Here is a 110,700-nt window from a genome sequence, read left to right as displayed (position 1 = left end):
GCAGCTCAAGACCGGTCGTTTCGGCAAGTTCTTTGGTTGCACCAACCCGACTTGCAAGAACACCCGCAAACTGCTGAAGAGCGGTGATGCGGCGCCGCCGAAGATGGATCCGGTGAAGATGCCTGAGCTGAAATGCGAAAAGGTCAACGACACCTACATCCTGCGCGACGGTGCTTCCGGTCTGTTCCTGGCAGCCAGTCAGTTCCCGAAAAACCGCGAGACCCGTGCTCCACTGGTGATCGAGATTCTGCCGCACAAGGACGAAATCGATCCGAAGTACCACTTCCTGTGTGAAGCGCCGCAGAAGGATCCTGATGGTCTGCCAGCGGTCATCCGCTACAGCCGCAAGACCAAGGAGCAATACGTGCAGACCGAAGTAGACGGCAAGCCTACCGGCTGGAAGGCGTACTACGATGGTGGTAAATGGACTGTTGAAGACAAGCGCACGAAAGCCAAGGCTGAGTAAGCGTTAGACTGATACAAAAAAGGCCGCATGATAACCCTCGGGTTTTCATGCGGCCTTTTTGTTTTGTGCTTGCGGTCGGATCCGTTGATCCATGACACTGTCGGGTCTGTGTGACGCAATTATTTCGCTGTGGAGACTGCCGGCATGGCGCACGAACTCTATACCCGCACCAATCAGAAAATCTATTTCGCCGGCCTGTCGCTGGAGGCTCTGGCTCGTGCCGAAGAGGGACGAGCGATGAATTCGCTGGCGCTGATCCAGGCTGGGCGTGAATCAGCGTTATTTCACCTCTACGGCGCGCTTTTGGGGCTCTGCCATGAGATCGCCGGTTTCTATCGTCTGCCTCAGGCCAATGCGTCGCGAGCAGAAGTGTTGTTGACTCGTGACGTCCTGGAATCGATTGCAATCCCTGAGCTGGCCGAGATGGTGGAACTGGCCGGTAACCCTGAAACCTGGCTGGCGAAACTGCTGGCGGCGCATTCGGCGTTGTTCCAGCCGCCACGGGTGCCACAGAAGCCCAAGGGCGATGTGACGCAGCCATTGATTCAGGCCATTAATCTCGATGAGGAAGAGGCGCCGCAGGAGTTGAGTCGCGAAGAGCTGGAGAGCTGGCGGCAGAATCTCAAAGGTCTGGCGATCCGCTTTCGCGAAGGTCTGAACGAATGCTGATGGGGGTTGGTACGGTGGCAATCTGAAACATGCTGCTGGTCAAGATCCCGAGCGAAGCCCGAATGATGTCTATATAATCCCTGCCTTTCGTGGAGAACAGACCTATATGCCAACGTCCTTTCTAGAAATTGTCGAGTTACCAGACGGCCGAATCGAACTGCGCAGGGCTGAGGACGAGGGTTCTCTGGTGACGCTGGATTTCTCCGAGGATGCCAAGGCGTTCCTGCAAGGCCAGCATGTGGAAATCGCCAAGGCGATGTTAAGCGTCGGCGTACAGATGGCCGGTCGTATGGTCGAAGGCGAGTTTGATAAGGAAGAAGGGCCGCGGGTTCTTCACTGAGCCCCGCCTGTCGGCGATTGCCGCTATCGCATCGGATCGGCTTCTCTGTCCCTGGAGAAGCCATGCGCTTCACACAGCGCGCGTTACCAGTGAATCAACCCAGTCGAATGTTCAGGCTCTGAGCGTCGCCCGTGCGGGCAGCGCCGATCAGCTGTTGCCGGGAACTTGTGTTCAGTGGGTTGAGCCATGTCACCACTGTGTGGCTGCGGCCCAGACGCAGCGCTTCACACGCCAGTTGCTGAGCGCTTTGCGCGCCACGTGGTTGCAGCAGCAGAATGCGTTCACGGTTCAGGCCAGCCTCTCGCAGCCAGGTTTGCGTCAGGCTGGCGGGTGGGGCGATCAGCGTCAGCCAGCGCGCGTCCTGATCCTCGCTCAGTTCGCGAAGGATCGGGGCTAGCAGGTTCAGGCAGTTCCCGGCCGCACCGCGCAGTGACAGCTCACTGAACACTTCCGGTTCGGCAATCCATGGGCGCTCGACGACATCTTTCAGGATCGGCGCCATCGGTTGTGCCAGAAACGCTTCGAATAAAGGCAGTTGTGTTTGCTGAGGTGTGTGTGGGAACTGCATAAAGCCTCCTTTAGCGGCGGATGACGCCGACACTCAAGCCTTCGATCACCAGTTCCTGATCTTTCAGGTCGACTTCGATAGGGGCGAACTCAGGGTTTTCGGCAATCAGCCAGACTTTGCTGCCTTCGCGTTTGAAGCGCTTGACGGTCACTTCATCGCCGATCCGTGCAACCACGACCTGGCCATTGCGTGCTTCGCGAGTAGTGTGAACCGCCAGCAGGTCACCGTCGAAAATGCCGATGTCCTTCATGCTCATGCCGTGTACGCGCAACAGGTAGTCGGCTCGGGGATGGAAGAAGGCCGGGTTGATGTTGCAGGACTCTTCGATGTGCTGCTGGGCGAGGATCGGAGCACCGGCGGCGACCCGGCCAATGATTGGCAGGGTGGAGTCATCGGCCTTGGCTTCGAAGCCCGGGATGCGGATGCCCCGAGAAGCACCAGGCGTCATCTCGATGGCGCCTTTGCGGGCCAGGGCCTTGAGGTGCTCTTCAGCCGCGTTTGGCGACTTGAAACCCAGCTCCTGAGCGATTTCCGCGCGGGTTGGCGGGTAGCCGTTGTCTTCGAGGCAACGTTTGATAAAGGCCAGAATCTCGGCTTGGCGTGGCGTCAGCTTTAGCATATTGATCGCTCTGTCTTTTTATACAGTGACTGGGATTATATACAGTGAAGCGGTCTTGGCAATGCCCGTTTTTTTGCAGCCCGCCGGACGGTCGGCGGCCGTGCTTATTAAAGGAGCGGATGAGTGTGGTTAAATAGCTGACCGACCATTCCCAAAACGAACTGGCAGGCTTGACAAGGCACAGGCTGAAACGTATGTTTCAAACAAGTGTTTGTCAGGCGGAGTAGCCATGGCCCAGTCGGAAACCGTTGAACGCATTCTTGATGCTGCCGAGCAGTTGTTCGCGGAGAAAGGTTTCGCTGAAACCTCATTGCGTTTGATCACCAGCAAGGCCGGGGTAAACCTGGCGGCGGTGAATTATCATTTCGGCTCCAAGAAAGCCCTGATCCAGGCGGTTTTCTCACGCTTCCTCGGCCCCTTCTGCATCAGCCTCGATAAAGAGTTGGAACGGCGTCAGGCCAAGCCGGAAAACAAGCCGACGCTTGAAGAGCTGCTGGAGATCCTCGTCGAACAAGCGCTCGTGGTGCAGCCACGCAGCGGTAACGACCTGTCGATTTTCATGCGTTTGCTCGGTTTGGCGTTCAGCCAGAGCCAGGGTCACCTGCGTCGTTATCTGGAAGACATGTACGGCAAGGTGTTCCGCCGCTACATGCTGCTGGTCAACGAAGCGGCTCCGCGCATCCCGCCAATCGAGCTGTTCTGGCGCGTGCACTTCATGCTCGGCGCTGCGGCGTTCAGCATGTCCGGGATCAAGGCCTTGCGCGCGATTGCCGAGACCGATTTCGGCGTCAACACGTCGATCGAACAGGTGATGCGCCTGATGGTGCCGTTCCTTGCCGCCGGCATGCGTGCCGAAACCGGTGTCACCGACCCGGCGATGGCGACTGCGCAGCTTCGCCCGCGCAGCAAATCGACTCCGGTGGCCGCCAAGGTTTAACCGCACACGGGTGGGCGCGGCTGCTTGTATCCGCTAAGCTAGCCGCCCATGCCGACTTTCGTTCTGAACCCGATCTCCATAGAAATTACTGACCTACCGAGCCCTGCTCACGGTAGCGATTTCCTGCGGATCGGTTTTTTCGTTTTCAAGGAATTTCTATGACTGCTGGCCTGCAAGGCTCGTTGATGGTGGACGTCGCCGGTACCTGGCTGACGGCCGAAGATCGCCAATTGTTGCGCCAGCCCGAAGTGGGCGGCCTGATCATTTTCGCGCGCAACATCGAGCACCCGCGCCAAGTGCGCGAGCTGAGTGCTGCGATCCGCGCCATTCGCCCGGATCTGCTGCTGGCGGTCGACCAGGAGGGCGGCCGGGTGCAGCGTCTGCGTCAGGGCTTCGTGCGCCTGCCCGCGATGCGTGCCATCGCCGACAACCCGAACGCCGAATACCTCGCCGAACAATGCGGCTGGGTCATGGCCACCGAAGTGTTGGCGGTCGGCCTCGACCTGAGTTTCGCCCCGGTGCTGGATCTGGATTACCAGCGCAGCGCCGTGGTCGGCACTCGTTCGTTCGAAGGGGATCCCGAGCGCGCAGCGTTGCTCGCCGGCGCCTTCATCCGCGGCATGAACAGCGCGGGCATGGCCGCTACCGGCAAGCATTTCCCCGGTCACGGTTGGGCCGAAGCCGACTCCCACGTCGCGATCCCGAATGACGAGCGCAGTCTCGACGAGATCCGCGCCAACGACCTCGTACCGTTCGCCAGACTCAGCAAGCAACTCGCTGCGGTCATGCCGGCGCACGTCATTTATCCGCAAGTCGATTCGCAGCCGGCCGGGTTCTCCCGTCGCTGGTTGCAGGACATCCTTCGCGGCGAGTTGCAGTTTGACGGGGTGATCTTCAGCGACGACCTTTCGATGGCCGGCGCCCACGTGGTCGGCGACGCTGCCAGCCGGATCGAAGCCGCGTTGACTGCCGGTTGCGACATGGGCCTGGTGTGCAATGACCGCGCTGCGGCCGAACTGGCCCTGAGTGCTGCGCAACGGATGAAGGTCAAGCCGTCCGCACGCATTGCGCGGATGCGCGGGCAGGCGTTCGCCAGCACCGACTACCGTCAGGATCCGCGCTGGCTCACCGCCATCGGCGCGCTCAAAGACGCTCAACTGATCGATTAAGGATTTTTGCTATGACGGTTTACGCAATCATCGGTGGCACCGGCCTGACCCAGCTCGAAGGCCTGAGCATTCGTCAGTCGTTGGCGGTGGATACGCCTTACGGTTCGCCGTCGGCTGAAGTGCAGATCGGGGAATATGCCGGCAAGGAAGTGCTGTTCCTCGCCCGTCACGGCCATCCGCACCGTTTCCCGCCGCACAAGGTCAACTACCGCGCCAACCTGTGGGCACTGAAGCAGGCCGGCGCCGAGGCGATCATCGCGGTCAACGCGGTGGGCGGGATTCACCCGGCCATGGGCACCGGACATTTCTGCGTGCCACACCAGATCGTCGATTACACCAGTGGCCGCGAACACACGTTTTTCGCCGATGATCTGGAGCACGTCACCCATATCGATTTCAGCTTCCCTTACAGTGAGCCGCTGCGTCAGCAATTGATCGCCGCGCTGGCTGCCGAAGGCTGCGAATACAGCGATCAGGGCGTGTATGCCTGCACCCAGGGCCCGCGTCTGGAAACCGTGGCCGAGATCGTGCGTCTGGAGCGCGATGGCTGCGACATCGTCGGCATGACCGGCATGCCGGAAGCGGCACTGGCCCGTGAGCTGGATCTGGATTACGCCTGCCTGTCGCTGGTGGTGAATCCGGCGGCGGGCAAGACCACGGCGGTGATCACCATGGCCGAGATCGAGCAGGCGCTGCATGACGGGATGGGCAAGGTGAAATCGACGCTGGCGCGAGTGCTCAAGGGCTGAGTCTGACCGAGACCGATTTGGCCCCATCGCTGGCAAGCCAGCTCCCACAGGTAGCGAGTTGAATCACAGTGTTGTGTTCGACTTATAACCTTGTGGGAGCTGGCTTGGCAGCAATAGCTCTCTAACTGGCAAGGAGGGGCTCAACGCTTGTCGAACTTATCCGGCAACGGCGCAAACAGCGCCTCGATATCATCGCTCTGCAGTTTCCAGTCCCCGGCCTTGCGCCCATCCAGCACGCCTGCTGCCAAGTCGGACTTTTCCTTCTGCAGGTGCTGAATTTTCTCTTCAACCGTGCCTCGGGCAATCATCTTGTAGACGAACACCGGTTTCTCCTGGCCGATTCGATACGCGCGGTCAGTCGCCTGATTCTCAGTGGCCGGGTTCCACCACGGGTCGTAATGAATCACTGTATCTGCTTCGGTCAGGTTCAAGCCGACACCGCCGGCCTTCAGACTAATCAGAAAAATCTGACGCTTGCCGCTCTGGAATTCCTTCACCGGCGTGCGCCGATCGCGGGTCTGGCCAGTTAACAGGGCGTAGGCCACGTTGCGTTTTTTCAGTTCGTCTTCAATCAGTGACAACATCGACGTGAACTGCGAGAACAGCAGAATTCGCCGACCTTCCTCGAACAACTCCTCGAGCATTTCCATCAGACTGTCGAGCTTGCCGGAACTGCTGCCGCGAGCGGGCAGGGTGGCGTCGTTGACCAGGCGCAGGTCGCAGCAGACCTGACGCAGCTTGAGCAGGGCTTCAAGAATGATGATCTGGCTGCGCGCCACGCCCTTGCGAGTGATCTCGTCGCGGACTTTCTTGTCCATCGCCAGGCGCATGGTTTCGTACACGTCGCGCTGCGCTTCATTGAGCTCGACCCAGTGGATGATCTCGGTCTTCGGCGGCAGTTCGGTGGCCACTTGTTCTTTGGTCCGGCGCAGCAGAAACGGTTTTATCCGCCCATTGAGGTGCTGCAATCTGACTTCGCTGGCGCGTTTTTCGATCGGTACGCGGTAGTCGGCATTGAAACTTTTGACGTCGCCCAGCCAGCCCGGCAGCAGGAAATGAAACAGCGACCACAACTCGCCGAGGTGATTTTCCAGTGGTGTACCGCTCAGGCACAGCCGTTGGCGAGCGTTGAGTTCGCGAGCGGCCTGCGCGGCTTTGCTGTTGGGGTTTTTGATGTACTGGGCTTCGTCCAGCACCAACACATGCAGGGGTTGTTGGGCGAGGCGTTCGACGTCCTTGGGCAGTAGCGCGTAGGTCGTCAGGATCAGGTCGAAGTCGGCCAGATGTTCGAAATGCTTTTTGCGACTGGCACCATACAGCGCCACCACTTTCAGTTGCGGCGTGAAGTGCGCGGCTTCGTCGAGCCAGTTCGGGATCAGGCTGGTGGGCATCACCACCATGCATGGCCGATCCAGGCGTCCGGCGTTTTTCTCACTGAGAATATGTGCCAGGGTCTGTAGGGTTTTACCCAGGCCCATGTCGTCCGCCAGAATCCCGCCGACCTCAAGCTGACGCAGGGACTGCATCCAGCTCAGGCCTTCGAGCTGATAAGGGCGCAACGTCGCGTTCAAACCCTTCGGTGCCTTGGCCGTGTAATCACGGATGTCGCGCAGGCGTTGGGCAAAGCTGCGGATCTGTTCGCCGCCTTCCCACAGCAGGGGAAGGCCTTCCAGTGAGTTGAGCCGCGTGGCGTCGGCCTTGCTCAGGCGCAGGGTGGTTTCGCCCGGCTCCTGCAAGTAAAACTCGCCCAGTGTCGCCAGCACCGGTTTCAGTCGGCCAAGGGGCAGGGCCACCTGCAGTGGCCCGTGCTCACTGTTGCGTTGCGGAATATTGACCAGAATCAGTTCGTCATCGCGTCGCCGCGCCAGGCGTTCCGGGTTGAGGATTTCGGTGTGCGAGCGCATCAGGTTGAGCAGGATCGGCAGCAGGCTCAGGCGTTCACCATTGACGATGATCCCCAGCTCCAGATCGAACCAGTCGCGCTCCGGCGCCTGTTCGACGGTGGCGTACCAGTCGTCGACGGCGGTCAGGTCGAAGCCGAATTCCTCGTCGATCTGCAATTCCCAACCTTGGGTGCGCAGCTTCGGCAATTCATTGAGGGTGAAGGTCAGCCAGGCGCTGTCGTTGACCATCTCGTACAGCTCGCCGGCGCTTTCCGGCAGGGCCTTGCTCTGGCGGGTGGCGATGCGAAATCCGAGGATTCTTAACTGCTCGCGGTAGGACTGTTCCACTTCCGGATGGCGTTTTATCCGCAGGGTCTGCGTTTCCTGACGAATCAGAATGTCGCTGTTTTTCTGCCCGCTGACGTATTCGTCCAGATAGCTGAACGACAGCGCCGCGCGATGCTGGATGTAGCGCTGCATCTTGCCGTTGCGTGGCTCGAATGCGCTGAACTCGACGCTCGCCAGCCACAGGCGCGGCAGCGGTTGCACGTTATCCACCAGCACTTGCGGCGGCGCCTTGGGGCTGCGGTTCTCCAATACGGCCTGGAGTTTTTCCAGCAGTTCGGCGTCTTTCGCGGCGGCCGGGTATTCGAGGGTTTCCTGCACTTGCAGCAGCACTGCTGCGCAATGCTTGCAGTTGCTGCGCACCGGGCAGGTGCAAGTGGCGTCAACCAGCAACAGGGTGCCTTTGGCTGACTCACGCAGGTGAAGGGTCTGACGGTAGACGTTACCGCCAGAGCCTTCGCAACTGGCGGTGATGGTCGCATCGCCAACCTGCGCGATGCGTACCCGATTCTCCAGGGCGTAGCGGCGGCCACGCTCCAGGCTCTGTTCCTTGAATCGGCTGACCCAGGAGGGTGCCAACGGTTTGCTCAGGGGCGGGGACATAAGGACTTCGATCAGTCCGGAATCGCTTCAGGAGCTTGCCGAGGGGCGGGCGCCGTCAGGGAAGTGATCTTGATCAGCAGCGCCAGGTGGCCGTTGTCGAGATAGTTGAGCTGGCCGTTTTTAGTGTGGCTGTCCTGCTTCAGACGTTCGCTGGCAGTGACCATGCCGTTGGCGTCGATCTGGTTGACCCAGAAGTCGGCGTTCACGTCGGTGAAGCGCCCGAGTTTCATTTCCAGGGTGCCTTCGATCGGGAACTGGCCGAACTGTTCCTTACCGTCGCTGACGGCCACCTTGGTCGGCGCTTCGCCGAGGGTTTGCTGCCAGGCCTTGTGCAGCAGCACGCTGTACTCGCCGCTGGCGCTGAGTTTGTTGGCCACCTCATTCAACGCAGGTGTGCGCTGGCTGGCATCGTCGAGGCGTTGAGCGCCGGCCGCCCAGTCTTCCGGGGCCGCGCGGCTGACAATCGCCGGTACGGCGTTCTGCCGCACAAGAATCATTTCGACCATGTAGGTGTCATCGGCAAACGCCATCGGTGCTACGAAGCTGAGTAGCAAAGTCAGTGAGCGAAACAGGCGCATGCGGCGTCCTTCAAACAGTTTTCGGGAGGAGGCGCTCGAACAGCGCCTCTACAGTATTAAAGCGCTCTTCCGGGCGTTCCATCGGCACCTGGAACTTGAACATTGTGGCGCCTTCGAATTTGTAGCGTTTTGGCTGAGTCTGGATCAGTTTGATCAAGGTCATCGGGTCGACCGGCGTCTGCGCGGCGAACTCGATGCGGCCACCCTGCGGGCCACCGTCGACTTTCTTGATGCCCAGTTGTTCGGCCTGCAACTTCAGCGCGGTGATGCGCACCAGATTCTTGGTCGGCTCCGGCAGCAGACCGAAGCGGTCGATCATCTCCACTTGCAGATCCTTCAAGCCTTCCTCGTCGGTGGCCGAAGCGATGCGCTTGTACAGAATCAGGCGGGCATGCACATCCGGCAGATAGTCTTCCGGAATCAGCGCCGGCACCCGCAGGTTGACCTCCGGGCCACCGCCGAGCGGTTGATCAAGGTTCGGTTGCTCGCCCTTGCGGATCGACTTCACTGCGCGCTCGAGCATTTCCATGTAGAGCGTAAAGCCCACGGCCTGAATCTGCCCGCTCTGGCCGTCGCCGAGCAATTCGCCGGCGCCACGGATTTCCAGGTCGTTGGTCGCCAGCACGAAGCCGGCGCCCAGATCCTGAGTGTTGGCAATCGCTTCCAGACGCTTTTCCGCGTCCGAAGTGATTTGCTGGCGCGGCGGCGTCAGCAGGTAGGCGTAAGCCTGGTGGTGACTGCGACCCACACGTCCGCGCAACTGGTGCAATTGCGCCAGGCCGAACTTGTCGGCGCGCTCGATGATGATGGTGTTGGCGCTCGGCACGTCGATGCCGGTCTCGATGATGGTCGAGGCGATCAGCACGTTGAAGCGCTTGTGATAGAAGTCGCTCATCACCTGTTCGAGTTCGCGTTCGCGCATCTGCCCATGGCCGATGCCGATCCGCGCTTCCGGCACCAGTTCGGCGAGATCGGCAGCGCACTTCTCGATGGTCTTCACGTCGTTGTGCAAGTAGTAAACCTGCCCACCGCGCAGCAGTTCACGCAGCAGGGCCTCTTTGACCGTGCTCTTGTTCTGCTCCATGACGAAGGTGCGCACCGACAGGCGGCGCGCTGGCGGCGTGGCGATGATCGACAGGTCGCGCATACCCGACACCGCCATGTTCAGCGTGCGCGGGATCGGCGTTGCGGTCAGGGTGAGAATGTCGACTTCGCTGCGCAGGGCCTTGAGCTGTTCTTTCTGCCGGACACCGAAACGGTGTTCTTCGTCGATGATCACCAGTCCGAGGTTTTTGATCTTCACATCGTCGGACAACAGCTTGTGCGTACCGATGACGATGTCGATCTTGCCTTCCGCCAGATCGGCAATCGCCGCGTTGACTTCCTTGGCCGATTTGAAGCGACTCATCACTTCCACGGTCACCGGCCAGTCGGCGAAGCGGTCGCGGAAGCTGTTGTAGTGTTGCTGGGCGAGCAGGGTGGTCGGCACCAGAATCGCGACCTGACGCCCACCGTGCACGGCGATGAACGCTGCGCGCATCGCCACTTCGGTCTTGCCGAAACCGACGTCGCCGCAGACCAGGCGATCCATCGGCTTCGGCGCGAGCATGTCTTCGCGCACGGCTTCGATGGTCGCTTGCTGATCCGGGGTTTCTTCGAACGGGAAGCCGGCGCTGAACGTCGCGTAATCGGCTTTCGGATCGGCAAATGCATAGCCTTCGCGCGCGGCGCGACGGGCATAGATGTCGAGCAATTCAGCAGCGACATCGCGCACCTGTTCGGCTGCTTTGCGCTTGGCTTTCTGCCAGGTTTCGGAGCCGAGGCGGTGCAGCGGCGCCAGTGAGTCATCGCTGCCGGTGTAACGCGCAATCAGATGCAGGTTGGCCACCGGCACATAGAGCTTGGCGTTCTCGGCGTATTCCAGGGTAAGGAATTCCGCCGCCTGATTGTCGATTTCCAGAATCGTCAGGCCCAGATAACGCCCGACCCCGTGATCGATGTGCACCACCGGCGCGCCTTCGCGCAGCTCGGTGAGGTTCTTGATCACGGCATCGTTGTTGGCGTCGGCACGTTTTTCCCGGCGACGACGCTGCATCACCCGCTGACCGAACAGCGGACTCTCGGCCACCAGCGCCAGCGCCGGGTCATCGAGCATCAAGCCCTCGTCGAGCGGGGCAATGGTGATCGCCAGACGATCCTTGCTCGCAACGAAGTCCGGCCAGCTGTCGACGGTTTTCGGCCTCAGCTTCAGACGTTCCAGCAACTCCAGCAGGACTTCACGCCGGCCCGCGGATTCGGCGGTGAACAGCACGCGTCCGGGGAATTCGTCGAGAAATGCCGAGAGCGCCGCCAGCGGTTGCGTCGCCTTGGCTTCGATCGCCAGGTTTGGCAGTGCCTGCGCCGGGAAGCGCTCGCGACCGGCACCGGATTCGACGTCCTGCTGGCTGGCGACTACCCGTGGCCAGCTCTTGAGGCGGGCGAAGCAGTCTTCCACCGGCAGGAACAATTCCGCAGGAGGCAATAAAGGACGCGATGGATCGACGCGGCGCTCTTCGTAGCGATTGCGCACGTCGTTCCAGAAGTTTTCCGCTGCTTGTTCGATACCCGGCAGCGAGAACACTTGCGTGTCCTGCGGCAGGTAATCGAACAGTGTCGAGGTTTCGTCGAAGAACAGCGGCAGGTAGTACTCGATACCGGCGGGCGTGATGCCGCTGCTCAGGTCCTGGAAGATCGGGCAGCGTCGGAAGTCGACATCGAAACGCTCGCGGAACCGCGCCTTGAAGCGGGTGACCGCATCTTTCTGTAGCGGAAATTCTCGCGCCGGCAGCAGCTTGACCGATTCGACCTTGTCGATGGAACGCTGGTTTTCCGGGTCGAAGGTGCGCAGGGTTTCGATTTCGTCGTCGAACAGGTCGATGCGATAGGGCAGTTTGCTGCCCATCGGGAACAGGTCGATCAGCGCACCGCGTACGGTGAACTCGCCGTGCTCGTAAACCGTATCGACGTAGCGATAGCCGCTGGCTTCGAGCCGCGCGCGCATCTGTTCGACATCGAGCTTCTGCCCTACATCCAGCACCAGGCTGCTGCCGAGCAGAAACTTGGTCGGCGCCAGGCGGTGCAGGGCGGTGGTGATTGGCACCACCAGCACGCCGTGCGCCAGTTCCGGCAGTCTATAAAGGCTGGCGATACGCTGGGAAATGATGTCCTGGTGCGGCGAGAACAGATCGTACGGCAGGGTTTCCCAGTCGGGGAAATGCAGCACGGGCAAATCCGGGGCGAAGAAACTCAGCTCCTGTTCCAGCCGTTCGGCACTCTGGCTGTCGGCGGTCAGTAGCAGGGTGAAGCGCTTGGCAGCGCTGGCAGCCTCGGCAATCGCGAGGCTGAGGGCAGCACCGGGCAGGTTGCCCCAATGCTGTTTACCTGCCGCGGCAGGGAGAAGCGGTAGACGCAGAACGGGCACGGAAGGTTGAGCTCCAGGCTTTGCGACAAAGTCGGTAATTGTAGCGGCGTCCGGTGCCGGCTGTCAGTTGCAGACTGCGTCTATCTTCGTGGTTTGCACGAAATGTAGTGGTAACCATAAAAACGAGCACTTTTTTTACGGTTATGTAGTGCCGAAATCGACTGGTGTTACGGAGGGTTACAGACATCGTCTAACAGTCGTCGAAAAATTGACTGTGCTGAAAGCCCCGGTTTTACTGGGCTGGCGCGAGGCGTAATTTTTTTGAACGGAATTTTGTTACCGATTGCGCGACAAGCGCGCATTGCTACAAGAGGTTCTCGGCGGCATAATGTAGCCCCTTTTTTCTGCCCCTACATGTGGAAGGTTCCCGTGACTCAGAAGCCCGACCAGTGTCTTGGTGAATGGATCGACCGTGAAGCACTCGCAGAAGCGATGATTCCGCTTATCGGTCAGCTCTACCGCAATAACAACGTGGTGAGCTCGATCTATGGCCGCAGCCTGATCAACCAGTCTGTCATCGCGATTCTCAAAGCTCACCGCTTTGCTCGCCACCGTTCCTCCGACGATAGCGAACTCTCCGTCCACGAAACATTCCCTCTGCTGAAAGCCATGAGCGAGCTCAAGCTCGGCGCAGCTTCGGTAGATCTGGGCAAGTTGGCGTTCAAATTCCGCAGCGAAGGCAATGGCCGCAGCGCCGAGCAGTTCGTGCGTGAAGAACTGGCTGACGTGGTTGGCCAGCAAAACGCTTCGGCCCGCAAAGGCACTGACGTTGTGCTGTACGGCTTCGGTCGTATCGGCCGTCTGCTGGCGCGCATCCTGATCGAGAAAACCGGTGGTGGCGACGGTCTGCGTCTGCGTGCCATCGTCGTGCGCAAGGGCGCCGAAAACGACCTGACCAAACGCGCCAGCCTGCTGCGTCGCGATTCGGTACACGGCCCGTTCAACGGCACCATCGTCATCGACGAAGAAAACAACACCATCACCGCCAACGGTAACCTGATCCAGGTGATCTACGCGAAGAACCCGACCGAGGTGGATTACACCCAGTACGGCATCAAAGACGCGCTGCTGGTGGACAACACCGGTGTGTGGCGTGACGCCGATGGCCTGGGTCAGCACCTGCAATGCCCGGGTGTGGCTCGCGTTGTTCTGACCGCGCCTGGCAAAGGCAAGCTGAAGAACATCGTTCACGGTATCAACCACAACGAAATCACCGCTGACGACAAGATCGTGTCCGCCGCTTCCTGCACCACCAACGCCATCGTGCCGGTGCTGAAGGCTGTGAATGACAAGTTCGGCATCATCAACGGTCACGTCGAAACCGTTCACTCGTACACCAACGACCAGAACCTGATCGACAACTTCCACAAGGGCGATCGCCGTGGCCGTTCCGCCGCACTGAACATGGTGATCACCGAGACCGGTGCTGCCACCGCTGCTGCCAAGGCTCTGCCTGAGCTGGCCGGCAAGCTGACCGGTAACGCGATCCGCGTTCCGACGCCAAACGTGTCGATGGCCATTCTCAACCTGAACCTTGAGAAAGCTGCCAGCCGTGAGGAGATGAACGAGTACCTGCGCTACATGGCGCTGCACTCCGATCTGCACAAGCAAATCGACTTCGTCAACTCGCAGGAAGTGGTGTCCACTGACTTCGTGGGTTCGCGTCATGCCGGTGTGGTCGACGCTGAAGCGACCATCGTTCAGGACAACCGCGTTGTGCTGTACGTCTGGTACGACAACGAGTTCGGTTACAGCTGCCAAGTGGTTCGCGTGATGGAAGACATGGCCGGTGTAAACCCGCCAGCGTTCCCGCGCTAAGCTATAGCTGCAAATGAAAACGCCCCGGCTTAGGTCGGGGCGTTTTTTTATGCCTGGCAGATCTCTATTGCCTGATCCGGCCTCATCGCTGGCAAGCCAGCTCCCACAGGTTTCCTGGCAGGCTGCGCAATGGCATGTACGCCTCAAGACCTTGTGGGAGCTGGCTTGCCAGCGATGGCGTCCTATCGGGCCCCACCTGTCACAGCGGCTTGCGCAGTGCGCAATTCATGTTTGTTCCCGCGGAACAGCACCAGCGTCGCAATCAACCCCAGCACCGCCGCACCGCTGAGCCAGATTCCCGGCGCAGCCTTGTTGTCCAGCACGTGAATCAGGTAAGTACAGGCCGCAGGCGTAAAGCCGCCAAAGGTCGCTGTCGCCAGGCTATAGGCCAGCGAGAACCCGGTCGTACGCACTTCCACCGGCATGATTTCGGTCAGCGCCACGACCATCGCGCCGTTGTACGAGCCGTACAGGAACGACAGCCACAGCTCGACGATCAGCAGATGACTGAAGCTCGGGTTCGCCACCAGCCACGACAGCGCCGGGTAAGCGGTCAGGATCGCCAGAAGGGTCGCCGCCAGCAGTAGGGGTTTGCGCCCGATCTTGTCGGACACCGCGCCCATCACTGGCAGCCAGAAGAAGTTCGACAGACCGATGCACACCGTTACCAGCAGCGCGTCGAAATCCGACAGATGCAGTTCAGCCTTGCCGAAGGTTGGGGTGTAGGCGGTGATCAGGTAGAACGAAACCGTGGTCATCACCACCAGCGCCATGCCGGCGATGACGATGCCAAAGTTCTGACCGATCGAGCGGACGATTTCCCGCAGGGTAGGGCGATGTTTACGCGCCTGGAATTCCGGGGTTTCCTCCAGCGAACGACGAATGACGAAGATCACCGGAACGATCATGCAGCCGATCAGGAACGGCACGCGCCAGCCCCAGTCACCCATTTGATCCGGGCTTAGCCAGTGGTTGAGGCCAACGCCGAGCAGACCGGCGAACACCACCGCCGCTTGTTGGCTGGCAGACTGCCAACTGACAAAAAAGCCCTTGCGGCCCGGCGTGGCGATTTCCGCCAGATATACCGAAACACCGCCCAGTTCGACGCCAGCCGAGAAGCCTTGCAGCAAGCGACCGAACAGCACGATCAACGGCGCTGCGACACCCAGAGTGGCGTAACCCGGCACGCAGGCGATCAGGATCGTACCGGCGGCCATCAGCGCAAGGGTAATGATCAGGCCCTGGCGACGACCGTGACGGTCAATGTAAGCGCCAAGGAAGATCGCCCCCAGCGGACGCATCAGGAAGCCTGCACCGAAAGTCGCCAGGGAAAGCATCAGGGAAGCGAAGGCGCTGTCGGCCGGGAAGAAGGTTTTGGCAATGGCCGTGGCGTAGAAGCCATAGACCATAAAGTCGAACATCTCGAGAAAGTTGCCGCTGACAACGCGAAAAATCGCTTTGCCTTTGCCCGTGGTCGAGGACATTTTCAGTTACTCATTATTGGTTTCTTGTAACGCGTTGCATCCGATGGGGAGCGTGCGGGCCTTTGATCCATAATGGCCGGCGCGCTTTTATGGGGAGATGAAGAATTGTTCACTGGACGATGGGTTGGGCTTGTGAGTGTGGTGGTTGTCCTCGTGGCCTGTGGCAACGGTGATTCCCTGGAAAGTTTTGGTGGCCCGACCATGGGCAGCACGTATTCGATCAAGTACGTGCGACACGCGGGTATTGCCGAGCCGGCGCAAGTTCGCCGGGAAGTGGAAGGTATCCTCGCTGACGTGGATCGACAGATGTCGACCTACCGCAGTGATTCCGACATCGAGCGCTTCAATGCTTTGCCGGCGAACAGCTGTCAGACCCTGCCTGCCGCTGTGCTTGAATTGGTCCGCGTTGGCGAACAACTGTCAGAGCAAAGCGAAGGTGCCTACGACTTGACCGTCGAGCCGCTGATGAATCTGTGGGGGTTCGGCCCGCAAGGGCGTGAAGAGAAAGTCCCCGACCCCGCCGTGCTGGCCGAAACCCTGCAGCGAGTCGGCTACCGCCATTTGCGTATCGACGGCGACCGCTTGTGCAAGGACGCCGCTGTCGAAGTCGACTTCAACAGCATCGCCGCCGGATACGCCGTCGACACCATCGCCGCCAGGCTCGAGTCGATGGGCATCCATGACTATCTCGCCGAAGCCACCGGTGAGCTAAAGGCCAAGGGCAAGAAGCTTGATGGCTCATCCTGGCGTATTGCGCTGGAGGCGCCGCGTGATGATCAACAGGTGGCCGAACGGATCATTCAGGTCGACGGCTACGGGGTTTCCACCTCCGGGGATTACCGTAACTATTTCCTGCAAGGTGGCCGGCGCTATTCCCACACCTTCGATGCGCGGAGCGGGGCGCCGGTCCTACACAGCCTGGCGTCAGTTACGGTGATTCATCCTTCAGCGTTGATGGCCGATGGACTATCGACGCTGTTGCTGATTCTCGGGCCTGATCGGGCTTGGGACTATGCCGAAAAACACGACATTGGTGCATTCTTCGTGATTCGTGCCGATACAGGCTTTGTTATTCGCACCAGTGCGGCTTTCGAGCGCCTGAGTCGCGCAAAAGTTGACTGAAAACAGTACGAAAGCTGGCGTTGTAGTGCAGGCAAAAGTAGCCTACGACGCGACCAAGGGTTAATGTGCGCGGCGTTGACGCTTCTATAGACTGTGTCCGGGTTCTTTACTGACCCCCAATTGTTCCTTCGCGCCACGATTCGGCGTGATTTAGCCGCCGGTGCTGCTGGCACCGCGGCCTGTTCTGAGGAGTACGCATGGCTGTCTACAACTACGACGTGGTGGTGTTGGGTTCCGGCCCGGCGGGAGAAGGCGCGGCAATGAACGCCGCCAAAGCAGGGCGCAAGGTGGCGATGGTCGACAGTCGTCGCCAGGTCGGCGGCAACTGCACCCACCTGGGAACCATCCCGTCCAAGGCCCTGCGTCACTCGGTGCGGCAGATCATGCAGTTCAACACCAACCCGATGTTCCGGGCGATCGGCGAGCCACGCTGGTTCTCCTTCCCGGACGTGTTGAAAAGCGCTGAAAAGGTTATCTCCAAACAAGTCGCTTCGCGCACCGGCTACTACGCCCGTAACCGCGTCGACGTGTTCATCGGTACCGGCAGCTTTGCCGACGAGCAAACCATCGAAGTGGTCTGCGCCAACGGCGTGGTCGAGAAACTGGTGGCCAAGCACATCATCATCGCTACCGGTTCGCGTCCGTATCGCCCGGCGGACATCGATTTCAATCACCCGCGTATCTACGATAGCGACACCATCCTCAGCCTCGGCCACACCCCGCGCAAACTGATCGTGTACGGCGCCGGCGTGATCGGTTGCGAATACGCTTCGATCTTCAGCGGTCTGGGCGTATTGGTTGAACTGGTGGACAACCGTGGTCAGTTGCTGAGCTTCCTCGACTCGGAAATCTCCCAGGCGTTGAGCTACCACTTCAGCAACAACAACATCACCGTGCGCCACAACGAAGATTACGATCGCGTTGAGGGCGTCGATAACGGGGTTATCCTGCACCTGAAGTCCGGCAAGAAGATCAAGGCCGATGCCTTGCTCTGGTGCAACGGCCGTACCGGTAACACCGACCAGCTCGGTCTGGAAAACATCGGGGTCAAGGTCAACAGCCGCGGCCAGATCGAAGTCGACGAGGCTTACCGCACCTGCGTGCCGAACATCTACGGCGCCGGCGACGTGATCGGCTGGCCAAGCCTGGCCAGTGCCGCCCACGACCAGGGTCGCTCGGCGGCCGGCAGCATCGTCGATAACGGTAGCTGGCGCTTTGTGAATGACGTGCCGACCGGTATCTATACCATTCCGGAGATCAGCTCGATCGGCAAGAACGAGCAGGAACTGACCCAGGCCAAAGTGCCGTACGAAGTCGGCAAGGCGTTCTTCAAGAGCATGGCGCGTGCGCAGATCGCCGGCGAGCCGCAAGGCATGCTGAAAATCCTGTTCCACCGTGAAACCCTGGAAGTGCTGGGTGTTCACTGCTTCGGTTATCAGGCGTCGGAGATCGTGCACATCGGTCAGGCGATCATGAACCAGCCGGGTGAGTTGAATACGCTGAAGTACTTCGTCAACACCACGTTCAACTACCCGACCATGGCCGAAGCCTATCGGGTAGCGGCGTACGACGGCCTCAACCGGCTTTTTTGACGGGCTCCGGCCGGTGGCCTGAGCCGGCCGGGGAGACCGATTTCAGCAATTCTCGAGGGTGGCAGTGGCCAAACCGGGAAAGTCTGTAATCAGGCTGTCAACGCCGAAGTCGGCGAGTCTGCGCATCAGCGCAGGCTCGTTGACGGTCCACACCGAGACATGCAGCCCCTGACGCTGCGCCTTCTGCAGGCGTTCCGGCGTACACAGTGTCCAGTTCAGCGCCAAGATCTCACAGCCATAGCTGGCGGCGACCTTCAACGGGTCGAGCCAGGCGTATTCGGCGACCAGTCCACGCGATACGTCCGGCACCAGCTCCAGCGCCGCCTTCAGCACTTCCCGCGAACTCGAAGTAATGGTGACCTTGTCCAGCAAGCCATGACGCTGGGCCATTTCGCGAATCGCCAACACGGTGGTGGCGGCGCGGGTGCGTGAAGCGCTTTTGACTTCCAGTTGCCAGTGCTCGAAATCGCACTGTTCGAACAGTTCTTCCAGAGTCGGAATCGGGCACGGCTTGATCCAGCCCGGGCCGCCCTTGCGCGCGTCGTAGGTCACCAGTTCGGCGGCGGTGTGCTCGACCACCTTGCCGCGCCGGTCGGTGGTGCGCTTGAGGGTCGGGTCGTGGATCACCATCAGCTCGCCGTCCTTGGACAGGTGCAGATCCAGTTCGCAACGGCGTACGCCGTGCTTGAGACATTCCTGAAAGCTGGTCAGGGTGTTTTCCGGTGCTTCGCCCTTGGCGCCGCGGTGGCCGTAGATGAGGGTCACGGTGCTTCCTTAATTAAATGCCTAATTCGTTCTGTTCACGGGCCAGGCGTCGTTCCTGGGCCTGTTTCTGCAAGATATAACGGGCGAGCAACTGGCGCTGGGCGTCGGTCAAGTGTTCGAACTCGGTGCCGACGTCGTAGCCATCGCCCTTGCGGTCGCAATGGGTCACGCGGGCACGCAGCAGCAGGCCCAGCGCCTGCGGCATCAGCACCAGTTTCACCGACAGGTGCGCGCCCGTGGCGATTGGCGTCGGGTGCTGAAAGTCGATTCCGCCTTCGGAGAGGATCACCGGTTGCGGCTCGCCAATGTGGCCGAGCACGGTCAGGGCGACCACCTGGCTGAGCAGGTCGATGCGTTTGTTCTGGGATTTGAGGAACGCGGCAATCGCCCGGTCGCGCTCGCTGATCTGGCGCAACAGGTGCTGCGACTCGAATTCGCTCAGGTGCAGTTCGCTGAGCAGGTTGAACAGCGGGGAAGCATCCTGCAACACTTCCTGGCCTGCGGCTTCGGGAGCGGACAGGGGCCGAATTTCCAGTGCGATCATGTCCTCGATACGGTAGTATTCGCGGCGATCTTCTTCATCTAATGTCGACATGGCGAACCCATGGTAGCGGCGGTGGTCTGAGTGTAAAGCTGGTTATCGACCCCCGCCACAAGGACGTTCCTTTTCCCTCCGAACAAGCCCCGACATGTTCAGACCTCTCTTCGTATTTATCGGCACGCGTTATACCCGTGCAAAGCGTCGCAATCATTTTGTGTCATTCATTTCCCTGACTTCGATGATCGGGCTCGCCCTCGGCGTGATCGTGATGATCGTGGTGCTATCGGTGATGAACGGCTTCGATCATGAGATGCGCACCCGCGTGCTGGGCATGGTGCCCCACGCGACTCTTGAAACCGGCGAGCCGATCAACGATTGGCAGAGCCTGGCCGCCAAGGTCAAACGCAACCCTGAGGTGACGGCGGTTGCGCCGTTCACCCAGATGCAGGGTTTGCTGACCAACAACGGCCAGGTGTCCAAGGTGTTGCTCAACGCCATCGACCCCGCGCTCGAGCGCAATGTGTCGATCATCGACAACTTCATGAAGCAGGGCAAACTCGACGATTTGACGCCGGGCAGCTTCGGCATCGTCATCGGCGACAAGGCCGCGACCAAGCTCGGCGTAGGCCTGGGTGACAAGGTCACCTTCGTCGCGCCGGAGGTCAGCGTGACCCCGGCCGGGATGTTCCCGCGCATGAAGCGCTTTACCGTGGTCGGCATCTTTCATGTTGGCGCCGGTGAGCTGGACGGCTATCTGGGCGTCACCAACCTGCAGGATCTGGCGAAGATGCACCGCTGGAAGCCTGATCAGGTGCAGGGCATCCGGTTGAAGTTCGATGATCTGTTCCAGGCGCCGCGCGTGGCCTGGACCATCGCCCAGCAGTTGGGCGAAGACCATTACTACGCCCGCGACTGGACCCGTACCCACGGCAACCTGTATCAGGCGATCCGCATGGAAAAAGCCATGATCGGTCTGCTGTTGCTGCTGATCGTCGCGGTGGCTGCGTTCAATATCATTTCCACGCTGGTGATGGTGGTGAATGACAAGAAGAGCGACATCGCCATTCTGCGTACCCTCGGCGCTACGCCGGGGACGATCATGCGTACGTTCATGGTGCAGGGCACCGTGATCGGCGTGGTCGGTACGGCGATTGGCGCGGTGCTCGGTATTCTCGCCGCGCTCAACGTCAGCGCTGCAATTTCCGCCCTCGAAGGGCTGATCGGCCACAAGTTTCTCAACGCCGACGTGTATTTCATCGATTACCTGCCCTCGCAGGTGCAGAGCCAGGACGTGGTCATGGTCTGCGCCGCTGCGTTGGTCCTGAGTTTCCTCGCCACCCTGTATCCCGCCTGGCGTGCCGCGCGCACCCAGCCGGCGGAGGCGCTACGTTATGAGTGAGTCGGGCATGAGTGATAAAGCAATCTTGAGTTGCCGCAACCTGGGCAAATCCTACGAGGAAGGCCCGGAGTCGGTGCAAGTGCTGGCCGGTCTGCAACTGGAGTTGCACCCGGGCGAGCGTGTGGCGATCGTCGGCAAATCCGGTTCGGGCAAAAGTACCTTGCTCAACCTGCTGGGCGGTCTCGACACCCCAACCGAGGGCAGCGTCTGGCTTGACGGCGAAGAACTGTCAGCGCTGAGCGAAAAGAAGCGTGGCCTGCTGCGTAACCGTGCCCTCGGGTTCGTGTACCAGTTCCACCACTTGCTGCCGGAATTCACCGCGCTGGAAAACGTCTGCATGCCGCTGCTGATCGGCAAGACCGCGATCCCGCAAGCACGTCAACGCGCTACGGCGTTGTTGGAGCGCGTGGGACTGGGCCATCGTCTGGAGCACAAACCGGCCGAGCTGTCCGGTGGCGAGCGCCAGCGTGTGGCCATCGCCCGTGCGCTGGTGAACAATCCAGGCCTGGTGATGCTCGACGAGCCAACCGGCAACCTTGATTCGCACACCGCCGAAGGCATCCAGGATCTGATGCTGGAACTCAGCACTTCGATGCGCACGGCGTTCCTGGTGGTGACTCACGACATGAACCTGGCCCGCCAGATGGACCGCGTCCTACAACTGCAGGAAGGCTGCCTGAATCCAATCGCTTGAGAGCTACTGCGCTCGGAAATACTGCGTTAAAAACAGGCTCGGAATGCTCATTTACAGCCAGTAGACTCCGCTTCCTCGCCTGTTTTTGCCTTGTCTTTCCTTCGCTCGCTACGCTCTCAAACGATTGGCCGCTTTTTTAAGCTTGATTTTTTATACGGTGCCCCAGCGAATGTTCAGACCGTTATCGATCTTTATCGGCACGCGCTATACCCGCGCCAAGCGCCGCAATCGCTTTGTTTCGTTCATCTCGATGACTTCGATGATCGGGCTCGCCCTCGGCGTGCTGGCGATGATCGTGGTGCTGTCGGTAATGAACGGCTTCCAGCGCGAGATGAGCTCGCGCATCCTCGGCATGGTGCCGCACGCGACCATCGTTGGCGTCAAGCCGATCGATGACTGGCAGCCGGTGGCCGCCGCCGCGCTGAAAAATCCCGAAGTGACCGCCGCCGTGCCGTTCACCGAGATGGAAGGCATGCTGTCCTACAAGGGTTTGATGCAGCCGATCCAGATCAGCGGCGTCGATCCGGCCCAGGAAGGCAAGGTGTCGATCGTTGCCCAGCACATTGTGCAGGGACGTCTCGATGACCTGAAACCGGGTGAGTTCGGCGTGGTGATCGGTGAAATCACCGCGCGCCGCTTCCGCCTCAACGTCGGCGACAAGATCACTCTGATCGTGCCGGAAGTCAGCACCGCACCGGGTGGCATTACCCCGCGCATGCAGCGCCTGAACGTGGTCGGTGTGTTCAAGGTCGGCGCTGAACTGGACGGCTCGATGGGCCTGATCCACGTGGCCGATGCCGCGACCATGCAGCACTGGCAGCCGAATCAGGTGCAGAGCGTGCGCCTGGCGGTGAAGGATCTGTACGCTGCGCCGAAAGTCTCATCGGACATCGCCGCCGGGCTCGGTGCCGAGTTCAAGGCTGACGACTGGACCCACACCCAGGGCAGTCTGTTCAGCGCGATGAAAATGGAAAAAACCATGATCGGCCTGCTGTTGCTGATGATCGTTGCGGTGGCGGCGTTCAACATCATCGCCACGCTGATCATGGTGGTGAACGACAAGGGCGCGGACATCGCGATTCTGCGCACCATCGGCGCCACGCCACGGCAGATCATGGCGATTTTTATGGTGCAGGGCACGGTGATTGGCATTGTCGGTACCCTCATCGGCGGCGTGCTTGGCGTAATTGCCGCGCTGAACGTCAGCGAGATGGTCGGCTGGGTCGAGCGCGTTACCGGGCAGCACATCTTCAGTTCCGACGTGTACTTCGTCAGCAACCTGCCTTCGGAATTGCAGGGCGGGGATGTGCTGTTGATCTGCTCGGCGGGCTTTATTCTGAGCTTCCTGGCGACGGTGTACCCGGCGTTGCGGGCAGCGAAGATTGAGCCGGCTCACGCGCTGAGATATTCGTAAGCGCTGAAATCGCCATCGCGGGCAAGCCCGCTCCCACAGGTATTGAGTTGCGTCACCATTATGTGAACGACACAAAACACTGTGGGAGCGGGCTTGCCCGCGATGGGGCCGTACCTGCTGGCCTCAAGCCCCCTTGGGCAACTCGATCACAAACCGCGTCCACCCCGTAGCCGATTCGCAATGAATCTGCCCACCATGGGCGCGGACGATCGATTGGGTAATCGCCAGCCCCAACCCCGCATGCTCACTGCTGCCTTCCTGCCGCGCCGGATCGGCGCGATAGAACCGGTCAAACAGCCGTGGTAACAGCTCTGCCGAAATCTCTTCGCCACTGTTCTCCACCGACACCTGCACCGCGTGTGGCTGATCGACGATGGACAGGCGCACGCTGCCTGACGCCGGGGTGAAGCGCAGCGCGTTATCCAGCAGATTCGACAAGGCCCGGCGCAGCATGCTGCGATCGCCTTCTATACGCGCATGACCTTGGCGGCTCAGCGTCACCCCGGCGTCTTCGGCCGGTGGCGCGAAGAATTCGAGCAACACATCGCTTTCATCCGCCAGTTCCAGCGCCTCGCGCTTGGGCATCAGCAAACCGTGGTCAGCCTTGGCCAGATAAAGCATGTCGTTGACCAGCTGTGCCATCCATTGCAGTTCTTCGAGGTTGCTGTGCAGGGCTTCGCGGTAATCCTCAAGCGGCCGCGGGCGAGTGAGGGTGACCTGGGTGTGGGTCAGCAGGTTCGACAGCGGTGTGCGCAGTTCATGGGCGATGTCGGCAGAAAACGCCGACAGCCGTTGAAACGAGTCATCGAGGCGTCCGAGCATGGCGTTGAAGCTGTGGGCCATTTCCGCAAGCTCTGGCGGCATTTGCGCTTCCGGCAGTCGGGCATTCAGCGATTGTGCGGAAATCCCACGCGCTACTGCACTCATACGGCGCAACGGACGCAAACCGCTGCGCGCCGCCCACGCGCCGAGCAGCGCGGTGGCCAGCGCCGACAGCCCGACGGTCAGCCAGATCAGATGCTGCATCCGTTGCAGGAAGTGCTGGTGGTGGGTGATGTCCAGCAGCAGCGTCAGTTGTGGTGTATCGGACTTATCCGGGTAGAGCGGGGCGTTGAGCACGCGGTAGTCGGCGCCGTCATGGCTGATGGTCGACAGGCCGGATTGTTTCGGCAACGCCGTAGGGATCTGCGTCGAACTGTCGTACCAGCGCTGACCGTCACTGCCGGTAATACGCAGCGCCAGATCGGCCTGGCGGCTCAGCTCATCCGCCAGCCGCGCCTCACGCTGAGCGGGTTGCACATCCTGCAAGGCCCGGCGCAGGCCGATCAGTTTGCCATCCAGCAATTGCTGATCGAGCTCAATGAAGTGCGCCTCGCTGGCGCGGCTGAACAGCACCCCGGCGAACAGCGAGACCACGGCGGTGCACGCGGCAAACAGCAGAGCCAGACGAGAACTCAGCGACAGGCGACGCATCAGGCTGGACGCTCTTCAAGCACGTAACCCATGCCACGCACGGTGTGGATCAGTTTGTTGGGGAATTCATCGTCGATTTTCAGACGCAGGCGACGGATCGCCACTTCGATCACGTTGGTGTCGCTGTCAAAGTTCATGTCCCAGACTTGCGAGGCAATCAACGATTTCGGCAACACTTCACCCTGACGGCGCAGGAGCATTTCCAGCAGGGCGAATTCCTTGGCGGTGAGGTCGATGCGCTGGCCACTGCGTTCGACCCGGCGGCGAATCAGGTCCAGGCGCAGGTCGGCCAGTTGCAGACTGGTTTCCTGGGGTGTCGCACTGCCCCGGCGTAGCAGGCTGCGCACCCGCGCCAGCAACTCGGAGAAGGCGAACGGTTTGACCAGATAGTCGTCGGCGCCGAGTTCGAGGCCATGAACCCGATCCTCGACTGCATCTTTGGCGGTGAGAAACAGTACCGGCGTGTCGAGGCCGGCACTGCGCACCGCGTGCAGAATCTGCCAGCCACTGCGCCCGGGCAGCATCACGTCGAGGATCAGCAGCGCATAATCACCGCTCAACGCCAGTTGCTGGCCGCTGTTGCCGTCGGCCACCAGTTCCGTGTTGAACCCGGCCTCGGTCAAGCCCTGGCGCAGGTAGTGGCCGGTTTTCGGTTGGTCTTCGACGATCAGCAGTTTCATGGGCGACTCGGATATAGAGAAACGAAAACGTTATACCGTGGGAACAGACGGCGCGCGCCAACCTGACAAAGTTGTAATCTGCCTGTCAGGTAGCTGCCAGCGCAGGCGGGCTAGAGTTTCCCACAGGCTGAACCTTTTCTTGTTGGAGTATGACTATGTTGTTGCGCAATCCTCTGGCCGTCGCCGCCTGTTTACTGGCGTTGAGTTCACCTGTCTGGGCCGCGCCCGCACACACTTATGATTTTGGCCAACCGGCACCAGCAGCCAAGGCTACTCGCAGCATTGAAGTTGTACTGAACGACATGTCGTTCGACCCCAAGGCGATTCAGGTCAAGGCCGGTGAGACGGTTCGCTTTGTCCTGGTGAATAAAGGTCAGTTGCTGCACGAATTCAACCTCGGTGACGCGGCGATGCATGCCAGACACCAGCAGGAAATGCTGCAGATGCAGCAAAGCGGCATGCTGACGCCTACCGGCATGAAAGAAATGTCCCACGACATGGCGGGCATGGATCACGCCAGCATGGGCCACGGCATGAAGCACGACGACCCCAACAGCGTGCTGGTCGAGCCGGGCAAGACCGCCGAGCTGACCTGGACCTTCAGCAAGGCCACCAACCTGGAATTTGCCTGCAACATTCCCGGTCACTACCAGGCGGGCATGGTCGGCAAACTGACTGTCAGTCAGTAAGCACTCAAAGGCGGGCGCAAAGGCTGATAGAATCCGCTGATTCTTCAGTCAGGTTTCCGCCATGCATCCCGCAGCCGAACATTCGCCGCTGGGCAAATCCAGCGAATACATCGCCACGTACACGCCGTCACTGCTGTTCCCGATTCCGCGCACCGCGAAATGGGCCGAACTGGGCCTGACCGCCGAAACCCTGCCGTATAAAGGTGTGGATTTCTGGAACTGCTTCGAACTGTCGTGGCTGCTGCCGTCGGGCAAACCGGTGGTGGCGATCGGTGAATTCAGCATTCCGGCGGATTCGCCGAACATCATCGAATCGAAGTCGTTCAAGTTGTACCTGAACTCGCTGAACCAGACGCCGTTTGCCGACATCGCCAGCCTGGAAGCGACGCTGGTCAAGGACCTGTCGGCCGCTGCCGGCAAACCGGTCGGCGTACGCGTACGCAGCCTGAAAGAGGTCGAAGCCGAAGGCGTCGTGGCGTTGCCGGGCGTGTGCATCGACGATCTGGACATCAGCGTCAGCAACTATGAGCATCCGCGTCCGGAACTGCTGCGTTGCGATGATTCGCGGATTGTCGAAGAGAGCGTGCACAGCCATCTGCTCAAATCCAACTGCCCGGTGACCAGCCAGCCAGACTGGGGCAGCGTGGTCTTGGAATATCGTGGCGCGGCGCTGGATCACGCGAGCCTGCTGGAATACATCGTCAGCTTCCGCCAGCACTCGGACTTCCACGAGCAGTGTGTGGAGCGGATCTTCCTCGACCTGCAGCGTTTGCTGAAGCCGGAGAAGCTCACGGTGTTTGCACGGTATGTGCGCCGCGGCGGGCTGGATATCAACCCGTATCGCAGCACTGAAGCGGTACAACTGCCGAACCACCGACTGGTCCGTCAGTAAGATCAAAAGGTCGCAGCCTGCGGCAGCTCCTACATGAGATTCCCTGTAGGAGCTGCCGCAGGCTGCGATCTTTTGCTTTTTTGGGATACCCGGGAATCAGATCCCCATGCTGCCCAGCGCATTGACGATATTGCGCAGGGTGCCGGCAATGGCCGGGTGTTCGAGTTCAAAGCGGTCAACCGCCAGGTTCACGCCATCGGCGATACTGGCGTCCTGGGTGGCGCTTTCCAGTTTGATTTCGGTTTCAATCTGCGCCATCAGCGCATGCAGATCTTCACGCTCGGCTTCGGACAGCGGCGGATTCTGCTCCAGTTGCTCGCGCAGGGTGTCGAGTTGTTTTTGCAGTTCTTGGGCGGGCATGGTGGTTTCCTTTTATCAAGAGGCACTGGCATTGACCGCAGCCGCGCGCCAAAGGTCTATGGCTGACCTTTAGATTAATCCACTCTGTTGCAACCTGCATGATCCCGGTCAGGGCTTTTCGCCCTTGAGGCGGCGCAGGTTGATGTCGGCCAGGCAGGTGTCGAGTTCGCCCAGGTGGTCGATCACCGAATGCACGCCCAGATTGAACAACTGCAGGGTCGCCTTGCCGCGGCGCTGTTCGCGTTCCTGTTGGCTCAAGGCTTGCCACTCGCTCGGCGACAGGCCGCACAACGAGCCGCAGGAGGCCAGGCCAATGGTCCACAGTCCGGCGTTGAGGCCCGCTTGCAGCAGGCGCGGCTCGCCACTGACCAGCACGCAGCCATCCAGGCGGCTGACGTTCAAGCCCATCAGTGCCTGCCAGCAGGCATTCGGCGCGGGCCATGGATTGATTGTTGCTGAATATTGCGTTGGTTTGATCCACGCCGGCAGCGAGGCCGCCAAAGGGTGCGCGAGGGCAGGGGGCAACTCATCGATCCACGCACAGGGAATCTCCTGGCGCTGCAGGCTGAGCAGGCTGTCGAGGGCGCCGGGTGTGGCGTCGGCGTGCTCGGGCAGCATGCTGGCGTGTTGCCGGGCACGGGCACCGAAATCCACCAGACAGCCACTGAGTCCGAACAGCACGGCGGTCAGGCCGGGCGCGGCGACAGGCAAGGCTTCAGCGTGGGTCATGGCAACGTCCCTGAAATAGTCACGAGGTTAGGCGACATCGGTGACAGCTGGATGACAGGTGTGTGAAGGCGCTCTCTGGAAACGTCCTGCATTACTCTTGACAGGTAGACTGCCCAAAACGGCTTTTGCGCTTATACTAGCGGTCTTAACGCTTGGGCCGACGGTGCCCGCGCCAGTACGAATCCAAGGAGCTTTTCTATGCGCTGGAGCAATCCTCTCGCTCAGCTATGTGTATGTGCCAGCGTCTTGCTGGTTCCGTTCGCCGCCAATGCTGCAACGGAAGAAGACCCTTGGGAAAGCGTCAACCGCCCGATCTTCCAGTTCAACGACTTCGTTGACACCTACGCGCTCAAGCCGCTGGCGCAGGGCTACGAGTACGTGACGCCGCAGTTCCTTGAAGACGGCATCCACAACATGTTCCGCAACGTCGGTGACGTCACCAACCTGGCGAACAATATTCTGCAGGCCAAGCCCGCAGCCGCTGGTGTCGATACCGCGCGCATCATCTTCAACACCACGTTCGGCCTGCTGGGCTTCTTCGATGTCGGCACCAAAATGGGCCTGAATCGCAGCGATGAGGACTTCGGTCAGACCCTCGGTTACTGGGGCGTCAGCAGCGGCCCTTACGTGATGCTGCCGTTGCTCGGCCCGAGCACCCTGCGTGATGCGCCGTCGAAGTACGTCGACAGCTACACCGGTCCGTACCGCTACATCAACGACGTGCCTGTGCGTAACTCGGTGTTCGGCCTGAACATCGTCGACACCCGCGCCAGCCTGCTGTCGAGCGAGAAGCTGATCAGCGGCGACAAGTACACCTTCATCCGCAACGCCTACCTGCAGAATCGCGAGTTCAAGGTCAAGGATGGTCACGTCGAAGATGATTTTTAATCTCGACCGATGACAGAAGGCGGCCTGTGAGGCCGCCTTTTTTGTGTGCGCTTATTTCATCTTCAGAATGCTCAGGCCGAGCTTCTGGCTGTCGCCATCCTGGGCCTTGACCCAGACCACTTCGGTCTCCGCTTCCAGCCCGCTCAAGGCGGCATGATCGGAGTCGATGCGCACACTCAAGCGGTCGCCAACCGTGAACTGGCGCGGTGCCTCAACCTGCATGCCGCTGCTCGAGAGGTCGATGCACACGGCTGATACCTCATCACCTTCATGGATCAACACCACATCGGCATCGACCCGCATGCGGATGAAATCACGCTTTTCGCTGTAGTCCCGACCGGTTTGACTCATGGTTTTGACCTTCCATTGGGTTACGGTTTGAGCGGTTCTTATAACTCTCGGTGATTTGACAAGTAAAGTCGTCAAGCGACCATCGGCGCATGCTTGAAACGCCCCGCGGATGGGAGTACCGTCTGCGCCTTAGAAGGGCACCTCTGGTGCAATCGCGTTCCGGGCCACTGCCCGAAAGCGGTGCAGCAGAGAGGCTAGAAAGCGAATCCAGTAGTCTGAGCCGGGCCGATGCCCCGCCTGCTACGCCAACCTAATTCTGGCGCCGTTTGCCCACATGCCAAAAACCAGTGCCACGCTGCTGATAATCGATGATGACGAAGTAGTGCGCGCGAGCCTCGCGGCCTATTTGGAAGACAGTGGTTTCAGCGTCCTGCAGGCCAGCAACGGCCAACAGGGTCTTCAGGTATTCGAGCAAGACAAGCCCGACTTGGTCATCTGCGATCTGCGCATGCCGCAGATGGGTGGTCTCGAACTCATCCGTCAGGTCACCGAGCGGTCACCGCAAACGCCGATGATCGTCGTTTCGGGTGCCGGCGTGATGAACGACGCGGTCGAGGCGCTGCGCCTGGGTGCGGCGGACTACCTGATCAAGCCTCTTGAAGACCTGGCCGTGCTCGAGCACTCGGTGCGTCGCGCGCTGGATCGTGCGCGCCTGCTGCTGGAGAACCAGCGCTACCGCGAGAAGCTGGAGAAGGCCAACCGCGAGCTTGAAGCCAGCCTGAACCTGCTGCAGGAAGACCAGAACGCCGGTCGCCAGGTGCAGATGAACATGCTGCCGGAAAGCCCGTGGCGCATCGACGAGTTCCAGTTTGCCCACCAGATCATCCCGTCGCTGTACCTGTCGGGTGATTTTGTCGACTACTTCCGCGTCGACGAGCGTCGGGTGGCGTTCTACCTGGCCGACGTGTCGGGGCATGGTGCCTCTTCAGCGTTCGTCACCGTGCTGCTGAAGTTCATGACCACGCGCTTGCTGTTCGAATCCAAGCGCAACGGCACATTGCCGGAATTCAAGCCTTCGGAAGTCCTTGGTCATATCAACCGGGGGCTGATCAGTTGTAAGCTGGGCAAACACGTCACAATGGTCGGTGGAGTCATCGACGAGGAGACCGGTTTGTTGACCTATAGCATCGGCGGCCATCTGCCGTTGCCTGTGTTGTACACGCCTGACAGTGTTCGTTACCTCGAAGGCCGCGGTTTGCCAGTGGGCCTTTTCAACGAGGCCACCTACGAAGATCACGTGCTTGAGCTGCCACCGACGTTCAGCCTGACGCTGATGTCTGACGGTATTCTGGATCTGTTGCCAGAACCTACGCTCAAGGAAAAAGAAGCCGCTTTGCCACAACGGGTGAAGTCGGCGGGCGGCAGCCTGGATGGTCTGCGGCAAGTGTTTGGATTGGCCACGCTAGGGGAGATGCCGGATGATATCGCCCTGTTGGTGTTGAGCAGGAACCTTCAATGAGTACCGGTAGAATCCAGTTCGCCGAGCAGGACGGCACCTTCGTCCTGAAGTTCGTCGGTGAAGTTCGCCTGACCCTGTGTTCGGCGTTGGATGCGACTATTGAGAAAATCTTCACCGCGTTGAATTTCAACGCGATCGTGATCGATTTGACCGAAACCCGCAGCATCGACAGTACCACCCTGGGCCTGTTGGCCAAGCTGTCGATCCTGTCGCGGCAAAAGGTCGGCCTGCTGCCGACCGTCGTCACCACCCACGAAGACATCACCCGGCTGCTGCAGTCGATGGGCTTCGAGCAGGTGTTCAACATCGTCAACCACCCGGTGCCGTGCCCCGAGTGTCTGGACGACCTGCCGGATCAGGATCAGTCGGAAGAAGTGGTGCGGATCAAGGTGCTTGAAGCGCACAAGATCCTCATGGGGCTGAACGACTCCAATCGTGAAGCCTTCCATGATCTGGTGAATGCCCTCGAAAGACACTGATTCTTTGGGGTTGAGGTTGTCTGTTCCGGCCTCTTCGCGGGCAAGCCCGCTCCCACAGTGATTGAGTGAACCCGAGATCTTCATTCCACACCTGACCCTGTGGGAGTGGGCTTGCCCGCGAATGCGTCAGTCCAGACGATGCATCTTCCGGCACTGCATAAATAAAAAGGGCGAACCCAACCGGGTTCGCCCTTTTTGCATTTCAACCGCTCAGATCACAGCTTGGCCTGCAACAGCGCCTCGAGCTTCTCCTGGTCACGGGCAAACTGACGGATGCCCTCAGCCAGTTTCTCGGTAGCCATCGCGTCTTCGTTGGACAGCCAGCGGAATTGCGCTTCGTTGAGGCTCAGACGCGCTTCGCCGGCGTGGCCCGGGGCGAGTTTGCGCTCCAGTTTGCCGGTGTCGGCTGCCAGCTTGTCGATCAGGTCCGGGCTGATGGTCAGGCGATCGCAGCCGGCCAGTTGTTCGATCTGGCTCAGGTTACGGAAGCTGGCGCCCATGACCACGGTCTTGTAGTCATTGGCCTTGTAGTAGTTGTAGATGCGGGTGACCGACTGTACGCCCGGATCATCGGCACCGGTGTAGTCGTTGCCGTTGGCCTTCTTGTACCAGTCGTAGATGCGGCCCACGAACGGCGAGATCAGGAACACCCCGGCGTCAGCGCAAGCGGCAGCCTGAGCGAAAGAGAACAGCAGGGTCAGGTTGGTCTGGATGCCTTCCTTCTCAAGAATCTCGGCTGCGCGGATGCCTTCCCAGGTCGACGCGATCTTGATCAGTACGCGGTCACGGCCGATGCCGGCCTTGTCGTACAGCTCGATCAGGCGATGTGCACGCTTGAGCACGGCGTCCTGGTCGAACGACAGGCGCGCATCCACTTCGGTGGAAATGCGGCCCGGGATCACGTTGAGGATTTCCTGGCCGACGGCGACGCCGAAACGGTCGCTGGCCAGGCCCACGTCGCCCTTGCAGTCGCTGACGCAAGCGTTCAGCAGCTCGGCGTAAGCCGGGATGGCGGCGGCTTTGAGCAGCAGGGAAGGGTTGGTGGTGGCGTCGACCGGCTTGACCCGGGCGATCGCTTCGAAGTCGCCGGTGTCGGCAACCACGGTGGTCATCTGTTTGAGTTGTTCCAGCTTGGAAGTCATGGGTGTGCTCTGTCCTGTGGGTTTGACGACATTACCCGAGCGTTGACAGCCACTCAAGGGCATCAAGGCGTAACGGGTTCCCCGGGGGCAACAACCTGAGAACGGCTGTTTGAAGGGTGGGGCGCGGTATCGATGAATACGATGCCAAAATCGGCCGCAGGTTCAAAGCAACTGACGGCCAGCGCCCCTTGAGCACATTGATGGAGGTTATTGCTGGCTCAGCTGGGTTTTGACCGCAGTTTCTGCCGGTTTCGGCTGGCCATCGGACGTCAACAGACCGAAATTCTTTTCGCGGTCATTGCTGCCGGTGTCGCTGTTTTTCCATTCGTAAATCGAGGTCAGGGCAATGTTGCGGGTTTTGATATCGGCCACGAATGCGCTGATTTTGCTGGCCTGCCCCTCAATCCCGCCGTTGGAGGCGAGCGCCGAGATGCCCCATTCGCTGATCACCCCCGGCAGATGGAAGTTCTGCTGGATAAACGCCTGGGCGTTGCTGATCTGTGTACCGGTCATGCCGTACGGATGGTAGGAAACCGCGTTGAGGCACTTGGGGTACTCGCTGACGATTCGGTTAAGCGCCACCGTCGACGCCGAGCCGGCCGTTGGCGGCCGGGCAAAACCAAAACCGATCACCGGGGCGGCGGGTGGCTTGTCCTGCAGGGTCTTGCACGCCGCGCTCATGAACGGCACGAACGTCGTGTCGAAGTTACCGGTCGGCCAGTAGGTGCCCAGGTCCGGCTCGTTCCACAGTTCAATCGCCACCAGTTGCGAACCGTAGGTTGCCGCCAGACTGGTCAGCGCGTTGGCATACGCAACCCCAGCGTTCGCCAGATCACTGGTATTCAACGGCTTGGTCGCGCGCAGGGTCATCAATACCGGCAGACCCGCCGCGCGGGCCACGGCGAAGGCCTCGCTGACCTGTTTCTGATAGGCCGCGCTGCTCAGGCTGTCGGTCCATACGCCGAAGCGTACGAAACTGAAGCCGGTGGCTTTGACGTGCTCGGCGTCGGCGGCGGAGAAGGTCTGGACTTTGACCTGAACCCCGATGGTCTTGTTGGTGGGTAATGCCGGGAACAGATCACTGGCGTGGACATGGCTGGCGCTGCCGAGCAACAACAGGGTCAGGGCGCCCAATCGGTTGAGATGTGCTGACTTCATGTCGGTTCTCCTGATGAGAAATGACAACGGCGAAAAAAGTATCTCGTGATAACTGCTTCGAAACTAACAAAGGCACTAAGTGCGCCAATGTTATTTTTTGTCAGGAAAGCAAGACCTGAAAATCACAGTTATTTTTAGTCCGGTAATTCTGTTTTGGCGGCTTTTGAGGCTGTGGTACTTAATACGCTGGTACTAACAGGGCGAATCTATTTCTGAGTGCAGGATGATCTAGTGGGTTCATTAAGATTCGCACTAGATGTTGGCAGAATGATATTACACAGGAAAGTAAACCTTGTTCAGAAATATCCTGGTTGTGTGCGTTGGCAATATTTGCCGAAGTCCGACAGCAGAACTTCTGCTGCGCAACGCGCTGATCCCCTCAACCATCTCCGTGACTTCCGCAGGCCTCGCAGCGCGAGTCGGCGAAGGCATGGAAGCCTCGGCACGCCAGGTGCTGGAAGACCACGGGCACAGCGCCGAGGGTTTCCGGGCCCGGCAATTGACCGCCGATATCGTCAATGAATCAGACCTGATTCTGGTGATGGAAAAACAACATGTGAATCAGGTGCTGAAGATTGCTTCGCACGCCCGAGGCAAAGTATTTCTTCTTGGCAAGTGGCAGAGCGAACGAGAAATACAGGATCCGTATCGTCAAGGTAAGGCCGCTTTTATTCATGCCCATGCATTGATTGAAGATGCTGTTAGCTCGTGGGCGCAGCGCCTCGGACATTGATGAATATTCTTCAGATCAGTGAATGGTAAGAAAGACTTATGCAGTTACCGTCAGTAATCGCCAACCGTGATAACGATCAAGACAGTATTGATCTTCTCGGCATATTCGGCAGTTTGATCGACCAGAAATGGCTGATCGGTGCATTCACCGGTGCCTTCATGGCCGCCGGCGTTGCCTACGCGGTATTGGCGACGCCGGTGTACCTGGCGAACGCGCTGGTGCAGGTCGAACCGAAAAAGAACGACATGCTCGGCTTTTCCGACCTCAGCAGCATGCTCGGTGGGCAATCGCCGTCGGTGACCGAAATCGGCATCATCAAATCCCGCGCGGTGATCGGCAAAACCGTCGACGACCTGCGTCTGGATATCGACGTCACCCCCAACACCTTCCCGGTGGTCGGCGGTTTTCTCGCCCGGCGTTATCGCGGCGAAACCGAGGTCAGCGTGGCGCCGCCGCGTTTTGGCTTCAACAGCTACGCCTGGGGCGGCGAGCGTCTGGAATTCGCCCGGCTCGATCTGCCCAAAGAACTGTTGGGCAAAAAGCTCACCCTGATTGCAGGTGAGCAACAGCACTTTCAGTTGCTCGATGACAACGACAACCTGCTGGTCGAGGGCGTCGCCGGCGAAGCCTTCGCCCAGGACGGTGTCGAAGGTTTGATCGAGCGCCTGCAAGCCAACCCGGGTGCCCGTTTTGAAGTGGTGCGCAATCCACGGATAGTGACCATTCAGGGTTACCAGGATGCGCTGGATATCTCCGAGCAAGGTAAAGAGTCGGGGATTATCCGCCTGGCGCTGGCCAGCGCCGACGCCGCCGAGGCGGTGAAAATCCTTAACAAGATCGCCGCGCTCTACGTCGATCAGAACGTACGTCGGACCTCGGCGGAGGCGGCGCAAAGCCTGGCGTTCCTGCAAAGTCAGTTGCCGCAGGTCAAGCGTGATCTGGCCAAGGCCAGCGATGCGCTCAACGCTTACCAGACCCACGGCAAGACCGTGAACATTTCCCTGGAAACCCAATCGGTGCTCGGTCAGTCCGTGGCGCTGGAAACGCGGATTTCCGAGCTGAAAATGCAGCAGGCGGAAATGGATCGCAAATTCACCAAGCAGCATCCGGCGTATCGCGCCTTGATGTCGCAGATCGGTGAATTGACCCAGCAGCAGAAATCGCTGGAAGGCAAGGTCGGCGATCTACCGGCGACGCAACAGGAGCTGCTCAACCTGACCCGCGATGTGGAAGTGGCTTCGCAGATCTATACGCAGTTGCTGAACAAATCCCAGGAGCTGGACATTGTTCGCGCCGGTGCGGTGGGCAACGTGCGCCTGATCGATCCGGCGGATGTTGACCTGAGCAGCCCGGTCAAACCGAAAAAAGCCCTGATTGTGCTGATCGCAACGTTCCTCGGCGCCTTTGTCGGCGTGGCGCTGGTGCTGTTGCGCAAATCCCTGAGCAAGGGTCTGGAAGGCCCGGAAGCCATCGAACAGCTCGGGCTGCCGGTGTACGCCTCGATTCCCTACAGCGCCTTGCAGCGCGACGAGGACACGAAAAAGGGCCGGGCCAAAGTCACCGCCGAAACACCCGCTTATCTGCTGGCGCTGCGCAACCCGACCGACCTGTCCATTGAGTCGATCCGCAGCCTGCGCACCTGCCTGCATTTCGCCGCGCTGGATTCGACCAACAACCGCATCATGATCTCCGGCCCCAGCCCGCAGGTCGGCAAGACCTTCGTCTCGTCCAACCTCGCCGCGGTCATGGCGCAGAGCGGTCAGCGCGTGTTGCTGATCGACGCCGACATGCGCAAGGGCCACCTGCACAAGACGCTGAATGTGCCGATCGCCAATGGCCTGTCGGATCTGCTGGTCAAGCGCTGCAGCATCGAGCAGGCGATCAACACGGTGGAAATCGACAACCTGCACTTCATCAGCCGTGGTCAGGTTCCGCCGAACCCTTCCGAGCTGCTGATGCACGCCAACTTCCGCGACCTGCTCGCCGAGCTGAGTCAGCGCTACGACGTGGTGATCATCGATACGCCGCCATTGCTGGCGGTGACGGACGCGGCGATTGTCGGGCGTGAAGCCGGGATCAGCCTGATCGTCACGCGTTTCGCGGTGAACCCGGCCAAGGAAATCGAAGCGACCATTCGCCGCTTCGCGCAGAACGGCATCGAGCTCAAGGGCGCGGTGTTCAACGGCGTCGAGAAGCGCGCTGCCAGCTACTACGGCAATGGCAGCTATGGCTATTACAACTACGAATACGCGTCGGACAAATCCTGAAATCAGGGACGTTCCAACAGGCATGAAAGTGGGTGGGTTGTGAAGAAAATACTGCACGTGGCTGAAACGATAAAAGGTGGGGTTGCCACCGTTATCCGCACGATATCGGCGTCGCCCGAAGGCCAGGACGCGAACTACGAATGGGTCTATCTGGTGCCGCTCGATCAGAAACAGGAGCTGCACGGCATCGATCAGAGCCAGATTCGCACGTTCGTCAGATCCGGGCGTAACGTGCCTTCGCTGCTGCGCTTTGCGTGGGAACTGGCACGGACGCTGCTCAAGGAAAAACCCGATGTGGTGCATCTGCACAGCACGTTTTCCGGGGTGATCGGCCGCTGTGTTTGTGTGCTGCTCAAGCCGTGGCGTCGGCCGAAAATCGTCTACTGCCCGCACGCGTTTTCGTTCCTGATGGAAAGCTCGCCCATCAAGCAGAAGGTCTACGCCTCGATCGAGCGCGTCTTGCAGAAAGTCACCGACGTGATCATTTGCGTCAGCCGCTACGAGATGGACAAAGCCGCGCGGTTCGGTATCGAGCGCAAGCGCATGCGCCTGATCTACAACGGCATCCCGCACAAGGATGACGCACCGAGGGCCGACAACCCCGCGCCGATTCATCTGCTGTTCGTCGGTCGCCTCGATTACCAGAAAGGCTTCGACGTATTGCTCAAAGCCTTCGCCAAGGTACAGCGCAACGATCTGAAGCTGACCGTGGTTGGCAGTGCGGTCAACGAGGACAAGGTCGAGTGCCCGCAGATGGACGCGGTCGAGTACCTGCCGTGGGTCACGCCGGGCGAAGTGCAGGCGCTGTATCAACAGGCCGACGCGCTGATCGTGCCGAGCCGCTGGGAGGGTTTCGCCATGGTGCCGCTGGAAGGCATGGCCATGGGTTTGCCGGTGATCGCCAGCAACTGCACGTCGCTGCCCGAACTGGTTACCCATGAGGTGTCCGGCTACGTCTTTCCCACCGGTGACCACCAGGCGCTGGCCGATGTGCTGGCACGAATCCAGAAGCCGCGGTTGCTCGACCTCGGCAGCGAAGGCCGGAACATCGTGCGTGAACGCTTCAGCGCCGCCCTGATGATCCGCCAGACCTACGACGTGTATTGCGCTCCCACTTATTAAGTAGAACTCAAGCTTATGAACGTAACGATTTTGCATGGCTACAGTGCGTCCAATTCCGGTGACGGCCTGCTCGTCGATCTGGCCATCGCGTTGGTGCAGCGCAACTTTGGCGAAGACACCGCGATCAATGTCGTGGCGTCCGACCCGCAGTCTTTCGCCTACCTGCCGCACCCGCGTTTCGACGCGCCGGTGATGGCGGCCAAGGGCTTGGGGCGGGTCAAGCAGGCAGTTTTTCTCAATCAGTCGTATGCCGGGCTGGCGGATCTGCTGCGCAAGACCGATCTGATCGTCGGCGTCGGTGGCGGCTACATGCGCTCCAAAAGCGCCTTCGAACACATCAAGCTCAAACTCGGTCACGCCAAGCAACTGGAAACGGCGATCCTCAGCAAGGTGCCGTCGGTGTACCTGCCGCAAAGTATCGGCCCGTTCCATGGCGAGAGCCGCAAGATCGTCGATCACTACGCCAGCGCGGACGCGGTGTTCGTGCGCGATAACCGCTCCTCGGCAATGTTCGATGCTTGCGCAAACGTCTATCGCGCGCCGGATCTGGCAGTGCAGTCGTTGGCCAGCAAGATTCTTCAGCAGCCGAAGTTCACCCGCTGTGCCGCATCGCCGGCCACCGTGTGCGTGGTGCTGCGCAAGCCGCCGGAATGGAGCAAGGAAAAGAAAGTCGCCTACGTCGCCAACCTGAAGCTGCTGCTGCAGCGCCTGAAGAACAAAAGCAAAGTGGTTTGCGCCGTACAGAGTGCCGTTCGCGGTAACGACGACGGTGCGTTCTATCGCGAACTGGGCATCAGCGAAAACCTGCTGTCGTTGAAGGCGACGATTGCCAAATATCAGCCGGACGTGGTGATTTCGGTGCGCCTGCACGGCGCCATCGAATCGTTGCTGTCCGGTGTCCCGGCGTACCACATCAGCTATGAACGCAAAGGCTTTGGCGCCTATCAGGACATGGGCGTGGAAGACTGGGTGATCAATGGCGGCGACATCAATGTCGAGCAGATCATCGACACCGTTTATGCGCCGAACGCGCTATCGAATTTCGGCAAGCGCCTGACCGATACTTGCCGTGAAATCGAAGCCAAGACGGTGATGATGGACGAGATCATCAAAGGCGTCGTTCGATGATATTTCGCTTGCTGCTGCGCGGCGGAGCCTTGGGCGCGAAGTTTCTGCTGGTGTTGGCCATCACCCATTACCTGGGCTACGAAGCGTTGGGGTTTTATGGCGTGGTGGTCGCGGCGTCGCTGATCGCTTCGAAGTTCTACAGCGTTGGTTTCAGTTCCGAGATCAATCGGTTGATCAGCGTCGGCGGCAGCTCGCGGCGGGTGGTCGACAAAGTCCTGCTGCTGTACCTGGCGGTGGGGCTGCTGCTGTCGCTGGCAACGGTAGGGATCTATTCGCTGTTTCAGCAGGTCGAGGCGAGCACCGCGCTAATCCTCTGCGTGACGCTGGTGTTGCTCACTGAACACCTGTCGTTCGAGATCAACTCGTTCGTGTTTTCCGCACAGAAAGCCACCGCGGGCGCGCTGCTGTTTTTCATCAAGACTGGCCTTTGGGCGCTGCTGGCGGTGGGCGCGATGATGCTCGACTGGGTGTCGGGCATCGCCAGTGTGCTGTGGTTGTGGGTGGCCGCCAACGTGCTGGTGATCGTCGCCGGTTACCTGATCGTGGTGAATGTGCACAAGGGTCGGGTCAGCGAAGCACTGACTACCGCGACCGTGTGGAAGGCCGGGTTGCCCTTCTACTTCGGTACGGGCTTGATCGCGCTCAGTCAGTACGCCGAGCGCTTTCTGATTGCCGATCTCGAACCCTACGCCAGCCTCGGTAAATACGTGTACGCGTGGTCGGCGGCGAACACTTTGCAGGCGCTGTCCTACGCGGTGGTGGCGGTGGTCGGCATTCCGGTGCTGGCCAAGCGGTTTCAGGCGGATCAGCAGTCATTTACGGTCAAGCAATTGTTCGTCAATAAATGGGTGATGCGCTCGTTAGTGGTGTCGGCGGCGGTGGCGGTGCTGATCTATCTGTTCTTCAACGTGGTGCTCGATTACGTCGCCACCAGCGTGCCGCGTCCGGATAACGCGCTCCTCGGTGTGCTGATCTTTTCCTTTGCCTTGCGGGCCATTGGCGACATCGTCTGGGGTGGTCTGATCGCTTCGAAAAACAGTCGGGTGTCATTCGCCAGCGCGGCGATCTGCTTGCTGGTGTCGGTGCCGGTCAGTTACCTGCTGATCAAGCACTATTCGATTTATGGCGCGGCGTGGGGCAATGTCTTTGCGATCATCGTGCAGCTTGGCGTGATTGCCGTGTTGACCCGAGCGACCCGCGCAAAAGGGGCGCTGGCATGGGGTTGAAGTTGCCGTGCATCGAGTTTCGCGGACGCAAACTCGATTCCTCGCTGTCGTTCCTGATTCTCTTTACCGGGCTGTTTCTGTCGGTGGCGATGCCGCTGCTGATCCCGCGCGATCCGGGCCCGGATGCGATGACCTTATGGTCGTCCTACGCCCGGGCCGACAACTGCAATTTCTGGAACCCGTTCTCGCCGGATCGCTCCTCCTACGAGTGTTCGGCGTTCCTGCTGCGGCCCACCGGTATCAACCTGACCAACGCCTGGGCCTACGGGATGTTCTGCAACTTCTTCCTCACGGCGATCCCGGTGGTGGTGTTTCGGCGCATGCCGCTGGCGATCTTCGGCACCCTGTGCCTGTGGGGTGTGGTGCGTTCGTTTTTTCTGGAAAACCTGACCAAGGAAATCATCGTCTCGGTGGCGGTGCTGAGCATTTTGTTCAGCTCGCTGACACGCAAATACCGCGGCGGATTTTTTCTGTCGGCGGTGATCTACGGCGTGCTGATCCGGCCTTACTGGATTCTGTTTTCGCTGTCGTGGGTTGGCGTCTGCGTGATGAAAAAGTACGTGTCGCGCTTCACTTTCTTCCTGATGCTGTTCCTGTTTTACCTGGCGGTGGCCATGGCGATCCAACTGGCGCTGGGCTTTCCGGTGTCGTCGATTCGCGCCAGCAACAACGAGTTGCGTACGGCGGGGGAGGAGGGGTCGAAATCGCTGATCGTCTCGTGGCTCAGTGGCAGCGACTTCGTCTCGCAGGCGCTGGACTCGATGATCATTTTCTTCCGGTTGTCGTTCCCGGTGGAGCTGATTCTGTTGTCCGGGCCGGGCCAGGTGATCTTTGTGGCGCTGATGATCATGACCGCGCTGCTGCTGTTCAAAGTCATCACCTCCACCGACTACAAAGGCGCGCCGATCGAAACCAAACCCAAGGAACTGATCGCGATTCCGCTGGCGTTTCTGTTAGTGCAAGGCTTGTTCGAGCCGGACTTCGGCTCCTTCGCCCGACACTTTTCCATGGTGGTGCCGGTGCTGTTTGTCGGCCTGGGCCTGATGTTGCGTGCGAACAAACCGGTGCGGGTTGAATCACGCGTTCTGAATTGAGGCAGGTGCTGTATGTCGAGCAAGAAAAAGTCCCTGGAAATCGAAACCCTGCGTGGTCTGGCGTGCCTGCTGCTGGTGCTCTATCACGTCATTGGCCCGTTGGGCGGAGGGCTGAAAATCGATCTCGGTTCGCCGTTTCGGGTGATCGCCGACTCGATGGTGTACGTGCGCATGCCGCTGTTCACCTTCATTTCCGGCTACATCTATTCGATCTACAAAATTCGCGGCAATGACTTTTCCGCGTTCTTCAGCGGCAAGGTACGACGGCTGATCGTGCCGCTGTTTTGCGTCGGTGTGCCGTTCTCGGTGTTGCAGGCGGTGGGGCCGGGGGTGAACAAGGATGTCGGCGTGATCGATGCCTTGTTGTCGTTCTGGGTACCGGTCAATCACTTCTGGTTCCTGCAGGCGGTGTTCATCATTTTCATGTTCGTCGGGCTGCTGGAGTGGCGCGGGATGCTGCGCTCGACGACGCGCTTGTACCTGCTGTTTGCCTTCGCAGCGGCGCTGTTTCTGCTGCCACCGTTCAAGCTCGATACGTTCGGCATCAATGGTGCGATTTACCTGCTGCCGTTTTTTGTGGCGGGGATGATCGGCCAGGAAAATGTCGAGGCGTTGAAGCAGCGGTTCAAGGTGATCGGGCCGCTGGTGTTTGTGTTGATTTCGTTGACGCTGCTGTACGTGGCGGCGATTGACCGTGAGTTGATTGTCGACCGCCGCAGCCTGATTGGCTTGACCGTGGGCTGCGTGTCCTGCATCGCCTTGCTGTCGAGTGACATGCGCTCGAAATGGCTGACCTGGCTGGGCGGCTACTCTTACGCGATCTTTCTGTTTCATGTGTTGTTTGCGGCGACTTCGCGGTTTGTCATGGGGCGGCTGGGGGTAAAAGACGAAAGCATTCTGGTGCTCAGCGGACTGCTGTTCGGTCTGTTGGGACCGGTGGTACTGTCGATGATTTTCAGTCGCTTCAATGTCACTTCGGTGCTGTTTTTGGGCGAGCGTGCGGCGAAGAAAAAACCGGTGGCGGGCATTGCTCCGGTGGTGCCGGCCAATAGCTGAAAAGCTTCGCGAGCAAGGATCTCTGGAACTCACCATCTCTGTGGGAGCTGGCTTGCCAGCGATGGGGCCCGATCAGATGAAGCTTATTTGCCTGACCCACCGTCATCGCTGGCAAGCCAGCTCCCACAGGGTTTGGGTGTACAAGGATTTAGCGGATGACCTCAACCTCTGCTCGCGAAGGGGCCATTCCAGACTGAAGGAAATAACGCATGTTGGCACTAAATGACGCTCAGCCGGTCGCAGCGTCGGTAATCGAAGTGGGCGATGCCCGCGAGCGCTTTGCGCAGTGGCGCGAAGGCAAGGCCGGGAAGGTGTTGTCGGTCTCGGTGATCGGCGACAGCTACAGCGCCGGGCAGGATTTCTACCTGAACAAACTGGTGCAGCGCGTGGCCGGCGAGGTCGGATTTGCCGGCCCCGGTTACGTCGGCTTCAACCACGGTGCGGCGCTGGGTGGCACGCATTTCAAATACACCCGCAGCAGTGAAAAGTACTTCGGTGGTGGTTGGCAGGTGTCCGGCCTCGGCCAGGCCAGCCCCGACAGCCGCACGGTGACCGGCAAGCCCGGTGCCTGGCTGCAAATCGATGCCAGCCCGACACCGGCCATCGACACCCAAGTCACCCAGGCGAAATTGCTCTATCTGGGCAACGGCGAAGCCAGTGAGCTGCGCTACCGTTGGACACCCTCGGAGGACTGGAAACCATTGACGCTCAAGGGTTCGGGCGTTCAGGAAGTACCGCTTGCAGGTCTCTCTTCAGCGCCAGACTGGTCATTCAAACTGGAAGTGGTGAAGGGCACGCCGACCTTGTTTGGCCTGTGGCTGAGCAACGATCAGCACGGCGTGCGGGTCTCGAAACTGGCGGCCTCGGGCGCGGCATCGGCGGACTTCTATCACCGGGACCCGCAATGGCAGGTGCAGTGGAAAGCCGCCGTGTCGAAGATCCCCGCCGATGTTTACCTGATCATGCTTGGTGGCAACGATCAGGGCTTCGGGGTCAAACCCGAACAGTACCTGCGCAACGTTCAGGGCCTGGTGGCGATGATCCGCGAGATTCAACCGGCGGCGAGCATCAACCTGATCATGCGTCAGGACACCACGCGGTCCAGTGCCTATCCGATGTCGGCGTATGCGCAGGTCTTGCAGCCATGGGCGCATGAGCAGCAGTTGGGCTTTGCCAATCTGCAATGCGCGTTCGGCCCTGACGTCAAACGCTATGCGGCGGCGATGATCGGGCCGGACAAGATTCATCCGCAGCCCGCGACGGGCGGGAAGGTGATTGCCGATTACTTCTATCGCTGGATCGTCAGTGGCATCAACGCGGACAGTTGCGACACCACCAAACCCCTGTAGGAGCTGCCGAAGGCTGCGATCTTTTGATCTTGCTCTTCAATACAAAATCAAAAGATCGCAGCCTTCGGCAGCTCCTACAGGGGGTGGTGTTTTATTTGAAGTGATCTATCTGGCTCAGGAGCTCCGCAGTCTTCTGCGGCATCAGTTGCGTGGCACACCGCGTCTCGACATTGATGATGATCGCCGGCTCGTTGCAGCACAGGCGTACGCGGAAGCGCCAGTCGCTGAAAATTACCTTTAGCCCATCACGATCGTCCATTTCCAGCGCCTGCTCGGCATACAGGTGTTTCAGATGGGCGAGCAGAGGATAGGGATCGGCTAACGGCCGGCGAATGTCGCCGGACGAAGGAAACATGCCGATGCGTTCCACCAGCAGAATACTCCCCAGCCACGACTCGTTGGCGCTGGGCAACGGCTGATGGCGTGACAGCCAGCTCACCGCCCCGAGGTTGCCCACCTCCCGTTCAATCTCTGCTGCATGCTGTGCCATGTTCATGGTTGCCTCCTGAAAAGAGAAGTGGGCGAGGGCCGTCTCAGCGGCCCTTGAGGTAGACGTTGTCGTAGCAGAAGTTGGTTGCCTGCAGGTAACCCTCGGCGTCGCCGCAGTCAAAGCGCAGGCCCTTGAACTTGAAAGCCAGCACGCAACCGTTCTGTGCCTGTTTCATCAGCGCGTCGGTGATCTGGATCTCGCCGCCCTTGCCCGGTTGGGTGTCGGCGATCAGGTCGAAGATGTCCGGCGTCAGGATGTAGCGGCCGATGATCGCCAGGTTCGACGGCGCGTCCTGCGGCGCCGGTTTTTCCACCATGTTATTGACCCGGTAGATGCCCTCGGACATCAGTTCGCCGGCGATCACCCCGTACTTGTGGGTCTGGTCAGTCGGGACTTCCTGGATGGCGACGATCGAGCAACGGAATTTCTTGTACAGCTGGATCATCTGCGACAGCACACCGTCACCTTCCAGGTTCAGGCACAGGTCATCGGCCAGCACCACGGCGAAGGGTTCATCGCCGATCAACGGACGGCCGCTGAGAATCGCGTGACCGAGGCCCTTCATTTCCACCTGACGGGTGTAGGAGAAGGTGCAGGTGTCGATCAGCTCGCGGGTGCCGGCGAGGAACTTCTCTTTCTCGGTGCCGCGGATCTGGTGTTCGAGTTCGTAGCTGATGTCGAAGTGGTCTTCCAGCGCACGCTTGCCCCGACCGGTGACGATGGCCATGTGTTGCAGGCCGGCGTCCCGTGCTTCTTCAACGGCGTATTCGATCAACGGCTTGTTGACGATCGGCAGCATTTCTTTCGGCATGGCTTTGGTCGCCGGCAAGAAACGCGTGCCGTAACCGGCAGCGGGGAACAAACATTTACGAATCATAAAAGTATCCTGGACAGTCATGGAACACAGGCAACGGATGCGCACACTTACGAAGGTGCACAAGTTTCAATGATTATTGAACGAGTACTTTAATACCTGAGTCAGGTTGTTAATGGCAATTAGTGCGGAGGGTAAAATCTGACAATGTTATGAGATGTCGGTTATAGCGTTATTGGTTATTTTTAGTCGGTATCTGTTGATAGTGATGAGTGCACTCGAGGTGCTAATAAGTACCGGGCAATACAGTTTGACCTGCAAAAATATTTATTGCCAGTGGTTGAACTAATTTTGTTTAAGGCTGTTGTCGTCCTTATTTGTGTGGTGCGCCACAGATTCAATGAAAGGGACTTGACAGGCTACTTGTCACTTATCCAATGACGGACCGCGCTATGAAGATTCTGGTAACGGGTGGCGCCGGCTATATCGGCTCGCACACTACACTTGCGCTGCTTGAAGCAGGTTATGAAGTTGTTGTACTGGATAATCTTTGCAACAGCAGCGATGCGGCACTGCATGCGATAGAAGGTATTTGCGGCAAAAGCGCGCTGATGATTCGCGGCGATGTCTGCGACCGGGCGTTGCTCGACCGGATTTTTCGCGAGCATCAAATCGACGCGGTGCTGCATTTTGCCGGGCTCAAGGCCGTCGGCGAGAGCGTGCGCAAGCCGCTGGATTATTACGAGAACAACGTCGGCGGCAGCATCACGCTGTGTCAGGCGATGGCGGCGGCCGGAGTGTTCCGGCTGGTGTTCAGCTCCTCGGCCACGGTGTACGGCGAGCCTGAGCAGATGCCGATCCGCGAGGATTTCCCCACCGGTATTCCGACCAATCCTTACGGCCAGTCCAAGCTGATCGTCGAGAACGTGCTGCGCGACCTGAGTCAGGCCGAGCCGCGCTGGAGCATCGCCTTGCTGCGCTACTTCAACCCGATCGGCGCCCACCACAGCGGGCACATGGGTGAAGACCCCAACGGCATTCCCAATAACCTGCTGCCTTATATCAGCCAGGTCGCGGTCGGCAGCCTGCAGGAGCTGTCGATTTTCGGTGACGATTACCCGACCATCGACGGTACCGGGGTGCGCGATTACATCCACGTCGTTGACCTCGCCGATGGCCATCTCAAAGCCTTGCAATCGATTGCCGACCGTTCGGGCATTCATACCTGGAACCTTGGCACCGGCAACGGCTACAGCGTGATGCAAGTGCTGCGAGCCTTCGAACAGGCTTGCGGGCAGCCAGTGCCGTACCGGGTGATGCCGCGGCGCAGTGGCGATATTGCCGAGAGCTGGGCCGACGCCTCGAAAGCGCAAAAAGAACTCGGCTGGAAAGCCACGCGCAGTTTGCAGGACATGGTCACCGACACCTGGCGCTGGCAATCGAATCATCCGCGCGGTTATCTCGAATGATGTCGTTCTAATACTGAATGTTAGTTTCGGTCAGCTGTTAGATATCGTCGGGAAAATACGCTGGAAATGCCTTTTGCAAGTCCGTAGATATAAACCTGCCGTTCGACTTTTATCAGTTGGGTAAGACTGTGAAAGAACGACGGATCTTGTTCGCGATTTTCGCGAACTTGAACGCTACCACCGCTAACTCAGGCCGGTTTTTAACAGGCCGAATGTTAGAAAGGAGTTGATATGAAAAAAGTGATGGCGATTGCCCTGTTGACGATGTTGAGCAACTGGGCGTCCGCTGCTGAAGCGCCGCTTACTGCGGTGACCAATGTATCTGGCAGTGTCGCGGCTTCTACAGCGCCTGCTGCCAGTACTGCAATGGTTGCCAGTGCAGTCGCGGCGTCCAACAGCGGCGGAAGTGCCAACGGCGGTACCACGGGCACCACCGGTACTACCGGCACCACTGGCACGCACAACTAACAGGAACATTTGTTAGTGCAGTACAGGGTCGCCCGACGCAAGTCGGGTGACTTTATTTTTAGATTCGCCCTTGAATAGCGTAGTGCCATTATGACTCGTAGTTTTTCTCTTTTGCTGTTGGCAAGTATCGCTTTGCAAGGTTGCATGTTTTCCCCCGGCCAATACCTGAGCACCGGCGACATCACGCGCCAGGGCGCCAGCGAAAGCAGTCGGGTCGAGCTGATTCCGATCACGCCCAAGCTGATCTCGATGACCCGCGCCACACAAAAGCGTGAAACGGTACCGGCGGAACTGTTGGCCACGCCGGCGGAATACCGCATCGGCAGCAACGATGTGCTGTACATCACGGTCTGGGATCACCCGGAGCTGACCGCGCCATCGGGGGCACAACAGCAGATCGACGCCAACGGTCGACTGGTGCGCTCCGATGGCACGCTGTACTACCCGTTCATCAAGGAAGTGCAGGCGGCCGGCAAGACCATTCAACAGCTGCGCTCGGACATCGAATCCCGCCTGTCGGCGTTCATCGCCGAGCCGCAAGTGGATGTCGCGGTGCTGCGTTTCGCCAGTCAGAAAGTGGTAGTTTCGGGGGCCGTGGCCAAGGCCGGTCCGCAGCCGATTTCCACCAACCCGTTGAGCGTGGTCGAAGCCCTCGGTACGGCCGGCATCGACACCAACAACGCCGATCTGTCGGGCCTGCTGCTGACGCGCAATGGCCGGGTGTATCCGCTCAATCTCGACTCGCTGAACCAGCAGGACTCCGAGTTGCAGCACGTCTTCCTCAAGGGCGGCGATCAGCTGTATCTGCCGTACAACGACAACAAGCGCATCTACGTCATGGGTGAGGTCAATCAGCCCCGTGCGCTGAGCTTCAAGACCGCCACGATGAACCTCTCCGACGTGCTCGGTTCGGTCGGCGGTCTGAGCCAGACCACCTCCAACGGCAATGCGGTGTACGTGATTCGCGGGGTGGAAAACCTCGATGTCGAGCCGGCGAAGATCTATCAACTGGAAGCTCAGTCGCCGACCTCAATGGCACTCGCTTCGCACTTTGAAGTGCGTCCGCAGGATGTGGTGTACGTCGGCCCGGCCAACGTCACGCGCTGGAACCGCTTCATCAGTCAACTGGTGCCGTCGGCATCGATTGTTGGGACCGGGGCTTCCGCTGCGAAGAACTGGAGCGAATTCAGTAACAACAGCAAATAAGGCCGACCGTGAAAACCTTGAAAGTTGGCGTCTGCCTGATGGCGGCCTTGATGTTGTGTGGCTGTAACCCGCTGATGACCGCTTCGGTGCGCAACCTCAAGTCGGCGGTGATCGGGCCGGACGAGCTGGACGTGAGCGCGGCGCAGGTGGCCGAGGTCAAGTATCCGCAAGTCAAACTGACCACACCGTCCGGTTCCGGAGTGCTGGCGCTGGTGCGCGAGCGGGAAGACCTGCAGTTCTGGGTCGCCTCCGGTAAACAGGTGTTGCTGCTGCGTGATGGCCTCGCCGTGCGCACCATCGGCCTCGGCGTCGAGGGCGATCTGGACGGCACGCGGCTGGCCGACAACGCGCCATTCAAGCGCGGCCTGCATCAAGTTGCCGATGGCTTCATCAGTCAGCGCTGGATCGACCTGTACAAGGGCCAGGAAGTCGGCTTGATCGTCAACAGCCGATTCTCCCGCCGATCCACGCAAACCCTGCAAATTCTCGACAAGGAATACACCGTGCTGCGTGTCGACGAACGTATCGACGTCCCGGCCATCGGCCTGCGCGCGACCAACCATTACTGGGTCGATCCGCTGGACGGTTTCATCCTGCAGAGCGAGCAGCAACTGACCGCGCAAATGCGTGTGCGCATCGTGCAACTGACCCCTGATCGCAGGCATCTGCCGTGAAGCGCTTACGGATGTTATCGGCGGGGCTGCTGTTGCTCAGCGGCGTCAGTCAGGCGGCGGTCACGGTCAGCGGCGATGTCGCCAACCCAGGGCCGGTGGAATTGCCGCCGGGCGGGCGCTTGCTCGACGTGATCAGCGTGGCGCTGCCGAATGCCGAAGGTTACTGGCTGGCCGGCGTGTTGCTGCGCCAGTCGTTGCTGGAACAGCAGGCGCGGCTCAAGGCCGGGGTGTTGTTCGATCTCGATGTGTTGCAGCGCATGGCCTCGTTGTTTGATCGACCGAGCCGCGCGGCACTGGCGCTGCGCCTGGCCGAGCAGGTGCGGCAGATGCCGGTCACCGGGCGCCAGGTCGCAGACCTCGACCCGGTTGCAGTAGAAGTTGGTTTCGCGCGCAACATGCGTCTCGACGATGGCGATCGTCTGATCTACCCGAAACGGGTCGACGAGGTGCAAGTGCTGGGCGCGGTTGCCGAGACCTGCCACTTGCCTTATCAGCCTCTGCTGGAGGCGCGCGAGTACCTGGAAAGCTGCACGCCGCTGGACGATGCCGAGGCCGATTACTTGTGGCTGATTCAGCCCAATGGTGCGGTCCGGCGCGTGGGCATTGCGCATTGGAATCGCGAGAGCGGGCAGTTTCCCGTGGCCGGCAGCAAGATTCTGGTGCCGGTGAAAAACGATGATCTGGATCCGCCTGTTCCTGAACTGAATCAGCAGTTGGCCGAATTGATTGCCACGCAGCTGGCTGAGGTGGTTCGTTGAAGTTACGTGTTGCAGCTGTGTTGTTATTGCCGTGTGGCCTGGTGCATGCCGAGCCGCGTATTACTCAAAATGATTTTGGTGGCACCGGTCTGTTGCAGACGCCGACCGCGCGCATGGCCCCGGCCGGCGAACTGAGCGTCAATGCCAATCGCACCGAGCCTTACAGCCGCTACAGCGTGTCGTTGCAGCCACTGGACTGGCTCGAAGGTTCGTTCCGTTACACCGCGATCACCAACCGGCCGTACGGCTCCGAGGCGCTGAGCGGCAGCCAGAGCTACAAGGACAAGGCGGTCGACGCCAAAGTCCGGCTGTGGCAGGAAAGCCACTGGGCGCCGGAAGTCGCGCTGGGCTTCCGAGACATCGGTGGTACGGGCTTGTTCTCCAGTGAGTTCTTCGTCGCCAACAAACGCTTCGACAATTTCGATTTCAGCGCCGGCATTGCCTGGGGTTACCTGGGTAATCGCGGCGACCTCGACAACCCGCTGGGCTACGTCAGTGATCGCTTCGATACCCGACCGGCTCTTGAAGGGACCGGTGACGTCAACTCCGGCTCGTACTTTCGCGGTCGGCCGTCGTTCTTTGGTGGCGTGAGCTATCAGACACCGTGGGACCGACTCAGCCTGAAGCTCGAATACGAAGGCAACGACTACAAGCACGAGCCGAAGGACAACGTGATCAAGCAAGACTCGCCGATCAACTTCGGTGCGGTGTTCAAGGTGGCCGATTCGGTGGATGTCAGTGCGGCGTGGGAGCGTGGCAACACGGCGATGTTTGGCATCACCTTCCACACCAATTTCGTCAGCCGCAAGGCGCCGGCCAAGACCTACGACCCGACGCCGGAACCGCTGCCGGCGAAGATGCCGACCACGCCGATGGAACAGGTCAACTGGGCCGACGTGTCGCAACGCCTGCAGCAGAATGCCGGGTACAAGGTCGAGCACATCAGTCAGCGTGATTCCGAGCTGATCGTCTACGGCGAGCAGCAGCGCTACTTCCATTCGTCGAAGGCTGTCGGCCGCGCGAGCCGGATTCTCGACAACAGTGTGAACGACGACATCAACTGGTTCACCGTGGTCAACAAGCGTTACGACCTGCCGCTGGAAGAGACCAGTGTGCCGCGCCAGACCTTCCGCGAAGTGATCAACAACGAGGAACCGCTGGAGTCGTTGCACCGCACCACCGAGATCAATCCGGCGATGCCGCACAACGAGAAAACCCTCTACAGCGAAGCGCCGCAGCACTTCAACTATGGCGTCGGCCTGGGCTTCAAGCAGAACGTCGGCGGCCCGGATGGTTTGCTCTATCAATTCAGCGCCGATGCGGACGCCGAGTACCGCTTCAACCGCAACACCTGGTGGAACGGCCTGCTCAGTGCCAACCTGGTGAACAACTTCGACAAGTTCACCTACGATGCGCCGAGCGGCCTGCCGCGGGTGCGTACCGATTTGCGTCAGTACCTGACCACCTCGGAAGTGACCATGCCGTTATTTCAGGTCAGCCATGCCGAGCAGTTGGACAAGGACCTGTATGGCATGGTCTACGGCGGCTATCTGGAGTCGATGTTTGCCGGCGTCGGCGGTGAGGTGCTGTTCCGGCCGACCGGCGAGCGCTGGTCGGTGGGGGCGGATCTGAACTATGTGCGCCAGCGCGAGTTCGACCAGGGTTTCGGCCTGCGCGACTACTCGGTCTGGACCGGGCACATCACCGGCTATACCGACTTACCGTACGACACGCTGGCTGCGGTCAGCGTCGGTCGTTATCTGGCTGGCGACTGGGGCGGTACGCTGGACATCTCTCGCGAGTTTTTCAACGGTGTGCGCTTCGGCGCCTGGGCCACGATCACCACGGCTGGTAGTGCCGAGTACGGGGAGGGTAGTTTCGACAAGGGTATCTACCTGTCGATCCCGTTCGACGAAATGATGAGCATGTCGACCATGCGCCGCGCCAATCTGGTCTGGGCCCCGCTGACCCGTGACGGCGGCGCCAGGCTCAATCGCAGCTTCCAGCTGCACTCGATGACCGATAGCCGCGAGGGTGACATGTTCTACCGCAACTTCTCGAAGATTACCGAGTAAACCCGGAGCCTGCTCGGGACCTGTGGGAGCGGGCAAGCCACGCTCCCACAGTGTTTTGTGGTGAGGCACATATCCCGATCCATGCCGAGATCCCCTGTGGGAGCGGGCTTGCCCGCGAAGGCGTCGGCACATTAAACATTTGTGCTGCCTGACCCACCGCTATCGCGGGCAAGCCACGCTCCCACAGTGGAACGTGGTGAAGTGAATATCTCGATCCCCCCCTCTCACCCCAGAGTTTATTCCCTTACTCAGACACAAGCGGGCTTGCCCGCGAAGGCGTCGGCACTGCCACCCTCGCAACCGCCTGATCCCACCACCAAATCCCGCCCACAAAAAAGGGGACTTTCGTCCCCTTGCGGTATCGCCTGGCTTGTCACCAGTCCATCAATAAATATCTTTCGACAACAGCGTAAACGGCGTCTTCACCAGGATCTTCAGATCCAGCCACAACGACCAGTTGTTGATGTAATGCAGATCCATCTCCACCCGACGCTGCATCTTGTCGAGGGTGTCGGTCTCGCCACGGCAGCCGCTGATTTGCGCCAGGCCGGTGATGCCCGGTTTGATTCGGTGACGAGCCATGTACGCGAGGATTTTTCCCGAGTAGTAGTGGTTGTGCGCGACAGCGTGAGGACGCGGGCCGACCAGGGCCATCTGTCCCTGCAGCACGTTGAACAACTGCGGCAGCTCATCCAGAGAGGTGCGGCGGATGAAGCGCCCGACGGCGGTAATCCGCGAATCATTGCGGCTGGCCTGGATCACCTCGCGGTCATCGTGCACGCGCATCGAGCGGAATTTCCACACCTGAATCACCTTGCCGTTCCAGCCGTGGCGATCCTGCTTGAAAAATACCGGCCCTGGCGAATTGATCTTCACCGCCAGCGCGATGAACAGCAGCACCGGGCTCAACAGAATGATCGCCAGCAGCGCCACGCCTTTTTCCACCAGACTTTTGCTCAGCGCAGCAGTAGGGCGGCTGGTCAGCGGGCTTTCGTTGAGGCAGATTGCCGGCAGACCATCCACGACCTTCACCGAGTGGTTGAGCAGGGTCAGACTGTTCAAGTCCGGCACCCAGACCACATCAACGTTGGCCCCGAGCAAATCGACGTACATCGCTTCGATTTTCGCCGCTTCCGCCAGCGGCAAGGTGATGTACAGACGGCGGATGTCATGATCCTTGATCAGTTGCAGCAGATCTTCCTGATCGCCCACCACCCGCGGTGCATCCGAATCCAGAACCGGTTTCGTGCCATTGCTGACCAAACCTACCAAAGGCAGGTTTTCCACCAGACTGATCTTCTGCGCCAGGCCCAGCGCCAACTCACCCGTGCCGACAATCAGGGTTTTCTGCGCACTGGTGCGGGAACGCTGGTAGTACTTGGAAAACGCATGCAGCGGCGCGTACAGTAGCGCCTGACCGAGGAAGCCGTACACCGCCCAGCTCAGCGTCACTTCACGGGAAAACACCTCGTCGGCCTTGCACACGAACGCGATGCCGGCCAGCGCGAGCATGGTCATCGACCAGCCCATGAACAGACGTCCCAGACCCGTCAGGTAATTGTCCTGTTTGCGGTATACGCCGCTGAATGTGTACGCCGGTACCGAGGCCAGTACCGCCAGTGTTGCGCACAGGCGGTAATAGAACTCGACGGTGCCGGTATGGCGTTCAGCAAGTACGAACAACAGCGCGACAATAAAACCTTGCGCCAGCGCCCATTGGCCCCAGAAGGTAAGTCCCTTGAGGCCGTTATTTCGATTGATCCGTAGAGAGAGTTCCATGAGATATCCCCAGAAATACGTCCATTCAGGTTTCGACAGTTAAAGTCCGAGTTGCTAGATAGGCTTGTTGTTGTTATTGGACGAGTGTCCTGAGGTAACAACGTCGATAGGCCGAACTGTCGTCAATCAATAGACTAAGTTATTGCCGGAGAGGGTGTCTGACGAGTTCTAACAAGATGGCACTGTGCCAACTTTTGAATAATCAAATACAAGGCTGTTAGAAAAGGTCGTGGAGCAAGGGGTGAATAAATGATGTTGTGTTTGTTACTGTAGGAGGGGTGGAGGCAGGGAACTTTTATTTACCAGGGAGGTGAAGTCAAACAGAGTGCTCTTGTTGTTTTTGTAATCGCACTGTTTTCTGTTTGTTTTGTTCGCGGTGATCGTGCGTGTTTACGCAACGATTTCCTGGATGAGGCAATAACCGCGGTTTCTTACGGCACGGAACAATCGCTCCCCATTACTGGCGCTTTTGAACTTGTCCTGCAGGCGACTCAGGCACATCTCCAGGCCACGATATTGCTCCGGTTCACGGCCGATGCTGAGGATCAGATCGTCGCGGCTGACAACGCGCTCTTCGTGATGGAGCATTTTGCGCACCAGCGCGGTTTCCAGTCCGGTCAGGCTGATTTCGACGCCTTCCTTGATCAGGGCGCCTTGATCATCGTCCAGATGCCAGGTCGTGTTGCCAGTGGCAGCGTCCTCAATGGCGGCAGTGCGATTGTCGCTCTCTGCACTTTGAAACGGCTTCGCCGATTGTGCGGACAGCCATTCCGATTCGAGGGTGGCGAGGATGCGCTGGGTGTCATGTTCAATCGTGCGGGCCACGTGTTTGCGGGTGCCGCTTGGGTAAGAGAACTCCATCAGCATGGGCGCGGAAGAGGGCGAAGTAGCACCTTCAATAAACATTTGTGCCTGAGACGTGCCAAACGAATTGAAGCGCTCGCTGGACAGAATGCTCTCAAGTTCACGCTGCGACGTTGTACTGTGAGTCACGACGACAAAATATTTTCTCGGGAGGGTTGTACTCGTTTCCATGTCTCTCTCCTAAAATGTGCACCAAAATGGGCGAAAAGATAAATCGGCAGGCGAGCAATGACTTCCTCGGAAGTAATCGACAGGCAGGGTCTGGGCTTAAAATGGCCCTCGATAAGTTCCACTCGTTCTGCTGCTATGTTGTGAAGTTTATTGTTATGGTTCGGTGTAGCCGTGCTCATTCAATGGCTTGATTATAATTAGATGTGAAGTACAACTAGAGCGGTATGGTTGCATATGACGATCCTTCGTAATTATGCAAAGAGGATGGCTGCCCGAGAGTCAGGCAGTCGATATCAGACCCCGCATCAGGCGATAGCCGTAGCCGCGGATGCTCTGAATCGCATTCGTACCATACATGTCCTTGATTTTTCCACGCAAGCGGCTGATGGATTTTTCCAACGCTCTCGGGTCGTAGAAATGGGTGTTGAGCCCCATGATGCTGGCGATTTCATCATGACTGAGAATGTGATTGCTGGTCTGCGCAAAGGCTTCCAGGATCTTCATCTCGGCGAACGAGATGTCGAGTTTCTGACGGGGGCTGCCCAGCAGGCAGATACGCGTAGGGTCGAGCGTCAGATTGATATCCCGCTGCCATTCTTCACTGTTGAAGAACTCACCAAGCAACTCGTCGCCCTCGTCGGCAAGGGTATTGAGTTTGATACAGAAGTCGGCGCCGGCCAGAAAATACTTGATCTTGTTGAACGCGCCGCGACCGGTAATGACCGCGCAGATGATCGGCTTCAAGTTGTCGCTGCGCAGGTTTTCGATCAGCGCAAGATTGTCTTCCAGCGCTTGCGGAGTGTCGATAACGATGAAGATGGCGCGATACGGACCAGAAAGTTCATTGTTGAAGGAACTAGTGTACGAACCGGCCTCAAGTGCCATATCAGTGTTTACGTGCTTCGCGATCAGCGCCCTGAAATGTTCGGCCACGCCACGGGTACGACCCAGAGTAAGAACACCGGGTACGTCATTCGTCGGGCGCGGACTTCTAGTCGCCAAGTTCCCTGAGAGCATCATGCATTGACTCGAATTAGGTGCTGACATCGGGATGTTAAAGCACCGGTTCTCATCTGTGACTGACAATTGGTAACATTCACGCGATTTTTAGACGTGGCTCCCGAGTTTTCTAACAATAATTAAGCATTTCAAGCTTTTAGTTGATTTTCTCGGGGCTGTGAACTAGTCGTTACATGATGGCAATGTGGAATTGTGCCACTATTTTGAATCTATGGCGATGGCTTTATTCATGTCCAATTGCCACTGTTCACGATCCTGAGACAGTGTGAGCTGGTTCACACTTTATTGGCGAATCGAACTTTTTTCTACTATAGGCCTAAATATTTTTCGGGTAGTTCGTAGGCGGACGTTTATTAACATGGCTTGAGTGTTTCTTTTGATCAGACATATTCTCCGTCGCCTGATCAGGCAATGGGTGTCGCGTTATACCGATTGTTTAACTTCAGATACTCAATTCCTGAATACAGTTGACCGGTCGCTCAGCAAGAGCGCTCTGACGGAGGATTAATGGATTTCTGGACCTTTATCCAGGTGTTGATTTTGGGCGCAGTGGAAGGCCTGACCGAGTTCTTGCCGATCTCCAGTACCGGCCACCAGATCATCGTCGCCGACCTGCTGGACTTCGGCGGCGAACGCGCGATGGCGTTCAACATCATCATTCAACTGGGGGCGATCCTGGCCGTGGTCTGGGAGTTTCGCCCGAAGATCTTCGACATCGTCAAAGGCCTGCCCACCCAACGCAATGCGCAACGTTTCACCCTCAATCTGTTGATTGCCTTTCTGCCAGCGGTGGTCCTCGGGGTAATGTTCGCTGACAAAATCCATCAATACCTGTTTAACCCGATCACCGTGGCCATGGCCTTGGTGGTGGGCGGCATCGTCATGTTGTGGGCGGAGCAGCGCAGCCATGTGGTGAGCGTCGATCACGTCGACGACATGCGCTGGTCAGACGCGTTGAAAATCGGTTTCGTGCAATGCCTGGCAATGATTCCCGGCACGTCGCGCTCGGGCTCGACCATCATCGGCGGTTTATTGTTCGGCTTGTCCCGGAAAGCCGCCACAGAGTTCTCGTTCTTCCTCGCCATGCCGACCATGGTCGGCGCCGCGGTGTACTCCGGCTACAAATACCGTGACCTGTTCCAGGCCAGCGACCTCCCAGTGTTCGCTTTGGGTTTCGTCATCGCCTTCATCTTCGCCATGATCGCCGTGCGCGGCCTGCTCAAATTTATCGCCAACCACAGCTACGCCGCGTTCGCCTGGTATCGGATCGCGTTTGGCTTGTTGATTCTGGCGACGTGGGTGTTTGGCTGGGTGAACTGGACGGAAGCGGCGGCGGGGTGATGCGCACGCCAGGCGGATCAATCCGCCTGGCGCGTTTTACGGGGGGAGGGCATCAACGCCCTTGCAGCAACTCGCCAGCCTGATCCAGCAACGCCAGCGGATCCTTGGCCTTGTGAATATCCACCGACAACAACTGACGGAATTTACGCGCCCCCGGGAACCCGGTACCCAACCCCAGCACATGCCGGGTGATGTGATGCATCGCACCGCCCGCCTGCAAATGCTCGGCAATATAAGGCCGCAACTGCGCCAGCGCCTCGGCCCGGCTGATCACCGGCGCGCTGCTGCCGAACAACTGCTGATCCACCTCCGCCAGCAAATACGGATTGTGATAAGCCTCACGCCCAAGCATCACACCGTCAAAGGTCTGCAAATGCTCATGGCAGGCCTCCATCGTCTTGATCCCGCCGTTCAGCACAATCTCCAGCTCCGGAAAATCCGCCTTCAACTGCGCCGCCACGTCATACCGCAACGGCGGAATATCGCGATTCTCCTTCGGCGACAAGCCCTCCAGAATCGCAATCCGCGCATGCACGGTAAAACTGGTACACCCGGCATCCCGCACCGTACCGACGAAATCACACAACTCGGCGTAACTGTCCCGCCCATTGATCCCGATCCGATGCTTCACCGTCACCGGAATCGACACCGCATCGCGCATCGCCTTCACGCAATCCGCCACCAACTGCGGATGCCCCATCAGGCACGCACCGATCATATTGTTCTGCACCCGATCACTCGGGCAGCCCACATTCAGGTTCACCTCGTCGTAACCATGCTCCTGCGCCATGCGCGCGCAAGCGGCCAGATCCAGCGGAACACTACCACCCAACTGCAGCGCCAACGGATGCTCGGCTTCGTTGTGACGGAGGAAACGTTCGTGATCGCCGTTGAGGAGAGCGCCGGTGGTGACCATTTCGGTGTAGAGCAGGGCGTTCTTCGACAGGAGGCGTAGGAAGTATCTGCAATGCCTATCAGTCCAATCCATCATGGGTGCAACACTAAAGCGCCGAGACAGCGTAGGCATTGATTTTACTGGGCTAAGGCTCTGATTCTGTACCATTTTACTCAACGTGTTTTCGGCGTGTTTTAGGGCGTTTTCAGGCGTTTTTCAGGTCTCGGTGGTACGATGTACCACTTCAAAACTGACGCGTACCACTTTCGATATGGCAGCTATCAGGGCAAGAAAACTGGCGGATGGGTCTGTGAGCTATACCGCTCAGATCCGCATCAAGCGTGATGGGGTGCAAGTCTACCAAGAGAGCCAGACCTTCGCCCGGAAACAGGCTGCGCAGGCTTGGGCGCGTAAGCGTGAATCAGAACTTGATGAGCCTGGTGCGATCGAGCGGGCGAGCCGCAGGGGCGCCACTGCCAAAGAGATGATTGATCAATACCTTCGCGAGGTCGAAAAAGCGCGGCCGCTGGGCAAAACCAAAAAGGCCACGCTCACGGCCATCGGTGCCAGCTACTTCGGCAAGCTCAACGATACCGACATCAATACGCAGTGCCTGGTGGACTTCGCCCTGTGGCGGATGAGTAGCGAAGGGGGAGGCGTCCAAGCGCAAACCGCTGGCAACGATCTCGCGCACCTCGGCGCCGTGCTTTCCATCGCAAGGGACGCATGGGGTTATCAGGTTGATCCGCTGGCCATGGCTGGAGCGCGGCGAGTGCTGCGCAAACTCGGCTACAACCTCAAGAGTCGCGAGCGGGACCGGCGCCCTACGTTGGATGAGTTGGGCAAGATCATGATCCACTATGAGGACATGCAGGCGCGGCGTCGAAGTGTCACCAACATGCTGAAGGTCGTAGGCTTCGCCCTGTTCTCAACCCGCCGTCTCGATGAAATCACCCGCATTCGCTGGGCGGATGTAGACGAGGCTGGCCAGCGAGTCCTGGTTCGGGACATGAAGAACCCCGGGCAGAAGATCGGCAATGACGTCTGGTGTTACTTGCCAGATGAGGCGTGGCAGATACTCCAGACAATGCCAAAGGCCGGCGACGATATTTTTCCGTACAGCCCCGAGTCTATTTCCACTTCCTGGGCGAAGGCCTGCAAGTTTTTGGGTATCGCTGACCTGCACTTTCACGACCTTCGCCACGAGGGTGTCAGCCGCCTGTTTGAAATGGACTGGGACATTCCGCGCGTAGCGAGCGTGTCGGGGCACAGGGACTGGAATTCGCTGCGACGCTACACCCACCTGCGTGGTAAGGGTGATCGGTATGTGGGGTGGGAGTGGCATGAAAAGATATTGAGGGCGCCCGTCCAACTGGGCGCCGCATCAATGAAGTGGCTCAATAGGAGGGTTTTAAGCCGTTGAGCTGGTTGTTTTCTTTCACCGCGGCGGCGCGCTGGAGATCGAGGTATGCCGCCAGGTCTCCGATGTGAACGCCCTTGGCGGACTTCTGGCTCGGCTCCAGCCGGGTGATCGGGATCTTGATCTGGCCGCTCAAAACCTTGCGCTGGAACATTTCGGGCGTCAGGTGTGTGAAGTAGTCACGGCACACCCGATCAAGCGGGATAATTGCCTGGCCGTCGTACTGAGCCATCAGAATGAAAGCTGTGTTCATGATGCTCCCCTCACATCCGAAACGATTGATGAATGAACCTCGGCCGTGCAACATCCTCCACCGGATTTTCAGTCTCAGTAAGGACGTCGCAGACAAATCGGTGCCGCTCACGGTTGGTCGCTGTCAGCGCTTTAGTCAGGCCGGGGATAGCGTCGAGACATTCTTCGTAGGCGGTATCTCCTTTCCAGCTTTGAGTCGGCAACACTTGGCAATCCGTCCGAGTCGCGTCCGTGCACAGATACAGCAGCAGGAAAACAGTCATAGCGCAGCCTCCTGTTGTGCCACGCTCAGGCCTACAGCTATCGGGCGAACCCAGATCGGCATGCTGTTGAGCATGAAAGTTTCGCCGGAGGCAGCCAGCAGCAGCGTGGAGCCCATCACATCGGCAATTGCTTCGGCGGCGTGCGGCGGCACCGCGTTGCCAATTCTTTCACGCCATGCCTGATCACTCAGACCGTCCAGCTCGAACTGTTCTTCCGGTTCGATCAGGCTTTGCAGCGCGGCCAGCTCCAGCGTGGTGAAGGGGCGGTGCCAAGTGCCGTCGAGACTTTCAATCACGCAGGTCAACCGGTCATTTGCCTCTGGCATGCGCGGATCCGCCACCGACCAGCGCCCGTTGTCCTGTTTGGCGCTGGCCGACACAGCGCCGCATTGCTCGTTCCAGCCGACTACGCCGTAGTGACCGCCAGTCAGGTAGGCATCACCCTTCTTGCGCTTCATACCTGGTCGAGGGTCCTGAACCGCGAATGCGCCTTGCCCGGTGGTGCTGCCGGCGATGACTGTTCCTGTCGATTGACCCCACGGCGAAACCAGGTACTTGCCGAAGCCGTCACCAGGCCGGCGGGGATCAGCAACGCTGAACGTTCCTTGCCCGGGTGACTTGACGCCGATGACCGCACCACTGGTTTCATCCCACCGACGCACGCCGTACTGCTGGTATTGCAGTGATCCTTCCCGGGCGCGTGGATCGGCTACCGAGAAGGCACCGTTCGTTGGGCTGCTGCGTCCAGCAACTGTGCCTGCGGTGTCTTGCCAGTCATGCACACCGAGGTAACCCGCGCGGTATTCCGGGACGATTACCAGGTCCCGCAGGTAGCCGTTCTCGATCGCTAAATCATTCAGGCTGCGCCAGTCTTTGCCAGCGGTGACCAAGGCGAGTCGAACCCATGTTTTCCATTGCAGCGCCGGTACCCGATGCATCGGGCCGGCGGCTTCGATATCGCCGGCGAGCGGCATGCGGCTGAGGATCGAGCCAACGGACTTGAGAGTCTTCTTTTCTGGCTCATACAGGAAAGGCGGGACCTTCTCGATATGGCGAGCCACCAGCAGGAACCGTTTGCGACTCTGCGCCAGGCCGCCGATGACACCGCAATCGTGAGTGGTTTCAGCCACGGCATATCCGAAGTGCGACAGCACCTTGTTGATCTGGTCGAGCAAGTGCCGGCCACGGGTTGCCAGTCGAGGGACGTTTTCGAAGACCAGGAGCGGAACGGCGTCGTCTTTCCAGGCTTCACCGAACAGCCAGATGCAGCGCAACGTGAGTTCGTTCAGCGCCTGATATTTCGGGGTCAGGCTCATCTTTTCCGACAACAAGCCCGATGCGCCCTTGCACGGACTGGAAATGAACACCGCATCGGGCCGTTGGTAGTTGGCCGCACGTCGAACATCTTCGACGGTCGCCTCACGCCAACCAAGTGGCGGCTCTTTCCCATGAAAGCGGATGTACTGATCGCGAGTGAACAGATCCAGCAGCGTGCCTTTGACCCCGCTCAATCGCTCAAAATCGGCCAGACCAGCAGCATCAATGTCGATGCCGCCAATGCACTGCCATTGCGCTTGGATGTTGCCCACGATGGGCTTGGATTTGTTGAAACCTTTGGCACCGCCACCGAGGCCGCAGCAGAAATGAAAGTGTTTGAGCGTTCGCTTGAGCATGGTGCTTCTTCCTTTGCAGACGATGGGGAGTTGCAGCTCCCCTGATTCGCCCTGTAATTCAAATCAGCGCGCGTAGCGCCGTGGCTTGTTCTTCTTCGCTTCCGCTCGTGTAGCCATCAGCTCGGCCCACTCGACAGACTTGCGCTGCTGTCGGATCCGACTACAGGCCTGATGCTTGCGGGTGGATCGGGCTTTGCCGCAGATGTCGCAGCAACTGGGGAGGTCAAGCCGATGGCTCGCCATGGGCGGGCGTGTGCGTGCCACAGAATTGGCTGAGGTTTGCATCAGGCGTCCCCCAGCAAAGCGCGGGTGAGGGCGTTGCGCTCGCCCTGGCGAGTCAGCTTGTTCAACGGCTGCACACTGGTGCGGCCATTGCGAAGCTTGACGATCGCCGTTGCGCTGCCGATCTCAGCAATCTTGCCTTCGCGAACGCTGAGACTGACGCTGTGCCCGGTGCTGCGAGCGGCGACGAAGGTCACGTCGTCACCGACTTTGAAGGCGTTCGTGGTAGCCTCTGTGCCGCCACTACTTGGGTTTTGTGCTTGCATGGTGCTTCTCCTTTGGGGTGGTCGGTGTCGAGGGGTTGCAGCCCCTCGGCACCAATTCTTTTCGGCATGAACTCGTTGTTCAGCCGGCGCGGCGAACCAGGTGAATCGCCAAGTCTTCAAGCTGCTCGTTCCCTGCGGCCTCCTTCTGCCACTGCAAAATTTCATCGATCTGTTTGATCGAGCAGTCATCGACAAGCAGCGTCCGCTCACCGCGCTCTAGCCTGACTTCCATGATTCCGAGCAGGCCGTGATGCGAATACGCATCCGCATGAATGATCCCGGCCTGTTTGCCTTCAGCCAGTTGCTGGGCTTCGATCGATCTCAGCTTCGTCGTTTTTCCCGTGCCGGCATCGCCGGTGATCACGTGTACTTGCATGGTGCTTCTCCTTTTGAATGTGCCCAGCGTTGCAGCGCTGGTTGCGGTTTACGCGCTCTGAAAAATCCAGCAGCGCACGGTGGTGGGTTTGTTGAACATCGCGTTGCCGGCGGCTTGTGACGCGCGCACGGCGCTGTACACGGCTTTGTTGGATTCCAGCCATTTGTGGCTGCGGCTGTTGACCAGCAACCCGCGCAAGGTTTTGAGGTCGGCTAGGTTCTGCCGATGCTCGCTGGCCTTCTCGGCGAACTCGTTGAGGTTGATCGCGATGAGTTTCGGGTCGGTGCTGTGGTTGACCTGCGGGCCTTCGCCCAGGCTTTCGAGGTATTCGTAGACTTCCCAAAATTCGGCAACCAGCGGGTGGTCGGCACTGATCGCGGCTTGCCGCTCCAGCGCCATGACCATCAGCGCCTGATGCGTCGTGGCGACGTGGTTGTCATCGAGCGGGCAAACCAAGCGCAGGCAATCGACCAGGGCCATCAACTGGCTGTGGTTCTTGATGATCCGTTCCACGCGGATTTCTTTGAGCCGGCGCAGTTGCTGTTCATGAACCAGCACGCGTTCGGCGAACTTGGCCATCACTTGGGCTTCGGCACGAACGGCCAGCAACAGGAAGTGGCTCAGTTGCTCGACCGGGATCAGGTTCAGGTTGTCAGCCGCAGCACGGCTCTCGGTGGTGACTTCCGGGCGTGCAAAGTGAGATTTGATAATCCGGGTCAAGATCGCTTCGGACGCGCTGACATCGGCGTTTTGGCTGATCGCAATCGCGCCACGGAACGGCGGTTCGTAGGTCTCGTTGCCGCTGGTCTTCATGCCCTTGGTGCCGAGCGTGCCGCCGCCGTAGAAGTCTTTCAGCTCGTCCCAGTCAAAACCCTTGGCGTGCGCTTTGTCCGGCTCGTTGCGGTCGCCCTCGATCAGCACAACGGGCATGTTCGAGACCTGGCCCATGGCGCGCTGTCGGCCGGCGCGGGTCGATTTCGACGGGTCAAAACCTTCATGTTCACGGCCGAGCAGTTTCCACAGGAAAGTCAGCAGCGTGGTCTTGCCGGCGCCGGCTTCGCCTGTGACCTCAAGGAATGGGAAGGATTTGTACTGTGCGCGAATCTGCTCGGCGAACAGCGAGCCAAACCAGAACGCCAGGGCAACAATGCCTTTGGCGCCAAAGCACAGCCACAGCATCGGTAGCCAGTCAGTGCGGTAGTGCTTGCTGTCGCGCTGGATGTGCATGGCGATCGACTTTTGCAGCGTCTTCAGTCGCAGCTTGCCGAACTCGAAAAAGTCCTCCTTGTTCACCACGCTGACGATACCGCCGCGTACCGCGAGGTCGCCAAATACATAGCAGCCGTGCAGTTTGCTGTAGCCAATGAAATCGATGGTCTCGACAGTCTTCAGGCCGAACAGCTGATCCTTCATGATCTTGTCGAGCTGCTGCCCGCTGCCGGTGAACACGGCGCCGGCGGCCATGCTGAGCAAACGCTTTTTGAACTCGCTGGCCGCCGCGACTTGGCCACCGGTGAAGGTGTTCTTCACGCTGCCGCTGTCGTGCGGGAAATCGACGCGGAAGTAGTACCAGGATTCGTCGGTGACTTCGTTGCGTTGGAAGTACAACGCGTGTGGGTAGCAGTTGGCGATTTCCACCACGCCACCGCACTGGCGCAGGGCCTTTTCGCGGCGCTGCTTTTCGTTCAGCAGCTGGTCTTCGTGGCGCTCGGAGGACTCCAGCGCCTGCATGGCCTTGTTGAATTTCTCCAGGTCCATCTTGAACCAGTAGAGTCGGCTGTCGAAGCCGAAGTGAAACTCGTGGCGCTCGCGCCATTCGTACATCAGCACGCCTTTCTCAGACGCGCTTTCGGCGATTAGCAAGGAGCCGTGATAGCGAGTGGCGGCCAGATCCTTTTCGATCTGCTCGGCACGTTCGCTCTCGCCGTCGATGAATGCCCAGCGCTGATGCAGATCGTTCCAATCGACCTTGCGGCTGTCCGATTGCGGGATCTGCGCTGCTTCGCACTCGTAGCCCAAGGCGCGAGCCTGGCGCACCCAACGTTTGGTGTATTTGTGCGCGCCGGGTTCGTTGTCCAATGCCCAAACTAGCTTGGGCAATTTGCCGCCGCGCTGCCGAGCCAGCTTTTTCAGAGACTCTTCAGGGAAGAAGGCCGACGACATTGCCGACACCGCTGCAATGCCGTTATGCACCAGAGCGATGGCGTCGAAGATGCCCTCTACAATCCACAGCTCTTTGACGTCCAGCAGTTCGACGCATGGCGGGCACCACCAGTACCCACGCGGGCTGTCGCCGGGCTTGAACCGCGCCTTCATCTTGCCGAACCGGTGCGGCCGGTCGATCAGGCGTTCCCAGTAGCCACCTTTCTGCAACGCAAAACGCACCGTCGCGCTGCCGGCATTCAGCTCGCCGGAGAAATACGTTTCCTGCGTAAACCAGCCCTGAATCAGATCGAGCCGAAAGCCACGGGCAAATTCCAAATACGCACGGGCGGTGGCGCTGGGGTGTTGCTCGCTGGCCGGGGCGCGCTTGCTCCAGTCTTCGAACAGGTCCTCATAGATTTCTTTGACGTGCCAGGTCTGGCCACACTTGCCCCGGCCGCAACGGATCATCCACGGGTCATCGTGGAAGGCGTACAGCTCCTTTTTCTTGCACGCCGGGCATTCGCCCTGGCGCATGTATTTGCCGGCCTTGTGCTTGAGTCCGTAGTCGGATTCAAGGCGTTGCAGGATGTCGGCGCGCAGATCGTGCTTCATGTTCATCGGGGCTTACTTCACTTCGCCGAGACTGTGTTTAAGGGCGCCAATCAGGCGTTTTTGCGCGGCCATCACCGGGAAGGCCGATAGCAGCGAGCCGTGCCGTAAACCCTCGGGGATCATGCGAAAGCGATCGTCATACCAGTACTCGTTGAACTGCATCGAGTACTGGGCGCGCAGTGCCTGGAGCAGGGCTTCTGCCTGTGCGCGGGGCAGTTTTGCGGTGATGGCGATGTCGATTTCCATGATTCACCTCGGATTTCAGGCAAAGCTCACCCAAACCCACGGGAAGCGGGGCAGGGCGGGTTGTTTAAAAAAGAAGCTACTGAGGGTGGTGCTTGTGCGCGGAGTCGCGCTGGGCGAGCAGGGTCTGCGGCAGCAGTCTCGCCGGTACCGGGTGGCGCAGATCGGCACGGGTATCGATCAAGTGCACGACCGTGCAGCTGGGGCTGTTGCCCCAGTCCACGCCGATCCATTTACGATGGTTGATGACCTGCAATTCAGTCCAGGCGTTGTGCACCAAGCGCTCCGCCATGAAGACAGGCACCTCCAGCGACGTGGCCAAGTGACGAACGCAGTTTTCATAGAGCAGATCCGAGTCCACCAGGTACTGCGCTTCGTGCCGTTGCAGGTAAGCGAACGCGGCACGTTGCATGCTGCTGCGATAGTCGTGGGTCAACTGATCGTGATTCATTGCGCACACTCCATTTCCATTTGGTCGAGCAGGTCGGGTTGATCGTTGGCGGTCTTCATCGCGGCGCGGCGCAGGGCGATATCGGCAATGGGCAAACGCACCGATGGGTTGGCCATGCCGCTGGGACTCATTTCGTGAGTCATTTCGAACTCCGCACGCACCGACCAGCCGCAAGCCTCGTTGGTGCATTGCAGGTAGGCCACTCGCAGGAAAATGTGTGTGCCTTCGCTGGTGCGGATGCGCATGCGGCCCTGGCAGTGCGGGCAGACAAGTTTGTAAGTACTCACCCGGCGACCCCTCGACCGTGCAGTTGAATGGTGGCCAGCACTTCGGCGTAGCGTGCAGACATGTAGTGCATCAGGGCGTTGATAATTGCCTGCGCTTCGCAGGATTCAATGACGCCGTCGTCCAATGCCTTGGCAATGATCTGATCAACCATGCCGCGTTTGGCGGCGGCCTTCACTGACCGGTTGTACAGCTCGACGTTATCCAGATCCGCCGACGCGGTCAGCGGGACAAACATGCCGCCGTATTTGGCTGCGATGTAGTCCGGCAGGAAGGTTGTTCCTGCTACCTGTTCGAGACGATGAATGTGGTCGTCACTCAGCGGTCGGCTACCGGCATTTTCATAAGCCTGGTTGTCGAACTTTTTGAGTGGCATTCCCAAGTCAGCAGCGGCGTAGATGCGACCTCCCTGATAGGCGCCGATCACTGCACTGACCACGTCTTTCCTGCTTGCTAGAACTGGGCGTTTCATCTTCTGGTTTCTCCTTGGCTTCGTCGGCCCTACAGTTGATCAACAGCCTCAGATCCATTTGGCTCTGCATTGGTATCGTCAAGGATGCCGGGGAGCACTTCTTTCCCTATCAATCGTGAGATGTCTTTCAGGATGCTGAATGACAGCCGCCCGCGCGGCAGCGAATCTTGTCCAGCCCACCGCTGAACCACTTGGGTAACCGTGCGCGGTTCGTAGCCGTGGCTAATCGCGAACTGGCGGAAGTTGCTTCCGTTCTCAATCAGCCGCGCCTGGATCTGGCGCTTTTCCATGGCTTGGCTCATGGTTGATGTGTTCCTACTTGGTTAAGATGTACCTGTTTGTTCGCAGTATACGCACCCAAACGAGTGCGTCAACCGGATCATATGAAAAAATGAGTATAGCCACGCGCCTGCGCAGTGTTCTCGACCACAAAGGCTTGTCGATCAAGGAAGCCTCTGACCTTGTAGGAATTCCCTACAGGACGCTACAGAACTATCTTCTTGATGAGCGGGAACCCAATGCGAAAGCCATGGGTGCCCTCCGCACCCATTTGGGTATAAGTGTGGATTGGCTACTCACAGGTGAGGGTTCTATGTTTCACGGTGTGTCGATCGAGGGGGCAGGTCCTGAGTCGGCAAACATGCAGGAGAAGGCCATGCTTGAGCTGTTTCGCTCCCTGGGCGATGCGGGCAAGCGGGAGATACAAAGCGCTGCTGAGGAAAAGAAACGCTTAATGGATGTCGAGCAGCGCCTCAAGGATTTGACTGAAGCTCTTGCCGATTCTAAAAGGCCAGCATAATCTGTACCCATTAAGAACGGATCGGGCGCAAAAAGACGCTGGAATCCGTAAAACTGAAAGCTCACGGTTTGAGCTTCTTACACACGCAGGGACGTGGTCATGCCTAGAAAGCATTCTTCAATCACGCACAGCATTCCGTTGAGATCGTCTCTTCTTCACTCCAATGGGGAGCAGCGGCGGGAACTGTGTGACCTCTTGAAAATTAAACGTTGCTGTCCACTATCGATAAAGCGATCTGGGCAGCTTCCGATTTTTTGCTGAATATAAATAAAAATAGTACGAGGTGCACATGACGGACCCACTGGTATATGTAGATGCACTTCAACAAAGAGACGTCTCTTTTAAAAGCTTTCGAAATGCGTTGAAGAATTTGGATTTGCCAGTCTCGACTGGATGGCAACAGACAATAGATAAAATTGTTCCGGGATTGAAATCTGCAGATACTCGTGCTGCTTACGAGCAAGCGCTTGAAAAAATACATAACGAGATGACCTTGTATTGCGACAAGGTTGTTAAGGTTTATAAGGTGGATCCTAAGGCGCTTAAGCAACTGCTTACAGCGATGGATGCTAGGTTTGTAGAGAAAAAAACGCCTTATACTGCATCCTTTCCCTTCCCTCTATCCTTAAAAGAACTTGTTGCCGCGCCCTTGGATGTTGTTTGTGTGGCGCGTTGGGAAGAAGCAGATCGTGTCAATTTTATGATGTGCTCGAAGCAATATATTACTGAGCGCGAAGAGATTCCTGGTGATTCTCTAGATGATGATGCGAAAAAGGATTTTGGTATTTTTGATGAGTTGATTGGTATTCGTCGGAAGCCTTTGCAGTTGTTTGATGTGGTTACGCTGTTGCCTGAACAAGAATTGATCGAAATAAGGGTTGATGGAATTAAGAAGTTCAATGCTGACGATATTGGTCGGCGGTTGCGCAGGATTGAGCAGTTGGTTTCGCAATTTGCAGACAAAGAAATCGGACACGCCGATGTTCTAAGCTCGGCGATAAATTTTTATCCTGCGATAAAAAAATTATATGACGATGCTGATGGTGTAGTAGGAGAGTTAGGTCACGTTACGGACGCTGCGGGAATATATCGAGAAAAGATGCGTCACAAGGCGCGAGATGTGAGATTGGATCCATATCACCATGGTGGAACTGAGGCTGTCGTGGATTTGAATGCTTACTCCATTGCGAAACATTGGCCGTCACCCGTCGGAAATGGGCAGCCGGAGATACTGATTCCTGCGCACTTTTCTATCGCAAGCATTAAGAATCCAGTGGTAGACGTACTGCATGTGCTAAACTGTTCGACCCCGGAAGATTACGACTTTGTGATTGAAAAAGTCTTGTAGAGTTTGTGATGAATAAAGATGAAGTCATAAGCCGAATAAATGATGATGTACCTTTCGAGCCATTGAAGGGGGCATGTATTCGGCTTGTTGATTATGTTTACGCTCATGATGATCTAGCCCATTTGACTTTTACGAAGTTGGCAAAGATTGTTGAAAGCGAAGATTCTCTTTTGGTTTTGCAGATGACTCAGTATTTAGCCGGTGCTGGAGTTCAGCTTTTAGATATGCGCTTCGAATTGATTGTTGAAGATGATGTTTTTGAGTTAGATTCTGAGTATTTGGAAGAGGCGCAGCGGACAAATAAGCTGATGCATCCGGAAGATGGAGTCGAAGTTTTGGATTTTGAGCAAAAAATTTATCCTTACTTTGTGCCTACTCAAGCGGTTCTTGAAGGTAAAGGTAATGACTGACCTATCCATTCAAGACTTTACAATCGCTCAGTTGAGAGCGATGGCTCCTGTAATTCCCGGTGTCGGACCGTTTTTTGAACGTTTGCTTGCTAGCACATACGAGGAATTCGTCTGTGTTTTGTACAAAGATATCGACACTATATTGAGTGGCTTCCAAGAAAATCCTGAATTACTGAAAGAGGATGGTGAAGATAGGCTTTCCTCAGAAATAAAACGCTCCTTGAAACTTTTAGGTTATATAGCTACTCATGATGAGAAGATCGGTGGTCACTCTGATTTAGTAGTGCGAGGGAAAAAACCGGAGTTTTTGTGGATTGGGGAAGCTAAAATTCATAGTAATTATGACTACTTGTTCAAAGGTTTTCAGCAGCTTACTACGCGTTACACCACAGGGGATGTCAATCAGGATCGTGGTGGTATGATTATATATATAAAAAATAACGATGCTAAGAACGTAGTTGTGCAATGGCGAGCTCACCTTAAAGCAAAGGCGCTTGCAGACTATGCTGATGATGATTGCCTTGAAAGACCTGATTTTGTTTTCTATAGCGTACATAAGCACGAACGCTCAGGTACACCATTCAAAGTTAAGCATATCGGCGTTATTTTGAGCTTTGATCCTAAAGACCGCCGTTAGGTGTATGCCGACCAGTTGCTGTAGATAATGTTTAGTCAAATGGTGTTCATTTTATTGAACTCTCTATCTACAGCTACTTTCGCTGTCTTCTCTGTAGCATATAACCACCGTAGCCGCCGTGGTTTGCTCTGATCCCCCGCCGACACTATCTTCTCAATTCCTTTCTTCGTATCGCGGTAATAAGCGATGATCCCCGTGAAATCACCACTGGTCTCTTCGACCAAATCCTCAATATCTTCCCCTGGTAACTTGCTCTCAAGCTCTAGGCTGACGGTGTAGCCATTGTCCGCACTGAGCGTGTGGTGCACGTTCCCGCCGTACCAGATGATCTCATCAATTTCCGGCTTCACCCCATCAAGCGTATACGTCAGCTCCGGTATCAGGTCCGGCCGCCCCATTGCGAGGGTGTAGCTGAGCGTCGCGCTCCCACGCTGCAATCGGTTGAACTCGGCCCGGGCAGCACGCAGGGCGGACTGGCGATCACTATAGGTGTGGCGCAGATCCTTCAGGTTCTCGCCACCGCCGGCAATGGCTTCCTGTTTCTTGGCGCTGTTCACATCGTAGAAGTAGGCACGCACGCCGTCGTAGCTGTCGCGGTCTGCTTGCAGGTAGCGGTGCTGGTCGCCGTCGGCGCGGGTAAGCGTGATGTGGGGCAGTTCGGCGCCGCTGGCGGTCTTGCCACCGCCGGCGGGCAGGCACAGCAGGCAGCCGGCCTTGACGCTGATCACCGCGTCGAATTCTTCACCGATGCGGCTGATCAGGTTGGCGTCGGATTCGTTGGCTTGGTCCAGTTGCAGAATCGGCAAGCCGTCGAGGGCGCCGGCAATGGTCGAGGTCAGGCCGTTGCCCAGGGCGATATCGCCCAGCACGTCGCCGAGCGTGGTATTGCTCCAGCTGCGTTCGCGTTTGGTCTTCAGACCTTTACGCAGATCGGCCGAGCGGGCGCGGATACTCAGCACGTCGGGCGCGCCGGAATGTTCCGTTTCATCGACGGTGTAGGTGCCTTTGTCCACCAGGCCAGTGTCACTCCAGCCCAACCACAACCGAACCACCGCGCCCTTGGGCGGGATGGCGAGCAGCCCGTCGTGGTCGCTGAGGGTGATGCTCAGTTGATCGGCCTCGATGCCGCGATTGTCTGTCAGGTCGAGGCTCATCAAACGCGGGCTGATCAGTTGGGCGATGTCGTTGCCGTCCACGGTGATACGGAACGCTGGCACCGGGTAGGCGGCCTCGCGCTTGTAGCGTTCGATAGTCTTGTCCAGAAAACCGGTGACGCGAGAGAGGGCGGCATCGATCACAGCAGCGCCCTCATGATGCTGACGCCGGCGCTGGTACCGGCGCCGATCAGGTCGATGCGGTCGTCATCGATGCGCTTGAGGCTGAGGGTGAATTCGATGCGGCGTGGCGTGCCGTCGCGGAAGAAAATCGTCTTGGTTTCACTGAGGCTTTCGATGATCCACAAGCCGTAGATCCGGCCGCTGCCTTCGACCATGGGCCACGCCTTGCCGGTGTTGGCCATCAAGCGCAAGGCGTCGAGGCTGAGGGCGCTGCCGGCAAGTTCCGGCAGGATGATGCCGGGTAGGGTGATGGAGTCATCACCACGGCCAACGAACTGGCGAGCCGGCGCGGCGCCGACGCGGTTGCTGCTAGCGTGGCGCCATTCGGTTTGGCGTTGCAGTTCCTGGTAGGAGGCGGTGGAGAGGCTGAAAACGAACATGCCCAGGGCAAGCATCATGGCGGGTTACTCCAGGTCGGACAGTTTGCTGCGCTGGCGGGCGCTCTTTTCGCTGGAGACGCGGGCCAGCTCGGCGCGCACGGCACGGGCGATGGCGCGCTCATCCATGCCGGGCGTGGTGTGGATGTTGATTTCGTAGGTGTCGTGGCTGTCGTAGGCTGCGGCCGGTGCCGGGCTGATGGGTGCGCGATTGTCGATCGACACTGAAGAGGATGCGGCGGCGCCGGTCGGCGACTGCGGCAGCCCGATGGCGCCGAGCGGGCCAGCCACGGCGCCAAGTGCACGTTGCCCGGCAGATACGACTTGTTTGCCCATGTCAGTGACGGCGCCCAGCGGGCCATCTTGGCCACCTTGCAGACCTTGGGTCAGCCCGGCCATGGTGAAGCCGCCGAGCGCGGTGAACACGCGGGACGGGCTGTGAATGTCGAGCTTTTCCTTGAACATGTTGATCGCCGAATCAGCGACCGAACTGACAGCGTTCTTGATCTGCCCCAATCCCGCCAGCAACCCGTTGACCAGGCCGTTGACGATCATGTTGCCGAACTCGGTAAAGCGACTTGGTAGATCCACACCGAGGTAACTCAGCACCCCGGCAAAGGCCTGGTAAATCAGTCCTATGGGGCTGAAGTTGGCGAGGGTTGTGATGATGCCGCCAATGCCGCCGCTGAACCCGGCTTTGATCTCAGTCCAGGCGTTGGCGAAGTAGAGTTTCACTGCGTCCCAGTTGGTGTAGATCAGGTAAGCCGCTCCGGCGAGTACCGCGACAATCGCAGCGATGGCCAGCACCACCGGATTGGCGGCCAAACCCCAGAGCGCAATGCTGACGGTTCGCAGGGCGGTCACCAATGCGCCACTGAAAGTGCTGGCGAGCAACCGGACACCCTGGCCCAGCATCGGCAGTGCATTGCGGGCCAAACCGGTGATGGTGGGCAACAGCTTCTGCATGATTCGTAGCGTGCCGCCACCTTGCATACCAAACATTGCCATGCCATAGCGAATCACGGCGAAGGGGCCGAGCAAGCTGGCCATGCCAATTGCCAGACCACCGAACACGAACGAGAGGCCGGCCACCAGGGCTACGACTTTTACCAGTCCGCCAGCGAGTTTCGGATTCTCCCGTGCCCAGGCGCCGACCTTGTTTGCAACTTCGCCTAAGGTGTTGATCAGTTCCTTGAGTTCGGGCGCGACGGCGGCGCCGAACTCCGCCATGGCGTTGGTAAAGCTGCCCTCGGCTGCTTCCATGACATTTGTCAGGGTACCGAGTTGCTCGTTGACCCGAGTACGCAGGTCGGCCTGGCTCTGGAGCTTCTGTTGAACCTCGTGATAACCGGCCAGCCCTTTGTTCATCATGGTGTTGAGGGTGGTCAGTGTCTCGGCGTCATCACCGAACAGCTTTTTGATGATGGCGCCACGGTCTTCATCGTTGAACGCTTTGAGTTTTTCAACCTGAGCGTAGAGATTTTCGAGGCCAGCGAAATTGCCTTTGTCGTCCGTGAATTTGAACGACACGTCCCTGCCGGTTGCCTTGGCGATGTTGTTGGCTTTACCGACGTTATCTTTGTCCAAGCCAGCTTGGAAGATCTTGCGGAACGCGTTACCGGCCGAACCACCTTCCATACCGGCTTGATCCATCATGATCAGCAATGGTGCCAGCTCATTGGCAGCCTCAATCCCTGATTTCTTGATGGTATCCATCACCGGGGCGATCTTGCTGAAGCCCTGCAGCATGTTGGTCGAGTCGACGCCTGAGTAGAAACCACGCTGTATGGTGTCCATCAGCGCCATCATGTCCTTCTCAGTCGTCCGGGTGGCGTCCTGCATCTTCGCCGCGAACTCGGCGGCCTCAGTCACCGGCATCTTCAACTGCACGCCCAGGTATGCCGCCGCTTCGCCGGTACCTCCAAGGATGCTCTGTGCGCTGAGGCCTTGGCGCCGCAGCATCGTCATCATTTCCTGAAAGTCAGCGGTCGTGCCTGGCAGGCGGTCGCCAAGCTTTGTCGCGAGATCGGTGATCTTTTGAAAGTCCTCAGCGACCTTGCCGGTGTCGTCCATCATCGACACCTTCAGCTGAGTTGCCGAATCCTCGTTCGGCGCGAATGCATCCACGGCTTGTTTCAGCGGACGGCTGATCGCATAGCCGGCCCCTAATCCGGCAGCGCCATTGACTGCCATGTCGCTGGCCAAGCTTTGGGTTTTCTCCAGCTTGTTGCGCTCGATCGCCATGCGCTTCTGCTGCGCATTCAAGGCTACCAGGCGTTTGCCCTGCTCACTGATCGTCGCGTTGGTGGCGCCGATCTGCTCGCGCAGCTGACGTTCGTGCGTGCCGAGGTCTTTGGTGCTGATCCCGGCGCCGTACAGTTTCGAGCGTAGCGCCTGCAACTGTTCCGATTGCTGCTGGTGTTGTTCCTTAAGCCGCTGAGCCTCGCGCACGGCGGTGCGGAAGTCCTTGGCCAATGCCTTGGTCGGAACGCCCGTCGCGGCAAACTGCTGACTGAGCGCGCGCACTTTATCGCGGGCCGAGGTGAGGGCGGTTTCAGTCTGTTCAGCGGCGGCGCGCTGGGTGCGCCAGGCGCTGACGTCTTTCTGCTGAGCGTTGAGTTCCTTGAGTCGGTCGCGAGCGTCCTTGAGTGCGCGGGCAGCGCCGATGCTGCCCTTGTCGATGGCCTTCAGGGGACCGCTCGCCCGGTCAATCGCGTTGAGCAGTACCTGAAGCTTTAGATCATTCGCCATCGGTGGAACTCCGCACCCTGGCGCGCTCGCGCCAGTCCATCAGTTCTTGCAGGCTCAACTGGTCCATATCAGCCGGCGCCCAGTGAAAAACCACGGCCAGATCGGCCATGGCGTCCTCTACGCAACGAGGGAGGCGTCCGTCCTCACCGACTTCTGCAACAAAAAATGCGCAACCTTATTGCCGCAGGCGAGAAGGTCGGCTGGGTCCATGCCGGCGGCTTCGGTGGCGGTGATGCTCGGTGAGGTAATGCGTGGCAGCACCTTGAGCAGGGCGGCGACGTCGAGATTCAGCAGGTCCACCAGGTGCACGCCGCGCAGTTCGCCGGAGCAAGGCTTGCGCAGGGTGAGGCTGTCGATCTGACTCTTGCCGCGCAAGATCGGCGTATCGAGGATGACAGTGTTGTCATCGACTGCCGGCAGAGCTCCGGTATTGATTTCTTCGGTGTTCATGTGCTGCTCCAGGTAATTGATTTAGGGAGTGGTTCAAAGGCCGATGGCGGAGCGCTGTTTCTCCAGCATGTCCACGCCGTTGACCTTCTCGATGAAGTTGAGCAAGTCGATCTCGATGATTTCCTCGTTATCGACGATCAGCTTGTAGTACGTGCAGGTGGTGGTGATGCTGTGTTCGGTGTCTTCACCGGGCTGCGCGTCGCCCATCTCGATGGTTTCGTGACGGCCACGCAGCACAACTTCCACAGCACTGACTTCGCCGGTGTCGTCCTGCTGGAACGAGCCGGCGAAGCGCAGGGCGACGCCCGACGCATTGACCGCGCCGAACTGTTTGAGGGAAATCAGATCCAGCCCGCCGGTCTTCCATTCGAACTGAATGCCGTCGTCTGAAAATCCGAGGTCAGCCTTGACCGGGCCATTCATGCCGCCGCCCCGATAGGCTTCCATCTTGCGGCCGAGCGGGGGCAGGGTGACCGACTTGACCACGCCCACGTAGTTGTTGGCGTCGTTGAAGAGGTTCAGGTTTTTGAGTTTGCGTGGCATGGCCATGGCGGTGTTCTCCGGTACTCAGGCACGGGTTTACTCCCTCGGGGAGTCCCGGCTCAGCTGTTTACTTTGGCGGCGAAGTTGATGAGATAGCGGTCAGTGATGCGCTGGCGCAGCGTGAGATCTTCCAGCGGTGGTACAGGCGTGTAGTCGTAGTCGATGTACAACTTGCCGGCCTTGAGGGTGTCTTTATCGTTGACGTCTTCCGGGTACCAGCAACTGCCACCGAGCAAGTAGCCGTTGGCTGTCAGCTCGCGGAACTTTGCGTTGTTGCTCTCGATGATGTCGCGCACCAGGGAGGGGTTCATGGGCTTGTCGATGGCCCACATCTGCGCCTCGGCCATGGTGTCGGCGAGGATCTGCGCGGTGCGGGTGTAGTTCTCGAAAGCAAACAGCGGATCGTCGCTGCAAGTGCGACTGCCCCAAAAACGGAAACCGCTTTCGTTGATCAGGGTGGTGACCTCGTTGCCGTTGAGGTAATTGGCATCGGTGGCGGGGTTTTGCAGATCCCAGAACACGTCGGCGCTGATGCCGGTGACACCGTTCACTGCAACGTTGGACAGTGTTTTGTGCCAGCCCACTTCCTGATCGATCTTGGCGCGTAACCCGAGGGCACGGGCGACGGCCGAGGCGTTTACGGTTTTGTTGGTTGCGGTATCCCAGTTCTGGAAATCGGGCCAGATCACCATCACTTCACGGGCACCGAAGTTCTCGCGATAGGCGACCGCTTCTTCCTTGGTTTTGCAGTCCCAGGCACTGACGTAGTTGAAGGCGCGTAACTGTTGGCCGATGCTGACCAGGGCGGTGGCTACCGGCTGGCTGTCGAGGCCTGGCACGCCGAGGATGCGCGGCACCATGCCGACTCTGGCCTTGGCCGCGAGCAACGCTTTCATACCGGTGTATTTGCCATCTGCGGTGGTGGTACCGATCAGTGCCGAAGTTGTTTCCGCCTCGGTAGCACCTTCCTTGACCCGAACCACGATGGTGTACGGTTTGGTTTGGTCGGCAATCGCTTGCAGGCTGACCGCGAGGGTGCCCTTTACGCCTGCCTTGGCAATGGCGGTCTGCACATTGGTCAGCAGTACCGGTGTGTCCAACGGAAAGAACGTGGCATCAGCATCGTCGGCCGTGCAGACCATGCCGATGACGGCGGTGGGGATGGTGCGAATGGGGCGGGTGCCGTCGTTGAGTTCGAGCACCCGCACGCCGTGAAGATAATCGGCCATGGTTTTGCCTGCGCAGTAATTGGAATGACAGTGCACAGGCTGCCGCGCGCGCGCCGGATCGGCGAGCGTGCGGGTTTGTAGTCAGGGGAATTACAGCGTGTAGCGGATTACTGAGTCTGTCCGGTAAACCACAGCGGCGTGATCGGCCGATGTTCGGCGAGCGGGAATTGCGACCCCTGCGGCCAGTCGCGTAACTGCCGGCGATAGGCCTGCAATTCCGTATATTGATCCGCCGTGATCGAGGTCGCGCCACCCTCCTCGATCTCGTCGCGGTGCCGGGACACCAGCGGATCCGTCAAGGCCAGTTGAGCATCACGCCAGGCGCGCTCGACAGCCGCAAGTTCCTCAGCATCGAGCGGCGGCGGATCAATCAGCACCGGCTGACCATCGGGCCGGGACGACATTTTTTTAGGGCTAACCGCCAACTCATCAAGCAGCGACTGCCAAACACTTTCCGACACTTCGATTACGTCCGCTGGCATGTTCGCGCCATGGATCTCAGGGCGATAAGCCCCACACGTTGACGGACTGAAAAAAACGACCTTATTCATTTTCAATTTCCTATAGCTCGCCACCAAACCGTCCACTCTGCCTGAGCCGCGCCCGCCGCATTTTGCACGCGCAAAGTACAACCGGTCGCCCTCAGCCCAGTCCCCATGACTGCATGCTGCAAACACAGCGAGCCGACGTGCATCGGCGTGATATTTCTTGGCGCATTAGGGAACGGGATAGGAAAGGTGACGTAAACGTATCCGTTCGCATCGGTTACGCCCGACCCCCATTGCTCGATCGCGCCGGATGGCAGTCGGTGGTAGCCAGCACTCCCCCAGTAACTACCAAATTCGGGTGCGTATTTCATAGCCGACATACCATCCTCAACAACCCATTGCCCGTTCCCTGCGGTGATCACGATGGTAGACAGGGATTGAAGGGTTACAGAGGTTAGGGAGTTAACTGACATCGCACTGATAACGTCTGTACCCTGCCGGATAATGTTGACCACGCCCGGCGTCGTGTTGAATAGAAAGAAATTGGTACCGGTGGGTACCGAATTAACGAGTGGCAGGGTCAATGTCCCCGATGCAGCAAGCACAATGCGGTGGCCTGCGGCCGCGATGCTCAATGTCGCCGGAAGCGCCGAAATATCGAAACGTCCGGCGAAATTCCCCTGTGCTCGCTGTGCAAACTCGGTAGTAGCGATCTTCATTGAGCTATCGAATAGAGGCGGCGTGTTTGCTGTCGGATTGATTAGCGCTGGGGAGTTGATCGGTGCTAGGCCTTGCGTCACGTTCTGAAATGTCAGCGCCGTGGTGCCCAGAACAATTGTCCCGTCGGTGACCAACTGCCAACGAGTGTCGGCCAAGGTCGTACCTTGTTCGACTGATACCAGCAACGCGGAAGTGACCTCGGCGTTGACGTCTGCATCTGCCGCACGCGCCCAGCCGCCGACCGACGCTACCCATATGCCGTTGTCCTTGGCTACAGCTTGATTCTTCACCAATACCCGGTCTCCGGTCGCCAGCAACACGCCGTCAACGGTCTGAAGCCCGGCGAGCGCGATATTGGCCGTGGTTGCAGCGCGCACTGATTGCTTGTTGTCGAGCTTATTCAACTCTTCCAATATGCGCGTATCGACGTATTCACGGGTCGCCAATACAACCGACGGATCAATCTTCAACTGAATGTTCGACGTGCCGCTGGTGATGACGTGCATGCGCACAACCTGGTTGCGGCCCGACCCCTGTGCGAGCAAGGGCTTATAGCTTGGCGCCACGTTGGCCACGGCTGAGAACACGCCGTCCTTGTCTTCGAGCGCCAATTCGCGGATCCACCATCCGCCAACATCGGGCGGTAGCACCAGTTCAGCGATCAGGACGTTGTCGTCTGTTGGTGAAACACGCAGCTGATTGAGCTGGGCGCGGTACCGCTGATTGATCAGCTTGGTTTGCGCGGGGCTGGGCACGGGATCGGTGCCGTTGGCGTCGCCAATCAGCATGTAACGCGGTTCCCACGGAATGCCGAGGGCGTCGCAATTGGTTTTCTTGGCGACGCCCAGCGTGGTCAGCATGCCGCCGAAAATAGAGTTCTGATCAACCATGAGGGTAAACATCCAGTTCGTCGAGGGTATAAAGGCTAACGCCGCTGTAGGCCCGGATCGAGATATCGATGTCCGGGTTGTTCCAGGGGTACACGTCGATCTCATCGCCGTCATAAACCGCAAAGCCAACGAACGCGTTGAGTTTGGTTTCAAGGACAATATCGAGGCCGGTCAGGTGTCGGGTCAGGGGCTTGGCGTCATCGATCAGCCACACCAGTTCCTGATACATCGCTTCGGTGATGCCGGAGTCGAGGACGCCGATGCGCAAGGCGAACGTACCGGGCGTGCCAGGCGGAGCGGTCTGCCACCACTCGGCGACCTCGATCAAATAACCAAGAGGTTCGACCACCCGGCGCAGGGCGCCGATGGTGCCCTTGTGGGAGTGGACGTAATAGGCAGCTCGGCAGGCGGCGCGCTTGGCGGCTTCCGGCCATTTCCCGTCCCAGCGGTCAACCGAAAACGCCCAGGCCAAATACGGCAGTAGGGGCAGAGGGCACTGGTCAGGGTTGTAGAGCGTGCGCAGCGGAATCGGCACACGCTGAATATCTGCCAAGCCCCGCGCGGCTTGGCGCTCCAGCGGGGTCGAGTTGCCGGGGAGCAGTGGCTGGTAGGTCATTATTCAACCCCCAACGTCAGTTCAACGCTCGTGCAATACGGCGCCTGGTACTTGGTGGCGACGATGTCTTCCCAGTCCTCCAGCACTACTTTGCGCACGCCCTCAACATGCAGCGCGGCGTGCACGATCGACTCTGAAACCTCCAACGCCAGACGCCGTCGTTGGTGCACGAATTTGAGCAATTGGGCTTCTGCAGCAGCGAGGACAAGTTCGGTTTCCGGTCCGTTGCTGAGCGGGTAGATCTTGGCCTTGATCTGATAGTTGATGATCTCCGCGCCTTGCACGGTCAGACGATCCGCAACCGGTCGGCGGTCATCGTCGCTGAGATAGGCCTTCACCTTGTCGAGCAGTGTCTGTGACGCGGTACCGTCGCCCAGCACGGATTGCACCGTAACCACAGCCTCGGCCGGCGCCGGGCTTTCGGCGGTGGCGTCGGCGACCTGACCGTCAGCGGAGCGAGCGTGGAAGATGTAGCTATTGCGCGGGCCGGCGGTGCTGAGGCCTTCCCATGCCATCTGTGCCCGTTCGCGCAGGCTATCGTCACTTTCCATCAGCTTGGGGAGCGGCGGCACGGCTGTCGGATTTGCAGCCTGAATCACCAGGCGCTTGACGTTGAAATTGGCGGCGAGCTGTTCGAGGTCGGTGCCTTTGGCCAGGGCGAGCATGTTGGCGACGGAAGCTTCATTGACGCGCTGACGCCAGACGGTTTCACGGTAGGCGTTTTCCTCGAGTAATTTGGTCAGCGGCTCCGACTCCATGTTGAGGCGTGCAGCGATCTCGGCTTGTTCCTCCGCAGGCCAAAGACTGACGGCGTAGGCCTTACGCTCGGCGAGGATCTGCTCGTAGTCGATCTGTTCGACGATCTGCGGCGCCGGTAGTTGGCCGAGGTCGATGGCGACGAAAGTGTTCATACGCTGCCCCCCAGTTGCAGAGGCACGCTCAAGCTCAGCGGCTGGTTGTTGTCGACAATGGTGCCTTCGAACACCAGCGACGCCTGGCCCTGAAGGTTCGCGCCGATGAACTGGATACGACTGAGGCTGATGCGGGTTTCCCAGCGCATCAGGGCCATGACGGTGGCGGCATACACCTGCAATCGGGTGAAGTCGTTGAACGGCTGATCCACCAGCTCGGGGAGCAGGCTGCCGTATTCGCGGCGCATGACGCGGGTGCCTATGCGAGTGGTCAGGATGTCGGTGATCGACTGGGCGATGTGTTCGACCAGGCCGAGGGCTGCGCCGGTTTCTCGGTTCATACCGGCTTCTCCGTTTTCGCACCGCCGGGCATGACACCGCCGTGCACATGCTTCACCAGACTGATATGGGCCGCGATTACATCGTCGGACACGGTTACCTTGCCGGTGATGTTCTGGTTGCCGGTCTGGGTGTAGTCGCCCTCATGGGTGATTGGGCCAACGATGTGGATGCCGCCGCTGCTGATCAGGTTGGTGGTGCCGCCCTCGGCCAAAGTAGCGTTGAGGTGATGCGCAACGCTGTCGTACTCGAGGACGGTGCCATCGCGGTAGGTGGTTCGCTGCAGGCCCTCGCGGTCGCCGTTGGCCGGGATGTTATCGCTGAACAGGCCGGTCAAGACCACGCCGTTGCCGAGTTGGCCGGAAGGGCTGAACAGGATGACTTGCTCGTTGACGGTGGGCGGGTTCCACTCACGGTCGGCCCCGGCCCGGGGGGCAATCCATGGGAGCCAGCCGGTGGTGAGGGTGCCGGTTTTGACCTGCACACGCGGGGGCTTCATCTGGACGGCAGCGATGGTGCCGAGGCGGATGAGGTTTTCGATCAGGCGGGCGAGGGTGGCTAAGTCGTTCATGGCGCCGATGGTGGCGCCATGTGTGCGCGACTGCAGCAGTAGCAAGTTGTAATTCTTTTGATTACATGAGAACGATGAATAGCTTTTTAAAACCCTTGATACCACCCTAAAGCTTTTCCGATGGCTAACCCAAGCAAGATACAAAAAATGTAACCAGGCAAATTTAAGAAACCGGCGATGGCACGCAGACGTGCTCTGATGGTTTCGTATTCTCTCCGATAAAATCGCTTGGATGCCCTAAGGTTGCGTGCTTTTTCTTTTAATGTTGATAATTCCCGCCATGTCTTATCTAGCGCGCTCATGTCATAGTTTCTGGTTATGTTTGGCCAGTTTGCATAAGGCACAAGCTCTGAAATTCTTAAAGTAGGGTCGGATTGGCCTCCCATACCCTCAGCACCATTCCAGTTAAATCGTATCCCAGAATTTGTGTAAAGCTTATTTCGACGATCTTTGTTTTCCTTTTCTGCATCTCCGGCGATTACTGATATGGGGACAACGGTATAAGAGGGATCAAATTGTTTTGCCCATGAAACGATCTTGTGAAAAAGATATGTGCCTACATGTAGTCCACGCATGCTGCTATCAATCATAACTGATCCGTTCGTCAGCTTTACGGACCTGCGACTGTCATTAAGTTCTCCCCCCATCTCACTGATAAATTGACCTGATCTGACACCGCCACGGCTTCCGTAGAGATAAGTAGCCCTGACTTTTATACGAGAACTTGAAGTCGGAGTACCTTGTAGAGACCAAGTGCTCGATTTAATTTTTGTCTCAATGAGTAGGTAGTGAATATCTTCGGAATAACTAGTTTTGTGTTTTACTTCGATTATCTCGATATCGTTATTTGTTTCTTCGCTTGTTATGTTGACATTTAATTTAACTGCCGTGTCATCACGCTCCATTGCTATTCCCTTGTGGTGGCTTTTTGATGCAAGAGCTTGCTTTATGCCATCTATTGACGTTCAGGGGAATAAGGTTGGTCTAAAAATTTAGATCCTTGCTGAGGTGCGCTAATAGCTCATCTCGTACTGAACCAAGGTCCCCGGGAGCAAAGCCTAAAATTTCGCGTTGAGCATATGTCACTTGGGCTGCTCCGCCCTCGGCACGGTCTCGCAGGCCGTATTGGTGCACTCTAGCAATCCGTGCAATACGGCCAGCGAATCCAATGCTGATAGCGTTGCCGTCGCCCTGGACTTTCAGAAACGTCGCCGTGCGCAGCTTCTGAAACATCTTCACTTTCCGTTTCAATCGTCCCTGCTTACCGCGTAGGTTGCGTTGTTTCCGTGGCGCATATTTGCTGCCGTCCGGGTTCAGCTGAACAATGATGCGTTGCTGCTGGCTGCGTCGCAGTACCTGGCCGAGACGGCGTGCCAGTCTGTCGCGCGACGCCGGCTCAAGCTGTCCAACCAACCCGGCTGCCCAGTCCTCTAGCGCTTCCAATCGATTGGTCATTTGGGCAGCACCCATTCGCTACCCGTACCCTGCGCACCTGGTATCCAGTTCGGATCAAGAAAGTCAGCAGCCCGTTGCGGCTCGCCGGGATGTCGAACGGTGGTGTTGCCCTGGTCATCCTTGCCCACCACCACACGCTCGGTCAGCGGCAGCGTCAGGCTCATATCCACTTTGCTGTTGTCGAGAATGTCAGCCTCGAACTGAATGCCGTCAGCGGCCTTGCTCAGGTTCTCCAACAGCTCGGACTGATGGACGCTCAGCCAACCCAGCAGCGGCAACATGACGCTATCGGGGTGGCCGGCGAAGTCGGTGAGGATAACCTGCAGGTCGAAGCTGTATTCGAAGGAGAGCGTCTGTGCGGCGGTGCAGCGGATCTTGCCGTTGTCGATGAAAATCAACAGTCGGTCAGGGTTGTGCTTGATTTCTGCCACGGTGGCGAGCAAGTGTGCTTTCAGGCTGTCGGGCTTGTTCATGGCTGGGCCTGCTGGTGTTGGTAAATCATGTCCACCTGGCTTGCGCATTCTGCCCAAGCGGCCTCGACACGATCCTGATCGGTGAGCTGATCGCCGTTACTGCGCGGGCTGGTCGCCGGTAGGGTGCAGGGCACGACGGGTGGACAGCCACTGACGATAAGCGTGGGCGCCGGTGAGGGCGGGGCGCTCGCGCAGCCGGCGAGCAGCATCAGGCAAAGGCTGGGCAGCCCAATTGCGTAGGTCGACGTTTTCACGTTTCAGAGCCTCGATGGTGAGTTCGCGCTTTGCCAGGCCTTGGCGCAGTTGATCCTGTTGTGCGCGCAGGGTGGTCTGGGCGTTGCGTTCCTGTTGCAGGGTGTCGCGCAACGCGCTGGCGTTGGCGAGGTTGCGTTCGGCTTGTTCTCGGGCGCGGCTGGCGTCTTGCTCGGCCAGTCGGGTGTCCTTGTTCGCCCCGCTGATGCGCAGCTCCTGGCTCCAGATCAGCAGCCCCAGCGCTGCAAGCAATGCAACACCGAGCAAGGCCTGCCGCAGGACGCTCACGCCCGGTACCAGCCGAGCTGATTCATGTCGCCGATATCCATGTGCTGGATCGGGCCACGAATGAGGATGACTTTGCGTTGAGGATTCTGGATTCGGAGCGCATCGCGCAGCTGCACCATGTCCTGTTGATCGCTGTCCTCCGGCACTACCAGCAGATCGCCGTCTTGGACATTCAGCCGCTGCACCGCGTCGAAGTCGATCATGCTGCCACCGCCTGCCCACAACCGCAGTCGTCGTGCCGCTCGTAGGCGCGTTGGAGTTTGATGTCGTACAGGTTTCGCTGGTAATCCGGTCCGTTGTACAGCTTGGCAAACTCGGCCCACTTGCGGCCTTTTAGCGCCTTGTGCAGCACCGGGTCGGTCTCGATGAAGCGGACGAATGCATCGAACTGCTGCGACTCGCCGGCGCTCATGGCCGCGACGAAAGCCTGCACGCTACTGTAGCCCAGGCGCTGCCAGTGAAAGCCCATGATCTGGAACGCGCCCCAAGAGGCGGACTCCAGTGCGGCGGTGTCATCGATCAAACGAGCGGTTGCCAGGCGCTGGTGTTCGGCGCTGCCGCCGGCATAGCCACCCGATTTCGGATTGACGATTGCAGGGTTGGTCGCCGCCAACTGGTCGGCGTGTAGTTTTAACGCTGCCAGATCGTCGCCTTCATGCCGCACCTTCGACAGTTGGCGGTACATGATGTGCCGTTCGAACAGAATCACCGGCTTGCCATTGTCGAGGAAGCCATTGCCCTTCGATTCGACTTCATTGACGGCGTAGACGCTGGCCAGCGGCACGCCGAGACGTTCGGCGGCGTTGACCAGGTCAGTGTTTCTCAGCAACTGCTGGCAATCATTACCGGCGAGTGCGGCCAGCGTTTTGTTGCCGGCGACTCCGTCGACGACCAGGCCGACTTTAAACTGATAAGCGCGCACGGCGGCCTCTGTGGCATCGCCGTAATCACCGTCGATTTCCAGCTTGGCGCCGTGTTGGTTGAGATTCTTTTGCAGGGTACGCACCGCTTGTGAGCGATCCCCATGACGTAAAATCGTGCTCATGCGTTGGCCCTCAGCAGGTGGGTGCGCTATTGCTGGATGCTTCGGAACAAAGCCGCCGAGCTTCGGCTTTCGCGACTTCCTGCATGGTCGAATTTCCGCCGGCCTCCCGAGGTACGAAGCCCGGTTTTTCTGCCCAACTTTCGTAGATGCGGCGGGCTTCGACTTCGATCTGCAGTACTTCTGAGTTGTCTGGGCATTTGAAGTGTTGCGCTTCAAGCGCCTGGCTCCTAAGGCGATCGAGGAAGCTGCACATCTTTAACTGTGTGTGCTTGATTCGGTGTTTGCCGCTCTCACAAATTGCCAGAACTTCCACGCGGAATTTCTCAAGTTGCTCGACTCGTTGCACAAGCGTTTCGTGCGTACTTTTCATGCTGCCTCCTTGGGGAAATAGGGCACTCATAGCTGTTCTACCTTGCGGGTGAAAAACTTTCTTGCTGCGGCACGGGTGCCTTCGACGCCCAGAAGGCCGATGGCGCCGCCGAAGAATGGTGCGGTCGAGACGGGTATCCCCAGCAGCGACAGCCCGTGGCTGACGGAAACGGCTAGGGCACCGCACAGCGGCGCTTCGATCAGCATTCGGCGCCAGGTACCGCCACCGTAAATGACGCGAAGACCCGCGATGACCAAGGCCAACAAGCCGGCATATAGGGTTGGCCAGTTCTGTTCGAGCCAGGCGGCGAGCCAGGCCCAGGTGTCGGGACGGTCAGGCATGCGTTTCATTCCATGATCCAGAGTGGTTGGGTTCAATGGCGTGGTGCGGGCGCTTCAGTCCCATAGGTTCACCATCTGCCGTTGCGGGGCGGCGGCTTGGGCTTCTGGCATTTGCACCAAGAGGCCCTGCGGTAAGGTCGGGCCGTGGTCGGCGAGTCCGGGGTTGGCTTCGAGTACTGCTTCGGTCACACCGGCGGTGCGGCCGTAGTGACGCCAGCACAGGGAATCGACGGTGTCGCTCTGCTGGGCACGGATGCTGACGGCCATCAGATCAACTCCACGGTGGTGCGGCCGAGGCCGAGGAAGTCGCGCACGGCCCAGCGCTGGTCGCGGCGCAGTTCGTCGATGCTTGGGGTCAGTTCGTCGGCGTTCTGGTTGCCGCTGTTGGTGCTGTCATAGGAGCGGTAGCGCTCGCAAATTTCCGCGCCGGTCGCGGCGTAGATCGCCCGCTGATAGAGGTGAACGAGTTCGGACTTATCCTCGATTTGCTCGGCCGGTACGTCCGCAAGAGTGGGGTAGCCTTCGGCCTGTTTGGCGCGGCGCCATGCGGCGAACTCGCGGTTCACGCTGATGGCGGCGGCGATGGTCGCGGTTTCCAGACGGATCGGCGTGACGCTGGAGTCGATGCGCAAAGTGCCGCGCACGTCGTCGAGGTCGATCGACGGCCAGAAGGGGTCGGTGTTGATGTGGCCACTGGACGCCGGAGTACTGCTGCCGCCCGCTACGAATCCGCTCATGAATCTGCGCTCTGTTGTAGGTCGCCGGTGGTCGGGGCTTCACGTTCAGGAGGAGCGGCCTGGCCGATCCGCCCCGAGCCGGCGGGGTGCGTGGGGACGCTCGGTTAGCTGCCAGCGGCAGCGAGTTTGTTGAGCAGGCGTTCGGCCCGCTCCAGATCCTTTTTGCCACCACAGGCGTCGTGCAAATCAATGGCTTTTTTCAGCAAATCGATACCTGCTTGCACTTGACCAGGTTGGCCGGGTTTTTCGTCGGTGATGCCTTCCAGCGTTGCGCGGCCCATGGCGAGGAACAGCTTGGCGCGTGCCTGGTCCGGCATGTCTTCGGCGTCGGTCAGCTCAGCGGTGCGGTGCAGGATGGCCAGGTCGAACGGTTCGCCGACTTTCTGCGCCTTGAACGCGGCGGTCGCGACTTCTTCTGCTACCAGGCAGCCCAACGTGCGGGCGAAGCGATCTGGCATGACCATCTTGTGTTGCAGCACGTACTGGGCGATGTCGAGGCCGCCGGTGAAGTCGCCGGCATCGAAGCGCCAGACCATGATGGTGGTCAGCACTTCGTCTTGGGCGCCTTGGCCGGCGTCCAGCACGCCTTGCACGTATGGGATGTATTCGGGCAGCAGCTGACGCTTGAGTTCCGCTTTGCCTTGGTTCGATTGCACCTGTTTCAGGCGCAGGCGGTCTTGCAGCAGTTGGTTGAGCTGATGTTCGTAAGCCGTGGCGCCGGCCATGGTTTGAGTAGGTTCCACGGCTGCCGCCTCCTTGGCGGCAGTGACGCGTTGAAAATGACGACGGCAAGGATTGGTCATGGTCGCCGCCTCAAGCCAGGGTGATGTTTTCGGCCATGGCTGCACAGCCAAGGTCTTCGATCACATAACTTTCGTTAACCGATTCGAAGTTCTCGATGCGGTCACGCTTGGCGTTGTCCACGACTGTGCGGCGGCGGGTGCCTTCCTGCCAGTAGATCGACAGGTTATCGAGGCGAGTGACCAGCAGGCCGTTGGGCGGGAAGTGCGGCACGCGCACGGCCGGCAGATTGCCCAGACGTTTTTGGCTGGTGACGATGTCGGCAGCCAGCATCTCAGTCGGTGCCTGCGTCTTGTTGATGATCGGAAAGTACTTGTCTGCCAAGAGCTGACGGCCGCAGATGACCACCAGATCAGTGTCTTCTTGATACCAGGGATCGATGAACTCGTTGACCATGCTGACAACGAGGGCGTCGATGTTTTCGAAGTCCTTGCCGGCGCCGATCTCGATCTTGCCGCTGCCAGCTGCTACCTCGGCCATGACGCGGGCTTCGTTTTCGGTGCGCATTTTTTGCAACCAGCCGATGTTCACGTCCTGCAACAGCGGGTTGGTGGCCGGGTTCGACGTGGCGGCACGGCTGGTACCGTTCCAGCCGATCATGATCCGGTTGAGCGCCTGGGCTTTGATGATCGCGTCACGGATACGCGCCTGGAAATCTTTGAACTTCGCCCACTGATCCAGCTTTTGGTAACGCAAACCGGTGTCGAAGTTGGTTTGCGTGCAGGTGTACCCGCGATTGTCCAGGCTGCTCGGGTCACGGGGTTCGCGATCCTTCACGGTGGTGTCGGTGGTGCTGGCAATGGTGCCGTCGATACCGATGCCGATCTTCTCGCCGGACTGCTCGGACACGCCGTAGATGTTGATCGAGCTGAGGAACGAACTAGATTCCTGAATGCGGGTTTCCAGCGTCTGGGCAACGCTCGGCGCGGCGGTGAATTTGGTAGTGACATCGCTCACACCGTGCAACTGGGCCAGCTGTTGCAGGTAAGCGTTGAACAGAACTCGTGTGTCGTTACGCATGTTGGTCGTCCTTCGTTATTCGGGGCTGTGGCGGGGGCTGACTGTCAGCAGTCGGTCACGACCGAGTTATCGCCACCGGTTACCGGAGGGCGGGTCTTTTGGTTGTGGTCTTGGGTGGTGGAGAGCTTGCCCTTCAACTCGGTGAAGTCCTTGCTCAGTTGATCAAGCTTGGTGCTCAGACCTGCGGAGAATTTCTTCTCGGCGGCGAGTTGGTCGGGCAAATCTTTGACGTGCACGGCCACGGCTTCGACGGCCTCACTGATCTGCGAGAACTCGGCGTCATCCTTGGCCTGTTTGCCGCCCAGCAGGGCTTGCACCTTGCTGAAAAGCTGGGCGCCGAGGCTTGGTTTGTCCTCGATTTCCTCGAAGGTCAGCTCGGTCTCCAGCGCTTCGGTGAACATGGAGGTTGCGGAGTAGTGGCGATCCTTGAACGGGCTGGCGTCGGGTTTCTGTGCTGAGAACGCCAGGACGTCGGTACCGAGGCTGGCTGGTGAGTCGGTGACCGCCAGACCGACGATGTAGGCCTCGCCGGTGTCGGCGAAACTGTCGTCAATTTCGATGGACGTGTAGATCTTCTGTTTCGCCTTGTTCATGGCGATCAGGTCGGCGGTCGGCTCGACCTGCGCGAGCAGGGCCAGTTTTTTCTGGCCGTTCACGTCCACTTCTTCGGTTTTCACGGCCAGCACATCGCCGTAGGCCTTGAACGGGCTGTCAGGCAGCAGGCTGCGGAAATGCTCCAGCCAAATGCGGGCGCCGTATGTGGCGGGGTTGAAGTTCTTCGCGGCTTGCTCCAGCCAGCTGCGTTTGATGGTGCGCTTGTCCGAGGTAGCGCCCTCGACGGCGACGCGGAACCAGTTGCTGCGAAATTTCTTCATGCCGGGAATCCTCATTGCTTGGGGCGCCTGCTGTTGGCTGAGCAGTGCGTTGCGATGAGGGGCATGGTCGTGACGCGCGCGAGTTGCGGCAACGAGGCGGGACTGTAAGGACGGGGGTTACAAGGAGCGGTGCTATTGAGTCGCGGTCGCGGACGGCAGCATCGCGGCCATGACTACGACCGCACTGCTGCCCATCGATCCCCGCCGCCAATCCAAGTTTCTCTACTGGATGGGTTGGCGCATCTGCGAGATTGCCGAGGCTACGGGCGAAAAGGAAAAAACGCTACACAGCTGGAAGGCCCGCGACGAGTGGGACCGGGCCGACAACGTCGAGCGCATTGGCGGGGCGTTGGAAGCGCGGCTGGTGCAGCTGATCCTCAAGGACAACAAGAGCGGCGGCGACTTCAAAGAGATCGACCTGTTGCACCGGCAGTTGGAGCGGCAGGCTCGCATTCAGCGCTTTCAAGGGGGAGGTACCGAAACCGACCTTAACCCGAACCTTGCCAAGCGCAACGCCGAGCCGAAGAAAAAGGCCGTCAAAAACGAGATTGATGAAGACCAGATTGAGCTGCTGCGCGAAGCGTTCATCGATGGCTGTTTTGACTATCAGAAAGACTGGTACCGGGCCGGCAATCAGCGCACCCGCGTCATCCTCAAGAGCCGGCAGATTGGCGCGACTTACTACTTCGCCCGTGAGGCGTTAATCGATGCGCTGGACACTGGGCGCAACCAGATCTTCCTGTCGGCTTCGAAGAACCAGGCCTACCTGTTCCGGGGCTACATTCAGGCGTTTTGCCGCGAGGTGATCGGCGTCGAGCTGACTGGTGACCCCATCGTGTTGCCCAACGGAGCCGAGCTGTTTTTCCTCGGTACCAACGCACGTACAGCCCAGGGCTATCACGGCAATTTCTACTTCGACGAATTCTTCTGGACGTTCAAGTTCGAGGAGCTGAATAAGGTCGCCTCGGGCATGGCTATGCACAAGAAGTGGCGCAAGACCTACTTTTCCACGCCGTCGAGCATGGCCCACGAGGCGTACACCTTCTGGACGGGCGAACGCTTCAACAAAGGCAAGCCCGCTTCGCAGCATACGAAGGTTGACGTGTCCCACGGTGCGCTCCAGCAGGGCCGGTTCTGTGAGGATCGGTTGTGGCGGCAGATCGTCACGATTCTGGATGCGGAGCGGGGCGGTTGTGACCTGTTCGATATCGAGGAACTGCGCCGCGAATACAGCCCCGAGGCGTTCGCCAACCTGCTGATGTGTGAATTCGTCGACGACGGCGCGAGCATCTTTCCGCTGACCATTTTGCAGTCGTGCATGGTGGACAGCTGGGTCGAGTGGGCCGAGGACTACAAGCCCTTCGCCATGCGCCCGTTCGGCGACCGCCAAGTGTGGATTGGCTACGACCCGGCGGAGACGGGCGACTGTTCCGGTATGGTCGTGGTCGCGCCGCCCTTGGTACCGGGTGGAAAGTTTCGCGTCCTCGAACGCCACCAATTCCGGGGCATGGACTTCGCCGCGCAGGCCGCATTCATCAAGAGCGTTTGCGACCGTTACTGGGTGACCTACATCGGCATCGACGTGACAGGACTGGGCAGCGGTGTGGCGCAGCTGGTGCGCCAGTTCTTCCCGGCGGTGACCACCTTCAGCTATTCGCCCGAAGTCAAAACCCGCCTGGTGCTGAAGGCCTACGACGTGATCCACAAGGGCCGACTCGAATTCGACGCAGGCTGGACCGACATGGCCCAGTCGCTGATGGCGATTCGCAAGACCGTCACCGCTGGCGGGCGCCAGTACACCTACACCGCCGGCCGCAACGACAACACCGGCCACGCCGACCTAGCTTGGGCGCTCTTTCACGCATTGCATCACGAACCGCTTGAGGGGCAGACCACTGCCAATACCGGGCGTATGGAGATTTACTGATGACCGAACAACTCGCCAGCCAGACATTGCCCGCAACGACACCTGCCACTGGCACGGGAACTCAGGTTTTTTCCTTCGGCGAGCCGACGCCGGTGCTGGGCGGTCGCGAGGTTTTCGATTACCTGGAGTGTTGGTTCAACGGGCGGTGGTATGAGCCGCCGCTGTCACTGGACGGGCTGGCCCGGTCGGTGGGGGCGAGCGTGCATCTGCAATCGGGGCTGATGTTCAAACGCAACCTGTTGAGCAAGACGTTTATTCCGCATCCGCTGTTGTCGCGGGCTTCGTTTGAGCAGTTTGCGTTGGACTTCCTGTGTCTGGGCAATGGCTATCTGGAGGGGCGTCGCTCTCGGTTGGGCGGGGTACGCAAATTGGAAACACCGTTGGCCAAGTATATGCGCGCCGGGCCGGACGGGCAGTTTTACCAGGTGCGGGGGTGGAAGGATGAACACGCGTTTGAGCCGGACAGCATTTTTCATTTGCGTGAGGCGGATCTGCATCAGGAGATTTACGGTCTGCCCGAGTGGATCAGCGCGTTGCAGTCGGCGCTTTTGAACGAGTCGGCGACGTTGTTTCGGCGCAAGTACTACGAGAACGGAAGCCATGCCGGGTTCATCTTGTACATGACAGATGCGGCGCAGACTGAGGCTGACATTGACGCGTTGCGCAAGGCACTGAAGGAATCGAAGGGGCCAGGCAATTTCAAAAACTTGTTCGTTTACTCGCCGACCGGCAAGAAGGATGGGATTCAACTGATCCCCGTCAGCGAGGTCGCGGCGAAGGATGAATTCAACTCGATCAAGAATCAGACGCGGGATGACGTGTTGGCAAGTCTGCGGATTCCACCGCAGTTGATGGGCATTGTCCCGCAGAACGCGGGTGGGTTTGGGTCAATTCGGGAGGCAGCGCAGATATACGCGGCCAATGAACTAGAACCGATCCAGACGCGAATGACCCAGCTGAACGACTGGCTGGGCGAGGAGGTTATGAGATTTAAATCTTACGAGATCGGTGCGGAGGCCTAGCCACCTTTTCTCGACCGCATGAGTATGAAAAATGTGCCTATATTTTTCCTTTGAGTAATAATGCGAATAAGAATTTAACGAAGGAGTGTTTGTATGGGATTCCCCGCAATAATTGGATTTTTATTTGGAGGCTTTACCGTTTTTTTTGCGTTTCTAGCCGTATTTGCTTTTTCGCCAGAAATATCTCAGTTGATAAGTCCGATTGTTGTTACTGTTCTAAAAGACGTGGGTGGTCCTGTAGCAGCCGGCTTCGGCGGTGCAATGGCAGGTGCTGGTTGTTCCTACTTTTTCCAGAAAAAAACTGAAAAGGCTAATGAAGTTAAAGCGGATTTTAGTGCCGTTCATAGGACGGTTATTCACCTAACTTCACAGTTGAATGATTTGTTTTCGATAAAAAAATACAATATCTATCCTGTTCGTGATAGCAAGATTAGATTTTTAGAAATTACCAAAATTCCTAGTAATCCAGGGGTCACCGATCGAATTGATCCACGCATTATAGATATAGCATTATCGATGAATGATACGGTGACCATCGATACGATCTACCTTGCGCAGGCTCGATATAGAGCTTGCTTTGAGAATTTTTCAAATCGTAATGGTTCCTTAGATGAGTACCGGGCGACATTGAAGGCTTCGAATTTAGGGAAAGCGGGTGCACATACACTTTGTCAACTTGGTGAGACCGTCGGTGAGGGGCAAATAATTGCACTGTATACTATGACCGAACAAATGATAGAGGTCGTTGACGAAGCTTTACAAAGTTTGACAGAGTCTTTGGAGCTTGTTTCGGGTATCTTGGAAAAGAAACATAAAGGTACGGGTGCGCTAACACTAAAAATGAACACATCTAAAGGGGCTGAGTATCTTGAAAAAATGCCTTCTCCATATTTTGATGCCGAAAGCCTCAGAGCTTATCTAAGAGCGTGTTAGTAGATCCTATCTTTTCAACAATGGATGAAATCAAGTTTTTACCTTGATTCGGCCATTACCCACGCTGAGATTGACCTTGAACCACTCAAAGGTCTCTGTTTCCTCGCCTTGATGCAACGACATCTGTTCAGCACGCCCTTTGGGTGTGGCTGAACAAGCCATTCCCTAGCCGCGTTGAGCGTTCAGCGTAGACCCGCTGGCGCCGGCTTCGTCACAAAGCCTTTTCCGGCGCAGGTCAGGCAGTCGTCACGCGCGTCAAAGCGATCAAGGCAGGTATGGCACATACAAAAGGCCGCCGACTCGATATGAGGTCTCACCTTTTGCAAAGCGCGCAGATTACGTTCCTCATACGCCACCTGCGCGGCATCAATAAACGCGCGGTAAGTGTCGGCGTCGGAAAGGGGGCGGTGGGTGATACCGGCGATCATTCGTTCGGTCTCGACCAGTTGATACCGACGACCATTCATCTCCAATACCAAGCCTGAAATTTTCCCAACTCTCCGGGAGAGTCCCAAAGTCAGCCTCACGCCCTCTACGTCGGAGTAGACCTTCCCGTCGTAGGCGAAGGAAGCGCCACGAGGTTCGTCATTCGCAAAGTTGAATATCGAGCGGCTGATGGTGCCCAGCAACATTCCGTTGTCGATCTGCACAACGTCATATGTCGAAGCCCCGCGGTAATGACCTGGCGAGTTCTGCAACTCCTCGACGGCGTGCCAATAAGCCGCGTCGGCCAATTCGTTCATGTCGAACTGCTCAAGAAGATCAATCAGCCCTTCTGTGTGCAGCGCCGCAGCCATTTCATGAAGGGTTTCACGGTGACCTTCGGGGTTTTGCATGCGGAAGTCTTGGTCGTCGAGAGCGGCGCGCCAAAGCTGGATTCTGAATGCCTTGGCTTGGTTGAAGTTCATCAGGTTTAATCGCTATACAAATACTGGATTTTTGTACAGTAATCGAGCTGCTAAGGGGCCGCGAGCGCTAGGCGACGAACTGCTGATCAGGATGGGGAATTGGTGTGCCACAAAGTGCCCGGACAGGGAGTTTGTACTTGGCGCGCGCCGTCGTCCCCCCACCTCGCCTGCGGGCTAAATAGGTCTTTTTTTCCGCAGTCCTGCACTTGGCCAAGCGCCCCCACAGCCGGGCGCTGTAGCAGTGACGTCGAAGGTGAAAAAGCCTGCGGATCCCTGCGAAGGGTGGGTGTCTGACAGGGCTGATCTGGCGAAGCGGAAGGCAGGTAGATAAAACCATTCGGTGCGTCTTTTTCAGGAACGCCATCGGAAAAAAGTAATGTGGTAATTCGAATATCGGAACACCGGTGAAAGCCCCGGATTCATTGGCTTTGCTGGCTTACTTCAGAAAGTAATTTTGAGTAATGAAAAAGGTAATGTTGCTGTAAGTGGTTGATTTATAAGGGATGCAAAAAAACAAATATTACTTCCTTAAAAGGTAATTACCTTACTTCTACATTACTCAAAAATTACTTCATGCCAATCCTTTGCAGCCCAGTAAAATCAAGGCTCTCAGCCAGATTGACCGTTCGGCTTACCAAAATTACCTTTTTCCGATGCCTTCCCGAAAAAAGAACATTACCTATCGGGCGGCAGAGCCGATCGCCTCGCCACTCACTCTTGCAGATGACGAAGAGACACTCGTGCGCAGATCGTTTCGCCCGCGACGGAAACGCTTGTAGGAAGTGCCTGGGATTGGAGCGACAGGCGAGCGTACCGACGATGCGAGAAGAACGCCGCTTTACGCTCGGGGAGAAAAAGAGAGTGGGGTGGTACGAAAATGGTACGCGCGTTTCTTGATGAGGCTGGAGGCCAGAGGTTTAGTGGTCTACAGGATTAGCCGTGCCAATCCATCATCGGGGCGACGGAGAAGCGGCGGGAGAGTGGGGCGGGTGTGGCGGAGATAGGGGACATTGGGGATACGAAATCGGTGTGGCTGGGAGGTTGGGGAGTTTATCAGGAATGACCGGTCGAGCTCAGTGATATCCGGCGGAAATACAACCTCATCAAGTGTGGGATTAAGCAAGACAGCCTTGATATGGACTGATAGCATCGGGCTATCAATAAAAGTGAGGAAGGGATCCCATGCTGAAAAAAATCGCATCATCTGTTCTCGTCGCCGCCGCCATGCTTGCCTTCGCTCAGGGGGCTTTCGCTGAAGAAAAGCTGTTCAAGAACTACGTCTACCAAACCCCACTCGCAAAATTCACCGAAGCGGCCGGTTACTACGACTGCTCCGAAGACGTCGGCGGAACCGCGAGGTGCATCGACGATGTGGATTTCCTGGAAGAGAAATTTACCGTCGCGTTAATCTTTTCCGGTGACAAGCTGATGATGGTTTCACTGATCAGCCCCTTCGATCAGAACCTCTATGTCAAAGCCATCGCGGGGCTTTCCAAATCATTCACGCTGGTTTCCCTTAACGATGAAAAATCCATCCTGGATATGTTCGATACCGCGAGAAAGTCGAGAAGCACTGAAGAGCTGACGACGAAGATTTCGAATTTTGAACAGGTTGGTCTGGCGTCTGGGAATTTGACTTACACCTTTCTCGAAGGGCTGAGCGCTAAAGGGCAAACCAATGCTGTTAGTGCGTTGGCTGCTGCACCGGAGAATATTCGTTCCGCTGAGTTGGTGATGGCGGGGCAAGGTGCGAATTCGGGGATGATAATTCGGTTTACGTTTCCGCGGTTAGAGGCGAATAAGATTTTGGCTGCGACTAAGAAGCCTGTTGAAGATTTTTGATAAGTTAAAATTAAGTGAAACAGATTTTTTTGATTTCTGGGTGGTAAATAAATTTGTTCCATTTTTCTTCGTCGTAGATGGCTTTTTTGGGCTGGTACGGGCACTCATAATTCAGAGCTCTGAAAATACGTATTAACTAAACGATAGAGTACTTACAGTACAAGGAGCTTTCATGATTGCTTTGGAAAAACTTCAGGAAGATATTGGTAGTAGCTACACAAATCAGCTTACTAAACGGCTGCATAAATTTGCATACATTCCACCCAAGGTGCTACAAGATCTTGCTGGGCAGGCACTTAGCGAGAAGTGGGGAAGAGACTTTCATGTGCTTGAGAAGTATCTTGCTGTTCATATCGCGTGGAGCATTGAACAAGGGAAAGTAACGTTTTCTGACGATCAGTTTTATGTTTCTGCAGGGAACCTACAGACAAGATATGGAACCCCTCTTTATTTGGTATTTATACGAGGAGATGTAGGTAGGTCTCCTTGGAAGCTTATAAAGGCAGGATCGCAGATCAACGCTCCATCTCTTCCAGCGCCGCCAGAAATAACAAGTGGACCAGAAATCCCCAAGGGTGTTGAAATTGTCATGCAACATGACCATATGCTTAAAGATAATGAAGATCGCGTTAGCTTCTTAAAAGATGCTCCACCTGTTGCACAAATGTGCGCAATATCCGGAGCTATTCAATGGTCATTGAATAGAGGTCTGCAACTGCCGTATTGGTACTACGGTGGTATGAATTATCTAGTACCATTGTATCTGAAGGATCGTGAGAACATTACAAATTCTCCGGATTTAGTAGCACCCATACAAATCACGAATGACCAGCTTTTGGTTCGTACAGTACTAGAACCACACATGCCTTATGCAAACTCAAGGGTTTCGGTGAGACGCCACGATCAGCTACCTCCGTGGATGATCGACACATGGAATGCTCATGCCGATGCAATGGCGGCAGAAGACGAGTCAGAGATTGGATAGCAACATGTTGAAATCGTCCGCTTCGCTCACCGGGACGGGTTAAAGCCCGTTCTTTTACAAAAAAAAGGGAAAAAAGCGGACGGATTTATTTGTTTAGGTTTCTAGATGGTAAATAAGTCCCTCCCCAATTTCGATTGATATCCAGTTCTAGGTTGGATGTTAGGAGTTTTTCATATGTACTGGGAGCATAAATAATGTCTGAAGTAAAAATTGAGAAGCGATTCTGTGCATTCATAGATGTTTTAGGTTTCAAAAATATTGTCAAAGAAAATGGCGACGCTAACGAAGCTTGCAGTCAAGTGGTCAGCGCGTTAAAAGCGGGGCTATCTAAATTAGAGCAGCCGAAAAAATTAGGGTTAATTGATGTTAAAAGTTTTTCTGATAATGTTTTAGTTTCTTTGAAATATGGGCTAGGTCGGAATTTTGTAGCTCCAATATTTGAGTTCATTTGCAAGTATCAAATTGAATTGATTCGTCACGGCTATCTTGTTCGTGGTGGTCTAACGTTAGGCGGCTTATATATCGATGAGCATACAATTTATGGCGAGGCACTGATAGAGGCTGTTGAAATCGAGAGTAGTAAGGCAATTAATCCCGTAGTGATGCTTTCACAGGATGTGTTTGATTTTGCAAAAAAAAATGATCATTTGGATGTTGTAAGTGCGGTATTCAATGGGCGGCTTTGTCGGAGCTATGTTTTTGAGTATGAAGGTAGGTATTTTGTAAATTATCTTCGCGCAGCATTTGTTTCAGATAATGATCCTGATGTGGTGGGGATATTTCCTACAAAACTGGATGCGCAGTTAATGGAGTGTCACAGGGATATGATTGTATCGAATATGAAGATGTATTCGACGAATTCTAAGGTTTTTGAAAAATATCTTTTTCTCGCCGCCTATCATAACAAATTTTGCGATGGGTGCGTTGGTGTGCCTTATTATGAAGAGTCCTTGAAAGTTCCATTGCTTGGTCGTGAGATAAGTTTTGTAGAGGGTTTTTAAACCGTAGCAACACATAGCGGAGCAAAAAACGGGATGCGAGTTTTTTTGGATTTCTAATTGCTAAATAAATCCGTTCCCAGCTTCTGCCAAATTTTTATTCTCTTGTTTCGGTACGGATTTAAGTGAGGGGAAAGCGTCGATGGATAAACGTTATCAGGTTTTTGTAAGTTCTACGTACTTAGACTTGAAAGAGGAGCGTCAGAAAGTCAATCAGACACTCATGGAGATGGATTGTATTCCTGCAGGAATGGAGCTTTTTCCGGCTACGGATGAGGAACAGTGGGAATTTATCAAAAAAATCATTGATGATTGTGATTATTACCTTTTGATAATAGGAGGCCGTTATGGTTCCTTGGGGCCTGAGGGGATAAGTTACACAGAGCAAGAATTTGATTATGCGGTCGAAAAAGGAATTCGAGTTGTGGCACTTATACATGGGGCCCCTGGTACACTAGCAGTAGATAAGACGGATAGAAGTGATGGGGCGAGGCATAAACTTGACGTGTTTCGTAAAAAAGTAGCGGAAGGAAGGCTCATTAAATACTGGCAGGCTGCAGATGAATTGCCAGGACTTGTTTCGCTAAGTTTGGCAAAGACAATTAAAGCATTTCCAGCTGTAGGTTGGATTCGGGCAACAGACGGCTCCAGTGAGGATCTGTTGAGAGAGATAAATGAGCTTCGCAAGGAGAATATTAAACTAAAGCAGCTGCAAGAAAGTGCTGAGCCATTAAGTGATGCTATGTTCGATATTTCTGATTTGGCTGATCTTGAAGATGAGTTTACTGTTAGAGGTTGGACATTCAATGGTCATGATCAGGATGCATGGGAAGTAAATGTGTCTTGGAATAAAATATTCTACTGTATTTCTCCTTCTCTTGAAGCCGGGCTGGAGCAAACTCTCGTAAGTTCGACGCTTCTAAGTATGTTTGTGTCGGAAGGATCGGTTTCTGAAGGCATAAATTCTTCGGTGTTTTTGGATGATATTTATACTATAGCGATCCAGCTAAAGGCTTTGGGGTTGTTAGTGACTGAGGTTGGTATAATCGGGAATAGGGTGTGGCGTCTTACTTCCAAAGGGGAAAGGCTTATGATTGAGTCACGCGTGGTTCGGAAGAGGCGCTCGAGTATTTGATTTGCTGATATTTCAGTTATGAAAATAAGGTGGTCAATAGTTGAAAAAATTGTATAGGTCGTAGTGGTTGATTTTTGTCATCTTTTGAGTATCAAGTTTTCTGCGCAATTTAAAAATGCGAATTTATTTTCTGATTTTTGGCGATGAATAAGTTATATCCCTGTTATTCGCTTCTAAAATTTTTCAAAAAGTCTACAGTAATGCCTTGCGTTATACGAAGGCCGAGATCAGGTCATCCGGCCTTCATTTTTTGATACGCTTAAAATTCAACTTGGTCTGCGCGATCCTCTATTCGTTCATCAGGAGCAGAGGGGACAGGTATCTTCTGGTTTACCACAGAATTAATATCAGTTTTTTCATACGATAGAACGAATTTCAATCCCAGCACGTCTACCTTCTTTGAGGCGTCACCAATCTTCAGGTTCCATCTACTTTCAAGGAAATCTAATAAATAGATTCCACGCCTTAAGATCTCGACACCTGTCCACTCCTTACATGCAGAGACTTGTATCTCTGACAGGCACCCGTAGCGATATCCTACTTGATTGCTCTCTGATCCCTTTTTTTCTTCAAATGATTTATTACTTAAAGACGCATTTTTTGCATGAGATACAGGAAGCAAATTGCCTATTGAGTTTTTCAGCATATTCCTCTCTTTAATGGAATAGCCTCGTCCTGTTATAGCCTGCGTCCAATAACCGGAGCTTGCTTTCTGAGGATAGATGTGTTCAACGGTTTTATGGTCTTTGCTGTAGTGTTCTCTCATTACGTCATCTGACCATTTGAGCAACTGTCTAGTCGTTTTTGAGGCTTTGCGTAGGTGTTGCTCATATTCGAACATGAAGTAGCGAAGCTGCTTCCAACTGTAGTATCCACTATTGAGGTTTTTTCCAATATTCCTAATTGAATCATGAAAATCTTTGGACTTCGAGAATTTGTCTGATGGCTCCGTTAATGCTTTCGTTAGATCTTCAATGTTAAGTTTTCCCGCGAAAACTTTCCCTGTTAATTCTGTTGTGCTAACATCGAAGTAATACGAGCGCAGCTTAGTCAAGAAGCCAAATCTTTCGATTGCACTAAGTGCAACTTCTCGTGCGGTACCACTCTCGAATATGTGCAAAACTGCGACGCAGAGTTTGAAGATGTCGCTATTACCTTGCCTATTAATCTGGCTGAGCTTCTCTTTTTCAATATCAGACCATTCACCATCAGTTGGATGAGCTGTGTGGTAGTAAGTCTTAACCAAGCTTTTAATGCTCTGCGAGTAATTAAAAACTGTTTCTATATCTAGAGGCCTCTTCTCTATGGCGAGTGGTTCGGTTGTTTCCGTTTCCGTTTCCGTTTCCGTTTCTATTTTTAGTCTTTTCGGAGTAAAGAAGTCATCGAGTAAGTAATCCTTGTAATCGTCGCCGTAGCTGAAATATCTGCGAGTGCGGGAATAACTTGTAAACTTGTCTTCAAGAAGATCGCTAAAGTAGCAAATGAAATGCGTCCTCAAAAAATCATCGTCAAGCTCACTCTTGTTGATTTTTCCAAGGTAATGATAAATTGATTTCCAGCTTTCGTTTATCGCCTTTCGTAAGTGGACGCTTTCTGATGTTTCTACGTTAAATTTAGTAGATAGGTAAATTAGCCTGTTTTTTAGAAGTTCGAGGTGTGATAAAGGTTTGCCTCTGTTGTTCATGGTTTCAAAGGTTACAAAAACATCAAGGTCTTTCTCGATATAAAATATATTGAATTGTAAGTGTTGTGTGAGAGTTGTGAATATGTATTCTAGATCATCTTTGGAAAGATCTTTTACTTTTTCTGAGAAAAAATCTTTGGCGGATTTTAAGTTTTTTGTATATATGGTCTCTTCCGCTGTTGAATGGTTGATGGAAGAGTCGCCGAATATAACTTGCTTGAGAAACTCGTGGCTAGGATTGTCTTTTTCATAGCCAAAAATATACGATCTGGAAATTCCTTTTCCCTTGATTTCGCATATGTACTTTTTCCGGATGTCAGTTTTTTCTGTATAGTTTAAAAGTTCTGAATCGTCGATTGATTCTAGTATGCACTGAAGCAGTATTATGGCAGTTGTTAATCTTTGCTGCCCATCAACTACATACATTGGGCTGTAGTGCTTTGACTCAATGATCCAGGTGTCATCTTCCCATGTTCTATAGTTTTCAGGGTTTACTGGTTCTAACGTCAATACGCCAGTGTAATGGCTTTTATCATCCGGAAGTTGTTCAATGTCATTCCAGAAATCCTTAAGATGTTTAGTTTCCCAAGAGTAGCCTCTCTGATAATCGGGAATTCGGAAGATAACTTCTGAAAAAATTTTCGACAAGGACTTTAACTCTGACTGCATTTTTCTTCCTTGGATCTAAAGGTGAGCCATACTAGAAATTTTTTAAGACACTATCCCGCAGGAATATCAGGGGAAGGCAGTGATTGCAAATTTTCGTTGCTGGGGAAAATAGGGGGGCAGATCTATTGAATCCGGAGGCAATGGCTTTGGGGGCGTGTCCGGGGATGGGGCAACTGGCTGGATCTGTGATGCGTGCAGCGGGCGTTGCCATGTTTGACTCCTTGTCGACGGATTAGCTTGCACCGACTGTATCAGTTGCTTTGGTGGTTGCTTGACGGCGACGTGTCCGGTGTCGGTCGTCAATCTAAACAACAAAATCTGAGTATGTTTAAACGAAGCTCTCTGATACGCCATCGGTCCTACACCACCTTGCGCCACCCCCTACACCTAAGACAGAATCCGCCGGCTTGTGCGTCTAGTTCGCGGGTTCTATCGTCCCTGTGTCACTGAAAACCAGTGATCGGGTTTGGTAGCCCGCTTCGTTTCTAGACTCATGGCATCACCGTGTGCAGTCCTTTCTCGGGGCTCCGATTTCATGGTGGTCATGCGTGGGGCTCATTCGTGGGCGCCGGGTTCTAGTGCGACCGGTCTACCAACCCGCGTATGGCCGCCACCTATCGTTTGGTAGCGAGGGTGATGGCTCCTTTTAGTATTCGCACTAGAGGCTCCATCCATGTTCAAACCAACACCCAACCCACCCGAATCCAACCCCGCATCCCCCTACGAATCCCTCAATTCCCGCAAACTCCACGAAGCCGCCGAGCGCGCCCTCGATCACTACCTCACCCCGGCCAGCCAGATCATGGCCAGTGGTGATCAATCCAGACCAATGTTCCTCGCCAACCCGGCCTACGACACTGAATCCCTGCTCGCCAACGCCAGTGAATCCCTGGGTTCCGCCACCACCATGCTCAACGATTTCGCCGCGTTGCTGGATGTCTCGCACCGCAAGACGCTGCTGGGCATTGCGCAGGTGGTGATGTTGGGGGAGTTGGCGGTGAATCAGGCGCTGGATAACGTCGAGCTCAAAGCGTAGACCGCTGCCCTCCGTGGCAAGCGGCGGGGTCGCGGAGGGCGCTCAGTCGATGCGCAAAACAACCGCCGAAAATCGCGGATTTCAGCCTGTTTACGCAGCAATAGCGATGTGCCACAAAAAGTGATGGCAATGCGTCATCACGCGTTCAAAAAAGTTCAACGATTATACAAAAATATAAAGTTGTACAACTTTTCCCAAAATTTATAGCATCCGTTCCAACACCTTTGCTGAAACGATAAATCCAGCGCAAACCCTGGATTTGTCCGCTGGTGCGTGCGCCGTCGGTACGGTTCTTCGCGTCAGTCTGTTGCAGCCGGGACAGTTGGAGCTGTCCGCCATTTGCTCAGGATGACGCCCCCGAATATGAGCGGTAACTCCGGTTATCAGAGATCTACTTTTTGTGCCTGACGCTGAATCGCGTCAGGGCGTTAGAGGCTGAACATGGCAGAAGCATCGAGTTTCCTGGGCAACATCAAGGTTTCCCGAAAGTTGGGGGCCGGGTTTGGCGTTCTGTTGCTGGCGGTGGGGGCGGTGGCTTTCATTGGCTATAGCAGCAGCAATGTGCTGGTGGATCGCCTGGACACCACACGTCTGATCGGCACGCTCAACGATGCGTCGCAGGATATGCGGTTGTCGGAGAAGCAGTATGAAGCGGCAGCGGATGCGGCGTTTGCCGAGGCTTATCAGTCGCGGCTGACGGTGTTGCAAGGGCTGATCGCGAAGGCCTTGCAGACCCTGACGCGGGCGGAAAACCAGCAGGCCTTGAAGCGTTTGCAGGACACCACGCTGGCTTACGATCAGCAGGTCAAGCGCCTGGTCGAGGCGGACAAGGCGACCAGCGATGCGCTGAAACCGTTGGGAGCGATGTCGGACAAGTACGCCGAGACCTTCAACAGGTTGTTCGAGAGCACCACGGCCAGTGCGCTGGCGTCAGCCGACAGTGCGCGGGTGGCGGACTTGCGCACGGTGGCGGATCTACGCAATGGCATGACGATGTTTCGTCTGATGCTGCGGCGTTATATCGCGGTGCCGAGCGAGGCCAACAAGAGGGTGCTGCTGGACACCACCGATACGTTTCTGACGGACATGGGCAAGGCGCGCAGCGGGTTGCCGGCGGCCCTGTCGAGTCAGCTTGAAGAGGCGCAGGCCGGGATCCGGCGTTATCGCGAGGTGCTGGTGGAGGTTGCCGCGCTGTTCGAGCAGAAGCAGAGCCTGCGCCAGCAGGTGGATCAACAGAGCCAGGCGATGGACAGCATCATGACCGGCCTGATGGACACCCAGCAGCGTCTGGCGCGGGACGATCAACATCGTGCGTTTATCCAGATTGCCGTGCTGACGGTGCTGGCGCTGGTGGTCGGTCTGTTGGCTGCGGTGCTGATTTCGCGGCAGATCACCGGGCCGCTGGCGCTGACGGTGGAGCTGGCGCGGCGGATTGCCAAGGGCGATCTGACGGTGCAAGCCAAATCCAGCCGCAAGGATGAGTTGGGGGATCTGCAAAACGCGATGCAGGACATGGCGCAAAGTCTGAACACGCTGGTGCAGGGGATCGGTAACGGCGTGACCCATATTTCGACGTCGGCCGAGAAGCTTTCGGCGATGAGCGAGCAGACCAGCGCCGGTGTGCGCCAGCAGAAAGTCGAGGTGGACCAGGTCGCCACGGCGATGCACGAAATGGCCTCGACGGTGCAGGAGGTCGCGCGCAACACCACCGACGCTTCCGCCGCCGCGACACTGGCCGATCAGCAGGCGCGTCACGGCAGTGCGGTGGTCAAGCAGGCGACTTTGCAGATCAGCGAGCTGTCGGTGGCGATCGAGGACTTGGGCGCGGCAATGAACGTGCTGTCCCAGGACAGTGAGCAGATCGGCAAGGTCATCGATGTGATCAAGGCTGTCGCCGAGCAGACCAACCTGTTGGCGCTGAACGCGGCGATTGAAGCGGCGCGGGCGGGGGAGCAGGGCCGTGGTTTCGCGGTGGTTGCCGATGAAGTGCGCTCGCTGGCGCAGCGCACCCAGGATTCGACCAAGGAAATCGAAGCGCTGATTGTCACCTTGCAGCAGGGCACGCAAGCGGCCTCTACACTGATGACATCCAGCCGCGAACGCACGCTGGACACCGTGGTGCTGGCGCAGAAGGCCGAGCAGGCGATCACCGAGATCAACCAGTCGATCGGTACGATCCAGCAAATGAGCCTGCAGATTTCCGCCGCCGCCGAGCAGCAAAGTGCGGTGGCCGATGAGATCAATCGCAGCATCGTCAGTGTGCGCGATGTGGCCGATCAGTCGGCCGTCGCCAGCGAAGAAAGTGCTGCTGCGACCCTTGAGCTGGCGTCGCTGGGGCAGGACCTGCAACGCATGACGGCGCATTTCCGCACCTGATGGCATTTCGCAATGAACTTGGCCGGAATTGACCGGTCAGCCTGTATAAGCGGGGGCCGCCAAGCGGCGCCACCCGGTCCGTGCAGTGATTTTTTTCTGGGCCATGGATGGTTGCAACCCGCTCTCAGGGGGCGTCATGACCAATACACCAATTTTCCCCCAGCCCAGCGGGGGGTGCCAAGGATGCCGGCAAAAAGGCGAGGCCGATATGGCGTTCTCCTTCGCGTTCCAGCCGATTGTCGATGTGCGTGATCAATCGACCTTCGCCCACGAGGCGTTGGTCCGTGGCGTGCAGGGCGAAGGGGCGCTGTCGGTGCTGCAGCAGGTCGATGACCAGAACCGCTATCGCTTCGATCAACTGTGCCGCGTGCGGGCAATCTCCACCGCCGCGCAGTTGGGCCTCACCGGTTTTCTCTCGATCAACTTCCTGCCCAACGCGGTTTATCGCCCGGACCTGTGCATTCGCAGCACGCTGGAGGCGGCGCGGGCGCATGCGTTTCCGCTCGAGCGGCTGATCTTCGAAGCGGTCGAGGGCGAGCACGTCGAAAGCAACAAGCACTTGATGAACATCTTGCGCGAATACCGCGAGTTTGGCTTCAAGACCGCCATCGATGACTTCGGTGCGGGGTATTCCGGGTTGAATCTGCTGGCGGACTTTCAACCGGATCTGATCAAACTGGACATGGCGCTGATACGCGGTATTCACCGCGACCGCGTACGTCAGGCAATTGTGCGGGGCGTGGTGGGCATGTGTACCGAACTGGGGATCGAGGTGATTGCCGAGGGCATCGAGCATCCGGAAGAGCGCGATTTTCTCGCTGATTGCGGGATTTATCTGATGCAGGGATTCTGGTTCGCCAAACCGGCTTTCGAGGCGATGGCGCAGATTCCTGCCGGGGCGTGGCGGACGGTTTGATGCGAAGCTGAACCCGTGCTGTCGATCAGCCAGGTTTCATCTTGCCGGGTGCCGCGAAGGCCTAGGATGCTTGCACAAGATCATCCCAAGGGGAGCCGTACCATGCGCGCCGATGTCGTCAAAGTGCTGTTGATCGCTGCAACTGTCTCGGTATTGAGTGCCTGTTCGGGCGCCGGTGGCTTGACCACCACCAGTTGTTTTTCTGCGGATTGTCAGTCGCCCGAAGGGCGCAGTCATGCCACGACCCTGAAGTTTGGCGGCAACAGCATTGGCAGCAGCTTGAATCAATACAGCTCCGGGATGTTGCATGATGACTGATGGATTTTGTGGCTGAGAATCAATGTGGCGAGGGAGCTTGCTCCCGCTGGGTCGCGAGGCGGCCCCTCAAAAGAAGGCCTGCTGCGCAGTCCACCGGGAGCAAGCTCCCTCGCCACAAATGTTTGTGCCTGGAAGATTACTGCGGCACCGCCAGCCACTCACCAATGACCTTCTGATAACTGCCAGTGACTTTGCTCAAATGCAGCCACTGATCGACGTACAGCTTCCAGCTGATGTCATCGCGCGGCAGCAGATACGCCTTCTCGCCATACTGCATATACTGATGCGGATTCACTGCGCACAACCCCGGTTTGAGTTTCTGCTGATACAGCGCTTCCGAGGCGTCGGTGATCATCACGTCGGCCTTGTTGTCGAGCAGTTGCTGGAAGATCGTCACGTTGTCGTGCAGGGCCAGTTGGGCCTTGGGCAGGAAGGCGTGGACGAAGGCTTCGTTGGTACCGCCGGCCGGTTCCACCAGGCGCACGTCTGGCTGGTTGATCTGCTCGATGGTCTGGTATTTGGCCTGCTCGGCGCAGCGTACCAGCGGGATCTTGCCGTCGCTGTCGAGGGTGTTGCTGAAGAAGGCTTTTTTCTGCCGTTCCAGCGTCACCGAAATGCCGCCCATGCCGATGTCGCACTTGCCGGCCTGCATGTCCGGCATCAGGGTTTTCCAGGTGGTCTGCACCCACTCGACTTTGACCCCGAGGCTGTCGGCCAGCGAGCGCGCCATGGCGATGTCGATGCCTTCAAATTCGCCGTCGGCACGCTTGAAGGTGTAGGGCTTGTAGTCGCCGGTGGTGCAGACGCGCAGTTGGCCTTGTTGCTGAATGCTGTCGAGGTGCGAAGTGGCTTCCTGGGCCTGAACACCCGCGGCCAGGGCCAGCGTGCCGCAAAGGATCATCGTGCTTTTTAGAATAGTCATGAACATCGGGCTTCTGCAGAGGACGGTGAGCCAGTGTAGTGAAAGGCCTTCGCGGGTGTCATCCCGCGTCCGGACTCAACGTGCCGAGCCACGCCACCAGCGCCACGATCAGCAGGGCCATGCCGAGTTCCAGCAGCACACTGCGCCTGAGTGCGTTCGCCGCGATGACGTGCTGTCCATCGCGTAGTGATCGCGCCAGCGCCGGCCCGAGGTGGAAGCGGTTCAGCGCGGCCAATACCAGCATCCCGGCAAACAGCACAACCTTGATCGCCAGCAACACACCGTAAGTGCCGAGCAGCACGTCATCCAGCCTCGGGCCGACGATGAACAGGTAATTCACCACGCCGCTCACCGACAGCGTCAGCACAATCGTCGCGCCGACCCATTCGAAGCGTTTCACTGCCTCAGTCAGCAGGCGAATCCGCGCTTCATCCACACGACCCCGCGCCAGCAACACCAGCGCCAGCATTCCCCCCAACCACGCACCCGCCGCCAGCAGATGCAGGATGTCGCTGAGGAAATGCCAGAACCGCAGCGAGCCCTCGTCCATGGCCCCGTGCCCACTCCACGCAAGGGAGCTGAGGACAACCGCGCCGGCCGTCGACGCGAGCCACATCCCCGGCTGAATCAGCACCACGATCAGCGCAATCATGCGCAGCGCCCACGCCAGCCCGACATCCGTTTCCAGCAGCATCATCTGCAGATGCGGCCAGAGTGCGGCGAGTTCGGTTTCGCCACTCATGGCGCTCGTCATCAGCACCAGTCCAGCCACTGACAGCAGTGCCCCGATCAATGCCAATCCACGCAGCATCGGGCCAGACCGCAGGTCGGCGTCAGCGCTGTACAGCGTAAACAACCCCACCCCGAACAACAGCAGCAAATCCACATACAACGCCAGGCGCAAAATGATGTTGATCAGTTCAGCCATCGCTCACTTCACTTTGAACGTGACGTTGCCGGTGATCGGGTGCGTGTCGGACGACACCGCGCGCCACTCGACCTGGTAGGTGCCGGCGGGCAACGGCACGAGCGGGGTGACGAGCATGGATTTCGGGTCGCTGCCAGCGCTGACTCTGGCCTTCATCGGCATCGGTGAATGGGCCATGCCGGGCATCTCGGTCATCACCAGTTTGGCGCCGGAGAACTGAGTCAGCAGGTTCTCGGAAAAGTGCAGTTCGATCTTGTCGGGAGCCGCGCCGTCGGCACCTTCGGCCGGGGTTGATGACAGCAGTTTCGGGTGAGCCTGAGCGAGGCTGCTCAGAAGCAATCCGCTGGCGAGTACAAGGGTGATATTCAACGTGCGCATGCAAGACCTCTGGGGTTGTTTTTCAATGGGATTCAGAACCACAGCCGCACACCAAGCACGAGCCGTGCTTCGCTGCGATTTCCGCCTTCTTCGCGGACGTAATCAGCGGTGTTGCCGTAGGTGCGGTGCCACGTCACGCCGAGGTACGGCGCAAATTCGCGGCGGATTTCGTAGCGCAGGCGCAGGCCGGCTTCAGTGTTCGACAGGCCGGAACCAAGGCCTCGTTGCGGGTCGTTTTTGCCGTAGACGTTGAGTTCGGCGGTGGGCTGCAGGATCAGCCGGTTGGTCAGCAGAATGTCGTAGTCGCCTTCCAACCGCAGCGCGCTTTGTCCGCCCTCACCGAGAAACGCCGTGGCCTCGGCTTCGAAGTTGTAAAGCGCCATGCCCTGCAGACCGAACGCGGCCCAGGTTTGTGCTGCGCCGGGTTTGAAGTCCTGACGCACGCCGCTGACCACGTCCCACCACGGCGAAACCGCATGACCCCACAATGCCTGGAGCTCGGCGTCCTCGGTCTTGCCGTTGCTGCGTTCGCCTTCGGAGCGCAGCCACAGGCGATCGATGTCGCCGCCGATCCAGCCGGACAGATCCCAGGCCAAAGTGCTGCCGTCATCGGCGTTTTGCCATTCGAGTTTGTCGGCGAGGAAGTAACTGTTGATCGCGCTGTCATGCACCTGATGGCCGCCGGGGCTGGCGAACACGGCGGCGCGGTCGGCGTCGGTCAGCACCGGGATCGGCGTGCGGCTTTCAGTGGGTGCGGCAGGCTGCATCATGCCGTCGTCCATGCTTTGCATCGAGTGATCCATGCCGGGCATCTGGCTGTGATCCATGCCTTGCATGTCGTTGGCGGCCATGACGGAGGCGCTGATGAACAGCACGGAGAACGCTGCAATTCGAGTCATGATCGGCCCCTTCATTCTTCCACCCGCACTTCGCGGAACATGCCCGTTTCCATGTGATAAAGCAGATGGCAGTGATAGGCCCAGCGGCCCAATGCATCGGCCGTGACCCGGTAGCTGCGACGGGTGCCGGGAGGCATGTCGATGGTGTGTTTGCGCACCTGGAAGTTGCCGTTTTCGTCTTCCAGATCGCTCCACATGCCGTGCAGGTGGATGGGGTGGGTCATCATCGTGTCGTTGACCAGCACCAGACGGATGCGCTCGCCGTACTTGAGGCGCAGCGGCTCGGCGTCGGAGAACTTGATGCCGTTGAATGACCAGGCGAACTTCTCCATGTGCCCGGTCAGGTGCAGCTCGATCGTGCGCCCGGGATCGCGGCCGTCCGGGTCGTCGAAGGTGCTGCGCAGGTCGGCGTAAGTCAGCACGCGACGGCCGTTGTTGCGCAGCCCGAGGCCGGGGTCGTCGAGTTTCGGTGTGGGGGTCATGGCTTGCATGTCCACCAGCGGATTGTCTTTTTCGCTGGCGGGGTGCGATTGCATCGGGCCCATCGCCGAGTGGTCCATGCCCGCCATGTCGCTCATGTCCATCGAGCCGTGGTCCATGCCACCCATGCCCATGCCACCCATGCCCATGTCGTCCATGGTCACCAATGGGCGCGAATCCAGCGCTGGCACCGGGGCCGTCAGACCGGCGCGGGACGCGAGGGTGGCGCGGGCGTAACCGCTGCGGTCCATGGCCTGGGCGAACAGGGTATAAGCGTCGGCGGCGGGCTCGACGATCACGTCGTAGGTTTCCGCCACCGCGATGCGCAGTTCATCGACGCTGACCGGTTTGACGTGCAAACCGTCCGCCGCGACCACGGTCATTTTCAGCCCCGGAATGCGCACGTCGAAGTAAGTCATGGCCGAGCCGTTGATCAGGCGCAGGCGCAGTTTTTCGCCGGGGCGAAACAGTCCGGTCCAATTCGAGTCAGGAGCGTGGCCGTTGATCAGGAAGGTGTAGGTGGCGCCACTGACGTCGGCGATGTCGGTGGGGTTCATCTTCATTTGCGCCCACATCGTGCGGTCGGCGACGGTGGTGCTCCAGCCTTTGTCGCTGACGTCGTCGATGAAATCGCCAACCGTGCGCTTGTGGTAGTTGTAGTAATCGGACTGCTTTTTCAGGGTCTTCATCAGGCTGGCCGGGTCTTCGTCAGTCCAGTCGCTGAGCATCACCACGTAGTCGCGGTCGTAGTGGAACGGCTCCGGTTCTTTCGCATCGATCACCAACGGCCCGTAGACCCCGGCCTGTTCCTGCAAGCCGGAGTGGCTGTGATACCAGTAAGTGCCGTGCTGCCGCACCTTGAACTGGTAGACGTATACGCCGCCGGGTTCGATGCCGTGAAAACTCAGACCCGGCACGCCGTCCATGTTGGCCGGCAGCAGGATGCCGTGCCAGTGAATCGAAGTGCTGTCCTTGAGCCGATTACGCACCCGCAGCGTCACCGTGTCGCCTTCGCGCCAGCGCAGAAGCGGACCGGGCAGGCTGCCATTGATGGTCAGCGCAGTGCGCGGGCTGCCGGTGAAGTTGACCGGGGTTTCGCCGATGAACAGCTCGAATTCGCTGCCGCTCAGTTCGTTGATCTGCCCCGGTTCGTTCAGCGCCCAGACCGGCGCGCGCCACAGACCGAGGCCGCCGAGCAGGCCGCTGGCGGCCAGGCCTTTGACGAAGGTGCGTCTTGAGGTGTTGGAAGGCATGCGCTGGAAGTCCCCGTTCGATACATGACGGGGAGGCTACCCAGCGCTGGCTTTCAGTTGGCTGAGAGGGGGATTACAGTTTTGACAGTTTGCCCGTTCCTGTTACAGGCCCAGACCTTCCTGCACCACCTGCAACAGGTTGTTCTCGGTCAGCGCAATCGCATCCAGCTCCTGCCCGGTTTCCACTGTCTGCAACCACCAATGGCTTTCATGATGTTCATCGACGGTGCGCAGCAGGTAGGTGTTGCGATCCGGCAGGGTGATCTGCACGCGGCCGGCGCCGTCCTCGGTAAACCGGGCGATGGGATCAAAGGTCAGGGTTTGCTGGTTGGCTTCGATCACCAGTTGGTCGATCGCGTAATCGTGGCTTTCGCCATCGGGTGAGCTCTCGCAAACGTGGGTTGGATTGCGGCGGATTTTCAGGCCGACTTCGGTGACGGGCTGCAGCCAGACCTCAATGCGGTGGTACAGATCGTAGACCTGCGCCGGCCAGCAATCGATCTCCAGCGCGGCATCCGCGTGGGTGTGCCGGGTTTGCTTGAGTTTGGCGGCCAGTTCGTCTGCTTTACTCATTTCGGATCCCTTGGTTTGATGTCTGCCTGTTAATCGTAGACCTTTCAACGGGGTGTGGTGTTGCCTTGCGTCATGAAGGTACCGCCCAAATCGCAAGAAGACAGTCTGGAACTCAGCCGTACATTCTGGACTGCGTTGGGATGAATGACCTTCTCTGGGAGGCGCTGTTTTAGGGAAATGGATAGACCGAA

Annotated in this window: 115 protein-coding genes and 2 pseudogenes (1 of these 117 only partly in view); 49 read left to right on the top strand and 68 right to left on the bottom strand. The window is 57.9% G+C overall.

The window, feature by feature from the left end; genetic code table 11:
- From topA to B1722_RS15970, 3 genes are all read left to right on the top strand, one after another.
- A protein-coding gene (gene topA / locus B1722_RS15980) for a type I DNA topoisomerase (protein ID WP_041069001.1) crosses the window boundary here: on the top strand, positions 1-466 show its end. 2,165 nt of this gene lie to the left of the window's left edge; 466 of the gene's 2,631 nt are visible here — the last part of the coding sequence; its start codon lies beyond the left edge, outside the window; the stop codon is at positions 464-466.
- A 144-nt stretch (positions 467-610) separates the two neighbouring features.
- Positions 611-1,135 carry a DUF6586 family protein gene (locus tag B1722_RS15975; RefSeq protein ID WP_041068998.1) on the top strand — a complete coding sequence of 175 codons (525 nt, stop codon included), beginning with the start codon at positions 611-613 and terminating at the stop codon, positions 1,133-1,135.
- 106 nt (positions 1,136-1,241) lie between these two features.
- Positions 1,242-1,475, top strand: a complete 234-nt coding sequence (locus tag B1722_RS15970; RefSeq protein ID WP_003226592.1) for a hypothetical protein — start codon at positions 1,242-1,244, stop codon at positions 1,473-1,475.
- Between the two features lie 94 nt (positions 1,476-1,569).
- Here the strand turns inward: B1722_RS15970 and sulA are convergent, their stop codons facing one another.
- Together sulA and lexA are read right to left on the bottom strand one after the other, a co-directional pair.
- On the bottom strand, positions 1,570-2,043 hold the full coding sequence (gene sulA, locus B1722_RS15965; RefSeq protein ID WP_041068994.1) for an SOS-induced cell division inhibitor SulA: 474 nt from the start codon (positions 2,041-2,043) through the stop codon (positions 1,570-1,572).
- A 10-nt stretch (positions 2,044-2,053) separates the two neighbouring features.
- Complete coding sequence (gene lexA / locus B1722_RS15960) at positions 2,054-2,662, bottom strand: transcriptional repressor LexA (protein WP_003226590.1); 609 nt, start codon at positions 2,660-2,662, stop codon at positions 2,054-2,056.
- 229 nt (positions 2,663-2,891) lie between these two features.
- On the opposite strand from lexA, the gene B1722_RS15955 reads away from it, so the two are divergent.
- The 3 genes from B1722_RS15955 (at position 2,892) to B1722_RS15945 (ending at position 5,517) form a co-directional block, all read left to right on the top strand.
- On the top strand, positions 2,892-3,599 hold the full coding sequence (locus tag B1722_RS15955; protein ID WP_007961819.1) for a TetR/AcrR family transcriptional regulator: 708 nt from the start codon (positions 2,892-2,894) through the stop codon (positions 3,597-3,599).
- Between the two features lie 158 nt (positions 3,600-3,757).
- Complete coding sequence (gene nagZ / locus B1722_RS15950; RefSeq protein ID WP_041068989.1) at positions 3,758-4,768, top strand: beta-N-acetylhexosaminidase; 1,011 nt, start codon at positions 3,758-3,760, stop codon at positions 4,766-4,768.
- Between the two features lie 11 nt (positions 4,769-4,779).
- Entirely contained in the window at positions 4,780-5,517 is a 738-nt protein-coding gene (locus B1722_RS15945; RefSeq protein ID WP_041068986.1) for an S-methyl-5'-thioinosine phosphorylase, read from the top strand.
- 140 nt (positions 5,518-5,657) lie between these two features.
- On the opposite strand, the gene B1722_RS15940 is transcribed toward B1722_RS15945, so the two are convergent.
- The 3 genes from B1722_RS15940 to mfd are packed head-to-tail and all read right to left on the bottom strand — an operon-like array spanning position 5,658 to position 12,386.
- The gene (locus B1722_RS15940; RefSeq protein ID WP_041068983.1) at positions 5,658-8,348 is read right to left on the bottom strand and encodes a DEAD/DEAH box helicase; all 2,691 of its coding nucleotides are present in this window, start codon (positions 8,346-8,348) and stop codon (positions 5,658-5,660) included.
- 11 nt (positions 8,349-8,359) lie between these two features.
- On the bottom strand, positions 8,360-8,926 hold the full coding sequence (locus B1722_RS15935) for a CsiV family protein (RefSeq protein ID WP_041068980.1): 567 nt from the start codon (positions 8,924-8,926) through the stop codon (positions 8,360-8,362).
- A gap of 10 nt (positions 8,927-8,936) precedes the next feature.
- A complete protein-coding gene (mfd, locus tag B1722_RS15930; protein ID WP_041068978.1) occupies positions 8,937-12,386 on the bottom strand; it encodes a transcription-repair coupling factor in 3,450 nt (1,149 codons plus the stop codon).
- A gap of 354 nt (positions 12,387-12,740) precedes the next feature.
- Here mfd and B1722_RS15925 point away from each other — a divergent pair, with 354 nt between their 5' ends.
- Positions 12,741-14,204 (top strand): glyceraldehyde-3-phosphate dehydrogenase, encoded by a 1,464-nt coding sequence (locus B1722_RS15925; RefSeq protein WP_003226583.1) that lies wholly within the window; start codon positions 12,741-12,743, stop codon positions 14,202-14,204.
- A 182-nt stretch (positions 14,205-14,386) separates the two neighbouring features.
- Here B1722_RS15925 and B1722_RS15920 read toward each other — a convergent pair whose 3' ends face one another.
- Complete coding sequence (locus tag B1722_RS15920) at positions 14,387-15,688, bottom strand: MFS transporter (RefSeq protein ID WP_041068976.1); 1,302 nt, start codon at positions 15,686-15,688, stop codon at positions 14,387-14,389.
- A gap of 72 nt (positions 15,689-15,760) precedes the next feature.
- On the opposite strand from B1722_RS15920, the gene B1722_RS15915 reads away from it, so the two are divergent.
- Positions 15,761-16,810, top strand: a complete 1,050-nt coding sequence (locus B1722_RS15915; protein ID WP_174376663.1) for an FAD:protein FMN transferase — start codon at positions 15,761-15,763, stop codon at positions 16,808-16,810.
- A gap of 197 nt (positions 16,811-17,007) precedes the next feature.
- A complete protein-coding gene (gene sthA / locus B1722_RS15910; RefSeq protein WP_041068973.1) occupies positions 17,008-18,402 on the top strand; it encodes a Si-specific NAD(P)(+) transhydrogenase in 1,395 nt (464 codons plus the stop codon).
- Between the two features lie 42 nt (positions 18,403-18,444).
- On the opposite strand, the gene B1722_RS15905 is transcribed toward sthA, so the two are convergent.
- A complete protein-coding gene (locus B1722_RS15905) occupies positions 18,445-19,167 on the bottom strand; it encodes a glycerophosphodiester phosphodiesterase family protein (protein ID WP_041068969.1) in 723 nt (240 codons plus the stop codon).
- 13 nt (positions 19,168-19,180) lie between these two features.
- Positions 19,181-19,762, bottom strand: a complete 582-nt coding sequence (locus B1722_RS15900; protein WP_041068966.1) for a PilZ domain-containing protein — start codon at positions 19,760-19,762, stop codon at positions 19,181-19,183.
- A gap of 94 nt (positions 19,763-19,856) precedes the next feature.
- Between B1722_RS15900 and B1722_RS15895 the strand changes: the two genes are divergently transcribed.
- From B1722_RS15895 to B1722_RS15885, 3 genes are all read left to right on the top strand, one after another.
- Positions 19,857-21,107, top strand: coding sequence for a lipoprotein-releasing ABC transporter permease subunit (locus tag B1722_RS15895; protein ID WP_041068963.1), 1,251 nt, complete (start codon positions 19,857-19,859; stop codon positions 21,105-21,107).
- Between the two features lie 7 nt (positions 21,108-21,114).
- Positions 21,115-21,801, top strand: a complete 687-nt coding sequence (gene lolD, locus B1722_RS15890) for a lipoprotein-releasing ABC transporter ATP-binding protein LolD (protein ID WP_174376664.1) — start codon at positions 21,115-21,117, stop codon at positions 21,799-21,801.
- Positions 21,802-21,970: 169 nt separating this feature from the next.
- Complete coding sequence (locus B1722_RS15885; protein ID WP_041068958.1) at positions 21,971-23,215, top strand: lipoprotein-releasing ABC transporter permease subunit; 1,245 nt, start codon at positions 21,971-21,973, stop codon at positions 23,213-23,215.
- A 123-nt stretch (positions 23,216-23,338) separates the two neighbouring features.
- Here B1722_RS15885 and B1722_RS15880 read toward each other — a convergent pair whose 3' ends face one another.
- Positions 23,339-24,688 (bottom strand): heavy metal sensor histidine kinase, encoded by a 1,350-nt coding sequence (locus B1722_RS15880; protein ID WP_086793381.1) that lies wholly within the window; start codon positions 24,686-24,688, stop codon positions 23,339-23,341.
- Positions 24,688-25,368, bottom strand: coding sequence for a heavy metal response regulator transcription factor (locus B1722_RS15875; RefSeq protein ID WP_086793379.1), 681 nt, complete (start codon positions 25,366-25,368; stop codon positions 24,688-24,690). Before B1722_RS15875 ends, B1722_RS15880 begins: the two co-directional genes overlap by 1 nt.
- Before the next feature lie 155 nt (positions 25,369-25,523).
- On the opposite strand from B1722_RS15875, the gene B1722_RS15870 reads away from it, so the two are divergent.
- Complete coding sequence (locus B1722_RS15870; RefSeq protein ID WP_041073999.1) at positions 25,524-26,057, top strand: plastocyanin/azurin family copper-binding protein; 534 nt, start codon at positions 25,524-25,526, stop codon at positions 26,055-26,057.
- A gap of 61 nt (positions 26,058-26,118) precedes the next feature.
- A complete protein-coding gene (gene queF, locus B1722_RS15865) occupies positions 26,119-26,949 on the top strand; it encodes an NADPH-dependent 7-cyano-7-deazaguanine reductase QueF (RefSeq protein ID WP_041074001.1) in 831 nt (276 codons plus the stop codon).
- 96 nt (positions 26,950-27,045) lie between these two features.
- Here queF and B1722_RS15860 read toward each other — a convergent pair whose 3' ends face one another.
- Both B1722_RS15860 and B1722_RS15855 read right to left on the bottom strand, forming a co-directional pair.
- Positions 27,046-27,309: a DUF4404 family protein gene (locus B1722_RS15860; protein ID WP_041074003.1), complete on the bottom strand. Its 264-nt coding sequence runs from the start codon at positions 27,307-27,309 to the stop codon at positions 27,046-27,048.
- Positions 27,310-27,417: 108 nt separating this feature from the next.
- Positions 27,418-28,038, bottom strand: a complete 621-nt coding sequence (locus B1722_RS15855; protein WP_041074005.1) for a hypothetical protein — start codon at positions 28,036-28,038, stop codon at positions 27,418-27,420.
- A 198-nt stretch (positions 28,039-28,236) separates the two neighbouring features.
- Here B1722_RS15855 and B1722_RS15850 point away from each other — a divergent pair, with 198 nt between their 5' ends.
- Positions 28,237-28,926: a VacJ family lipoprotein gene (locus tag B1722_RS15850; RefSeq protein WP_041074007.1), complete on the top strand. Its 690-nt coding sequence runs from the start codon at positions 28,237-28,239 to the stop codon at positions 28,924-28,926.
- Between the two features lie 51 nt (positions 28,927-28,977).
- Here the strand turns inward: B1722_RS15850 and B1722_RS15845 are convergent, their stop codons facing one another.
- A complete protein-coding gene (locus B1722_RS15845) occupies positions 28,978-29,277 on the bottom strand; it encodes a PilZ domain-containing protein (protein WP_041074008.1) in 300 nt (99 codons plus the stop codon).
- Between the two features lie 274 nt (positions 29,278-29,551).
- Here B1722_RS15845 and rssB point away from each other — a divergent pair, with 274 nt between their 5' ends.
- Positions 29,552-30,736 carry a two-component system response regulator RssB gene (gene rssB / locus B1722_RS15840; RefSeq protein WP_041074010.1) on the top strand — a complete coding sequence of 395 codons (1,185 nt, stop codon included), beginning with the start codon at positions 29,552-29,554 and terminating at the stop codon, positions 30,734-30,736.
- Positions 30,733-31,215, top strand: coding sequence for an anti-sigma factor antagonist RssC (gene rssC, locus B1722_RS15835; RefSeq protein WP_003226553.1), 483 nt, complete (start codon positions 30,733-30,735; stop codon positions 31,213-31,215). Before rssB ends, rssC begins: the two co-directional genes overlap by 4 nt.
- Positions 31,216-31,430: 215 nt before the next feature.
- On the opposite strand, the gene tal is transcribed toward rssC, so the two are convergent.
- Both tal and B1722_RS15825 read right to left on the bottom strand, forming a co-directional pair.
- The gene (gene tal / locus B1722_RS15830) at positions 31,431-32,357 is read right to left on the bottom strand and encodes a transaldolase (protein ID WP_086793377.1); all 927 of its coding nucleotides are present in this window, start codon (positions 32,355-32,357) and stop codon (positions 31,431-31,433) included.
- 207 nt (positions 32,358-32,564) lie between these two features.
- The gene (locus B1722_RS15825; RefSeq protein WP_086793375.1) at positions 32,565-33,515 is read right to left on the bottom strand and encodes a glycosyl hydrolase family 5; all 951 of its coding nucleotides are present in this window, start codon (positions 33,513-33,515) and stop codon (positions 32,565-32,567) included.
- Between the two features lie 292 nt (positions 33,516-33,807).
- Here B1722_RS15825 and B1722_RS15820 point away from each other — a divergent pair, with 292 nt between their 5' ends.
- The 8 genes from B1722_RS15820 (at position 33,808) to B1722_RS15785 (ending at position 43,490) form a co-directional block, all read left to right on the top strand.
- Positions 33,808-34,248, top strand: coding sequence for a low molecular weight protein-tyrosine-phosphatase (locus B1722_RS15820; RefSeq protein WP_041074014.1), 441 nt, complete (start codon positions 33,808-33,810; stop codon positions 34,246-34,248).
- 38 nt (positions 34,249-34,286) lie between these two features.
- Positions 34,287-36,515, top strand: coding sequence for a polysaccharide biosynthesis tyrosine autokinase (locus B1722_RS15815; RefSeq protein ID WP_086793373.1), 2,229 nt, complete (start codon positions 34,287-34,289; stop codon positions 36,513-36,515).
- A gap of 39 nt (positions 36,516-36,554) precedes the next feature.
- On the top strand, positions 36,555-37,637 hold the full coding sequence (locus tag B1722_RS15810) for a glycosyltransferase (RefSeq protein ID WP_086793371.1): 1,083 nt from the start codon (positions 36,555-36,557) through the stop codon (positions 37,635-37,637).
- A gap of 15 nt (positions 37,638-37,652) precedes the next feature.
- Positions 37,653-38,765: a polysaccharide pyruvyl transferase family protein gene (locus B1722_RS15805; protein ID WP_086793368.1), complete on the top strand. Its 1,113-nt coding sequence runs from the start codon at positions 37,653-37,655 to the stop codon at positions 38,763-38,765.
- A complete protein-coding gene (locus B1722_RS15800; protein ID WP_041074022.1) occupies positions 38,762-39,991 on the top strand; it encodes a polysaccharide biosynthesis C-terminal domain-containing protein in 1,230 nt (409 codons plus the stop codon). Before B1722_RS15805 ends, B1722_RS15800 begins: the two co-directional genes overlap by 4 nt.
- Positions 39,982-41,085, top strand: a complete 1,104-nt coding sequence (locus tag B1722_RS15795; protein ID WP_027611477.1) for a hypothetical protein — start codon at positions 39,982-39,984, stop codon at positions 41,083-41,085. The genes B1722_RS15800 and B1722_RS15795 overlap by 10 nt, the downstream gene beginning before the upstream one ends.
- Positions 41,086-41,097: 12 nt before the next feature.
- Positions 41,098-42,141 carry an acyltransferase family protein gene (locus tag B1722_RS15790; protein WP_041074024.1) on the top strand — a complete coding sequence of 348 codons (1,044 nt, stop codon included), beginning with the start codon at positions 41,098-41,100 and terminating at the stop codon, positions 42,139-42,141.
- A gap of 209 nt (positions 42,142-42,350) precedes the next feature.
- On the top strand, positions 42,351-43,490 hold the full coding sequence (locus B1722_RS15785; RefSeq protein WP_086793366.1) for a GDSL-type esterase/lipase family protein: 1,140 nt from the start codon (positions 42,351-42,353) through the stop codon (positions 43,488-43,490).
- 91 nt (positions 43,491-43,581) lie between these two features.
- Here the strand turns inward: B1722_RS15785 and B1722_RS15780 are convergent, their stop codons facing one another.
- Together B1722_RS15780 and galU are read right to left on the bottom strand one after the other, a co-directional pair.
- Positions 43,582-43,986, bottom strand: coding sequence for a mannose-1-phosphate guanylyltransferase (locus B1722_RS15780; protein WP_041074028.1), 405 nt, complete (start codon positions 43,984-43,986; stop codon positions 43,582-43,584).
- 37 nt (positions 43,987-44,023) lie between these two features.
- Positions 44,024-44,857, bottom strand: coding sequence for a UTP--glucose-1-phosphate uridylyltransferase GalU (gene galU / locus B1722_RS15775; protein ID WP_086793364.1), 834 nt, complete (start codon positions 44,855-44,857; stop codon positions 44,024-44,026).
- 389 nt (positions 44,858-45,246) lie between these two features.
- Between galU and galE the strand changes: the two genes are divergently transcribed.
- The 6 genes from galE (at position 45,247) to B1722_RS15745 (ending at position 51,444) form a co-directional block, all read left to right on the top strand.
- A complete protein-coding gene (gene galE / locus B1722_RS15770; RefSeq protein ID WP_086793363.1) occupies positions 45,247-46,263 on the top strand; it encodes a UDP-glucose 4-epimerase GalE in 1,017 nt (338 codons plus the stop codon).
- 231 nt (positions 46,264-46,494) lie between these two features.
- Entirely contained in the window at positions 46,495-46,731 is a 237-nt protein-coding gene (locus B1722_RS15765; RefSeq protein ID WP_003226528.1) for a hypothetical protein, read from the top strand.
- A 144-nt stretch (positions 46,732-46,875) separates the two neighbouring features.
- The gene (locus B1722_RS15760; RefSeq protein WP_007968243.1) at positions 46,876-47,937 is read left to right on the top strand and encodes a polysaccharide biosynthesis/export family protein; all 1,062 of its coding nucleotides are present in this window, start codon (positions 46,876-46,878) and stop codon (positions 47,935-47,937) included.
- Between the two features lie 8 nt (positions 47,938-47,945).
- Positions 47,946-48,611, top strand: a complete 666-nt coding sequence (locus tag B1722_RS15755) for a YjbF family lipoprotein (protein WP_086793362.1) — start codon at positions 47,946-47,948, stop codon at positions 48,609-48,611.
- On the top strand, positions 48,608-49,369 hold the full coding sequence (locus tag B1722_RS15750; RefSeq protein WP_368040824.1) for a capsule biosynthesis GfcC family protein: 762 nt from the start codon (positions 48,608-48,610) through the stop codon (positions 49,367-49,369). The genes B1722_RS15755 and B1722_RS15750 overlap by 4 nt, the downstream gene beginning before the upstream one ends.
- Positions 49,366-51,444: a YjbH domain-containing protein gene (locus B1722_RS15745; RefSeq protein WP_086793359.1), complete on the top strand. Its 2,079-nt coding sequence runs from the start codon at positions 49,366-49,368 to the stop codon at positions 51,442-51,444. The genes B1722_RS15750 and B1722_RS15745 overlap by 4 nt, the downstream gene beginning before the upstream one ends.
- Positions 51,445-51,828: 384 nt before the next feature.
- On the opposite strand, the gene B1722_RS15740 is transcribed toward B1722_RS15745, so the two are convergent.
- The 3 genes from B1722_RS15740 to B1722_RS15730 all read right to left on the bottom strand — a co-directional run bounded on the left by B1722_RS15740 (position 51,829) and on the right by B1722_RS15730 (position 55,278).
- Positions 51,829-53,223, bottom strand: coding sequence for an undecaprenyl-phosphate glucose phosphotransferase (locus tag B1722_RS15740; protein ID WP_041074650.1), 1,395 nt, complete (start codon positions 53,221-53,223; stop codon positions 51,829-51,831).
- Between the two features lie 390 nt (positions 53,224-53,613).
- The gene (locus B1722_RS15735; RefSeq protein WP_041074648.1) at positions 53,614-54,258 is read right to left on the bottom strand and encodes a helix-turn-helix domain-containing protein; all 645 of its coding nucleotides are present in this window, start codon (positions 54,256-54,258) and stop codon (positions 53,614-53,616) included.
- A 279-nt stretch (positions 54,259-54,537) separates the two neighbouring features.
- Positions 54,538-55,278: a winged helix-turn-helix domain-containing protein gene (locus B1722_RS15730; protein ID WP_086793357.1), complete on the bottom strand. Its 741-nt coding sequence runs from the start codon at positions 55,276-55,278 to the stop codon at positions 54,538-54,540.
- A gap of 507 nt (positions 55,279-55,785) precedes the next feature.
- Between B1722_RS15730 and B1722_RS15725 the strand changes: the two genes are divergently transcribed.
- Positions 55,786-56,619, top strand: coding sequence for an undecaprenyl-diphosphate phosphatase (locus tag B1722_RS15725; protein WP_041074644.1), 834 nt, complete (start codon positions 55,786-55,788; stop codon positions 56,617-56,619).
- A gap of 52 nt (positions 56,620-56,671) precedes the next feature.
- On the opposite strand, the gene dusA is transcribed toward B1722_RS15725, so the two are convergent.
- Positions 56,672-57,646, bottom strand: coding sequence for a tRNA dihydrouridine(20/20a) synthase DusA (dusA, locus tag B1722_RS15720; RefSeq protein ID WP_176393381.1), 975 nt, complete (start codon positions 57,644-57,646; stop codon positions 56,672-56,674).
- 139 nt (positions 57,647-57,785) lie between these two features.
- On the opposite strand from dusA, the gene B1722_RS15715 reads away from it, so the two are divergent.
- Positions 57,786-58,937 carry a site-specific integrase gene (locus tag B1722_RS15715; RefSeq protein ID WP_086793353.1) on the top strand — a complete coding sequence of 384 codons (1,152 nt, stop codon included), beginning with the start codon at positions 57,786-57,788 and terminating at the stop codon, positions 58,935-58,937.
- On the opposite strand, the gene B1722_RS15710 is transcribed toward B1722_RS15715, so the two are convergent.
- From B1722_RS15710 to B1722_RS15655, 12 genes are all read right to left on the bottom strand, one after another.
- On the bottom strand, positions 58,912-59,187 hold the full coding sequence (locus B1722_RS15710; protein WP_086793351.1) for a pyocin activator PrtN family protein: 276 nt from the start codon (positions 59,185-59,187) through the stop codon (positions 58,912-58,914). The genes B1722_RS15715 and B1722_RS15710 overlap by 26 nt on opposite strands.
- 10 nt (positions 59,188-59,197) lie before the next feature.
- The gene (locus B1722_RS15705) at positions 59,198-59,449 is read right to left on the bottom strand and encodes a hypothetical protein (protein ID WP_086793349.1); all 252 of its coding nucleotides are present in this window, start codon (positions 59,447-59,449) and stop codon (positions 59,198-59,200) included.
- The gene (locus B1722_RS15700; protein ID WP_086793347.1) at positions 59,446-61,122 is read right to left on the bottom strand and encodes a DNA cytosine methyltransferase; all 1,677 of its coding nucleotides are present in this window, start codon (positions 61,120-61,122) and stop codon (positions 59,446-59,448) included. The genes B1722_RS15705 and B1722_RS15700 overlap by 4 nt, the downstream gene beginning before the upstream one ends.
- A gap of 63 nt (positions 61,123-61,185) precedes the next feature.
- Positions 61,186-61,407: a hypothetical protein gene (locus B1722_RS29890; protein ID WP_086793344.1), complete on the bottom strand. Its 222-nt coding sequence runs from the start codon at positions 61,405-61,407 to the stop codon at positions 61,186-61,188.
- Positions 61,407-61,670 (bottom strand): hypothetical protein, encoded by a 264-nt coding sequence (locus tag B1722_RS15690; protein ID WP_176393380.1) that lies wholly within the window; start codon positions 61,668-61,670, stop codon positions 61,407-61,409. Before B1722_RS15690 ends, B1722_RS29890 begins: the two co-directional genes overlap by 1 nt.
- 79 nt (positions 61,671-61,749) lie before the next feature.
- Positions 61,750-62,046 (bottom strand): hypothetical protein, encoded by a 297-nt coding sequence (locus B1722_RS15685; RefSeq protein ID WP_086793342.1) that lies wholly within the window; start codon positions 62,044-62,046, stop codon positions 61,750-61,752.
- Between the two features lie 48 nt (positions 62,047-62,094).
- A complete protein-coding gene (locus B1722_RS15680; RefSeq protein WP_176393379.1) occupies positions 62,095-64,809 on the bottom strand; it encodes a toprim domain-containing protein in 2,715 nt (904 codons plus the stop codon).
- Positions 64,810-64,815: 6 nt separating this feature from the next.
- Positions 64,816-65,049: a hypothetical protein gene (locus tag B1722_RS15675; RefSeq protein WP_086793340.1), complete on the bottom strand. Its 234-nt coding sequence runs from the start codon at positions 65,047-65,049 to the stop codon at positions 64,816-64,818.
- Between the two features lie 76 nt (positions 65,050-65,125).
- Positions 65,126-65,497, bottom strand: coding sequence for a hypothetical protein (locus tag B1722_RS15670; protein WP_086793338.1), 372 nt, complete (start codon positions 65,495-65,497; stop codon positions 65,126-65,128).
- A complete protein-coding gene (locus tag B1722_RS15665) occupies positions 65,494-65,784 on the bottom strand; it encodes an ogr/Delta-like zinc finger family protein (RefSeq protein ID WP_086793337.1) in 291 nt (96 codons plus the stop codon). Before B1722_RS15665 ends, B1722_RS15670 begins: the two co-directional genes overlap by 4 nt.
- Positions 65,781-66,254: a YmfL family putative regulatory protein gene (locus tag B1722_RS15660; protein WP_086793335.1), complete on the bottom strand. Its 474-nt coding sequence runs from the start codon at positions 66,252-66,254 to the stop codon at positions 65,781-65,783. The genes B1722_RS15665 and B1722_RS15660 overlap by 4 nt, the downstream gene beginning before the upstream one ends.
- Positions 66,255-66,283: 29 nt before the next feature.
- Complete coding sequence (locus tag B1722_RS15655; protein WP_086793333.1) at positions 66,284-66,544, bottom strand: hypothetical protein; 261 nt, start codon at positions 66,542-66,544, stop codon at positions 66,284-66,286.
- 101 nt (positions 66,545-66,645) lie between these two features.
- Here B1722_RS15655 and B1722_RS15650 point away from each other — a divergent pair, with 101 nt between their 5' ends.
- From B1722_RS15650 to B1722_RS15635, 4 genes are all read left to right on the top strand, one after another.
- Positions 66,646-67,053: a helix-turn-helix domain-containing protein gene (locus B1722_RS15650; RefSeq protein WP_253149656.1), complete on the top strand. Its 408-nt coding sequence runs from the start codon at positions 66,646-66,648 to the stop codon at positions 67,051-67,053.
- A 289-nt stretch (positions 67,054-67,342) separates the two neighbouring features.
- Positions 67,343-68,401: a hypothetical protein gene (locus B1722_RS15645; RefSeq protein ID WP_086793331.1), complete on the top strand. Its 1,059-nt coding sequence runs from the start codon at positions 67,343-67,345 to the stop codon at positions 68,399-68,401.
- Between the two features lie 8 nt (positions 68,402-68,409).
- Complete coding sequence (locus B1722_RS15640; RefSeq protein WP_086793329.1) at positions 68,410-68,811, top strand: hypothetical protein; 402 nt, start codon at positions 68,410-68,412, stop codon at positions 68,809-68,811.
- Positions 68,804-69,448, top strand: coding sequence for a hypothetical protein (locus tag B1722_RS15635; RefSeq protein ID WP_086793327.1), 645 nt, complete (start codon positions 68,804-68,806; stop codon positions 69,446-69,448). The genes B1722_RS15640 and B1722_RS15635 overlap by 8 nt, the downstream gene beginning before the upstream one ends.
- Positions 69,449-69,483: 35 nt before the next feature.
- Here the strand turns inward: B1722_RS15635 and B1722_RS15630 are convergent, their stop codons facing one another.
- From B1722_RS15630 to B1722_RS15505, 27 genes and pseudogenes are all read right to left on the bottom strand, one after another.
- Positions 69,484-70,746, bottom strand: coding sequence for a phage late control D family protein (locus B1722_RS15630; RefSeq protein ID WP_086793325.1), 1,263 nt, complete (start codon positions 70,744-70,746; stop codon positions 69,484-69,486).
- Positions 70,743-71,183 (bottom strand): phage tail protein, encoded by a 441-nt coding sequence (locus B1722_RS15625; protein WP_086793323.1) that lies wholly within the window; start codon positions 71,181-71,183, stop codon positions 70,743-70,745. Before B1722_RS15625 ends, B1722_RS15630 begins: the two co-directional genes overlap by 4 nt.
- Positions 71,184-71,189: 6 nt before the next feature.
- Positions 71,190-73,913 (bottom strand): phage tail tape measure protein, encoded by a 2,724-nt coding sequence (locus tag B1722_RS15620; protein WP_086793321.1) that lies wholly within the window; start codon positions 73,911-73,913, stop codon positions 71,190-71,192.
- Positions 73,903-74,022, bottom strand: a complete 120-nt coding sequence (locus B1722_RS15615; RefSeq protein ID WP_086793319.1) for a GpE family phage tail protein — start codon at positions 74,020-74,022, stop codon at positions 73,903-73,905. Before B1722_RS15615 ends, B1722_RS15620 begins: the two co-directional genes overlap by 11 nt.
- A gap of 8 nt (positions 74,023-74,030) precedes the next feature.
- Positions 74,031-74,363: a phage tail assembly protein gene (locus B1722_RS15610; RefSeq protein ID WP_086793316.1), complete on the bottom strand. Its 333-nt coding sequence runs from the start codon at positions 74,361-74,363 to the stop codon at positions 74,031-74,033.
- A gap of 33 nt (positions 74,364-74,396) precedes the next feature.
- Positions 74,397-74,912, bottom strand: a complete 516-nt coding sequence (locus B1722_RS15605) for a phage major tail tube protein (RefSeq protein WP_086793314.1) — start codon at positions 74,910-74,912, stop codon at positions 74,397-74,399.
- Between the two features lie 53 nt (positions 74,913-74,965).
- The gene (locus tag B1722_RS15600) at positions 74,966-76,135 is read right to left on the bottom strand and encodes a phage tail sheath protein (RefSeq protein WP_086793312.1); all 1,170 of its coding nucleotides are present in this window, start codon (positions 76,133-76,135) and stop codon (positions 74,966-74,968) included.
- 107 nt (positions 76,136-76,242) lie between these two features.
- The gene (locus B1722_RS15595; RefSeq protein ID WP_086793310.1) at positions 76,243-76,686 is read right to left on the bottom strand and encodes a phage tail assembly chaperone; all 444 of its coding nucleotides are present in this window, start codon (positions 76,684-76,686) and stop codon (positions 76,243-76,245) included.
- 2 nt (positions 76,687-76,688) lie between these two features.
- On the bottom strand, positions 76,689-78,245 hold the full coding sequence (locus B1722_RS15590) for a phage tail protein (RefSeq protein ID WP_256578857.1): 1,557 nt from the start codon (positions 78,243-78,245) through the stop codon (positions 76,689-76,691).
- Positions 78,226-78,849: a phage tail protein I gene (locus tag B1722_RS15585; RefSeq protein ID WP_086793306.1), complete on the bottom strand. Its 624-nt coding sequence runs from the start codon at positions 78,847-78,849 to the stop codon at positions 78,226-78,228. The genes B1722_RS15590 and B1722_RS15585 overlap by 20 nt, the downstream gene beginning before the upstream one ends.
- Positions 78,849-79,760, bottom strand: a complete 912-nt coding sequence (locus B1722_RS15580; RefSeq protein WP_086793304.1) for a baseplate J/gp47 family protein — start codon at positions 79,758-79,760, stop codon at positions 78,849-78,851. The genes B1722_RS15585 and B1722_RS15580 overlap by 1 nt, the downstream gene beginning before the upstream one ends.
- Entirely contained in the window at positions 79,757-80,101 is a 345-nt protein-coding gene (locus B1722_RS15575) for a GPW/gp25 family protein (RefSeq protein WP_086793302.1), read from the bottom strand. The genes B1722_RS15580 and B1722_RS15575 overlap by 4 nt, the downstream gene beginning before the upstream one ends.
- Complete coding sequence (locus B1722_RS15570) at positions 80,098-80,670, bottom strand: phage baseplate assembly protein V (protein WP_086793403.1); 573 nt, start codon at positions 80,668-80,670, stop codon at positions 80,098-80,100. The genes B1722_RS15575 and B1722_RS15570 overlap by 4 nt, the downstream gene beginning before the upstream one ends.
- Positions 80,671-80,756: 86 nt before the next feature.
- Positions 80,757-81,575 (bottom strand): hypothetical protein, encoded by an 819-nt coding sequence (locus B1722_RS15565; RefSeq protein ID WP_086793300.1) that lies wholly within the window; start codon positions 81,573-81,575, stop codon positions 80,757-80,759.
- Positions 81,576-81,654: 79 nt separating this feature from the next.
- Positions 81,655-82,125 (bottom strand): phage virion morphogenesis protein, encoded by a 471-nt coding sequence (locus B1722_RS15560; protein WP_086793401.1) that lies wholly within the window; start codon positions 82,123-82,125, stop codon positions 81,655-81,657.
- Positions 82,122-82,598, bottom strand: a complete 477-nt coding sequence (locus B1722_RS15555) for a phage tail protein (protein ID WP_086793298.1) — start codon at positions 82,596-82,598, stop codon at positions 82,122-82,124. Before B1722_RS15555 ends, B1722_RS15560 begins: the two co-directional genes overlap by 4 nt.
- Positions 82,595-82,780, bottom strand: a pseudogene (lysC, locus tag B1722_RS29670) (Rz1-like lysis system protein LysC); the annotation flags it as partial. The pseudogene lysC and the gene B1722_RS15555, both read right to left, overlap by 4 nt.
- Complete coding sequence (gene lysB / locus B1722_RS29885) at positions 82,695-83,138, bottom strand: Rz-like lysis system protein LysB (RefSeq protein ID WP_086793296.1); 444 nt, start codon at positions 83,136-83,138, stop codon at positions 82,695-82,697. The pseudogene lysC and the gene lysB, both read right to left, overlap by 86 nt.
- The gene (locus B1722_RS15545) at positions 83,135-83,341 is read right to left on the bottom strand and encodes a hypothetical protein (RefSeq protein WP_086793294.1); all 207 of its coding nucleotides are present in this window, start codon (positions 83,339-83,341) and stop codon (positions 83,135-83,137) included. Before B1722_RS15545 ends, lysB begins: the two co-directional genes overlap by 4 nt.
- A complete protein-coding gene (locus B1722_RS15540; protein ID WP_086793292.1) occupies positions 83,338-84,183 on the bottom strand; it encodes an N-acetylmuramidase family protein in 846 nt (281 codons plus the stop codon). Before B1722_RS15540 ends, B1722_RS15545 begins: the two co-directional genes overlap by 4 nt.
- A gap of 10 nt (positions 84,184-84,193) precedes the next feature.
- Positions 84,194-84,553, bottom strand: a complete 360-nt coding sequence (locus tag B1722_RS15535) for a hypothetical protein (RefSeq protein ID WP_086793290.1) — start codon at positions 84,551-84,553, stop codon at positions 84,194-84,196.
- Between the two features lie 26 nt (positions 84,554-84,579).
- Positions 84,580-84,903, bottom strand: coding sequence for a phage holin, lambda family (locus tag B1722_RS15530; RefSeq protein WP_176393378.1), 324 nt, complete (start codon positions 84,901-84,903; stop codon positions 84,580-84,582).
- 45 nt (positions 84,904-84,948) lie between these two features.
- Entirely contained in the window at positions 84,949-85,161 is a 213-nt protein-coding gene (locus B1722_RS15525; RefSeq protein ID WP_086793280.1) for a tail protein X, read from the bottom strand.
- Entirely contained in the window at positions 85,161-85,631 is a 471-nt protein-coding gene (locus B1722_RS15520) for a head completion/stabilization protein (protein ID WP_086793278.1), read from the bottom strand. Before B1722_RS15520 ends, B1722_RS15525 begins: the two co-directional genes overlap by 1 nt.
- Before the next feature lie 104 nt (positions 85,632-85,735).
- Positions 85,736-86,434 carry a terminase endonuclease subunit gene (locus B1722_RS15515; RefSeq protein ID WP_086793276.1) on the bottom strand — a complete coding sequence of 233 codons (699 nt, stop codon included), beginning with the start codon at positions 86,432-86,434 and terminating at the stop codon, positions 85,736-85,738.
- Between the two features lie 10 nt (positions 86,435-86,444).
- The gene (locus B1722_RS15510) at positions 86,445-87,452 is read right to left on the bottom strand and encodes a phage major capsid protein, P2 family (protein ID WP_086793274.1); all 1,008 of its coding nucleotides are present in this window, start codon (positions 87,450-87,452) and stop codon (positions 86,445-86,447) included.
- 44 nt (positions 87,453-87,496) lie between these two features.
- Entirely contained in the window at positions 87,497-88,327 is an 831-nt protein-coding gene (locus tag B1722_RS15505) for a GPO family capsid scaffolding protein (protein WP_086793272.1), read from the bottom strand.
- A 169-nt stretch (positions 88,328-88,496) separates the two neighbouring features.
- Between B1722_RS15505 and B1722_RS15500 the strand changes: the two genes are divergently transcribed.
- From B1722_RS15500 to B1722_RS15490, 3 genes are all read left to right on the top strand, one after another.
- Positions 88,497-90,254: a terminase ATPase subunit family protein gene (locus B1722_RS15500; protein ID WP_086793270.1), complete on the top strand. Its 1,758-nt coding sequence runs from the start codon at positions 88,497-88,499 to the stop codon at positions 90,252-90,254.
- Positions 90,254-91,276 (top strand): phage portal protein, encoded by a 1,023-nt coding sequence (locus tag B1722_RS15495; RefSeq protein ID WP_140396023.1) that lies wholly within the window; start codon positions 90,254-90,256, stop codon positions 91,274-91,276. Before B1722_RS15500 ends, B1722_RS15495 begins: the two co-directional genes overlap by 1 nt.
- 93 nt (positions 91,277-91,369) lie before the next feature.
- On the top strand, positions 91,370-92,209 hold the full coding sequence (locus tag B1722_RS15490; RefSeq protein ID WP_086793268.1) for a hypothetical protein: 840 nt from the start codon (positions 91,370-91,372) through the stop codon (positions 92,207-92,209).
- A gap of 182 nt (positions 92,210-92,391) precedes the next feature.
- Here B1722_RS15490 and B1722_RS15485 read toward each other — a convergent pair whose 3' ends face one another.
- Positions 92,392-93,117, bottom strand: coding sequence for a hypothetical protein (locus B1722_RS15485; protein ID WP_086793266.1), 726 nt, complete (start codon positions 93,115-93,117; stop codon positions 92,392-92,394).
- Between the two features lie 1,182 nt (positions 93,118-94,299).
- Between B1722_RS15485 and B1722_RS15480 the strand changes: the two genes are divergently transcribed.
- The 4 genes from B1722_RS15480 to B1722_RS15465 all read left to right on the top strand — a co-directional run bounded on the left by B1722_RS15480 (position 94,300) and on the right by B1722_RS15465 (position 98,077).
- A complete protein-coding gene (locus B1722_RS15480; RefSeq protein ID WP_086793264.1) occupies positions 94,300-94,959 on the top strand; it encodes a hypothetical protein in 660 nt (219 codons plus the stop codon).
- A gap of 172 nt (positions 94,960-95,131) precedes the next feature.
- A complete protein-coding gene (locus B1722_RS15475; protein ID WP_086793255.1) occupies positions 95,132-95,944 on the top strand; it encodes a DUF3825 domain-containing protein in 813 nt (270 codons plus the stop codon).
- A 194-nt stretch (positions 95,945-96,138) separates the two neighbouring features.
- Positions 96,139-96,945, top strand: coding sequence for a hypothetical protein (locus B1722_RS15470; RefSeq protein ID WP_086793253.1), 807 nt, complete (start codon positions 96,139-96,141; stop codon positions 96,943-96,945).
- A gap of 139 nt (positions 96,946-97,084) precedes the next feature.
- Entirely contained in the window at positions 97,085-98,077 is a 993-nt protein-coding gene (locus B1722_RS15465; protein WP_086793251.1) for a DUF4062 domain-containing protein, read from the top strand.
- A 259-nt stretch (positions 98,078-98,336) separates the two neighbouring features.
- Here B1722_RS15465 and B1722_RS15460 read toward each other — a convergent pair whose 3' ends face one another.
- Positions 98,337-100,430 carry a DUF262 domain-containing protein gene (locus B1722_RS15460; RefSeq protein WP_086793249.1) on the bottom strand — a complete coding sequence of 698 codons (2,094 nt, stop codon included), beginning with the start codon at positions 100,428-100,430 and terminating at the stop codon, positions 98,337-98,339.
- 673 nt (positions 100,431-101,103) lie between these two features.
- Between B1722_RS15460 and B1722_RS15455 the strand changes: the two genes are divergently transcribed.
- The 5 genes and pseudogenes from B1722_RS15455 (at position 101,104) to B1722_RS15440 (ending at position 105,076) form a co-directional block, all read left to right on the top strand.
- A complete protein-coding gene (locus B1722_RS15455) occupies positions 101,104-101,466 on the top strand; it encodes a DUF6124 family protein (RefSeq protein WP_086793247.1) in 363 nt (120 codons plus the stop codon).
- A gap of 441 nt (positions 101,467-101,907) precedes the next feature.
- A pseudogene (locus B1722_RS30135) lies at positions 101,908-102,984 on the top strand (methyl-accepting chemotaxis protein); the annotation flags it as partial.
- Positions 102,970-103,842, top strand: coding sequence for a methyl-accepting chemotaxis protein (locus tag B1722_RS30130; RefSeq protein ID WP_371851378.1), 873 nt, complete (start codon positions 102,970-102,972; stop codon positions 103,840-103,842). The pseudogene B1722_RS30135 and the gene B1722_RS30130, both read left to right, overlap by 15 nt.
- 136 nt (positions 103,843-103,978) lie before the next feature.
- Complete coding sequence (locus tag B1722_RS15445) at positions 103,979-104,758, top strand: EAL domain-containing protein (protein WP_041065948.1); 780 nt, start codon at positions 103,979-103,981, stop codon at positions 104,756-104,758.
- A 102-nt stretch (positions 104,759-104,860) separates the two neighbouring features.
- Positions 104,861-105,076 carry a hypothetical protein gene (locus B1722_RS15440; RefSeq protein WP_041065950.1) on the top strand — a complete coding sequence of 72 codons (216 nt, stop codon included), beginning with the start codon at positions 104,861-104,863 and terminating at the stop codon, positions 105,074-105,076.
- A gap of 136 nt (positions 105,077-105,212) precedes the next feature.
- Here the strand turns inward: B1722_RS15440 and B1722_RS15435 are convergent, their stop codons facing one another.
- From B1722_RS15435 to B1722_RS15410, 6 genes are all read right to left on the bottom strand, one after another.
- Positions 105,213-105,998: a transporter substrate-binding domain-containing protein gene (locus B1722_RS15435; protein ID WP_041066325.1), complete on the bottom strand. Its 786-nt coding sequence runs from the start codon at positions 105,996-105,998 to the stop codon at positions 105,213-105,215.
- Between the two features lie 58 nt (positions 105,999-106,056).
- Entirely contained in the window at positions 106,057-106,926 is an 870-nt protein-coding gene (copD, locus tag B1722_RS15430) for a copper homeostasis membrane protein CopD (RefSeq protein ID WP_086793243.1), read from the bottom strand.
- A 3-nt stretch (positions 106,927-106,929) separates the two neighbouring features.
- Positions 106,930-107,304, bottom strand: coding sequence for a copper homeostasis periplasmic binding protein CopC (gene copC, locus B1722_RS15425; RefSeq protein ID WP_086793242.1), 375 nt, complete (start codon positions 107,302-107,304; stop codon positions 106,930-106,932).
- A gap of 32 nt (positions 107,305-107,336) precedes the next feature.
- On the bottom strand, positions 107,337-108,203 hold the full coding sequence (locus B1722_RS15420) for a copper resistance protein B (RefSeq protein WP_086793393.1): 867 nt from the start codon (positions 108,201-108,203) through the stop codon (positions 107,337-107,339).
- 11 nt (positions 108,204-108,214) lie between these two features.
- Positions 108,215-109,936, bottom strand: coding sequence for a copper resistance system multicopper oxidase (locus B1722_RS15415; protein ID WP_086793239.1), 1,722 nt, complete (start codon positions 109,934-109,936; stop codon positions 108,215-108,217).
- A 102-nt stretch (positions 109,937-110,038) separates the two neighbouring features.
- Entirely contained in the window at positions 110,039-110,509 is a 471-nt protein-coding gene (locus tag B1722_RS15410) for a hypothetical protein (protein WP_041065962.1), read from the bottom strand.
- Positions 110,510-110,700 lie beyond the last annotated feature (191 nt).

Origin of the sequence: Pseudomonas sp. SCPG-7 (assembly GCF_002156405.1) — a bacterium.
Classification (GTDB): Bacteria; Pseudomonadota; Gammaproteobacteria; order Pseudomonadales; family Pseudomonadaceae; genus Aquipseudomonas; species Aquipseudomonas parakoreensis.
This window is presented reverse-complemented; position numbering and strand designations above follow the sequence as displayed.

Excerpts from the sequence above, each read along its gene's own strand:
- B1722_RS15475 (WP_086793255.1), top strand. The coding sequence starts at position 95,132 with ATGATTGCTTTGGAAAAACTTCAGGAAGATATTGGTAGTAGCTACACA.
- B1722_RS15920 (WP_041068976.1), bottom strand. The coding sequence starts at position 15,688 with ATGTCCTCGACCACGGGCAAAGGCAAAGCGATTTTTCGCGTTGTCAGC.
- B1722_RS15740 (WP_041074650.1), bottom strand. The coding sequence starts at position 53,223 with ATGGAACTCTCTCTACGGATCAATCGAAATAACGGCCTCAAGGGACTT.
- B1722_RS15700 (WP_086793347.1), bottom strand. The coding sequence starts at position 61,122 with ATGCTCAAGCGAACGCTCAAACACTTTCATTTCTGCTGCGGCCTCGGT.
- B1722_RS15660 (WP_086793335.1), bottom strand. The coding sequence starts at position 66,254 with ATGAAACGCCCAGTTCTAGCAAGCAGGAAAGACGTGGTCAGTGCAGTG.
- B1722_RS15645 (WP_086793331.1), top strand. The coding sequence starts at position 67,343 with ATGACGGACCCACTGGTATATGTAGATGCACTTCAACAAAGAGACGTC.
- B1722_RS15600 (WP_086793312.1), bottom strand. The coding sequence starts at position 76,135 with ATGGCCGATTATCTTCACGGCGTGCGGGTGCTCGAACTCAACGACGGC.
- B1722_RS30130 (WP_371851378.1), top strand. The coding sequence starts at position 102,970 with ATGCAGGACATGGCGCAAAGTCTGAACACGCTGGTGCAGGGGATCGGT.
- B1722_RS15855 (WP_041074005.1), bottom strand. The coding sequence starts at position 28,038 with ATGACCCACGCTGAAGCCTTGCCTGTCGCCGCGCCCGGCCTGACCGCC.
- B1722_RS15925 (WP_003226583.1), top strand. The coding sequence starts at position 12,741 with ATGTGGAAGGTTCCCGTGACTCAGAAGCCCGACCAGTGTCTTGGTGAA.
- lexA (WP_003226590.1), bottom strand. The coding sequence starts at position 2,662 with ATGCTAAAGCTGACGCCACGCCAAGCCGAGATTCTGGCCTTTATCAAA.
- B1722_RS15785 (WP_086793366.1), top strand. The coding sequence starts at position 42,351 with ATGTTGGCACTAAATGACGCTCAGCCGGTCGCAGCGTCGGTAATCGAA.
- B1722_RS15945 (WP_041068986.1), top strand. The coding sequence starts at position 4,780 with ATGACGGTTTACGCAATCATCGGTGGCACCGGCCTGACCCAGCTCGAA.
- B1722_RS15675 (WP_086793340.1), bottom strand. The coding sequence starts at position 65,049 with ATGGAAATCGACATCGCCATCACCGCAAAACTGCCCCGCGCACAGGCA.
- nagZ (WP_041068989.1), top strand. The coding sequence starts at position 3,758 with ATGACTGCTGGCCTGCAAGGCTCGTTGATGGTGGACGTCGCCGGTACC.
- B1722_RS15435 (WP_041066325.1), bottom strand. The coding sequence starts at position 105,998 with ATGACTATTCTAAAAAGCACGATGATCCTTTGCGGCACGCTGGCCCTG.
- B1722_RS15590 (WP_256578857.1), bottom strand. The coding sequence starts at position 78,245 with ATGTTTACCCTCATGGTTGATCAGAACTCTATTTTCGGCGGCATGCTG.
- B1722_RS15790 (WP_041074024.1), top strand. The coding sequence starts at position 41,098 with ATGTCGAGCAAGAAAAAGTCCCTGGAAATCGAAACCCTGCGTGGTCTG.
- B1722_RS15410 (WP_041065962.1), bottom strand. The coding sequence starts at position 110,509 with ATGAGTAAAGCAGACGAACTGGCCGCCAAACTCAAGCAAACCCGGCAC.
- B1722_RS15455 (WP_086793247.1), top strand. The coding sequence starts at position 101,104 with ATGTTCAAACCAACACCCAACCCACCCGAATCCAACCCCGCATCCCCC.
- B1722_RS15780 (WP_041074028.1), bottom strand. The coding sequence starts at position 43,986 with ATGAACATGGCACAGCATGCAGCAGAGATTGAACGGGAGGTGGGCAAC.
- B1722_RS15615 (WP_086793319.1), bottom strand. The coding sequence starts at position 74,022 with ATGGCCGATCTGGCCGTGGTTTTTCACTGGGCGCCGGCTGATATGGAC.
- B1722_RS15915 (WP_174376663.1), top strand. The coding sequence starts at position 15,761 with ATGGCCGGCGCGCTTTTATGGGGAGATGAAGAATTGTTCACTGGACGA.
- B1722_RS15655 (WP_086793333.1), bottom strand. The coding sequence starts at position 66,544 with ATGGAAAAGCGCCAGATCCAGGCGCGGCTGATTGAGAACGGAAGCAAC.
- B1722_RS15515 (WP_086793276.1), bottom strand. The coding sequence starts at position 86,434 with ATGACCAATCCTTGCCGTCGTCATTTTCAACGCGTCACTGCCGCCAAG.
- B1722_RS15670 (WP_086793338.1), bottom strand. The coding sequence starts at position 65,497 with ATGAATCACGATCAGTTGACCCACGACTATCGCAGCAGCATGCAACGT.
- B1722_RS15530 (WP_176393378.1), bottom strand. The coding sequence starts at position 84,903 with ATGAAACGCATGCCTGACCGTCCCGACACCTGGGCCTGGCTCGCCGCC.
- B1722_RS15650 (WP_253149656.1), top strand. The coding sequence starts at position 66,646 with ATGAGTATAGCCACGCGCCTGCGCAGTGTTCTCGACCACAAAGGCTTG.
- B1722_RS15845 (WP_041074008.1), bottom strand. The coding sequence starts at position 29,277 with ATGAGTCAAACCGGTCGGGACTACAGCGAAAAGCGTGATTTCATCCGC.
- B1722_RS15625 (WP_086793323.1), bottom strand. The coding sequence starts at position 71,183 with ATGATGCTTGCCCTGGGCATGTTCGTTTTCAGCCTCTCCACCGCCTCC.
- B1722_RS15765 (WP_003226528.1), top strand. The coding sequence starts at position 46,495 with ATGAAAAAAGTGATGGCGATTGCCCTGTTGACGATGTTGAGCAACTGG.
- B1722_RS15485 (WP_086793266.1), bottom strand. The coding sequence starts at position 93,117 with ATGAACTTCAACCAAGCCAAGGCATTCAGAATCCAGCTTTGGCGCGCC.
- dusA (WP_176393381.1), bottom strand. The coding sequence starts at position 57,646 with ATGCCTACGCTGTCTCGGCGCTTTAGTGTTGCACCCATGATGGATTGG.
- B1722_RS15860 (WP_041074003.1), bottom strand. The coding sequence starts at position 27,309 with ATGCCCGCCCAAGAACTGCAAAAACAACTCGACACCCTGCGCGAGCAA.
- B1722_RS15895 (WP_041068963.1), top strand. The coding sequence starts at position 19,857 with ATGTTCAGACCTCTCTTCGTATTTATCGGCACGCGTTATACCCGTGCA.
- lolD (WP_174376664.1), top strand. The coding sequence starts at position 21,115 with ATGAGTGATAAAGCAATCTTGAGTTGCCGCAACCTGGGCAAATCCTAC.
- B1722_RS15560 (WP_086793401.1), bottom strand. The coding sequence starts at position 82,125 with ATGACCAATCGATTGGAAGCGCTAGAGGACTGGGCAGCCGGGTTGGTT.
- B1722_RS15500 (WP_086793270.1), top strand. The coding sequence starts at position 88,497 with ATGACTACGACCGCACTGCTGCCCATCGATCCCCGCCGCCAATCCAAG.
- B1722_RS15870 (WP_041073999.1), top strand. The coding sequence starts at position 25,524 with ATGTTGTTGCGCAATCCTCTGGCCGTCGCCGCCTGTTTACTGGCGTTG.
- B1722_RS15555 (WP_086793298.1), bottom strand. The coding sequence starts at position 82,598 with ATGAACAAGCCCGACAGCCTGAAAGCACACTTGCTCGCCACCGTGGCA.
- B1722_RS15685 (WP_086793342.1), bottom strand. The coding sequence starts at position 62,046 with ATGCAAGTACACGTGATCACCGGCGATGCCGGCACGGGAAAAACGACG.
- B1722_RS15535 (WP_086793290.1), bottom strand. The coding sequence starts at position 84,553 with ATGAAAAGTACGCACGAAACGCTTGTGCAACGAGTCGAGCAACTTGAG.
- B1722_RS15735 (WP_041074648.1), bottom strand. The coding sequence starts at position 54,258 with ATGGAAACGAGTACAACCCTCCCGAGAAAATATTTTGTCGTCGTGACT.
- B1722_RS15510 (WP_086793274.1), bottom strand. The coding sequence starts at position 87,452 with ATGCGTAACGACACACGAGTTCTGTTCAACGCTTACCTGCAACAGCTG.
- B1722_RS15970 (WP_003226592.1), top strand. The coding sequence starts at position 1,242 with ATGCCAACGTCCTTTCTAGAAATTGTCGAGTTACCAGACGGCCGAATC.
- rssB (WP_041074010.1), top strand. The coding sequence starts at position 29,552 with ATGCCAAAAACCAGTGCCACGCTGCTGATAATCGATGATGACGAAGTA.
- B1722_RS15815 (WP_086793373.1), top strand. The coding sequence starts at position 34,287 with ATGCAGTTACCGTCAGTAATCGCCAACCGTGATAACGATCAAGACAGT.
- B1722_RS15800 (WP_041074022.1), top strand. The coding sequence starts at position 38,762 with ATGATATTTCGCTTGCTGCTGCGCGGCGGAGCCTTGGGCGCGAAGTTT.
- copC (WP_086793242.1), bottom strand. The coding sequence starts at position 107,304 with ATGCGCACGTTGAATATCACCCTTGTACTCGCCAGCGGATTGCTTCTG.
- B1722_RS15520 (WP_086793278.1), bottom strand. The coding sequence starts at position 85,631 with ATGAGCGGATTCGTAGCGGGCGGCAGCAGTACTCCGGCGTCCAGTGGC.
- B1722_RS15415 (WP_086793239.1), bottom strand. The coding sequence starts at position 109,936 with ATGCCTTCCAACACCTCAAGACGCACCTTCGTCAAAGGCCTGGCCGCC.
- B1722_RS15470 (WP_086793253.1), top strand. The coding sequence starts at position 96,139 with ATGTCTGAAGTAAAAATTGAGAAGCGATTCTGTGCATTCATAGATGTT.
- B1722_RS15440 (WP_041065950.1), top strand. The coding sequence starts at position 104,861 with ATGCGCGCCGATGTCGTCAAAGTGCTGTTGATCGCTGCAACTGTCTCG.
- B1722_RS15875 (WP_086793379.1), bottom strand. The coding sequence starts at position 25,368 with ATGAAACTGCTGATCGTCGAAGACCAACCGAAAACCGGCCACTACCTG.
- B1722_RS15955 (WP_007961819.1), top strand. The coding sequence starts at position 2,892 with ATGGCCCAGTCGGAAACCGTTGAACGCATTCTTGATGCTGCCGAGCAG.
- B1722_RS15610 (WP_086793316.1), bottom strand. The coding sequence starts at position 74,363 with ATGAACACCGAAGAAATCAATACCGGAGCTCTGCCGGCAGTCGATGAC.
- copD (WP_086793243.1), bottom strand. The coding sequence starts at position 106,926 with ATGGCTGAACTGATCAACATCATTTTGCGCCTGGCGTTGTATGTGGAT.
- B1722_RS15850 (WP_041074007.1), top strand. The coding sequence starts at position 28,237 with ATGCGCTGGAGCAATCCTCTCGCTCAGCTATGTGTATGTGCCAGCGTC.
- B1722_RS15705 (WP_086793349.1), bottom strand. The coding sequence starts at position 59,449 with ATGACTGTTTTCCTGCTGCTGTATCTGTGCACGGACGCGACTCGGACG.
- B1722_RS15710 (WP_086793351.1), bottom strand. The coding sequence starts at position 59,187 with ATGAACACAGCTTTCATTCTGATGGCTCAGTACGACGGCCAGGCAATT.
- B1722_RS15585 (WP_086793306.1), bottom strand. The coding sequence starts at position 78,849 with ATGACCTACCAGCCACTGCTCCCCGGCAACTCGACCCCGCTGGAGCGC.
- B1722_RS15640 (WP_086793329.1), top strand. The coding sequence starts at position 68,410 with ATGAATAAAGATGAAGTCATAAGCCGAATAAATGATGATGTACCTTTC.
- B1722_RS15725 (WP_041074644.1), top strand. The coding sequence starts at position 55,786 with ATGGATTTCTGGACCTTTATCCAGGTGTTGATTTTGGGCGCAGTGGAA.
- B1722_RS15940 (WP_041068983.1), bottom strand. The coding sequence starts at position 8,348 with ATGTCCCCGCCCCTGAGCAAACCGTTGGCACCCTCCTGGGTCAGCCGA.
- B1722_RS15730 (WP_086793357.1), bottom strand. The coding sequence starts at position 55,278 with ATGATGCTCTCAGGGAACTTGGCGACTAGAAGTCCGCGCCCGACGAAT.
- B1722_RS15900 (WP_041068966.1), bottom strand. The coding sequence starts at position 19,762 with ATGTCGACATTAGATGAAGAAGATCGCCGCGAATACTACCGTATCGAG.
- B1722_RS15460 (WP_086793249.1), bottom strand. The coding sequence starts at position 100,430 with ATGCAGTCAGAGTTAAAGTCCTTGTCGAAAATTTTTTCAGAAGTTATC.
- B1722_RS15565 (WP_086793300.1), bottom strand. The coding sequence starts at position 81,575 with ATGGAGCGTGATGACACGGCAGTTAAATTAAATGTCAACATAACAAGC.
- B1722_RS15805 (WP_086793368.1), top strand. The coding sequence starts at position 37,653 with ATGAACGTAACGATTTTGCATGGCTACAGTGCGTCCAATTCCGGTGAC.
- queF (WP_041074001.1), top strand. The coding sequence starts at position 26,119 with ATGCATCCCGCAGCCGAACATTCGCCGCTGGGCAAATCCAGCGAATAC.
- B1722_RS15575 (WP_086793302.1), bottom strand. The coding sequence starts at position 80,101 with ATGAACCGAGAAACCGGCGCAGCCCTCGGCCTGGTCGAACACATCGCC.
- B1722_RS15465 (WP_086793251.1), top strand. The coding sequence starts at position 97,085 with ATGGATAAACGTTATCAGGTTTTTGTAAGTTCTACGTACTTAGACTTG.
- B1722_RS29890 (WP_086793344.1), bottom strand. The coding sequence starts at position 61,407 with ATGCAAACCTCAGCCAATTCTGTGGCACGCACACGCCCGCCCATGGCG.
- B1722_RS15620 (WP_086793321.1), bottom strand. The coding sequence starts at position 73,913 with ATGGCGAATGATCTAAAGCTTCAGGTACTGCTCAACGCGATTGACCGG.
- B1722_RS15795 (WP_027611477.1), top strand. The coding sequence starts at position 39,982 with ATGGGGTTGAAGTTGCCGTGCATCGAGTTTCGCGGACGCAAACTCGAT.
- galE (WP_086793363.1), top strand. The coding sequence starts at position 45,247 with ATGAAGATTCTGGTAACGGGTGGCGCCGGCTATATCGGCTCGCACACT.
- B1722_RS15525 (WP_086793280.1), bottom strand. The coding sequence starts at position 85,161 with ATGGCCGTCAGCATCCGTGCCCAGCAGAGCGACACCGTCGATTCCCTG.
- B1722_RS15605 (WP_086793314.1), bottom strand. The coding sequence starts at position 74,912 with ATGGCCATGCCACGCAAACTCAAAAACCTGAACCTCTTCAACGACGCC.
- B1722_RS15540 (WP_086793292.1), bottom strand. The coding sequence starts at position 84,183 with ATGAGCACGATTTTACGTCATGGGGATCGCTCACAAGCGGTGCGTACC.
- sulA (WP_041068994.1), bottom strand. The coding sequence starts at position 2,043 with ATGCAGTTCCCACACACACCTCAGCAAACACAACTGCCTTTATTCGAA.
- B1722_RS15825 (WP_086793375.1), bottom strand. The coding sequence starts at position 33,515 with ATGAAGTCAGCACATCTCAACCGATTGGGCGCCCTGACCCTGTTGTTG.
- B1722_RS15420 (WP_086793393.1), bottom strand. The coding sequence starts at position 108,203 with ATGACTCGAATTGCAGCGTTCTCCGTGCTGTTCATCAGCGCCTCCGTC.
- B1722_RS15495 (WP_140396023.1), top strand. The coding sequence starts at position 90,254 with ATGACCGAACAACTCGCCAGCCAGACATTGCCCGCAACGACACCTGCC.
- galU (WP_086793364.1), bottom strand. The coding sequence starts at position 44,857 with ATGATTCGTAAATGTTTGTTCCCCGCTGCCGGTTACGGCACGCGTTTC.
- B1722_RS15545 (WP_086793294.1), bottom strand. The coding sequence starts at position 83,341 with ATGATCGACTTCGACGCGGTGCAGCGGCTGAATGTCCAAGACGGCGAT.
- B1722_RS15505 (WP_086793272.1), bottom strand. The coding sequence starts at position 88,327 with ATGAAGAAATTTCGCAGCAACTGGTTCCGCGTCGCCGTCGAGGGCGCT.
- B1722_RS15580 (WP_086793304.1), bottom strand. The coding sequence starts at position 79,760 with ATGAACACTTTCGTCGCCATCGACCTCGGCCAACTACCGGCGCCGCAG.
- B1722_RS15635 (WP_086793327.1), top strand. The coding sequence starts at position 68,804 with ATGACTGACCTATCCATTCAAGACTTTACAATCGCTCAGTTGAGAGCG.
- B1722_RS15935 (WP_041068980.1), bottom strand. The coding sequence starts at position 8,926 with ATGCGCCTGTTTCGCTCACTGACTTTGCTACTCAGCTTCGTAGCACCG.
- B1722_RS15690 (WP_176393380.1), bottom strand. The coding sequence starts at position 61,670 with ATGCAAGCACAAAACCCAAGTAGTGGCGGCACAGAGGCTACCACGAAC.
- B1722_RS15680 (WP_176393379.1), bottom strand. The coding sequence starts at position 64,809 with ATGAACATGAAGCACGATCTGCGCGCCGACATCCTGCAACGCCTTGAA.
- B1722_RS15760 (WP_007968243.1), top strand. The coding sequence starts at position 46,876 with ATGTTTTCCCCCGGCCAATACCTGAGCACCGGCGACATCACGCGCCAG.
- B1722_RS15595 (WP_086793310.1), bottom strand. The coding sequence starts at position 76,686 with ATGAATAAGGTCGTTTTTTTCAGTCCGTCAACGTGTGGGGCTTATCGC.
- sthA (WP_041068973.1), top strand. The coding sequence starts at position 17,008 with ATGGCTGTCTACAACTACGACGTGGTGGTGTTGGGTTCCGGCCCGGCG.
- B1722_RS15490 (WP_086793268.1), top strand. The coding sequence starts at position 91,370 with ATGGGATTCCCCGCAATAATTGGATTTTTATTTGGAGGCTTTACCGTT.
- B1722_RS15570 (WP_086793403.1), bottom strand. The coding sequence starts at position 80,670 with ATGAACGACTTAGCCACCCTCGCCCGCCTGATCGAAAACCTCATCCGC.
- rssC (WP_003226553.1), top strand. The coding sequence starts at position 30,733 with ATGAGTACCGGTAGAATCCAGTTCGCCGAGCAGGACGGCACCTTCGTC.
- B1722_RS15445 (WP_041065948.1), top strand. The coding sequence starts at position 103,979 with ATGACCAATACACCAATTTTCCCCCAGCCCAGCGGGGGGTGCCAAGGA.
- B1722_RS15880 (WP_086793381.1), bottom strand. The coding sequence starts at position 24,688 with ATGCGTCGCCTGTCGCTGAGTTCTCGTCTGGCTCTGCTGTTTGCCGCG.
- B1722_RS15885 (WP_041068958.1), top strand. The coding sequence starts at position 21,971 with ATGTTCAGACCGTTATCGATCTTTATCGGCACGCGCTATACCCGCGCC.
- B1722_RS15975 (WP_041068998.1), top strand. The coding sequence starts at position 611 with ATGGCGCACGAACTCTATACCCGCACCAATCAGAAAATCTATTTCGCC.
- B1722_RS15715 (WP_086793353.1), top strand. The coding sequence starts at position 57,786 with ATGGCAGCTATCAGGGCAAGAAAACTGGCGGATGGGTCTGTGAGCTAT.
- tal (WP_086793377.1), bottom strand. The coding sequence starts at position 32,357 with ATGACTTCCAAGCTGGAACAACTCAAACAGATGACCACCGTGGTTGCC.
- B1722_RS15480 (WP_086793264.1), top strand. The coding sequence starts at position 94,300 with ATGCTGAAAAAAATCGCATCATCTGTTCTCGTCGCCGCCGCCATGCTT.